The organism is Pseudomonas koreensis (assembly GCF_025447595.1).
Lineage (GTDB): Bacteria > Pseudomonadota > Gammaproteobacteria > Pseudomonadales > Pseudomonadaceae > Aquipseudomonas > Aquipseudomonas koreensis_H.
In genome coordinates this window covers 1-112,994 of record NZ_JAOEJU010000016.1, presented here as the reverse complement: position 1 = coordinate 112,994, position 112,994 = coordinate 1, and the positions used below count along the sequence as shown (strand labels likewise).

The following is a 112,994-nucleotide window of genomic DNA, read 5'->3' as shown; positions in this document are numbered from 1 at the left end:
AGTTGACCCATGGTGTTACTCCCTTCAAATAAAAAGCCCACGCGAGGTGGGCCGAATCACAGTGTCAAACGGGCCGATCAGGCGACGTCGTCGTACTGCAGACGGAACTGGTTGAGCAGTGCGAACACGCGCAGACCGTTGATGTAATCCGGCGGGAACAGCACGTTCACGCGGCTCGGGTCCTGCACGTCGCGCTCGACGATCAGGTGCTCGGCGAACAGCTCGGCGTTTTCCACGTGGCCTTCGAGTTCGAGCTTGGCGTACTGGGCGATCAGCTCGCCGCGAATGGTCGCCGGGGTGACGATCGGCTGGCCGGCGCCGAAACGGGTGCCGTCGGAAGCCAGTTTGTGGCGACCGTACTTGCTGGTGATCACGCTTTGCAGACGACGCACGATGAACGCCGACTGGTGCATGGTTTCGCTGTCCAGGTACGAGTTGTCAGCCTGGCCGTAAGCGTTCTTCTGGTAGGTGGTAATCGAGCGCTGGATGCGCACGTAGCCGCCTTCGTAGTACGCGGTGGCGATGCCGTAGTTGAGCAGCGACTGACGCTCGGTCAGGGTGAAGCGCTCGCTCGCCGGGGCCGGATCGACGCCTGGCAGGCTGCCGCTCTGGGTCGGACGGCTGGCGTCGGCCGAGATGAACACCGAAGTACGCGCAGCCAGTGCAGCGGCTTGTACCCACACCGGTTGTGGAACGCCCGGTTCCAGCGCCTGAATGGTCATGTGCTGGTCGTTGCGTGCCTGACCGGCTGCCACCAGAGTGCCGACAGTGCCGCGCTTGGCGCTGTAGACGTGACCGAACAGTTGCTTGGCCCACGACCAGCGACCGGTGCTGTCGTCCATCACCGCTTGCCAGGTGTTGAGGGTGGGCAGATCGGACCATGGCAGCGCGATGAATTCGAACGGCTCGTCGCCCAGTGCAGCAACCGCTTCAACCTGGTCAGGTACACCGACGCCGCCGGTCATGGCGGTGATCGCGGTGGTCAGGCCGGCCGGGGTTTCTTCGCCGTTGCTCTTGCCCAGACGATTGAATTGCAGGCTGATGTCGTTGCCGCTCTCGCCGGTCCATTTGGCGTTCAGAGTGACGACGCCTTCGGCGGCCGCAGCGCTCACCGGCAGATCGGCGGTGGCGTTGATTTTCTGTGCCAGGGCGGTAGCCGCCTGGGCAGCGGTGGCACCGTTGACCACAGTAGCCTGAACGCGGACGCCGCCGACATACAGGTTGAGCACGCCCGCCTGGGTCGCGGTGCCGGTCAGGGTCAGCACGCCCTTGGCAATGGCGCCGGTGGCGTTGTGCAGCGGCAGGCACCAGATCTCACCGATCGGGTCGGCCTTGCGGAAGGTCTCGTACATCGAGGCCAGCATCGAGCCCTGGCCGCCAATGCTCTTGGCCAGTGCCACGCTGGAGACCAGCACCAGTTTGCCGACTTCGCTCGGGGCGATGTTGTCGTTGACCTGCGCCACAATCAGGCGGCGCATGGACGAGGACGCGCTATTGGCGGCCGAGTTGTCCATTTCGGCATAGAACAGCGGTACACGAATGTCCGCAGGAATGTTGCTGAATCCGATCGCCATTATTTGGCTCCCTTTTGTTTAGCTGTTGCGGTTTTGAGGGTGATATCGCCGTCGGCCAGACGCCGGCGCCACCAGGCGCTGTCCAGCACTTCACGGCCTTCCAGTGGCAGCAGGTCGCCTGCTTCCGGGTCCGGCACGGCACGGCCGGCGGCCGGCACTACGGTGATGCGGTTGCTCATGGGGTTACGTCTCCAGAGAAAGTCATTTCCACGCGCCCGTCAGGGCCCGGGCGTTTCAGGTTGGGGTCGGCCGGGTCGATCGCATCGACCCGCACGGTGGCCCCGGTAAAGGACGACAAACCGTCCAGTTCGCGTTCGTGCCAACTCTCCGCAGGCTGACTTGGCAGATTGCGGCCCAGCTGGAACTCGGCAAAAAAGCGCAGCCGGTAGAACGCGCGGCTGCTATTGATCGAGACCGTTTCGCCGCCGTCATAAACGATGGCGCTGTAGTTGGAATCGGGTTTGAAACCCACCAGCGCACGCCACAGTTCGGCGCGCAGGTCGTGCAACAGATCCAGCGCTTTTGTGGCGTCCGTGGCATCCAGTGCCAGGATGATTTCGAAGCGGTCGCGGATCGGTTGGCTGGCGGAGTTCTGTGCGGTGCTGACGCTGGCCACGTCGGCCAGCGGTAAAACATGGGCCGAGGGCATCGGCAGATTCGGGTCGCCTTGCAGCAGCGCCAGGTCGACACCTGTCGCGATATGGCCGGCAAGGCTTGGGCATTGCGCACGCAGCTGCGTGAGGATCGGGGAGATCTTCATGGGGAGCGTTCCAGGAGGTGTGAGTGGCCACAGTGATGCGTGTGGCGATGAGACCGGGGGATCAGTCCTTGGCTTTTGCCTCGGGATCCCGGCCGTTGGCTTCGATCAGGCAGCGATAGCTTTCTTCGGGCTTGCCGCTGGCAGTGACCTTTTCGATCGACCAGCGACCGCGCATGAAGTCCGGCCAAGTGTCATCGAGCACCAGCAGGCCTTCGGCAACCAATAGCGGATCACCCGGACAGGTGACTTTCAGCGTGTATTTCTCGCGCAGCATCTTGCGCACTTCGGCTTCACCGATGGCTTTGGCTTCTTCCACACTGGCCTGTTTCTGGCGAATGACCTTGTAGGGCGCCGAGCCGGTTTTCACCTCCACCTGCTTGCCGGCATTGGCGTCCCAACAACAGACTTTGCAACCCTGATTCTGGGTGCGGGCGGTCTCTTCCAGCGTGGCGCTGATGAAGGCGTGATCGCCCGGCCGATTGTTGTGGGTCACCGACAGCCTGACGTTGGGTATCACCTGGCCCGACAGGTTTTTCAGTTGCGCCGGTTTCGCCAGTACGTAGAGGTCGTTGAACGGTTTGGCCACCGCGTCGTACTTTTTCGCCAGGCGTGTGATGAAGCCCATGTCGGTTTCGTTCGACTGGTCGACATGAGCGATCCTGATCAGCGCAAGCTCGGGATCCACGCGCGGCGAGAATCCGTGTCTCGAGACCAGCTCGCGAAACAGTCCGCCAAGGGTTGTAGGGCCATGACTGGCCGTGCGCCGTTCCTTGAATCCGGTTTCGTCCTTGCCGCTGAATGGCGCGGCGGTCGCGACCAGCGTCAGGCGCAGCGGGAACAGCGTCGGTGTCAGTCGAGTGACCTTGAACTGGCCCTTTTCGACCAGCCCGGTCTCCAGATACCCCACCCGCAGACCGATGACTCCGCCCAGGGTCGGCAAGCCATCAAGGCCTTCCAGGTCGAGCACCAGCGTCAGTTGGTCGGACTCCATCCCGGCGGCATCGATGTGCTCCCAACTGATCAGCCGCTGGTTTAGCAGGTCCTTGTTGGCGCCGTAGATTTCGATCGCCGGCGTAAATCCCTGTGCCATGCAGCCTCCTTAATCCCAGGCCAGAACCGGTTTGATCGCGGCCGGTTTGCTATCGAGTTCCGGCAGTGTCACCCAGACACCTGCCGGCAGGATCGGACCGTGTTCGGCCAGGGTCGGGTTGAGTGTCCAGAGAGCTTCTTCGGCGCTGTCATCGCTGCGCCCGGTTTCGCGGTAGAGCAACAGATTCACCGAATCGCCGGCCACGCTTCGTACCTTACGCATTGTTGAACTCCGACAATCCGATGACCCACTTGATCACCATCGCGGTGCCGTCATCGATGACCTCGCTCTGGTTTTCGTCGATGCTGTTGATTCGCCACAAACCCCAGTTGCGGCCAATGCCGTCAATCAACGGCAGCGGTACTCTCAACGCTTGCAGCGCACGTAGCTCATCGAGCCGCTCCATCGCTACGGCGTACATCGACGTGCCGGTGATGGTCAGGGTTTCAGGCTTCTGTCCTGTCTGATGGGATCTGGGTTTGCTGTTGAGAATCTGCAGATCAGTCCAGCCACCCTCGGATTTGCGCGCCAGCGTGCTGTACGCAAAATCCCGAGACAGGCCAAAGATGAAACTGCCCAGTGCCATTTGTTGTTTCATTGGGCCACTCCATCGGTCAGGGCTGCGTCACGGCGGGTGGCGAGCGGGTTGTTGGTCAACAGCGGCAGGAACTGGCCGTGGAACTGCCCGCTCAGTTGCTGCCCGATGATCGTGCGAATTTGCTCGGCAGTGTCCGGTGCCGGGCAGGTGACCTGGATCAGTGGGGAGAAGGTCACTTGCTGGTTTTGACTTTGGGTGGGAGCGTTGACCAGGTTTTTCGCGACATCTCCCGGCGCAGCGAGTTTGTCGGCGGGCGGGTCTGCGAGTGCGTCTCCTATCAATGAGCCCGCCAATCCACCCAAGGCACTCCCGATGCCTATGCCGACACCTGGAAAAACAACCCCGCCGATCACAGCGCCAATGGCTGCCCCTGTCAGCTCGGCTTTTGCGCTTCCCACCGCTTTTTCATCACCTTCACGCAGGCCTTTCAGGCCTGTGTAAGCGGCGTGCGCCACCACTAACGGGGCAGCGACCCTACCCACCAAAGGTGCCATCCGGGACAGCATCGGCATGATCCTGGCTCCGAAGCTCCGCACCGCAGGCATGACCTTGGCTCCGGCGCTCCGCATCGCAGGCAAGACCCTGGCAGACGCACGTTTGATCGAAGGCATGACCTTCATCGCTGCACCGCGCAGTCGACTGCCCAGGCTTTGACGAACAGCGGGCGTACGGGGCCGGGCACCTTTCGCAGAGGCTTTGGCCTGCTTGCCCTGACCCGACTTGCGAGCCGGTCGTTTCTTTTTGCGACCGCCACCGTTGTCATCGTCACCGGTGATCATATCGCCGACTTCAGACGGTAAACGTGCCGCGGCCAGGCGCAGAAGTCTCGTGGAGACCGCATCAAGCACGGCAGACACGCCGGTTTTCAGAGCGCCCGCCACGAACGGCGTGGCAGCCACACCAAGCAATGTCAGTGCTGCGGTGATGAACGGGAAGGTTTCGGCCGCTGCGCTCAGTCCATTGACCACCGCAGTAAGCCCGATGGCAATGCCGTCTGTCACCGGGGCCAATGCATTGCCGACTGCTGTGGACAGCCGGTTGAGACTCGCATCCAGCGCATTCCAGCGTCCCTGCGATGTATTGCCATAAGTCGCAGCGGTTTCTGCCGCCGAGCCTGCATCTTCACCGCGTCTGGATGTTGCATATACGGACTTGTCAGAAACCAGCTTGAACGCCGTTTGAACATCTTCAGGCTTCTTCAACAACTCGAGGATTGCATCATTGTTGCCAAACAGCGTTTTAGTCAGCGAAGCCTGTTTCTCTTCAGGTTGCTTCTTGAGTTGCTCCAGAACCAGCTTGATCGTTTCGGGTGCATCGCCACTCATCCCGTGCGCGAGCGACTCCGGGTTCAGACCTATGTCGGCCCAGGCCGAACGCTGCGCCGATGACGCGGACTCTCCTTTGCCCAGAACCGTCGTGAAATTCTTCAGCGCCGCTCCGGCATCTGTATTGCTGGCGCCGCTGTTGAGGAACGCCGCCGCAAGTGCAGCCACTTGCTCGGGTGTCATCCCTGCCGCCTTGGCGCCCTCACCAGCGCTTTGAACGACAGAGCCGATGTCGGCGGCTTTGACGTTCAGGCCACTGTTGCCAAGGTAGTTGGTCGCGTCTGCCAGATCCTGGCTCTGCACCCGATCAAGCTTCAGTGTGGTGCGCCAGCCCGACAACATTTCGCCAGCCGCCTTGACATCGATCTTGAAGGCCGAGGCATTGATGGCGGCATCACGGGAGAAATCCTGTAACGCCTCTGTTTTCTGCTCGCCCTTCAGACCATCACTGATGCCGGACCGCAGCCCGGCGAGTTGCACTTGCAACAGATCCGCGCCGGTAGCCCCGCTGGGGGCAACCCGTTTATCACTGGTGATTTCCAGGTTCTTTTCCGAAAGAGCCTGAAGCGATTTCGTGCTCAGGTGCAGCACCTGATTCAATTCAACCAGCGCCGTCTCGTTGGCCATGGCTGATTGCAGTCTTTTCGGTGGCGGACGCTGCTCGATTTCCGCCTTGAGTTTTGACTTCGGCTCACTATTGGCGGCTGGCGACACCGTGACGACCTTGAACAACGACTGCTGGCTGACCAGCAGCTCCCGCAGCTTGATCTGTTCCTGGGTCAGCAAGCGAATATCCGCACTCGCCAGCGCCATAGTCAGATTCAAGTCCTGCAGCGGTTTGCCAAAGCCATCGGCCACCGCCGACCCGGTTGCTGCGTCGCCACTCACATTGGCGTATGTGAGCGCAAATTTGCTCTCTGCCATGCCGCTCTACTCCTGTTTCACGCCAAGGCGAGTGATCGCTATGTCGTAGCGGCGCAACGCCTTTTCGGCGTCCCACTCCAGAATTTCCGCCTCACTTACCGGGTAAATGAGCGGCACGATATCGAGGATTACTTCGATGTCGCGTTCTGAAAGAAGGCCGCCGGCTGGTTTAAAAAATCGTCGATGCGCACCTGCAATTGCGTCCAGTCCGGCACGCTCAACAGGGCCAGATCGGGGATCATCAGGCCGGTGCAATGGGCGGTGATGAACTCGGCGCGTTCCTTGGCCGTTTTCAGTTTCTTCATCACTTTGGTAGCACGCAGCGCCGGCATTTCCAGGCTCAGCGAAGTCACAGTGCGGCCGGTGACGGCGAGCGGCAACAGCAGTTGCACCTGGTCGGGATCGTCGGACTGTTCCGCGTCTTCGACCTGGTCGAGAAAGTACGACGCCGGACGGGTCGAGAACTCGTGCACGTACTGCGCGATGGTCACGTAGTCCGGGCGCTTGAGCTGGTCGAGTTCCTTGACCGACAAGCCGGTGGCCAGCAGCGCCAGTTCGAAGAACTGGTCGTCTTCATCGTCGCCTGCGCGTTCCAGCGCTTCTTTCTGGGCGGCGTAGAACAGCGGCTTGAGCTGGATCGATTCGATCTGCGAGCCGTCGTCACCGGTGATCGGCGACAACAGGTCATGCTTGGGTGGCATCCACGACATGTATGAATTCCTTGGTGATTCGTTTAGATCCTCTGTGGGAGCGAGCTTGCTCGCGAAGGCGTCGGGTCCGTCAACATCAATGTTGAACATTAGATCGCTTTCGCGAGCAAGCTCGCTCCCACAGGAGTTTTGTGATTGCCTTTGCCGAGGCTTACGGCATCAGCACCGCACGACGCGCATCACCGAGGATGTCGACGCCGTTGAGCACGAACTTCTGGGTGCGCACGTCGATGTCGATCACCGGCACGCCGTTTTCCAGGCGGTTGTAAGTGCGGCAGGAGAGTTCCAGGTTGGTCTTGGGCTTTTCACCCATCTTCACCGCGGTTTCCTCCAGGGACTTCAGCTTGCCGCCGACGGTGTGGTAGGTGAACCAGGTGTTGCCATCCTGATCCTGACCGCCTTCACGCACATTCAGCAGGATGTCGTCGCCCAACTTCACACCCAATGCGAGCATGACTTCGGTGCCCATGCCTTGCAGGGTCAACTTGGCATTGAGCGCTTTGCCGCCCTTGGCCATTTCTTCGACGATGAAACGGCCGCCACGCATCTCTTCCACATCGAATTCGATTTTCGGCGGAGTGAACTCTTCCACGGTCGCCGACAGCGGCAGGCCTTGCAGGGTGGCCGCGATGGCCTGTCTTACGCGGTTGGTAAACATTAGAGAACGTCCTCCAAGAACTGCTCGATGATTTCATCGCGGGCGTTGAGTTGATAAACCATGTGTTCGTTCGGCGCGTAGCGGCCGTAGTCGATGACCACGTACCAGGTGCCGTTCTTGTACTTCTCGACGCTGTTGAGTTCCGGGTGCAGATACACGCTGCCGCCGGGAATGGTTTCGTCGGCAACCAGGGTTTGCAGCCAGTCGTTGATGCGTTTGACTTCCTGATCCATGAACGACTTGGTCAGGTTCTTCGCCATGGCCTTCTGGCCGGCTTTCACCAGCTTGCGGCTGATGGCGTCTTCGAGACCGACGTAGCTGATGAACTTGCCGGTGATCGAGCGGTTGCCCAGCAGCGAGAAGCCGCCAAGGATGGTGCGGGCGTAGTAGCTGACGCCGTAGCGGTTCAGCAGATCGCCTTCGGTGGAGGTGTCGAGGATGTTGTATTCAACGACCCGCGACACGTCTTCGGCGTAGGTCACCTGGTTGCCCGGGCTTTCCCACTGCTTGACCTTGGCCAGCGCGGCGATCGCCAGGCTGGATGGCGCGAGGAACACGTTTTTCTTCGCGGCTTTCGAGTACACGGCCGGCATGTTGTGCACCACCAGGCAACGGTCGAAACCCAGATCCGCACCGCCCAGCTCCTGGCTGTAAGTCACTTGGTCAGCGACCGAAGCGTCCTTGCCGTCCAGCACCACACGGGCCTTGATGCGCTTGCCGAACGAGGCGAACTCGCTGGCCACCGCTTTAGTGCCGGTGAAGCCCGGCGCGCCGATGATGGTCAGGTCTTCCGGGACGCTGCCCAGTGCCGCCAGACCGAGCTTGCGACCGGTGGCTGGCTCAACACCGCCGATGACTGCGTTGACGGTGTCGGCCGGGGTCGCGCCCGCCTCGACGATCACCACATACACCGGCACCTTCACCACTTTGAGGATCTGGTAAACGGCGTGGTACAGGGTGCCCTCTTCCGAGCCGGTCGGATCGAGCAGCGCGTGGGTGGTGAAGCTGTTGATGCGAAACGGTGCGTTGCGCGGAATCAGCGGATCGGCCTTCGGCGCGGTGCCGACCAGACCGATGACGTTGTCGCCCAGGCCACCCATGGCCTCGGGGGATTCGGTGGCATTGACGGTAATGCCGTTGTGCTCGAAGTTCAGAACCTCAGCCATAGTCAGTCAGCCTTCTTGGCAGCGGCCTTCACGGCCTTGGTGGTAGGTGTTTTCAGCTCCAGTCGACCGGCGCTGTGCAGGGCACTGGCCTCGACATCGAGCAGATCGAGTTCCTGGCCGACGCTCGACCAGTGACCACCCCCGGTGGGGAATGGAACGAGCACGGTGTAGGTTTGGCGGGTTGCCATTTTTCGTTTCTCCATAAACGGGAAAGCCCCTCGTTGGGAGGGGCTTGGCGGGTGTTGAATGTTTTTGGGGGGAAAGAAAACGCCCCGGGATGCGGGGCGTTTTATTGAGGCTCGGAGGTTGGCGTTACAGGCATGGAATCGGGCCAGCCTTGCTTGAGCATTTCATCGGAGTACGTGCCATCCTCGATTGCCTGGAGCAACTCCAGTTCGCGGTCGAAACAAGCCTGCACGTGCGCCCTGACAGCTTTGGCAATCGCGAGAATCTGCTGCGCGCCTATCTCGACGAAACCCTCGAGTGTTTTGAAGTTACAGCGGTAATCAGGATCGAGAATCGCCGAGATGCCTGCGCCATAGATCATCCCCGCGCTGTCACGGGAGGTTGCAACAGTCAGACCCTCCACAGAAACGACCGCGTTCTCCCGCTCATAGCGCTCATCGGCGACCCGTTGCGCATAGTCAGGAGTCACTTGCGGGAAAGGCGTTTTGACAATTTCATCGCCTACTCGACGCCAGATACCATCGGCTTCCTGAGTCAACCTGACAAACAACTTGTCATCGACTTTGACTGCTGACGAGGGGATCGGGTGAACCCCTTCAATCAGGCAGGTTTGCAAGTTCGAATTCTCGTCAAACAGTGCGTATTTCATGATCTCTCCTTAACTGCCCACCGCGACCCAATGAAAGACCGTGACCCCGGGAAAGGTGTGTTTTCCATAAAACGAAGTGAGACTTGACACACCGACATCCACATACCCGTTCACTGCCGCCCCTGGCGTGTAATTCAACGTCGCGTTCAGGCTGTACATGCCATTTGGAAAAGCAATCGGGAAGGCAGTGGCGATGTCCGTACCGCCATTTCCGGAGACCCTGCCCCACTGAATGATCAAGCCACCCAGCCAGGACGGGAAAACGATATAGCCGTTGACGGCCTTGAGGATCTGAAAACCCCAACGAAGTTTTTTCGGCGTCACGATTGTCGTGTCGTCGGCCCCGGTGTCGGTCAACTCCTGGGTTGCAACCTTGGCCGTCCCTTGCTTGATTTCGGTCGCTTGCTGGGCCAGAGGAGCCAGCGCTGCGACATCAATGCTTCCCTGATTGACCGGCGCGTTCCAGGCTTTGATGCACCACATGACTGCCAGGTTGCGCGGGCGGGTTACACCTAGCGCGCCATTGCTGACAGGCCCTGCGCCAGTGGTAAAAACCGAGTTGCTGATCGGGTAATCCGATTGCGAATGAGCATCGAGGCCGTGTGCCTGCGCGATGCCTGCATTGGAAGCCGTGTTATGCCAAAGACCAGAAACGGCCAAGCTATCGTTGGATGGATCAAAGGACTGCAAGCTGCCTTTTTGCCAACTCCCCATAGTTCGCCCGGCATCCACGCCACGCCCATGATCCCAACCGCGCAAGAACTCGCCACGCGACTCCGGCAAGCGGAAGTTGCCCGCACCTTCGTTGCCCTTGTTGTAAGCAGTGCCAAGAAAAGCCGCCAGATCCGGATAAGTCGCAACACTCTGCACACTGCCATCCAGCTCAAGAAACCCTGGCGGTACGATCCCCGTCGGGAATGCCATGACGGCACCCACCGGAACGGCAGATCCGAGCCGGGAGACTTCCTTGACCAGTGCCGCTACGTCGATGTTTCCCTGATTGACGGGAGCGTTCCAGGCTTTGATGCACCACATGACAGCGACGTTGCGTGGCCTCACAACACCGCCATCGACCAATACCGGCGAAGATACAGCACCTGCAACAGTGTACGATCTGGCCACACCTGGATAATCAGCGGGTATGAACACATCTGCCTGAGCATCCGCCACCGTTGCCTGAACAACTTCGACCGTAAGGTTCGGATTAGGGTTGCTGTCAAAGGTTGTCACTGTCCCCTTTTGAGATGATCCAATCGCTCGGCCAGCATCCACACCCCGCCCATGATCCCAACCCCGCAAGAATTCCCCACGCGCCTCAGGCAACCGGAAATTCCCGACACCCTCATCCCCCTTGTTGAACTTGCCGCCCAGATAGGCGCTCAAGTCCGGGTAAGTCGCGCTGCTTTTGACGCTGTTGTCCAGCTCCAGAAAGCCCGGCGGTGGCGAGTCAACCGGGAACGCGACAATCGAGCCCACCGGCAATGCCGAGGCCTTGGCAATCAGCGCCTCGACTTCAGCCTTGGTGTACGAATCCTTGATACCGAAACCGGCCAGCGTGTCGGGATTCGAGCCGGCCGTCGCGCGGCCGTATTCGTCGACGCTCAGACTCTTGTAAGTCCCGGCGGTAATGCCCGTGCGCCCTGCCAGCATCTTGAATGTCAACGCGGTTGTGCCGAGGGTGATCGGCGCGTTGGTAGTCAGGTGCCACAGCGAATCGCCGTTGAGCGCACCCTCTTCCACCATCACCGTCAGGCCCGGTGTGACCTTGGCACTGACGTTGGCATCGTTGGCCCGAACCCAGTCACCGTTGGCGACGATCCACAGGCCGTTGTCCTTGGCCAGGGTCTGGTTCGGCAGCAATACGCGGTCGCCGGCAATCACCGCCACGCCGTCGATCTGCTGTGCACCGTTCAGCACCACGTTGGCGGTGGCGGCGACACGCACCGACTGTTTGCCATCAAGCTTGCCGAGTTCTTCGGCGAGGTAGCTCATGACCCAGGCGCGAGTGGCCTTGACCACCGTGTCATCGATCAGCAGCGTCACCAGCGACGCATTGCTGGTCTCGAAAATCGAGCGGATGTAGAACTCTTTGCCCGAGCCGGACGAGGCCAGTACCGGCTTGAACGACTCCGGGTATTTGACGATGGCGTAGAGAATGCCGGTGTCGGTCCACAGCCCGGCTTCACGCACGTACCAGCCGCCGACGTCCGGCGGAATGGTGACTTCGGCGAGCAGCCAGCTCGGATTCTTCTCGTCCTGGAACAGCGCGTTAAGCGGTCCGCGCCAGACTTCGCGTTTCAGCGCGGTAGCCGTCGCGGCCGGGTTGTAGACCGCGCCGCCGCCATCGCCGACTGAAATCTGCGTCAACTTGATCGGTACGCCCGCTGCCTTGCAGGCGGTTTCGTAGGCAATCCCTGCGTTGGTGAGCAGGGTGTAAAAGTCAGCCATTCAGGCCCCCTGAGGATAAATAGTGGATGTTTCGACGGTGTACAGCGCCGCCGCCATGAAGGCCTCGCCGGATGTCTCGAGCCCTTCGAGGAACACCGGATAAACCGTGGTCAGCTCACCGCAGAAGGTCGCGGCGCCGATGACGTGATTGCCGAAGGCGCTGAGGCCGACCGACACCGACAGCACGTCCCGCTCACTCTTGGCATCAGCCAGGCGTCGGTCGAGACGGGCGTCGATCTCTTCGCTGTAGGGTTGTTCGCTGAAGGCCCGCACGGAAAAGCTGTAAGGCTCGCCGGGCGGTGTCTGTTCGTACCAGGCGCGGATTTCCGGCCTGAGTTGCAAACCCTTGGCGGCGTTCTCCAGCGCCTTGCGGGTGCCGGCCTGACGCGCAGTGGGCCAGGCCAGTTCGACGGTCAGGCGTTTTTCCGCTTCCGGTGCGTCGGTGCTCCATTCGGCGACCCCGCGATCCGCCGCGAGATACGGCAGGAACGCGACGGGTGTCGAGGCAGGGTTCATCAGTTCGGGAAACGGCGGCGCGACGCGGTCAAGCAAGGTGCCGAAGCCGATGTCGAGTGCCCGTTCCAGCGCAGAGCTGTTGGCCGGCAGCAGAGTCGGACGCGGTGTCTGATCGGTCATAACGTCTGCACCTCGACTTCAACCGCCGTGCAGTACGGCGCTTGAAACGCGGTACACACGATGGGCGTCAGCGGTTCAAGAATCTGCAACTGCACGGCGCCGGCGCTGTGCAGCGTGTAGTCGATCCAGCTCGGATCTACCCGGCCTTCCAGGCGATGGCAGCTGTCGGCGTAGGCCTGCAAATGTTGCTGCGCGGCGACTTTGGTCAGGCCCGAATCCGGGCCGGAATTGATCTTTGCCACGACGCGGATTGTGTAGCGCTGAATCTCGGCACCTTTGACCGTGACCTTGTCGGTTTCCGGGCAGACATCGGGCCGGGCGAAGTGTTGGCGTACGCCGTCGAGCAGCGCGGCGGACGGCGTGCCGTCGGCATCGCGGGAGAGCACGGTGACTTGCACTTCGCCAGGCGCGGTGCGACGGCCGTTACCATCCTTGACCTGCGCGGCGAGGCCGTCCGGGTCGAAGGTGTAGGTGACGTTCACAACACCTGCATCGGTGGATTCGACTTTCACCGCCGGCCGCTCGCCCAGGGTGAATACTTCGCGGCGATACTGCATCCGCGAACCCGCCGCCGGCGCATGGGGCGCCAGGTAGTAGCGCAAGCGGGCGTCATCGTCGCTTTCGTAAATCGCCGGCACCGGCGGGAATGCCGACGGGTCGCCCGGGTCGAGCAACTGCCGTTCCAGGCCCATGTCCGCCAGCCGCGCATCGAGGTTGCTGCCGGTGGCCCACCACGCCAGCATCTGCTTGATCCGGGCGTTGTATTTGCGCTCGTGGGTTTGCAGGCGAACGCAGAAAGCCTCCAGAGCCAGGGTCAGCAGTTCGCTTTCGTTGTCCAGGCTGGTCTTGAGTTTTTCCGCGCTCTGCGGCGAGCGTGCGCCGACGTATTCAATAACGAAAGTCTTGAACTCGGCGAGCAGATCCTCGAAGGCATCGACCTTGATCAAGGAGGGTTCGGCCAATTGGTTCTGGCCGGGGATCAACATGCTCATGTCACGACCTCGAAAGTCTGTTGGCGGTTTTTCCAGGTGCCGGCAAAATGCAGCAACAAACCCGCGCCCTGACGACTGGCGACGATCACTTGCGGCTGGAAATCGCCGATACCGTTCTGCGCGTTGTAGAACGCTTGCGCGGCGTGGCTTTGAGCCAGAAGCAGAACGTCGTCGCCCAGGTTCTGCCCCAGCAACGAGGGGATCAGCGAACCGTACAAGGGCCGTTTTTGCCGGGTGCCCAGCGGCGTGGTCAGGGCCCGGGTCGCGCGCTGCACGAATTGCAGCCAGTCGTCGACCGTGGCCCCGCTGTCTCTATCGATTCCAATCATGGGAAGCTCTTGATTCAGGGGCTGATGACGCGACCCTGGTGTTCCACCAACGGGCCGCTGAAGTGCACGCCCGAGACGTCGATCGTCAGGCCGACCGCACCCAGTTGCAGGTTGATCGCTTGCGCGGTCATCGCCAGCCGTGCCGAACCGATGCTCAGCTCAAGCGATTCGCGGGAGCCGTTGAAGGCCGCCGGGCCGTTTTGCCAATGCAGCGTGTGAGAGGCGTCGTCGTAGCCGCTTTCGCTGCCATCCTGATGGACGCGACGAGTCAACGTCGGCACCGTCGAGGTCGGCGGAAAGCGGTCGCTGTTCAGGCCGAACAGCGCCACGCTCTGCGCGCCGCTTTCGCCGCTGCCGTAGTTGAACAGCAGACACTGTTCGCCCACCGTCGGGATCCGCGATTCGCTCTGCGCTCCGGCGCTGGGGTTGAAGAATTTGATGGCCGGGGTGAGCAAGCCACCATGGCTGACCCTGCAGGTGTTACTGGCGGCATCGACTTCCTGACAGATGCCGATGCGGCAATAACTCTCGGCGCGCCGGTGCAGGTCTTCGATTTCCGCTTCCATCTCGGCCAGGCGCTCGATGATCGGGCCCAGCTGCATTCGCAATAACGCGTCGAACATCGGTCAGGCCTCCAGAGAGGTGTATTGGTCGGGATCGTCGATGTCGCTGACTTCCCAGGTGCGGGCGAATTTCGGCGTACCGAGCGGGTCGTCCAGCAGGGTCGGACCCAGATAGAGGGTCTGGTTGAACGACAGGGTCCAGGCTTTGTTCGGCTGATCGGCGCGGATGAGCAATGACGGCATTCCATCAATGTTCATCGGCAGATCGCATTGATCGCCGGACAAGCCCCATCGGTTGTCGGTGACCAGATTTTTCAGCGCGGCAATGAGATCGCACGCGGCAAACGCCGTGGAGGAAATCGTCGGAATGACCTGCAACGACAGCGTCAGCACATGGGTAATGCGCCCATTGGAGGCGCGCTCGCCTGGCGCGTTTCGTTCGATGTCGATCAGCACCCAGGCCTTGTCGCCGGGGGCCGTGAAGTCATCGTGATTGCCAACCTGCACGTTCAGATCGGCGTTGTTGCGCAAGGCTGTGGCCATTGCCGTGAACAGCTGCGAAGGCTGCTGGATGGGTGCGGGCATGCTTGACCTCCTTTTCAGATGTCCACGCGAAGTCCCGCCGCACGGCGTGCAGCGAGACAGGAAAGTGAGCGGGTTATTGCGGGTCGCGCGGAGGAACTTCGCAGACGCCAATGCGCTTGGCAGCCCAGCGCTCGTAAAGGCCGATGGCGACGTCGGCGCCGGCCATTGCGGTGAGGCAACCAAATGCCCCGGCAGCCCAGATCGACATGCCGGCGGCGTACAACAGCATGATCGCCGACACGCCGCAGATCATGCAGGCGCCGGAGCGCAGGGCCAGCCGGCGAATCAGCGGCCAGCCGCGAGCACCTTCCTTGTCGGCGCGCCACATTTCGCCGGACACCCCGCCAACGACGGCAAGGAGGATGACCAGCCAGATCGGCATGTCCGCCAACGCTTGTTGCTCGTTTGTCATGTCACGCCTCCTGGAGATTGATGAGTGATGTATTTGGGTTTCAAACGATGTCTCTGAAAGCGGGCACTCGAGGAATGCCCGCGGGTTATGCCTTAAAGAGGCACTACGCTGACCTTGTCAATGAACGCGAAATGAGCGTTGGGATTCTGCTCGTTCGAGAAGCTCAGGGTCGTTTGAGAAGTCGTGGCGGTGAAGTCCAGGGTTCTGGTTTCCCAGACCGTTGCATCACCTGTCGCCACAGGAGTGTCGAAGCTTGTGGTTTGTCCGGCTACCTTGACGTTGATGACACCATTGCCGCTGCGATTCACATACTTCGAGTTACCGGCGCTAAACGTCAGGCGATACTTCGCGCCCACGACGGTATTAATGTTTTGCTGAATCCCACCGCCGTTTTCATAAACATAGTTGGCAAGATCAACGGCCATTGCACCATCGGCAGCAACCGAACTGCCGATAGCCGCGCGGACGTTCATGTATTCGACACCGGACAGGAACGTTGTCCAGCCATTGATGAAGTCAGCCTGAGCGGGTGTATTCAGAACGCAGTCATTGCCGCAACCAGGGGTTTCAAAGCTTCCATTGACGACCAGTTCGGCCGCGAATGCAGAACCGCTGGCAGCCAGCAGTGTCAGGGACAACAGCATCGAACCCAGATGAGTTTTGATCGATTTCATTATTTACCTATAGAGTCGGATAGTTTTGTGCACGTGATCGTGCTCAGGTCGCTCACAGGCGATCGCTCGGGGCTCGCGGCCTTCACATGATTCAACGTTCCGCAGCGGGAACATTTGATCTGGAGTTCTGTGTACTCGCCCACCCGGGCGAGCAGTCGTTTGCAATGGCCGCAGCGGCATTCTTTCAACATCGACAAATCCTTTCGATTCCCTGCGGAGCCTTGCTCATGGCGCGAAACCTTGTTGAAGCGTCTGCATCAGGCAGGCATTCCAGAAAGCCCGGCTATACGCCGGATCATTCAGTCATGCGGTCCTTATGCAGAGTCATGAAACGGTGATTTATGGAACTTCAGGCCAGGTGATTGCCAGCGGGTAACCTGGCTGTTTGTTGACGTTGCTCATATCAACGAAAAACTGCTTGTAAGCCTGCAACCCCGCGATATCGGCAGGCGTCGCCAGACCCAGCTCAACCTTCTGCTCCAGGGCGGTAGCCAGCAGAGTGGCGTTGACTCGATCAAATCGGCGGGAGCGTTCGGCGCGCAGCTGCATGGACAACTGCGATGGCTGACCCCACATATCGCTGTCGGTAAAGGTCCAGACGCCATCGGTATTCACCGCGTTCCAGGAGTAGTCGATCTTTGGCAATGCGGTGACATCCACCCAGACTTGACTCGCCGGAAAATCGTCGGTGATCGGGTTGTTGGTTTCGAAGATGTTGTCGACTTTGCCATCCACAACACGCACGTACTTCTTCATGGTCATCATCCTTTTTGATTGCCGGCCCCCCGGCATTTCTGTTTCTGCCCAGAAGGCATTCCAAAAAGCCCGGCAATCCGCCGGGCTTTTCAGTAATGCACTCCTTTGCCTTCCTTCAATCCTGTGTTCGTGAAGGAAGCTGACTTTTCGGCGCTACTGGCGCGGTACGAGTCCATTCAAATTGTTTTTCCGACCGCGGTCCCTGCCCGCCGGATAACTGCTTCTGGTGCTTTACGCTGCACACCCGGGTCAGTTGCCAACCCTCTGAACCGTTGAGGCCGGTTCATCGCTGCCTGTTCTTGTGGAACTAAAGAGCTGTTGTTGCCAGCCGCTTTGTCGAGCGGCTTGGTGGCAAGAATATGCATGGATGCATATACAGTCAATGCGTAAATGCATTTATTTATGCACAAGAAATGCGCGGATGCATGAAAGCCCCGCCAATCAAGGGTTGCCTGATTTTCTACGGGCGAAAAAAAACCCGCCGAGGCGGGTTTCGTCAGAATGGAATCAGTTTACCGGGCGTACATGCCCCACCAGAAAACGTGACCGAGGATAACGATCTGCTCTTCCTGCATGTCCTGGAAGCTGTAGTCCTCGTCCGGGTGCTCATCGCGATTGAAGCTGCGCAGACGGATACCGGTAGGCAGGCGATAGAGCTGCTTCACCCGCAATTGACCGTTGTGATTGATCGCATAAAGGTCGCCATCAATGATGTCGCCAATACCGCATTTGCCCGCGTTGACGCCGACCGTGGCACCGTCGCGCAGCACCGGCAACATGCTGTTGCCCCGCACGGTCACGCATTTGGCCTGGTCGAACTGCACACCGTTATGGCGCAGGCTGCGCTTGCCGAAGCGCAGGCTGGAGCGCTCGCTCTCTTCGATGACGAATCTTCCTGATCCAGCAGCCAATTCAACCTCGCGAAGAAAGGGCACCGACACCTCGTCGTCATCGACGGGCGTGTCATCGTCCCACAGGCTTATGTCCTTGAGTTCGGAATGCAACTCGTCGCGTCCGCCGGTGCCGGCGGGCGCAACATCCGCGCGCCCGCGCAACTGATCGGTGCTCACGGCAAAGTACTCGGCGATCTTCGAGATGTGTTTATCCGAAGGATCGACGATCTTCCCGCTGAGAATCCGCGAGAGCGTGGATTGAGGCACGCCGGTGCGACGGTGGAGCTCCGTGGGGGAGATCCCGTGCTGGTCGAGCAGTGCTCTTAAGACGGTAGATACGTTGCGTTTTTGCATAACGCGCATAGTGCTTGAAGTTTTTCGGGAAGACAAATGCTGATTTGCATAAATCGTGCATAGTCGACCTTTTTATACCCGATGCATGTCACCCGGCCGCGATGCCTGCGTCCGACAGAGCGCCCATGGTAACCTTGCGCCCATCGCGGAAAAGCCCGGCCACGGCCGCACTTTTACCCCACACCTTTGAACGAGTTGCCTGACAATCCGATGAATAAAGCCGTCTCCGACCTGTCCTCCCACACTCCGATGATGCAGCAGTACTGGCGCCTGAAGAATCAGCACCCGGACCAGCTGATGTTCTACCGCATGGGCGACTTCTACGAGATCTTCTACGAAGACGCGAAGAAGGCGGCCAAGTTGCTGGACATCACCCTGACCGCGCGCGGTCAGTCGGCGGGTCAGGCGATTCCGATGTGCGGGATTCCGTATCACGCAGCGGAAGGCTACCTGGCGAAACTGGTCAAGCTCGGCGAGTCGGTGGTGATCTGCGAACAGGTTGGCGACCCGGCTACCAGTAAAGGCCCGGTGGAACGTCAGGTGGTGCGGATCATCACCCCGGGTACGGTCAGCGACGAGGCGTTGCTGGATGAGCGTCGCGACAACCTGATCGCGGCGGTGCTGGGCGACGAGCGCCTGTTCGGCCTCGCCGTACTGGACATCACCAGCGGCAACTTCACCGTGCTGGAGATCAAAGGCTGGGAAAACCTGCTGGCGGAGCTGGAGCGGGTCAATCCGGTCGAGTTGCTGATCCCGGATGACTGGCCAAAAGATCTGCCGGCGGAAAAACGCCGCGGGGTACGTCGTCGTGCGCCGTGGGATTTCGAACGTGATTCGGCGCTGAAAAGTCTCTGCCAGCAATTTTCCACCCAGGATCTGAAAGGCTTCGGTTGCGAAACCCTGACCCTGGCGATTGGCGCCGCCGGTTGCCTGCTGGCATATGCCAAGGAAACCCAGCGCACCGCCCTGCCCCACTTGCGCAGCCTGCGTCATGAACGCCTGGACGACACTGTGGTGCTGGACGGCGCAAGCCGGCGCAACCTCGAACTCGACACCAACCTGGCCGGTGGCCGTGACAACACCCTGCAATCAGTAGTCGACCGTTGCCAGACCGCCATGGGCAGCCGCTTGCTGACCCGTTGGCTCAACCGCCCGCTACGCGACCTGACCGTGCTGCTGGCTCGCCAGACCTCAATCACTTGCCTGCTCGACCGCTACCGCTTTGAAAACCTGCAACCGCAGCTCAAGGAAATCGGCGACATCGAGCGGATTCTGGCGCGGATCGGCCTGCGCAATGCCCGCCCTCGCGACCTCGCTCGCCTGCGCGATGCACTCGGTGCCCTGCCTGAACTGCAAGCGGCGATGACCGATCTGGAAGCGCCGCACCTGCAACGCCTGGCGACCACCACCAGCACCTACCCGGAACTGGCGGCGTTACTGGAAAAGGCCATCATCGACAACCCGCCGGCGGTCATCCGTGACGGCGGCGTGCTGAAAACCGGTTACGACAGCGAACTCGACGAGCTGCAATCGCTGAGCGAAAACGCCGGCCAGTTCCTGATCGACCTGGAAGCCCGGGAAAAGGCCCGTACCGGCCTCGCCAACCTGAAAGTCGGCTACAACCGCATCCACGGCTACTTCATCGAGTTGCCGAGCAAGCAGGCTGAATCGGCGCCGGCAGACTACATCCGCCGTCAGACCCTCAAAGGTGCGGAGCGCTTCATCACGCCAGAACTCAAAGAGTTCGAAGACAAGGCGCTGTCGGCCAAAAGCCGCGCCCTCGCTCGCGAGAAGATGCTCTACGAGGCGCTGCTGGAAGATCTGATCAGCCAGTTGCCGCCGTTGCAGGACACCGCTGGCGCGCTGGCCGAGCTGGACGTGCTGAGCAACCTCGCCGAGCGTGCGCTGAATCTCGACCTGAATTGCCCGACGTTCGTCAGCGAACCGTGCATGCGTATTTCCCAGGGTCGTCACCCGGTGGTCGAGCAAGTGCTGACCACGCCGTTCGTGGCCAACGACCTGAGCCTGGACGACAACACTCGCATGCTGGTGATCACCGGCCCGAACATGGGCGGTAAATCCACCTATATGCGCCAGACTGCACTGATCGTGCTGCTGGCACACATCGGCAGCTTCGTGCCGGCGGCCAGTTGCGAACTGTCGCTGGTGGACCGGATCTTCACCCGGATCGGTTCCAGCGACGATCTCGCCGGCGGGCGCTCGACCTTCATGGTGGAAATGAGCGAGACCGCCAACATCCTGCACAACGCCACCGAGCGCAGCCTGGTGCTGATGGACGAAGTCGGTCGCGGCACCAGCACCTTCGACGGTCTGTCCCTGGCATGGGCAGCAGCTGAGCGTCTGGCGCACCTGCGTGCCTATACTCTGTTTGCGACGCACTATTTCGAACTGACGGTGTTGCCGGAAGCCGAGCCTTTGGTTGCCAACGTGCATCTCAACGCTACCGAGCACAATGAACGCATCGTGTTCCTTCACCATGTGCTGCCGGGGCCGGCGAGCCAGAGTTATGGCCTTGCAGTCGCGCAACTGGCCGGTGTGCCGAGCGAAGTGATCGTGCGTGCTCGTGAGCACTTGAGCCGCCTGGAAGATACCGCGCTGCCGCATGAGGCGCCGAAACCGGCCATCAAGGGCAAACCGGCGACACCGCAGCAGAGCGATATGTTTGCCAGCCTCCCGCATCCGGTGCTGGATGAATTGGCCAAGCTGGATCTGGATGACGTGACACCGCGTCGTGCACTCGAAATGCTCTATGCACTAAAGAACCGGATATAAGTACCGACGAACCGGATATAACGCAAACGGCTTCAAGCTGTTAGAATCTCGCGCGGTTCGGGATGCTGCTGGCTATTAGCCTGGCTGGCAGACATCGCTCCCGAACCTGGCGACCCCAACCGTGAAGGGGCAACGCTGCCGCCGCCTGAGGAGAAAATTAGAAATGACCTTCGTCGTCACCGACAACTGCATCAAGTGCAAGTACACCGACTGCGTAGAAGTCTGTCCGGTGGACTGCTTCTACGAAGGCCCGAACTTCCTGGTAATTCACCCGGATGAGTGCATCGACTGCGCCCTGTGCGAGCCGGAATGCCCGGCCGTGGCCATTTTCTCCGAGGACGAAGTTCCGGAAGAGATGCAGGAATTCATTCAGCTGAACGTCGAGCTGGCCGAGATCTGGCCGAACATCACCGAGAAGAAAGAATCGCTGCCGGATGCCGAAGAGTGGGATGGCGTCAAAGGCAAGATCAAAGACCTCGAACGCTGATCTGTCCCGCGTTTGAAGAAAAGGCCCCTCGCGGGCCTTTTTGCTTTTCCGGGTTTTGCTTTATTTCAGGCAAAAAAAAGGGGCGGTTTGACCCGCCCACATTTTTTCCCTATTCCCTGTGTTCCTTTTCATCGTCCTGATGAAATCGCTTCCTGCGATGTCCATTCCCCTCTTCCTTGAAGGGCGTGTCTATCCGTCGACACAACCCAGATACTAATGAGTTCCCCGGCGGGAGCAACTGGCCTTCAACGCGCGGACTTGTTGTCACAAGCCCTCAACATTAAAAAATAATCATATAAATCATTAAGTTATGAAATGTCGATGATCAAAATCGCCGTCAGCGGCAGTGTAAAAATAACGAACACTTACGATACAGTCAGCAAAGGCTTACAACGCAAACCTACAAGCTGGGAATGCCTCCCGCTTTCAGTACATAAACAAAAAGCCCCGAACCAGTCGGGGCTTTTTGCATAGCGGTCATGCAGGCGGCTTATTGAAACAGCGACTCGCTCGACAGGCCGTTTTTCTCGAGAATTTCCCGAAGGCGTTTGAGGCCTTCCACCTGGATCTGTCTCACCCGTTCCCGGGTCAGGCCGATCTCCAGGCCTACATCTTCCAGCGTGCTGCTCTCATGACCGCGCAGGCCGAAGCGGCGTACGACCACCTCGCGTTGCTTGTCGGTCAGTTCCGAGAGCCATTGATCGATGCTCTGCGACAGATCGTCGTCCTGCAGCAGTTCGCATGGATCGGTCGGACGGTCATCCGTCAAAGTGTCCAGCAGGGTTTTATCCGAATCCGGACCCAGCGAGACGTCGACCGAAGAAACCCGCTCGTTCAGGCCCAGCATGCGCTTGACCTCGCCCACCGGTTTTTCCAGCAGGTTGGCAATTTCTTCGGGTGAGGGTTCGTGGTCGAGCTTTTGCGTCAGCTCCCGTGCAGCCCGCAGGTACACGTTGAGCTCCTTGACCACATGGATCGGCAACCGGATGGTCCGGGTCTGATTCATGATCGCGCGCTCGATGGTCTGACGGATCCACCAGGTCGCGTAGGTCGAGAAGCGGAAACCGCGCTCGGGATCGAACTTTTCCACCGCGCGGATCAGTCCGAGGTTGCCCTCTTCGATCAGATCCAGCAGCGACAGCCCCCGATTGACGTAACGCCGGGCGATTTTGACCACCAGCCGCAGGTTACTTTCAATCATGCGCTTGCGACCGGCAGGATCGCCACTTTGCGACAAGCGCGCAAAATGAACTTCTTCTTCCGGTGAGAGCAATGGGGAAAAGCCGATTTCGTTGAGATACAACTGCGTGGCATCGAGTGCCCGAGTGTAGTCGATGTACTTGTGTTGTTTAAGCGAAGCGGAGCTTCTGGATTTGGCACGAACGGAAGGTGGAGCAGCCCCTTCATCATTCGACATCGAATCCGAATCGATGCCGGTCTCCATCAGGAGAACCTCATCGTCGATGTCAAACTCCGGCACTTCTTTACTGAGAGCCATTGTTATAGTCCTTTGGTGAGTTCGACCCCAAGCTCAAGCGGCGCCTTTATCCTTGGCAACGCTGGAGCCTGTCCCCTCTACGTGACGGAACAGGCTGGTCTGCAAATCAACGTCTTGGCAGGAACTGCAGCGGATCTACAGGTTTACCTTGTCGGCGAATCTCAAAATGCAGTTTCACCCGGTCTGTACCCGTTGACCCCATTTCGGCAATTGTCTGTCCGACCTTGACCTGCTGCCCCTCCCGTACCAACAGCCGACGGTTGTGTCCGTAAGCACTGACGTAGGTTTCGCTGTGTTTGATGATGACCAATTCGCCGTAGCCCCTTAAGCCACTCCCGGCGTAAACCACCGTCCCATCAGACGCAGCTAAAACAGGCTGTCCCAAATCCCCGGCGATATCAATTCCTTTATTCAAACTACCGTTTGAAGAGAATTTACCAATCAGAATGCCATTAGATGGCCATCCCCAGCCGGTCGGGGCCGGACCCGGAGGAGGCAATGGAGCGGGTGTTTGCTTGTTGGCGACGGACGGTACAACCGTCGTCGAAGCCGCGCCGGAACCCGTGGTTGTGGTAGTCGTCGTGCCATTTGCCTGGCGCCGGATAACCGTGGTTTTGCTGGACGAAGACGCTGAGGAACCGGTGTTGGTGACGACCGCAGTCGACGTTGAACCGGTGCGGCCATCGAAGCGAATCGTCTGACCCGGATGTATCGTGTATGGCGTAGGAATATTGTTCCGGGCGGCGAGGGCTTTGTAGTCCCAGCCGTAGCGAAAGGCGATGGAAAACAAGGTATCACCCGGACGGACTACATACTGACCGGTCGTTACGGCCGGACGCTGGGCCACCGCATTGTTGCGATCGACGACTCGTACGTTGTTCGATTTTGTGCTGGAGCAACCAACCAGCAAGGTGCTCAAGACAAGGCCAGTCACCAGGCGCTGAAAGCTCGTGTTACCTATACGCTGCGCTATGACTGTGAGACTCACCCGCCGCTCCCTTTGTGGTGGCTGAAAAATGTGGAATGCCGATTCCGGCATGAAACTTCGCAAGTATAACGGGCGCAACCGGCTTTACCTTTATAGAAGCGCTATCGCTCGGCGCACACGTTTGCCTGAAGACGATCAATCCTGTTTAAACACTCGCTGCCGCTGTAAGACAGGCGGGTTCGACAGGAATTCAGCGCCCCCGAACAAATGCTCAGGCCAGCGGACCGTTGAGCAATGGCACAAAACGCACCGCTCCCAGAACGTGTCGGGAGAAGCCGTTTTCTTCGCGCACGATCAACATCAATTGCTGCACCTCACCCGAGCCAACCGGGATTACCATCCGCCCGCCCGGTGCCAGTTGATCCAGCAAAGCCTGAGGCACATCGGTAGCGACCGCCGTGACTATGATGCCGTTGTACGGCGCAAGCGCCGGCCAGCCTTCCCAGCCGTCGCCCCAGCGGAACACCACGTTACGCAGATTCAGCTCGACCAGGCGTTCCTTGGCCCGATCCTGCAAAACCTTGATGCGCTCCACCGAGAACACTCGCTCGACCAGTTGCGACAACACCGCCGTCTGGTAACCCGAACCGGTGCCGATCTCCAGCACTTTATCCAGCGGACCGGCTTCCAGCAGCAGCTCGCTCATGCGCGCCACCATATAAGGCTGGGAAATGGTCTGGTTGTTGCCGATCGGCAGCGCGGTGTCCTCATAGGCACGGTGCGCCAACGCTTCATCGACGAACAGGTGTCGCGGGGTGCGGCGGATCACTTCCAGCACGCTGGCGTTGGAAACGCCCTCTTCATACAGACGCTGGATCAGGCGCTCACGGGTTCGCTGAGACGTCATTCCGATGCCGCTGCGCAGCCTGTCTTCTTGTTCTCGAGCCATTAATTGAGCCCCTCCAGCCAGCCGTCGAGACTTCTGAAGGCATCATTAAAGGTGCGATCAAGCTGCAACGGAGTGATGGAAACGTAACCCTGCATCACCGCATGGAAATCGGTTCCCGGCCCGCCGTCTTCCGCGTCACCTGCCGCCGCGATCCAGTAACCGGCCTTGCCGCGCGGGTCCACGACTTTCATCGGTGCCGCCGCACGGGCGCGATGGCCGAGACGGGTCAGTTGAATGCCGCGAATGTGATCGATCGGCAGATTGGGAATGTTCACGTTCAACACCGTGCGTGGTGGCAGATCGAGCCCGGCGTGGGCTTCGACCAGTTTGCGCGCAAAGTAGGCAGCCGTGGACAGGTTATCGACCTGCCGCGAAACCAGCGAGAAGGCAAACGACGGGCGCTCGAGAAAGCGGCCCTCGAGGGCGGCTGCCACCGTCCCGGAATACAGCACGTCATCCCCCAGGTTGGCGCCAAGGTTGATGCCCGAAACCACCATGTCCGGTTCGCGCTCGAGCAAACCGTTGAGCCCCAGATGGACGCAGTCGGTCGGTGTGCCATTGATGCTGATAAAGCCGTTGGCCAGATATTGCGGGTGCAGCGGACGGTCGAGCGTCAGCGAACTGCTGGCACCGCTCTTGTCCTGTTCCGGGGCGATAACCACGCATTCGGTGTAATCCGCCAGCGCAGCATAAAGCGCGGCAAGACCGGGCGCAGTCACCCCATCGTCGTTAGAAATCAGAATACGCATGGGCTGTCCGTCTGCCCCACCGGCACCAGATCAACGAGTTCACGCACCAATACGGTGGCGAAGCATCCGGCCGGGAGGACGAATTCCAGTTGCAGAATGTCAGGCTCGGGATAATGCCACGTCAACCCGCCAATGGGCAGCCGCAGGATGCGACGTTCGTGGCTCATACCGGCATTAATCAACCAATCGCGCAGATCCGCCTCGCGTGCGGCAATTCCCTGCTCCAGATCATGGACAACCCCGGTCGCCGGCGAGTCACCTTCGCCCCACTGCGGCCCGGTCGGGTGCAGGTCCAGAATCGCCAGGCGCGGGTCGCTGCATTCGGCTTCACCTGCCGGAAAAAAGCTGCGGCTGTCGGTGAATGCCAGCAAATCGCCGACCTGGGCACGCTGCCAGCTGCCATCGGCGACCCGCGCCGCGAGCACCTGATTGAACAGAAAACTGCGCGCGGTCGACAGCAGGCGCGAACGCACATTGCGTTGCTCCGGCAGTGCCTTGCGCGCAGCCCACGAACGGGCATCGACGACGTTGCCACCGTCATGGCCGAAACGCTGGGCACCGAAGTAATTCGGGATACCTTGATTGGCGATCAGTTGCAGACGCTCGTCGATGGCGGCCTTGTCGCCATTGAACTGGGTCAGGCGCAACGTGAAACCGTTGGCCGAATGCGCACCGCGTTGCAGCTTGCGCTTATGGCGGGTGGTCTTGAGGATTTTCAGCGTGTCGTTTTCAGCTGCCGACAGATCCGGATCAGCCTTGCCCGGCAACTGAACGCTGAACCACTGACGGGTCAGCGCCTGACGATCCTTGAGCCCGGCGTAACTCACCGTACGCAGCGGCACACCGGCTGCCTTGGCGATACGGCGCGCGGCTTCTTCGGTGTTCAGGCCGCGCTTTTCCACCCAGATCCACAGGTGCTCACCGTCACCGCTGAACGGAATGTCGAGGACTTCATCGACCTGGAAATCTTCGGCGATGGCTTTCAGGACCGCGGTGCCGAGGGCGTCGCCATAGGCCCGCGGGCCGAGCAATTGCAGTTCGTTCATGCGCGCAGCAACAAGGCAACGGAATGCACGGCGATGCCTTCTTCGCGACCGACGAAGCCGAGCTTCTCGGTGGTGGTGGCTTTCACGTTCACTTGATCCAGTTCTACTTGCAGATCCGCGGCAATCAGCGCGCGCATCGATTCGATATGGGGGGCCATTTTCGGTGCCTGGGCAACGATGGTGTTGTCGACGTTGCCGACCTTCCAGCCTTTGGCGTGGATCAGACTGACCACGTGACGCAGCAGCACACGGCTGTCGGCGCCCTTGAATTGCGGGTCGGTGTCCGGGAAATGCTTGCCGATATCACCCAGCGCAGCCGCGCCGAGCAAGGCGTCGCTCAAGGCGTGCAGCAGGACGTCACCGTCGGAGTGAGCGAGCAGCCCGAAGCCGTGTGCGATTCGCACGCCGCCCAGAGTAATGAAATCGCCTTCAGCGAAACGGTGCACATCATAGCCGTGGCCAATACGCATAAAAAAACGCCCCGAATTTTGTCAGGGCGTGATTCTACCTGCATTAGGCCTTGAGGGCGCGCGCGTGATGCTGCAAGTGGTCGTCAATGAAGCTCGCGATGAAGAAATAGCTGTGGTCGTAGCCCGGTTGCAGGCGCAACGTCAGCGGATGCCCCGCCTGTTTTGCCGCTTGTTGCAGGGCTTCGGGTTTGAGCTGGGTGGCGAGGAAATCGTCGCGGTCACCCTGATCCACCAGCATTGGCAGTTTCTCGTCGGCCTCGGCGATCAGCGCACAGGCATCCCACTCGCGCCATTTCGAACGATCTTCGCCCAGATAGCGGGTGAACGCTTTCTGGCCCCAAGGGCAATCAATCGGATTATTGATCGGCGAGAACGCAGACACCGACTGATAACGTCCCGGATTGCGCAGCGCACAGACCAATGCGCCGTGACCGCCCATGGAGTGGCCGCTGATGCTGCGTTTTTCCGACGCCGGGAAATGCGCTTCAACCAGTGAAGGCAATTCCTGCACGACATAGTCATGCATCCGATAGTGCCGCGACCAGGGTTCCTGCGTGGCATTCAGATAAAACCCGGCACCGAGGCCGAAATCCCACGCGCCATCCGGATCACCCGGTACATCAGGACCACGCGGGCTGGTGTCCGGTGCCACGATGATCAGCCCGAGCTCGGCCGCCATGCGCATGGCACCGGCCTTCTGCATGAAGTTTTCGTCCGTGCAGGTCAGGCCCGACAGCCAATACAGCACCGGCAGCTTGCCGCCCTGCTCTGCCTGCGGCGGCAGGTACACGGCAAACACCATGTCACAGCCCAGCACTTCGGAGCGATGGCGATAGCGCTTGTGCCAGCCGCCGAAACTTTTCTGACAGGAGATGTTTTCCAGACTCATGTAGGACTCCTACGCAGCCACGGCTGCACATTGGCAGCCGTGGCATCGCGATTGATCAGAAATGAATGACGGTGCGGATGCTTTTGCCTTCGTGCATCAGGTCAAAGGCCTTGTTGATGTCTTCCAGACCCATGGTGTGGGTGATGAAGGTGTCCAGCGGGATTTCGCCGCTCTGAGCCATGTCGACATAGCTTGGCAATTCGGTACGGCCACGCACCCCACCGAACGCCGAACCGCGCCAGACTCGGCCGGTCACCAACTGGAACGGACGGGTAGCGATTTCCTGGCCGGCACCGGCTACGCCGATGATGACCGACTCGCCCCAACCCTTGTGGCAGCACTCGAGGGCTGCGCGCATCAGTTGCACGTTGCCGATGCATTCAAAGGAGAAGTCGACGCCGCCATCGGTCATGTCGACGATCACTTCCTGGATCGGACGATCGAAATCTTTCGGGTTCACGCAGTCGGTGGCACCCAGTTGCTTGGCGATTTCGAACTTGGCCGGGTTGATGTCGATGGCGATGATGCGCGCGGCCTTGGCCTTCACCGCACCAATCACGGCCGACAGACCAATGCCGCCGAGACCGAAGATGGCCACGGTGTCACCCGGTTTGACCTTGGCGGTGTTGATCACCGCACCGATACCGGTGGTCACGCCGCAACCGAGCAGGCAGACCTTTTCCAGCGGCGCGTCCTTGGAGATCTTGGCCACGGAGATTTCCGGCAGCACGGTGTACTCGGAGAAGGTCGAGGTACCCATGTAGTGGAAAATCGTTTGGCCTTTGTAGGAAAAGCGCGACGTGCCGTCCGGCATCAGGCCCTTGCCCTGGGTGGCGCGAATGGCCTGACACAGGTTGGTCTTGCCCGACTTGCAGAATTTGCACTGACCGCATTCCGGGGTGTACAGCGGGATCACGTGGTCTCCGACGGCCACCGAGGTCACGCCTTCGCCGATCGCTTCGACGATGGCGCCGCCTTCATGGCCGAGGATCGACGGGAAGATACCTTCCGGATCAGCCCCGGACAGGGTGTAGGCATCGGTGTGACAAACCCCGGAAGCCACCACGCGCAGCAACACTTCACCGGCCTTGGGCATGGCGACATCGACTTCTACGATTTCCAGCGGCTTCTTGGCCTCGAAGGCAACGGCGGCGCGCGACTTGATCATGCTGACTCTCCAGTGAATCCATTGAATAAAAAACCAGACAGGGAGTGTAGTCCAGCGCTGCTTGATGAATAATCCGGGCAAAAGCAAAACATTATTGCCATACAGGGATAATCCCGATGTCCGAAAACCGCTGGGAAGGCATCGACGAGTTCGTCGCCGTTGCCGAGTGCAGCCAGTTCACTGCTGCCGCTGAACGCCTGGGCGTTTCTTCCTCGCACATCAGTCGACAAATCGTACGACTGGAAGAGCGCTTGCAGACGCGACTGCTGTACCGCAGCACCCGACGCGTCACACTGACCGAAGCCGGCCAGACCTTCCTGCAACATTGTCAGCGCCTGCAGGACGGTCGCGAAGAAGCGTTGCGCGCAGTCGGCGATCTGACCAGCGAACCCAAAGGCATGCTGCGCATGACCTGCGCCGTGGCGTACGGCGAGCGTTTCATCGTGCCGCTGGTGACCCGGTTCATGGGCCATTACCCGCAATTGCGCATCGACATTGAACTGACCAACCGCCAACTCGATCTGGTTCACGAAGGCCTGGACCTGGCGATCCGCCTCGGTCGTCTTCAGGATTCCCGGCTGGTGGCCACCCGACTGGCACCGCGGCGCATGTATTTGTGTGCGTCGCCTTCCTACCTTGAACGGTACGGGCGTCCACACAGTTTGTCGGAACTGGGACGGCACAATTGCCTGATCGGCAGCTCGGACATCTGGCAGCTTGAGCAAAACGGGCGGGAATTTTCCCAGCGGGTGCAGGGAAACTGGCGCTGCAACAGTGGGCAAGCGGTGCTGGATGCGGCGCTACAAGGCGTCGGACTGTGTCAGTTACCGGACTATTACGTGCTGGAGCATTTGCACAGCGGTGCGTTGATTTCGCTTTTGGAGGCGCACCAACCGCCGAATACGGCGGTGTGGGCGCTGTATCCGCAGCAGCGGCACTTGTCGCCGAAGGTGCGCAAACTGGTGGATTTTCTCAAGGAAGGTTTGGCTGAACGGCCGGAGTATCGGATTTAACGACGGTTAATCCAGCGTTGGCGCAACCATTCGAGGTCTTCGGGGCGGGTGACTTTCAGGTTGTCAGCACGACCTTCGATCAGACGCGGCGCCATGCCGGCCCACTCCATTGCAGAGGCTTCATCGGTGATCACTGCATCGGCCACCAGACTGTCCGCCAATGCACGGTGCAGCGCACCGAGGCGGAACATCTGCGGTGTATAGGCTTGCCAGATCACGCTGCGATCGACGGTTTCCACCACCCGACCGTGCTTGTCGACCCGCTTGAGAGTGTCCTTGGCCGGCACGGCCAGCAATCCGCCGACCGGGTCGTTCGCCAGCTCAGCGAGCAGTTTGTCGAGATCGTCACGGCTCAGATTGGGCCGCGCCGCATCGTGCACCAGCACCCAGTCCTCGTCGTCAGCACCTTGGCCATGCAGATGAAGCAAGGCGTTGAGTACCGAGCCAGAACGTTCGGCCCCACCGTCGACCCGTTGAATCCGCGAATCACTGGCGCTGGCCAGGTTCGGCCAATAAGGATCATCGACGGCAAGACTGACCACCAGGCCCTTTAGGCTCGGGTGATCGAGGAAACAGCCGAGGCTGTGTTCGAGAATTGTGCGCCCGCCCAGTTGCAGATATTGCTTGGGACGGTCCGCGGCCATACGGGCACCAACGCCTGCGGCAGGAATCACGGCCCAGAAGGCCGGCAGGGAATCGATCATTGGGCCAACTGGTAAAGGGTTTCGCCGTCCTTGACCATGCCCAGTTCGTGACGAGCCCGTTCTTCAACGGTCTCCATGCCTTTCTTCAACTCGCTGACTTCAGCGTCCATCACCCGGTTGCGCTCCAGCAAGGCTTCGTTCTCGGCGTGTTGATCAGCAATCTGCTGATTCAGTTCGGCGACTTGCGCCAGACTGCCATTGCCCACCCACAGGCGGTACTGCAGACCGGCCAGCAGCAAGAGCAAAACGAGAAACAACCAGTAAGGACTGCGCATCGAATATCAGGTATCCAGTGAAAAAAGACAGCCACGCAAAAAACTTTGAAGCATCTGATAGCACGAAGCCTGGAATATCCAGGCTTGTGCATATAAGGCATCAGATTAGTGGCAAATCCATCGCTGTCACGACTTTTCCGACACAATCCGGTGTCTTTCTATCATTTACTGCTCAGCCGCGAAACTCGCTGCGACCGTTGTACTTGGCTTTGCCATTCAACTGCTCTTCGATACGCAGCAGTTGGTTGTACTTGGAAACGCGGTCGGAACGGCACAGCGAACCGGTCTTGATCTGGCCAGCGGAAGTGCCCACGGCCAGGTCGGCAATGGTCGAATCTTCGGTTTCGCCCGAACGGTGCGAGATCACGGCAGTGTAACCGGCAGCCTTGGCCATCTGGATGGCTTCCAGGGTTTCGGTCAGGGTGCCGATCTGGTTGAACTTGATCAGGATCGAGTTGGCGATCTTTTTATCGATGCCTTCTTTCAGGATCTTGGTGTTGGTCACGAACAGGTCGTCGCCGACCAGTTGGGTCTTCTCGCCGATCTTGTCGGTGAGGATCTTCCAGCCAGCCCAGTCGGACTCGTCCAGACCGTCTTCGATCGAGATGATCGGGTAACGCTCGGTCAGACCTTTGAGGTAGTCGGCGAAACCTTCAGCGGTGAACACCTGGCCTTCGCCGGACAGGTTGTACTTGCCGTCTTCGAAGAATTCGCTGGCCGCGCAGTCCAGAGCCAGGGTCACGTCGGTGCCCAGTTTGTAACCGGCGTTGGCGACTGCTTCGGAAATCACTTTCAGTGCGTCTTCGTTGGACGCCAGGTTCGGCGCAAAACCGCCTTCGTCACCGACAGCAGTGCTCAGGCCACGGGCCTTCAGCACAGCTTTCAGGTGATGGAAAATCTCGGTGCCCATGCGCAGACCTTCCGAGAAAGACTTGGCGCCAACCGGCTGAACCATGAATTCCTGGATGTCGACGTTGTTGTCGGCGTGTTCGCCACCGTTGATGATGTTCATCATTGGAACCGGCATCGAGTACACACCCGGGGTGCCGTTCAGGTTGGCGATGTGAGCGTACAGCGGCAGGTCCTGATCCTGTGCAGCCGCCTTGGCAGCAGCCAAGGACACGGCGAGGATGGCGTTGGCGCCCAGGGTCGCTTTGTTTTCAGTACCGTCCAGCTTGATCATCGCGTGATCCAGGGCTTTCTGGTCGCTTGGGTCGGTGCCCAGCAGCAGATCGCGGATCGGACCGTTGATGTTGGCTACCGCCTTGAGCACGCCCTTGCCCAGGTAACGGCTCTTGTCGCCATCACGCAGCTCGAGCGCTTCACGCGAGCCAGTGGATGCACCGGACGGCGCGCAAGCGCTGCCGATGATGCCGTTGTCGAGAAGCACGTCCGCTTCCACGGTGGGATTGCCACGGGAGTCGAGAACTTCACGACCTTTGATGTCGACGATTTTTGCCATTGTTGTAAACACTCCAAAGTTGACGAAAACGACGCAGCTAGAGGAAATCTTTTTACCGTCGGCAAGTGGTGTGCAGCGGGCAGCTTGCAGACGACAACGCTCATACCCGAGGGCATGAGCGACAAATCGTGCGGTACTTTACCGGAGAATTGAGGTTTACGCGGTTTCTACCGTCGGAAAACTCTTCACCAGTTCGTCCAGGGCTTTGAGCTGGGCCAGGAATGGCTCCAGTTTGTCCAGACGCAAGGCGCAAGGGCCGTCGCATTTGGCGTTGTCCGGATCCGGGTGCGCTTCGAGAAACAGGCCCGCCAGCGACTGGCTCATGCCAGCCTTGGCCAGGTCGGTGACCTGGGCGCGGCGACCGCCGGCGGAGTCGGAACGACCGCCAGGCATTTGCAGCGAATGGGTCACGTCGAAGAATACCGGGTACTCGAACTGCTTCATGATGCCGAAGCCGAGCATGTCGACCACGAGGTTGTTGTAGCCGAAGCTCGAACCGCGCTCGCAGAGGATCAACTGATCGTTACCCGCTTCCACGCACTTGTTCAGGATGTGTTTCATTTCCTGAGGCGCAAGGAACTGGGCTTTCTTGATGTTGATGACGGCATTGGTCTTGGCCATCGCGACCACGAGGTCGGTCTGGCGCGACAGGAAGGCCGGCAGCTGGATGATGTCGCAGACCTCGGCGACGACCGCGGCCTGGTCAGGCTCGTGGACGTCGGTGATGATCGGCACGCCGAAGGCTTGTTTGATGTCCTGGAAGATGCGCATGCCCTCTTCCAGGCCAGGACCGCGATAGGAGGTCACAGAAGAACGGTTGGCCTTGTCGAAGCTGGCCTTGAACACGTAAGGGATACCGAGCTTTTCGGTGACCTTCACATACTCTTCGCAAACCTGCATGGCCATGTCACGGCTTTCCAGCACGTTCATGCCACCGAACAGCACCATGGGTTTGTCGTTGGCAATCTCGATGTCGCCGACGCGGATGATCTTCTGTGCCATCGGGGTTACGCCTTCTTCTGGTGTTGAGCCAATGCCGCTTTGACGAAGCCGCTGAACAGCGGATGGCCATCGCGTGGCGTCGAGGTGAACTCAGGGTGGAACTGGCAAGCGACGAACCATGGATGATCCGGAGCCTCGACCACTTCAACCAGCGCAGCATCAGCTGAGCGACCGGAAATCTTCAGGCCGGCTTCGATGATCTGCGGCAGCAGGTTGTTGTTCACTTCGTAGCGGTGACGGTGACGCTCGACAATCACATCCTTGCCGTAGCAGTCGTGCACCTTGGAGCCGGCTTCGAGCAGGCATTCCTGAGCGCCGAGGCGCATGGTGCCGCCCAGATCGGACGCTTCGGTACGCACTTCGACGGCACCGGTAGCGTCTTCCCACTCAGTGATCAGACCGACAACCGGATGGCCGCTGGCACGATCGAACTCGGTGGAGTTGGCGTCCTTCCAGCCCAGCACGTTACGGGCGAACTCGATGACCGCTACTTGCATGCCCAGGCAGATACCCAGGTATGGAACCTTGTTTTCGCGAGCGTATTGAACGGCAGTGATCTTGCCTTCCACGCCGCGCAGACCGAAGCCGCCCGGTACGAGGATCGCGTCGACGCCTTCCAGAAGCGCGGTGCCCTGGTTCTCGATGTCTTCGGAATCGATGTAGCGCAGGTTGACCTTGGTACGGTTGGTGATGCCGGCGTGACTCATCGCTTCGATCAGCGACTTGTAGGCGTCCAGCAGTTCCATGTACTTGCCGACCATCGCGATGGTGACTTCGTGCTCTGGATTCAGCTTGGCATCGACGACCTTTTCCCACTCGGACAGGTCGGCGCCATTGCATTGCAGGCCGAAACGCTCGACGACGAAATCGTCCAGACCCTGAGCGTGCAGCACGGCCGGGATCTTGTAGATGGTGTCGACGTCTTCCAAGGAGATCACCGCACGCTCTTCAACGTTGGTGAACAGCGCGATCTTGCGACGCGAGGACACATCCACCGGATGGTCGGAGCGGCAGATCAGCACGTCTGGCTGCAGACCGATCGAGCGCAGCTCTTTTACGGAATGCTGGGTCGGCTTGGTCTTGGTCTCGCCAGCAGTGGCGATGTACGGAACCAGGGTCAGGTGCATCAGCATTGCGCGCTTGGAACCGACTTCCACACGCAGTTGGCGGATGGCTTCGAGGAACGGTTGCGACTCGATGTCGCCAACGGTACCGCCGATTTCCACCAGGGCTACGTCGGCATCGCCGGCGCCCTTGATAATGCGACGCTTGATTTCGTCGGTGATGTGCGGAATGACCTGGATGGTTGCACCCAGGTAGTCACCACGGCGCTCTTTGCGCAGCACGTGCTCGTAGACACGGCCGGTGGTGAAGTTGTTGTTCTGGGTCATGGTCGTGCGGATGAACCGCTCGTAGTGGCCCAGGTCCAGGTCGGTCTCGGCGCCGTCGTGGGTGACGAACACTTCACCGTGCTGGAACGGGCTCATGGTGCCCGGGTCGACGTTGATGTACGGATCCAGCTTCAGCATGGTGACCTTAAGCCCCCGCGCCTCCAGGATGGCCGCCAATGAAGCCGATGCAATGCCTTTCCCCAAAGAAGAAACAACACCGCCCGTGACGAATATGTAGCGCGTCATGAAAAACCCTAGAAGTCTGCGTTAAAGCGGTCCGAGCCGCCGGGGAAAGCGAAGGAAGGCCGAAGCCCCCGATCACCTGCATTAATCACAGTGCACCTTTCAAAAAAACCGCCGCGTTGGGACAGACCGGAAGTGAAAACACCGGTACGTTGCTCGCTACACATTTTTTGGAATCGCCCAGCAAAGACTGCTTGGTAATCGGCAACTCCTGCAATTCAGGCGAATCCACAGAAGTTGTATCAAGAAGGGAGCGTAGTCTACCGGAATGCCCCCTTCATCTCAAACCTTGATCTTCGTCAGAAGGCTGCCAATGCAATCGCCAGCCTTCCAGCGCATTGCCGTCGAGCCCCGGCAGGTTCGCCACGGCGAGCAATTCTTCACCGCGAAACAGCAGCGGCAATCTGCCACGCAAGAAGGCCGGCACCGCGCGCTCATTGAGCAGACGCTTGAGATCGCGATGACCGCGAGCTGCCAGATGCATCACCTCGCCACCCCGCCGATAGCGTATTTGCAGCGGCCCTGCGGGAGTCTGACCGCTGAACATGACACGCCCGTTATCGGGCAAGCGTAGCGCTGACGACAGGTCGTGCCAGTCGCCGCTGACCACCGGCGTGCATAGCCATTGTCCGCTGAGCCACCACAAGCGACCGGCGCTTCGGTGCAACTCGCCATCTGCCAGACGCCAGATAGGCGAGGCATCATTGCCGGCATCACGCAGATCTGCCCAACCCGACCAATGGTCGGTATCCGGCAAGCGAGTGAGCGGTTCCAGCCAGTGACTGAGTGCATTGCGCTGGCGCGCATCGGACAATCCCGCGATGACCGCGAATTCCAGTGACGGCAATCCCGACCACACGAACTCACTGGGTGAACTCGCTTGAGCCAGATCGATTTGCGCCAGTTCATCAAGCAAACCTTGCGCCTCACGCAAATGTGCCGCACTGCGGGCCATGCTGGCGTGAGCCTGAGGCCAGCGACCAGTCAGCAGCGGCATGACCTGATGGCGCAGATAGTTGCGCGAGAACTGTCGATCCTGATTCGACGGGTCCTCGACCCAACGCAGGCCATGATCCTGCGCATAGGCTTCCAGCTCTGCACGCGTAACATCGAGCAACGGCCGAACCAGACTGCCCTGCCCCAGCGCTCGCATGACTGGCATACCGGACAGCCCACGCACACCGGCACCACGCAGCAGGCGGAACAACAGCGTTTCAGCCTGATCGTCGCGGTGCTGACCGGTCAGCAGCACATCATTGGCCTGAGTCGCCGCACTGAACGCCGCATAGCGCGCATCCCGCGCCGCCCGCTCCAAACTTGCCCCCGGCTGCACCTGCACACGCGCCACTTGCAACGGCACTGCCAGTTCATCGCAAACCGCCTGACAATGCGCCGGCCAAGCGTCGGCCACAGTTTGAAGACCGTGATGAACATGGATGGCGCTTAGCGCCGGAATGGATTCGGTTTTGGCGAGATTGGCCAGGAGGTGCAGCAGGACGGTGGAGTCGAGACCACCGGAGAAGGCGATGCGCCAATGGGAAGCGCTGAGCCAGGGCTTGAGATTACGCAGAAGCCTGGAAGGCAAATCAATCGTCGACTGATCCATTTCTTTCCCTTGGCACAAATCAAATGTGGGAGCGAGCCTGCTCGCGATAGCGGAGCAACAGCCAACTCAATGGTTGAATGTTACCCCTCATCGCGAGCAGGCTCGCTCCCACATCGGGTATTGCGCGGTCGACTTAGAGACCGTAGCTCATCAGACGATCGTAACGACGCTTGAGCAGCGCTTCGTTGTCGAACTTCTTCAGCATCGCCAGTTGCGAGCTCAGCTCGGCGCGGATCGATGCAGCGGCAGCGGCCGGATCGCGGTGAGCGCCGCCCAGAGGCTCGCCGATCACCTTGTCGACGATGCCCAGGCCTTTCAGACGCTCGGCAGTGATGCCCATCGCTTCAGCGGCGTCCGGCGCCTTCTCTGCAGTTTTCCACAGAATCGAAGCGCAACCTTCCGGCGAGATCACCGCGTAAGTCGAGTACTGCAGCATGTTCAGTTGGTCGCACACACCGATCGCCAGTGCACCGCCGGAACCACCTTCACCAATCACGGTGGCGATGATCGGGGTTTTCAGGCGAGCCATGACGCGCAGGTTCCAGGCAATCGCTTCGCTCTGGTTGCGCTCTTCGGCGTCGATGCCAGGGTAGGCACCCGGGGTGTCGATGAAGGTCAGGATCGGCATCTTGAAACGCTCGGCCATTTCCATCAGGCGGCAAGCCTTGCGGTAGCCTTCCGGACGCGGCATGCCGAAGTTGCGGCGTACCTTTTCACGCACTTCACGGCCCTTCTGGTGACCGATCACCATCACTGGCTGGTCTTCCAGACGTGCCACGCCGCCCACAATGGCCGCGTCGTCGGAGAAGTGACGATCACCGTGCAGCTCGTCGAACTCGGTGAAGATGTGGTCGATGTAGTCCAGGGTGTAAGGACGTTTCGGGTGACGTGCCAGACGAGCGATCTGCCAGCTGGTCAGCTTGCCGAAGATATCTTCGGTCAGCGTCTTGCTCTTGTCCTGCAGGCGGGAGATCTCATCGCCGATATTCAGCGAATTGTCATTACCGACCAAGCGCAACTCTTCGATCTTGGCTTGCAGGTCGGCGATCGGCTGTTCGAAATCTAGAAAATTCGGGTTCATAGGCGTCCGTCTTGGGTCGTGTCCCAAGTGAGCTTGGGCCGGCCGGTTGTCTATTCGCGCCCTACCTTAAGGGAGAGGCGCGCTGAGGTCGAGATTAAAAATTCAGGTTGTGGGCAGGCGCTTTGATGGCACCTGCCGGTCAACGGTATTGGAGGAAGACGTTGTCTCGCCCGAACTGGTCACGCAGGGCTTGAATCAACGCATCCGCCGGGTCGATCCGCCAGGTCTCGCCAAACTGCAGCAAGGTCTTCGCATCGGGACTGGTGTATTCCATGGTGATCGGGCACGCCCCGCGATGACGCTTGAGCAAATCACCCAACCAGCGTAGCTGATCGCCTTTCAGGTCCTGGGTCTGCAACTTCAGGCGCAGGCTCTCGGCCAGGTTGGTGCGCGCATCCTCCATGCTCATCACCCGCTTGACCCGCAGCCGCAGGCCACCGGAGAAGTCATCGTTGCTGACCTCGCCTTCGACCACCACCATCGCATCGGTCTGAAGCAGCGATTGCGCGGAGTGGAACGCATCGGCGAACAGCGACGCCTCGATCCGCCCGGAGCGGTCGTCGAGGGTGATAAAGCCCATCTTGTCGCCCTTCTTGTTCTTCATCACCCGCAGGGCAATGATCATCCCCGCCACGGTCTGGGTGTCCCGGGCCGGTTTCAGGTCGATGATGCGTTGGCGGGCGAAACGACGGATTTCGCCTTCGTATTCGTCAATCGGATGACCGGTCAGGTACAGGCCAAGAGTGTCTTTTTCACCCTTGAGGCGCTCCTTGAGCGTCAGCTCCTTGGCCTTGCGATGCAGCGCGTAAACGTCAGCGTCTTCCTCGACGAACAGCCCGCCGAACAGGTCGGCGTGGCCGCTGTCACGAGTGCGCGCGGTCTGTTCGGCCGACTTGATCGCCTCTTCCATCGCTGCCAGCAGCACGGCGCGGTTGCGGTCGATATTGGCCTGATAAGCCTTTTGCTCGTCGTGGAAATACGGGCCGAGGCGATCCAGCGCGCCGCTGCGGATCAGACCATCGAGCGTGCGCTTGTTGATGCGCTTGAGGTCGACCCGGGCGCAGAAGTCGAACAGGTCTTTGAACGGGCCGGCCTGACGGGCCTCGGTGATCGCTTCCACCGGGCCTTCGCCGACGCCTTTGATCGCGCCCAGGCCGTACACGATGCGGCCTTCGTCGTTCACCGTGAACTTGAACTCCGAAGTGTTCACATCCGGCGCGTCGAGGCGCAGCTTCATCGTGCGCACTTCTTCGATCAAGGTCACGACCTTGTCGGTGTTGTGCATGTCCGCCGAGAGTACCGCGGCCATGAACGGCGCCGGGTAATGGGCTTTCAGCCAGGCAGTCTGGTACGACACCAGACCGTAAGCGGCGGAGTGGGATTTGTTGAAGCCGTAACCGGCGAATTTCTCTACCAGGTCGAAAATGTTACCGGCCAGATCCGCGTCGATATTGTTCGACGCACAACCCTCAATGAAACCGCCGCGCTGCTTGGCCATTTCCTCGGGTTTCTTCTTACCCATCGCCCGACGCAGCATGTCCGCACCACCGAGGGTGTAGCCGGCCATGACCTGGGCGATCTGCATCACCTGTTCCTGATACAGGATGATGCCGTACGTCGGCGCCAGCACCGGCTGCAAACCTTCGTACTGGTAATCCGGGTGCGGATAAGCAAGCTCTGCGCGACCGTGCTTACGGTTGATGAAGTCATCCACCATGCCCGATTGCAGCGGGCCCGGACGGAACAGGGCCACCAGTGCGATCAAGTCTTCGAGGCAGTCGGGCTTGAGCTTTTTGATCAGCTCTTTCATGCCGCGGGATTCAAGCTGGAACACCGCCGTGGTTTCAGCCTTTTGCAGCAGTTGATAAGTCGGCTTGTCATCCAGCGGGATGAACGCGATGTCCAGCGGCGGCTCGTTGACCTTGGCGCGGTCGCGGTTGATGGTCTTCAGCGCCCAGTCGATGATCGTCAGGGTCCGCAGGCCGAGGAAGTCGAACTTCACCAGACCGGCCGCCTCGACGTCATCCTTGTCGAACTGGGTCACCAGACCGTCGCCGGCCTCGTCGCAATAGATCGGCGAGAAGTCGGTCAGCTTGGTCGGCGCGATGACCACACCACCGGCGTGTTTACCGACGTTACGCACCACGCCTTCGAGCTTGCGCGCCATCTCCCAGATTTCCGCCGCTTCTTCATCGACCTTGATGAAGTCGCGCAGGATTTCTTCCTGCTCGTAGGCTTTTTCCAGGGTCATGCCGACTTCGAACGGAATCATCTTCGACAGACGATCCGCCAGACCGAACGACTTGCCCTGGGCCCGCGCCACGTCGCGTACCACAGCCTTCGCCGCCATGGAGCCGAAGGTGATGATCTGGCTAACGGCGTTACGGCCGTATTTTTCCGCCACGTAATCGATTACCCGGTCGCGACCGTCCATACAGAAGTCGACGTCGAAGTCGGGCATCGATACCCGTTCCGGGTTGAGGAAACGTTCGAACAGCAGGTCATATTCCAGCGGGTCGAGGTCGGTGATCTTCTGCACATAGGCCACCAGCGATCCGGCACCCGAACCCCGGCCAGGGCCCACCGGCACGCCGTTGTTCTTGGCCCACTGGATAAAGTCCATCACGATCAGGAAGTAACCGGGGAACCCCATCTGGATGATGATATCCAGCTCGAAATTCAGCCGGTCGACGTAGACCTGCCGCTTGGCCTCGTAGTCTTCGGTGGTGTCCTTGGGCAGCAGCACGCTGAGGCGATCGTCCAGACCGTCGAACGACACCTTGCGAAAATACTCGTCGATGGTCATGCCATCGGGAATCGGATAGTCGGGCAGGAAGTGCTTGCCCAGCTTCACGTCGATGTTGCAGCGTTTGGCAATCTCGACGGTGTTTTCCACCGCATCCGGCAGGTCGCTGAACAGCTCGGCCATTTCCTCAGCGCTTTTCAGGTACTGCTGGTCGCTGTAGTTCTTCGAACGCCGCGGATCGTCGAGGGCCCGGCCCTCACCGATGCAAACGCGGGTTTCGTGGGCGGCGAAGTCTTCCTGCTTGATGAAGCGCACGTCGTTGGTCGCGACCAGCGGCGCACCGAGCTTGTCGGCCAGGGCCACGGCGCCGTGCAATTGTTCTTCGTCGTTCGGACGGTTGGTGCGCTGGACTTCCAGATAGAAACGATCCGGGAACACCGCCATCCATTCACGCGCCAGGGTTTCGGCTTCAGCGGGGTTACCGCCGATCATGGCCATGCCGATCTCGCCTTCTTTGGCGGCGGACAACATGATCAGGCCTTCATTGGCCTCGGCGACCCATTCGCGCTCGATGATGATCATGCCGTTGCGCTGACCTTCGATGAAGCCACGGGAAATCAGCTCGGTCAGGTTGCGATAGCCCTGGGCATTCATGACCAGCAGGCTGAGTCGGCTCAGCGGACCATCCGGATCTTTGTTCGACAGCCACAGGTCGGCGCCGCAGATCGGCTTGATCCCGGCACCCATGGTGTTTTTATAGAACTTGACCAGCGAACACATGTTGTTCTGGTCGGTCACCGCAACGGCCGGCATGCCCATGCCGGTCAGGGCCTTGACCAGCGGCTTGATCCGCACCAGCCCGTCGACCAGGGAGTATTCAGTGTGCAGGCGTAGATGAACGAATGAAGCCGGCATAGTGATCCTGTCCAGTTACATAGAGACAACAAGGCCCGGATTGTACCGGGCCCCGAACAAAACATCAGCCTCGCCGCTAAACCGGCGCGAGACCTTCCAGCGCTTCATAAGCCTGCCGCACCGGGGCAAAAGAACGCCGGTGAATCGGCGTCGGCCCGAGGCGCACCAGCGCTTCCAGATGAACGGGCGTCGGGTAGCCTTTGTGGCCACCGATGCCGTAACCCGGGTAGATCAATTCGAAGGCCGCCATCTCGCGGTCGCGGCTGACCTTGGCCAGAATCGAGGCTGCTGCAATCGCTGGAACCTTGCTGTCGCCCTTGACCACCGCTTCGGAACGCATCGGCAGTTTCGGGCAGCGGTTGCCGTCGATCATCGCCAGTTTCGGCTGGATGTGCAGACCAGCGACGGCACGCTGCATCGCCAGCATGGTGGCGTGAAGGATGTTCAGTTCGTCGATTTCTTCGACTTCGGCGCGGGCGATGCACCAGCTCAGTGCCTTCTCGCAGATTTCGTCGTAGAGTTTTTCGCGCTTGGCTTCGGTGAGTTTCTTCGAGTCGTTGAGACCGAGGATCGGCCGGTTCGGATCGAGAATCACCGCTGCGGTAACGACCGCGCCGCACAATGGGCCGCGACCGACTTCATCGACGCCGGCCACCAGCTCTTCGACTTCGGCAACCAGGGTGAAATCCAGGCCCATCTGCATGCTTGTCTTGCTCATCGTGTTTGCCCGATCAGGTTCAGAACGGCATCAGCCGCCTGATTGGAAGCGTCCAGACGCAGAGTGCGATGGATCTCGTCGAAGCCGCGGGTCTGCTCTTCGCCACCGTCGATCAACGGCGACAAGGTCTGGGCAAGCGCCTCGACCGTCGCATCATCCTGCAACAACTCCGGGACCAGCAATCGCTGGGCCAGCAGGTTCGGCAGGGACACATACGGGCTCTTGACCATGCGCTTGAGAATCCAGAACGTCAGCGGCGCAAGGCGATAAGCCACGACCATCGGGCGCTTGTACAGCAGCGCTTCCAGGGTCGCCGTCCCCGACGCAATCAGGACCGCGTTGCACGCGGCCAGGGCCAGATGGGATTTGCCATCGAGCAGGGTCACCGGCAGGTCGCGGCCGGCCAGCAGCTCTTCGAGCTGGGCCCGGCGCTCGGGGTTGGCGCACGGTATGACGAAACGCACGCCCGGGCGCATGGCCCGCAGGCGTTGGGCGGTATCAAGGAACAGCGCACCCAGACGACTGACTTCACCACCCCGACTGCCGGGCATCAAAGCCACCAGCGGACCATCCGGCAGACCGAGTTCGTCACGCGCAGCAGAGCGGTCGGCCTCCAGTGGAATGGTGTCGGCCAGCGTGTGGCCGACGAACCGCACCGGCACGCCCTTCTCTTCGTAGAATCTGGCTTCGAACGGCAGCAGCGTGAGCATCAGGTCACAGCCTTCGCGGATCTTCAGCACCCGCTTCTGCCGCCACGCCCACACCGACGGGCTGACGTAATGCACGGTCTTGATCCCGGCCTGACGCAGCTTGAGTTCGATATTGAGGTTGAAATCCGGCGCATCGATGCCGATGAACACATCCGGCTTTTCGGCAATCAGGGTGGCGATCAGGTCCTTGCGGCGCTTGAGCAATTCACGCAATCGCCCCAGGACTTCCACCAGCCCCATTACCGACAGACGCTCCATCGGAAAATAGGAGGTCAGGCCCTCGGCCTGCATCAGCGGGCCGCCGACACCAATGAACTCCACCGCAGGATGCTGTGCCTTGAGGGCGCGCATCAGACCGGCGCCCAGAATGTCACCGGAAGCCTCCCCCGCCACCAGCGCAATACGCAGATTGGCCATGGTCAGCGGGTGATGCCTCGGGTCGACGACTGGATGGAGTCACGGAACATCGCGACTTCCGGGAACTGTGCAGACGGCTCGGCCAGTTCGGCCAGCGCCTGTTCGACGGTCAGGCCCTGGCGATACACCGTTTTGTACGCACGGCGCAGGGCATGAATGGCGTCTTCGCTGAAACCGCGACGACGCATGCCCTCGAAGTTCATGCTGCGCGCTTCGGCCGGGTTGCCGAATACGGTGACGAACGCCGGAACGTCCTTGCCGATCGCCGTGCCCATGCCGGAAAAGCTGTGGGCGCCAATGTGGCAATACTGATGCACCAGGGTGAAACCGGACAGGATCGCCCAGTCATCAACGTGCACATGGCCGGCCAACGCAGTGTTGTTGACCAGGATGCAGTGGTTGCCGATGACGCTGTCATGCCCGATGTGGGCATAGGCCATGATCAGGTTGTGATCACCCAGGGTCGTTTCGGAACGATCCTGAACGGTGCCACGGTGAATCGTCACGCCTTCGCGGATGACGTTGTGGTCACCGATCACCAGGCGAGTTTCTTCGCCCTTGTATTTCAGGTCCGGCGTGTCTTCGCCTACCGAGGAAAACTGGTAGATGCGGTTGTGCTTGCCGATACGGGTCGGACCTTTGAGGATCACGTGTGGCCCGATGACCGTTCCCTCGCCGATTTCCACACCTGCACCGATGATCGACCACGGGCCGACCTCGACGCCATCAGCCAGGACGGCCGACGGATCGATGATTGCGCGAGGGTCAATCAAACTCATAGCTTGCGTTCCGCACAGATGATTTCAGCCGAGCAAACCGGTTTGCCATCGACCGAAGCCTGGCATTCGAACTTCCAGATCTGACGCTTGCAGCTGATGAACTTGGCTTCAAGGATCAACTGATCACCCGGCAGCACTGGCTGGCGGAAGCGCAGCTTGTCGGAACCGACGAAGTAGTAAAGCGTGCCGTCGGCCGGTTTCACGTCAAGCATCTTGAAACCGAGGATCCCGGCAGCCTGAGCCATGGCTTCGATGATCAGCACGCCCGGCATGATCGGATGCGCAGGGAAGTGACCATTGAAGAACGGTTCGTTGATGCTGACATTCTTGTAGGCGCGAATGCGCTTGCCTTCAGTATCCAGCTCCACTACCCGGTCCACCAGCAGGAACGGGTAACGGTGAGGCAGGTATTCGCGAATCTCGTTGATGTCCATCATTTCGGGGGGAAGCCTATGTAAAGATTGGGAGCGCGACTGACGCGCACTCCTCTAGCAAATCAAGGAGGCAGTCCAGAGGCTGTGCACACTTGATATGGAAATGGTATCAGCCTTCAGATGAAGCATTACCGTCGGGGGTCACTTCCCCGGACCGCTTTTCCAGCTGTTTCAAACGCCGCGCGATGTCATCGAGCTGACGAATACGGGCCGCGCTTTTGCGCCATTCGGCCGCAGGTTGCATGGCTGTGCCGGAAGAATAGGCACCCGGCTCGGTAATCGAGTGGGTCACCATGGTCATCCCGGTCAGGAATACGTTGTCGCAAATATCGATGTGCCCTACCAGGCCAACACCCCCGGCGAGCATGCAGTGCTTACCGATTTTGGTGCTGCCCGAAATCCCCACGCATGCTGCCATGGCGGTGTGATCACCGACCTGTACGTTGTGGGCGATCTGAATCTGGTTGTCGAGCTTCACACCGTTGCCGATCACGGTATCGGCCAACGCACCGCGGTCGATGGCGGTATTCACGCCGATCTCCACATCGTCGCCGATGGTCACGCCACCGATCTGGGCGATTTTCTGCCAGATGCCCTTCTCGTTGGCAAAGCCGAAGCCTTCACCGCCGAGCACGGCACCGGACTGGATCACCACCCGCTTGCCGATCCGCACATCGTGATACAGCGTGACCCGCGGTGCCAGCCAGCCGCCCTCACCGATTTCACTGCGCGCACCGACGACGCAATGCGCGCCGAGCGTCACGCCTGCACCGATTCGAGCACCAGCTTCAATCACCACGAAGGGACCGACACCGGCGCTCGGATCGACTACGGCATCCTCGGCGATCACGGCCGTTGGATGAACGCCGGCAGCAGCCTTGGGTTTCGGATCGAACAGATGTGAAATGCGTGCGTAAGCCAGATAAGGATCCGGCACCACCAGCGCATCACCGGCATAACCCTCGGCGTCGGCAGCCTTGAGCAACAGGGCTGCGGCTTGCGAGCCTGCCAGGTATTTACGGTATTGGGGGTTTGCCAGAAAGCTCAACTGAGCTGGGCCAGCCTCCTGCAAGGTGGCTAGCCCAGTGATTTGCTTCTCGGGGTCGCCACTCAGGGTGGCGCCGAGGAACTCGGCCAACTGGCCGAGCTTGATAGTCACGGTCATGGGTTACTTCAGCTGATTCATGCGCTCGATAACCTGGCGCGTGATGTCGTACTGAGGTTTGACATCGATGACTGCGCCACGCTCGAACACCAGGTCAAAACCACCTTTCTTGATGACTTCTTCCACTGCGCTATCCAGTTTCGGCTTCAGTTGCTTGAGCATTTCGCGGTCGGCAACAGCCTTGGCTTCGTTCAGCTCCTTGGACTGGAACTGGAAGTCACGAGCCTTTTGCTTGAACTCAAGCTCCAGACGCTCGCGCTCGCCTTGCTGCATTTTGTCGCCACCGGCCATCAGACGGTCCTGAATGCCCTTCGCGCTGCTTTCCAGCGTCTTGAGCTTGGTCAGTTGCGGACCGAATTTCTTCTCGGCATCCACGGCGTATTTCTTGGCCGCGTCGGATTCCAGCAGAGCCATCTGATAGTTCAGAACGGCGATTTTCATGTCGGCAAATGCCGGGCCTGCCACCAGTACGGAGGCCAGGAGAACCAATTGAGTCAACTTACGCACGATGCACTCCTACAAAATCCATTGTCGTTGTCTTGGGTCAGACGCTTAGAACGTCTGGCCGAGGGAGAATTGGAACACTTGAGTTTCAGCGTCATCCGGTTTCTTGATCGGCATCGCCAGTGCAAAACTCAGCGGGCCCAGTGCGGTGACCCAGGTCACGCCGACACCGACGGAGCTGGCCATGTTGCTCAGACTGATGTCGTTGCACTGAGTGGCAGAAGTCGAACCGACAGTCGCGTTGGTAGTCTTCTCGCACTTGGAGTCAAATACGTTACCCACGTCCCAGAATACCGAAGTACGCAGGGAACGCTGATCCTTGACGAATGGCAGCGGGAACAACACCTCGACACCACCCTGGATCAACACGTTGCCACCGAACGGCAGCGGATCCTGATCCGGGTCGGCAAGCGTACCGGCGTTACCGGTTACAGCCTGGCCACGGCTTGGGGTGCTGCGAGGACCCAGTGTGCTGTCTTTAAAGCCGCGAACCGAGTTGAAACCACCAGCATAGTAGTTTTCATAGAACGGCAAGCCATCGGTCGAACCGTAACCGTCGCCATAGCCCAGCTCGGTGTGCAGGCGCATGGTGTAGTTCTCGCTCAGCGGCTGGAACAGCTGGCCACGGTAATCGAGCTTGAAGAACGACAGGTCGCTGCCTGGAATGGTGGTTTCCAGGGTCAGGCTCTGGGAACGACCACGGGTTGGCAGAACACCTTTGTTCAGGGTCGACTCGGACCAGCCGGCCGAAGCCTTGAAGTTCAGGTAGTTGTCGCCTTCACGCTTAACGAAGTCGAAAATCTCGTCAACGGTGTACTGACCGGTCTTGATCTTGTCCTGCTGAGCGGACAGACCGAAGGTCAGACGCGAAGTCTCGCTGATCGGGTAGCCCACGTTCACGCCGGCGCCCAGGCTGTCTACCGCATAGCTCGCTACGTCGACGTCAAGGTCTTTGTAGTCGGTGGTGCGGTAGAACGCGTTGTAACCCAGGCTCACACCATCGGCGGTCCAGTAGGGGTCAACGTAGCCGAAGTTGTAGCGGCTCTGGTATTCGCTGCGGGTCAGGCCGACGCTCACACGGTTACCAGTACCGAGGAAGTTGTTCTGGGTGATCGAACCACCGAGGATCAGACCGGCGCTCTGGGCGAAACCGACGCTGGCGGTGATCGAACCGGAAGCCTGCTCTTCAACGCTGTAGTTCACATCAACCTGGTCGTCGACGCCTGGCACGGCCGGGGTCTCGACGTTGACTTCTTTAAAGAAACCCAGACGTTCCAGACGGGTCTTGGACTGGTCGATCAGGTAAGTCGAAGCCCAGCCACCTTCCATCTGACGCATCTCACGACGCAGCACTTCGTCCTCGGACTTGGTGTTGCCACGGAAGTTGATGCGGTTGACGTAGGCACGCTTGCCCGGATCGACAGCAAACAGGATATCGACGGTGTGATCTTCGTCGTGCGGTTGTGGCACGCCGTTGACGTTGGCGAAGGTGTAACCCTCGTTACCCAGACGACGGGTGATCAGTTCGGAAGTGGTGGTCATCAGCTTGCGCGAGAACACCTGGCCTTTCTGCACCAGCAACAGCGACTTGACCTGATCTTCAGGGACTTTCAGGTCACCGCTGAGCTTGACGTCACGAACGGTGTACTTCTCGCCTTCGTTGACGTTGACGGTGATGTAGACGTGCTTCTTGTCCGGGGTGATGGACACCTGGGTCGAAGCGATATCCATGTTGATATAGCCGCGGTCCAGATAGTAGGAACGCAGACGCTCCAGGTCACCGGACAGCTTTTCACGGGCGTACTTGTCGTCGTTCTTGAAGAACGACAGCCAGTTGGTGGTTTTCAGTTCGAACAGGTCGGTCAGGTCTTCCTCGGGGAAAACCGTGTTGCCTACCACGTTGATGTGCTGAATGGCAGCGACGGTGCCTTCGTTGATCTTCACTTTCAGGCCGACACGGTTGCGCGGCTGCGAGACCACTTCGGTATCGACGGTAGCCGAGTAACGACCTTGAGCAACGTATTGACGTTGCAGCTCGTTACGCACGCCCTCGAGGGTCGCGCGCTGGAAGATCTCGCCTTCGGCCAGACCGGATTGCTTGAGGCCTTTCATCAGGTCTTCGGTGGAGATCGCCTTGTTGCCTTCGATCTCGATGCTGGCGACCGAGGGACGCTCGACGACAGTGATCACCAGAACGTTGCCTTCGCGGCCCAGCTGGATATCTTGAAAGAAACCGGTTTTGAACAACGCACGAGTGGATTCCACCAGGCGACGATCATCCGCCTGCTCGCCGACGTTCAACGGCAAGGCACCAAAGACGCTACCCGCGGAGACCCGCTGGAGGCCGTTGACGCGAATATCAGAGATAGTGAAGGACTCGGCGTGAACTTCGGCGATCATCAATACGGTGAGAACCGCAGTTAGCAGCAGACGTTTCATGAAGTCCTTTCTTATTCCAACTGGCAATAAACAAACTGCCGCAAAATGCGGCAGATTCGCAATTCAGCGAAGCGTTACAGACGACCCAGATCGTTGACCAGAGCAAGCAACATCACTCCGACCACCAAGCTGATACCGATCTGTATCCCCCAACCTTGCACCCGATCCGACAAGGGACGACCACGCGCCCACTCGATCAGATAAAACAACAAATGCCCCCCATCCAGTACAGGAATGGGCAGCAAATTCAGAACCCCCAGGCTAATACTCAGATAAGCAAGGAAATTCAGGAAATCAGCGACGCCCGACTGGGCAGAAGCGCCCGCCACTTTAGCAATGGTTATCGGTCCACTCAAGTTTTTTACCGAGAGCTCGCCGAAGAGCATTTTCTTCAGTGAATCCAGCGTCAGGACGCTCATGGTCCAGGTGCGACGGGCACCCTCACCAATTGCCGCCAAAGGCCCGTAACTGACCTCGCGGATCATTTCCGGCGGCCAGTCGACAGCCTTCACACCCGCCCCCAGGTAACCGCTTGGTGACTTCTTCTCGCCACGTGCGGCCAGCGTCACAGGGACGTCGATTTGAACACCGTCGCGCTCGACGCGCAGCACGATTTTGGTATCAGGACGCGTACGAACGGTGTCGACCACCTGCTGCCAGTCATCCAGCGCCTTGCCATCCAGCGCCAGCAGACGATCACCGGTTTTCAGCCCGGCTGCCTGGGCCGGACCTTTCGGATCGAGTTCGGCCAGCACCGGCGGCAATGCCGGGCGCCAAGGGCGAATGCCAAGGGAGCGAATCGGATCCGGCTCGTCAGCCCCCTTGAGCCATTTATCGAGTGCCAGTTCACGAGGCGTATCAGCCGTAGAACCCTGCTCGCGCACCAGTACCTGCAAGGAACCGCTTTCCCCGAGACGTCGCACCAGTTGCAGGTTGACCGCAGCCCAGCCCGAGGTCGGCTCGCCATCGATCGCGACGATCTCCTGGCCGGCGCTCAGCCCAGCCGTTGCGGCGATGCTGCCGGACTCCACCGAACCGATGACCGGGCGAATCTGCTCGCTGCCGAGCATGGCCAGCACCCAGAAGAACACCAGCGCGAGCAGAAAGTTGGCCACAGGGCCGGCCGCTACAATGGCGATACGCTGACGAACAGACTTGCGATTGAATGACTGATGAAGCTGATCGGCCGGTACTTCGCCTTCGCGCTCATCGAGCATCTTGACGTAACCACCCAGCGGAATGGCCGCGACCACGAACTCGGTACCCTGCTTGTCATGCCAGCGCAGCAGCGGCATGCCGAAGCCCACGGAGAAACGCAGAACCTTGACGCCACAGCGACGCGCGACCCAGAAATGGCCGAATTCGTGAAAGGTGACCAACACACCCAGAGCGATCAGGGTGCCGGCAATCATATAGAGCGCGCTCATCTACTTTCTCCGCAATCCTGTCCAGTGCCGCGTGAAGCCATGTGTTGCAAGACCTATCGGCCGTGACGATTCAACCACTGTCCGGCCAATGTCCGGGCAGTCGCGTCAGCGGTGAATACCGCATCGAGATCGTTCAACGCCACCACAGGTTCGAGATTCAAGACTTCCTCGATGATACTCGCGATTTCCAGGTAGCGAACCCGTCCGTCGAGAAACGCGGCAACCGCCACTTCATTCGCCGCATTGAGCATGGCCGGGGCGCTGTTTCCCGCCTCGGCAGCCTGGCGCGCCAGACGCAGGCACGGGAAGCGCTCTTCGTCGGGGGCTTCGAAATCCAGTCGTGCAACAGCGAACAGATCCAGCGGCGCCACGCCCGAATCAATTCGCTCAGGCCAGGCCAGGGCGTTGGCAATCGGCGTGCGCATGTCGGGATTGCCCAACTGCGCCAGCACCGAACCGTCCACATAATCGACCAGCGAATGAATCACGCTTTGTGGATGAATCACCACTTCGACTTGCGAAGGCTTGGCATCGAACAACCAGCAGGCCTCGATCAACTCGAGCCCCTTGTTCATCATGCTGGCCGAATCCACCGAGATCTTGCGCCCCATGGACCAGTTCGGGTGCGCACACGCCTGATCGGGTGAAACATGCGCCAGTTCGGCCATCGGCGTCTGCCGGAAAGGGCCGCCAGAGGCTGTCAGCAAAATCCGACGGACACCGACAGCACCCAGACCACGGGCAAAATCCCGGGGCATGCACTGGAAAATCGCGTTGTGCTCACTGTCGATCGGCAGCAGAACCGAACCGCTCTTGCGAACAGCCTGCATGAACAAGGCGCCGGACATGACCAGCGCCTCCTTGTTGGCCAGAAGAATCTTCTTGCCCGCCTCGACAGCCGCGAGGGTCGGACGCAGGCCGGCAGCGCCGACGATGGCAGCCATGACGGCATCCACCTCGGGCGCAGCAGCGACCTGACACAAGCCTTCCTCCCCGACCAGCACCTGTGTCGACAGGCCTGCCGCACGCAAATCGTCCTGCAGGTTGCGAGCAGCGCCGGCTTCCGGCACTACTGCATATTTCGGGAGATGGCGAACACACAGGGCAAACAGTTCGCTCAGACGGGTAAAACCGCTCAAAGCGAAAGCCTGATAACGCTCAGGATGCCGGGCGATGACATCGAGCGTGCTCAAACCGATCGAACCGGTCGCGCCCAGAACGGTAACCTGCTGCGGGCGACTCACGATGCAGCCATCCACAACAGCACTGCAAAGACCGGGATCGCCGCCGTCAGGCTATCGATGCGATCCAGCACACCGCCATGGCCAGGCAACAGATTACTGCTGTCCTTGATACCGGACTGGCGCTTGAACATGCTTTCGGTCAGATCGCCCACCACCGAGATGAAGACAATCACCGCAGCACCGATCAACCCCTTGAACAGTTGTGCCACCGTCCAGTCACGGAACAGCGCGACCAGGGTGGTGATGACCAGGCTCAATGCCAGACCACCATACACGCCTTCCCAGCTTTTGCCGGGACTGACTTGCGGCGCCAGCTTGCGCTTGCCGAACGCGCGGCCGGAGAAATACGCCCCGATGTCAGCGCCCCAGACCAGCACCATCACGGCCATGATCAGCCAGTTGCCGAGCGGGTATTGCTTGATCTGCACCAGCCCTTGCCAGGCGGGCAACAGAATCAGCAAACCGATCACCAGTTTGCTGGCGGCACTGGACCAGCGCTCGCTGGAGCGCGGGTACGTCAGCACCAGCCACGTCGCCAATGCCCACCAGATCACCGAAGCGCCCAGCACCCACGGCGCCAGCCCCGGCAGGATGTACATGACGAACAGCATCAGCGCGACCAGCGCCGCATAGCCGACACGAAATGCCTGCGCAGTGAAGCCGGCCAGACGCGCCCACTCCCAGGCACCCAGACTCACGACCAGCCCAATGAACAAGGCAAAACCGGAACCTTCGAGCAGGAAAAAACCGCCCAAGGCGATCGGCAGCAGAATCAGTGCAGTGATGATGCGTTGTTTTAGCATTAAACCCGGGCTCCAGCTTCGACCTGCTCGCTCGTTTTACCGAAACGACGCTGGCGCGAAGCGAAATCGGCCAGCGCATTGCGCATGGCTTCGTGTTTGAAGTCCGGCCAGAACAGGTCGGAGAAGTACAACTCGGCGTACGCCAGTTGCCACAAAAGGAAGTTGCTGATGCGGTGCTCGCCACCGGTACGAATGCACAAGTCGGGCAACGGCAGATCACCGGTGACCAGACAGGTCTGCAGCAGATCCGGCGTAATGTCTTCCGGCCGCAGATGACCGGCCTGAACCTCACGTGCCAGACGCTGCGCAGCTTGCGCAATATCCCACTGACCGCCGTAATTGGCTGCAATCTGCAGGATAAAGCGGTTGGAACCGGCAGTCATCGCCTCGGCTTCACGCATCGCAGCCTGAAGCTCAGGATGGAATCGTGTGCGGTCGCCGATGATCCGCAGACTGATATTGTTGTCATTGAGGCGCTTGGCTTCACGACGCAACGCCTTGAAGAACAGGTCCATCAAGGCACTGACCTCATCGGCCGGGCGCTGCCAGTTCTCGCTGGAAAAGGCGAACAGGGTGAGCACCTCGACCTTGGCCTCAGCGCACACCTCAATAACAGCCCGCACAGCATCCACGCCCGCTTTATGCCCGGCGACACCCGGCATAAAGCGTTTTTTTGCCCAGCGATTGTTGCCATCCATGATGATCGCGACATGGCGCGGCACCGCGGACGGCGCAGTCTGCTTGGTCTTGTCCATTAAAAACTCGACCCTTATACGGCCATCAGGTCTTTTTCTTTCTCGTCCGTGGCCTTGGTGATCTGGGCCTCGGATTCTTTGGTCAGCTTATCGATATCAGCGATGGCACGACGCTCTTCGTCTTCGCTGATTTCCTTGTCCTTGACCAGTTTCTTGAGCTCGCCCAAGGCATCACGACGAATATTGCGCACGGCAACACGCGCGTCTTCAGCAGCGCTACGCGCCTGCTTGGTGAAGCCTTTACGCGTTTCCTCGGTGAGGGCCGGCATAGGGATCAACAGCAACTCACCCAGGTTGGTCGGGTTGAGGTTCAGACCAGCGCTTTGGATTGCCTTGTCGACGGCAGCGAGCATGTTGCGCTCGAACGCCACGACCTGCAGGGTGCGCGAGTCTTTCACGGTGACGTTGGCAACGCCGCTCAGCGGGGTGTCAGTGCCGTAGTAAGGCACCATGACACTGCCGAGGATGCTCGGGTGAGCCTTGCCGGTGCGAATCTGGCCGAACGCGTGGTTCAGAGACTCCAGGGATTTCTGCATACGCGCTTGGGCGTCTTTCTTGATTTCGTTGATCATTGTTGGCCTTCCTCGATCAAAGTCCCTTCTGCGCCGCCGTGCACAATGTTCAGCAGGGCACCGGGCTTGTTCATGTTAAATACGCGCAGCGGCATCTTGTGATCGCGGCACAGGCAGATAGCCGTCAGATCCATTACACCCAGCTTGCGATCCAGTACTTCATCGTATGTCAGATGATCGAACTTCTCGGCATGCGGGTCTTTGAACGGGTCAGCGGTGTAGACGCCATCGACCTTGGTCGCCTTGAGCACGACATCAGCGTCGATTTCAATGGCGCGCAGGCAGGCTGCCGAATCCGTGGTAAAGAACGGATTGCCGGTACCGGCCGCGAAGATCACCACATCCTTGGAGTTCAGGTGGCGCATGGCTTTGCGACGATCATAGTGATCAGTCACACCCACCATGGAAATGGCCGACATCACGATGGCCGAGATATTGGCACGTTCCAGCGCGTCGCGCATGGCCAGGGCGTTCATCACAGTGGCCAGCATGCCCATGTGGTCGCCGGTGACCCGATCCATGCCAGCCTTGCTCAGCGCTTCACCGCGGAACAGGTTGCCACCACCGATCACCAGACCGACCTGAACACCGATACCGACCAGTTGGCCGACTTCCAGCGCCATGCGATCCAGCACCTTCGGATCGATCCCGAACTCTTCCGAGCCCATCAGGGCCTCGCCGCTAAGCTTGAGTAGAATGCGTTTATAGCGAGCCTGATAACCACTGCCCTGCTGAGCCATTGCGAATCTCTCCTGCGGCGTATTTTAAAAATTCTTTGCGAGCTGTTTACAGCTGGCGTTCACTCTAGCTTGGCGCTGCTTCAGCGCCATCGGAACATGGCTTTGTAAGTCAGTTCCAAGTGGAAACCAATAAAAATTGGTAACCCTATCTGAAAAGAGGCTGCGCGCGTGAGCGGGCAGCCTCTTTCGGGCGACAGTTGAAAAACCGTCTTACTGCTTGGCGGCAGCCACTTGAGCGGCAACTTCGGCAGCGAAGTCATCAACTGGCTTCTCGATGCCTTCGCCGACTTTGAAGTAGGTGAAGGAAACGATTTCGGCACCGGCTTTCTTGGCCAGCTCGCCAACCTTGACTTCAGGGTTCATGACGAAGGCTTGCTCTTTCAGCGAGGCTTCGGCTTTGAACTTGGTGATACGACCGTTGATCATGTTCTCAACGATGTTTTCCGGCTTGCCGGCGATCTTGTCGGCGTTCAGCTGCAGGAATACGTTCTTCTCGCGCTCGATGGCCTCGGCGGAGATTTCCGACGCGTCCAGGAACTCAGGGTTCGAAGCTGCAACGTGCATGGCGATGTTCTTGGCCAAGTCGACGTCGCCGCCTTTCAGAACAACCACTGCACCAATCTTGTTGCCGTGCAGGTAAGCGCCTACAACGTCACCCTCAACACGCGCCAGACGACGGATGTTGACGTTTTCGCCACACTTGGCAACCAGGGCTTCACGAGCAGCTTCACGCGAAGCGATCAGCGGAGCCGCGTCGGTCAGCTTCTGAGCGAAGGCTTCTTCGAGGCTTTCGCTGACGAAGTTCTTGAAGTCGTCCTGCAGGGCCAGGAAGTCGGTCTGCGAGTTCACTTCCAGCAGAACGGCGGATTTACCGTCAGCCTTGACAGCGATAGCGCCTTCAGCGGCAACGTTGCCAGCTTTCTTGGCAGCCTTGATGGCGCCCGAAGCACGCATGTCATCAATGGCTTTTTCGATGTCGCCGCCAGCCTTTTCCAGGGCTTTCTTGCAATCCATCATGCCTTCGCCGGTACGCTCGCGCAGTTCTTTGACCAACGCTGCAGTAATTGCTGCCATTTTCAAATTCCTCTTGGATAGGTTTTCAACCATTCCACCCGATCGAACGGGCGTTCAATTCTTCCCGAACCACTTTGTAGCCGCTGCACGTTACAGATGCTGTAGCTGCGCTGCCGACAAATGGTTTTCGAGGTGGCAAAAAGGGGGCCAAGCCCCCTTTTTGCTTACTGAGTCAACGCCAGGGCGTCAATTACTCAGCTGCAGCCTGAGTTTCTTCAGCTGCGAATTCTACAGTACCGCCAGCAACGTTGTTGCGACCGCGGATTACTGCGTCAGCCATCGAACCCATGTACAGCTGGATAGCGCGGATTGCGTCATCGTTGCCTGGGATGATGTAGTCAACGCCTTCCGGGCTGCTGTTGGTATCGACAACGCCGATGACCGGGATGCCCAGCTTGTTGGCTTCGGTGATCGCGATGCGCTCGTGGTCAACGTCGATCACGAACAGTGCGTCTGGCAGACCGCCCATGTCCTTGATGCCGCCCAGGGAGCGATCCAGCTTCTCAAGATCGCGAGTGCGCATCAGCGCTTCTTTCTTGGTCAGCTTGGCGAAAGTACCGTCTTCGGCTTGTACTTCAAGGTCACGCAGACGCTTGATGGAAGCACGAATGGTCTTGAAGTTGGTCAGCATGCCGCCCAACCAGCGGTGATCGACGTACGGCGAACCGCAACGTGCTGCTTCTTCAGCAACGATCTTGCCAGCGGAACGCTTGGTGCCGACGAACAGAATCTTGTTTTTGCCCTGGGCCAGACGCTCTACGAAAGTCAGAGCTTCGTTGAACATTGGCAGGGTTTTTTCAAGGTTGATGATGTGAATCTTGTTACGCGCGCCGAAAATGTACTTACCCATTTTCGGATTCCAGTAACGGGTTTGGTGACCGAAGTGCACACCGGCCTTCAGCATATCGCGCATGTTGACTTGGGACATGATAGTTCCTTGATAAGTCGGGTTGGGCCTCCACGTATCCCAATGACCAACCATTGATCCGAGGATCAAAGGCACCCAGGCCATCGTGTCGACACGTGTGTGGGTTAATGCTCTCGGGGCTATCCCCGGAAAGCGGCGCATTTTATACCACAGGGACGACGCAAACGGAACCCGGAATCTGCAATCGCGTCAGGGACATGCGCGCCAGCCCCTTGGAATCGGGGCAATGCACCACATTGTATAGAGAGAAGCGATGCACGCAGGCGCGGATTTGCGCCTTTGGTCTGTTAGAATCGCGTTTTTCGGGGCCGCCAAATCAACAGCCGCGCCCCTGTTCGTATCAGCAAGCGCCGCCGAGCGCAGAGAGAGCCTGTATGACCGTCACCCTCAAAACCCCCGAGGACATCGCTGGCATGCGTGTCGCCGGCAAACTGGCCGCCGATGTGCTGGAAATGATTGCCGAACACGTCAAGCCGGGCGTGACCACCGATGAGCTGAACCAGATCTGCCACGACTATATCGTCAACGTGCAGCAGGCCATCCCTGCCCCGCTCAACTACAAGGGCTACCCGAAGTCGATCTGCACCTCGATCAACCACGTGGTCTGCCACGGCATCCCGAACGACAAGCCGCTGAAAAACGGCGACACCCTGAACATCGACGTCACCGTGATCAAGGACGGCTACCACGGCGACACCAGCCGCATGTTCCACGTCGGCACCGTGCCGGTCTGGGCCGAGCGCCTGTCGCAGGTCACCCAGGAATGCATGTACAAGGCGATCGAGATCGTCAAACCCGGCTGCCGCCTCGGCGACATCGGCGAGATCATCCAGAAGCACGCGGAAAAGAACGGCTTTTCGGTGGTGCGTGAATTCTGCGGTCACGGCATCGGCAAGGTGTTCCACGAAGAGCCGCAGATCCTGCACTACGGCCGCGCCGGTACCGGCATGGAACTGAAGGCTGGCATGACCTTTACCATCGAGCCGATGATCAACCAGGGCAAGGCCGACACCAAAGTACTCGGCGACGGCTGGACGGCGATCACCAAGGACCGCAAGCTGTCGGCACAGTGGGAACACACTTTGCTTGTCACCGACACCGGCTACGAGATCTTCACTCTGCGCAGCGACGACACCATCCCGCGCATCTCGGCCTGATCCAGACACCGCTCCCAGCCTATAGAAGGAAAGCCAATCGATGCCGCAGGTGGATCCCGAACTCTTCGACCGCGGTCAGTTCCAGGCTGAACTGGCCCTGAAATCGAGTCCCATCGCGGCATTCAAGAAGGCGATCCGCCAGGCCCGCGAAGTGCTCGATGCACGTTTTCGGGCCGGTCGCGACATCCGGCGACTGATCGAAGACCGGGCGTGGTTCGTCGACAACATCCTGCAAAAGGCCTGGGACCAGTTCGACTGGAGTGAAGGCGCCGACATCGCGCTGGTCGCGGTCGGCGGCTACGGTCGCGGCGAACTGCACCCCTATTCCGACATCGACCTGCTGATCCTGCTGGACAGTGCTGACCACGAAATTTTCCGCGACTCCATCGAGCGTTTTCTGACGCTGCTGTGGGACATCGGCCTGGAAGTCGGTCAGAGCGTTCGCTCCGTCGACGAATGCGCCGAAGAGGCCCGTGCCGACCTGACGGTGGTCACCAACCTGATGGAAAGCCGCACCATCTGCGGCCCCGAGCGCCTGCGCCAGCGCATGCTCGACGTCACCAGCACTGCGCACATGTGGCCGAGCAAGGATTTCTTCCTGGCCAAGCGCGCCGAGCAGAAGGCTCGCCACCACAAGTACAACGACACTGAATACAACCTGGAACCCAACGTCAAAGGCTCGCCCGGCGGACTACGGGATATTCAGACGATTCTGTGGGTGGCCCGTCGTCAGTACGGCACCCTGAACCTGCGCGCCCTGGCCGGGGAAGGGTTTCTGGTCGAGAGTGAAAACGCCTTGCTGGCGTCCTCCCAGGAATTCCTCTGGAAGGTGCGTTACGCCCTGCACATGCTCGCCGGCCGCTCCGAGGATCGCCTGCTGTTCGATCACCAGCGCACCATTGCCGGGCTGCTGGGCTTTGAAGGCGACGACGCCAAACAGGCCGTCGAAAACTTCATGCAGCAATATTTCCGGGTGGTGATGAGCATTGCCCAGCTCAGCGACCTGATCATCCAGCACTTCGAGGAAGTCATCCTCGCACCGGAAGACGAAGCGCCGCCGCAGCCGATCAACGCGCGCTTCCAGCTGCACGACGGCTACATCGAGGCACGCAACGACAACGTGTTCCGCCGCACGCCGTTCGCCATGCTCGAGATCTTCGTGCTGATGGCCCAACAGCCGGAAATCAAAGGCGTGCGCGCCGACACCATTCGTCTGCTGCGGGAAAACCGTCACCTGATCGACGACAACTTCCGCAACGACATCCGCAACACCAGCCTGTTCATCGAGCTGTTCAAGTGCAAGATCGGCATCCACCGCAACCTGCGGCGGATGAACCGTTACGGCATTCTCGGGCGCTATCTGCCGGAGTTCGGCTTCATCGTCGGGCAGATGCAGCACGACCTGTTCCACATCTATACGGTCGATGCGCACACGCTGAACCTGATCAAGCACCTGCGCAAGTTGCAGTACACCCAGGTGTCAGAGAAATTCCCGCTGGCCGCCAAGCTCATGGCGAAACTGCCAAAGCCTGAACTCATTTATATGGCCGGCCTGTACCACGACATCGGCAAGGGCCGGCATGGCGATCACTCGGAAATCGGCGCGGTCGATGCAGAGGCTTTCTGCCAGCGTCATCAACTGCCGGTGTGGGACAGCCGCCTGATCGTCTGGCTGGTGCAGAACCACCTGGTGATGTCGACCACCGCCCAGCGCAAAGACTTGTCCGACCCGCAGGTCATCCATGACTTCGCACTGGCGGTTGGTGATGAAACCCGCCTCGACTACCTGTACGTGCTGACCGTGGCCGACATCAACGCAACCAACCCGACCCTGTGGAACTCGTGGCGTGCCAGCCTGTTGCGCCAGCTCTACACCGAGACCAAACGCGCCCTGCGCCGAGGCCTGGAAAACCCGGTGGATCGCGAAGAGCAGATCCGCCAGACCCAGAGCGCAGCGCTGGATATCCTGGTACGCGGCGGCACCGATCCGGATGACGTCGAGCAATTGTGGGCGCAACTGGGCGACGACTACTTCCTGCGCCACACCGCCGGCGACGTGGCCTGGCACACCGACGCGATCCTTCAGCAACCGGCGGACGGCGGTCCGCTGGTGCTGATCAAGGAAACCACCCAGCGCGAGTTCGAGGGCGGCACGCAGATCTTCATCTATGCACCGGACCAGCACGATTTCTTCGCCGTGACCGTGGCCGCGATGGACCAGCTCAACCTGAACATTCACGACGCCCGGGTCATCACGTCCAGCAGCCAGTTCACCCTCGACACCTACATTGTGCTCGATACCGATGGTGACTCGATCGGCGACAATCCGGTCCGGGTCAAGCAGATTCGCGAAGGCCTGACCGAAGCCCTGCGCAACCCGGACGACTACCCGACGATCATCCAGCGTCGGGTGCCGCGCCAACTCAAGCATTTTGCGTTCGCCCCGCAGGTGACAATCCACAACGATGCCCAGCGCCCGGTAACAGTGCTTGAACTCACGGCACCTGATCGTCCGGGCCTGCTGGCACGGGTCGGCGGGATATTCCTAGAGTTCGATCTGTCGCTGCAGAACGCCAAGATCGCCACCCTGGGCGAGCGGGTGGAAGACGTGTTCTTCATCACCGACGCCCACAATCAACCGCTGTCCGACCCGCTGCTGTGCAGCCGTTTGCAGGATGCCATCGTCGAACAGCTGAGCGTCAATCAGGAACACGATATCAAACTGTCGCGCATCAGTATCTGAATCAACCATTTCCCCCTGTGGGAGCGAGCCTGCTCGCGAATGCGATGTCACATTCAACATCATCGTCGACTGACACACCGCATTCGCGAGCAAGCTCGCTCCCACATTGAACGAGGCCCTCATGAACAACGCTCTGTCCCAGCTTCAGCCCTACCCGTTCGAAAAGCTCCGCGCCTTGCTCGGCAGCGTGACGCCAAACCCGGACAAGCGCCCGATCGCGCTGTCCATCGGCGAACCGAAGCACCGCTCGCCAAGCTTTGTCGCCGAGGCGCTGGCGAACAACCTGGATCAGATGGCGGTGTACCCGACCACCCTCGGCATTCCGGCCCTGCGCGAAGCCATCGCTGCCTGGTGCGAGCGTCGCTTCAACGTGCCGAGCGGCTGGATCGACCCGGCGCGCAACGTGCTGCCGGTCAACGGCACCCGTGAAGCGCTGTTCGCCTTCACCCAGACCGTGGTCAACCGTGGCGACGACGCGCTGGTGGTCAGCCCCAACCCGTTCTATCAGATCTACGAAGGCGCAGCATTCCTCGCCGGCGCCAAGCCGCATTACCTGCCGTGCCTGGACGAGAACGGCTTCAACCCGGATTTCGACGCCGTATCGCCGGACATCTGGAAACGCTGCCAGATCCTGTTCCTGTGCTCGCCAGGCAACCCGACCGGTGCGCTGATTCCGGTCGACGTGCTGAAAAAGCTGATCGCCCTGGCCGACGAATACGACTTCGTGATCGCCGCCGACGAGTGCTACAGCGAGCTCTACTTCGACGAACAGACCCCGCCGCCGGGCCTGCTCAGCGCCTGCGCCGAACTGGGCCGCAAGGACTTCAAGCGTTGCGTGGTGTTCCACAGCCTGTCCAAGCGCTCGAACCTGCCGGGCCTGCGCTCCGGTTTCGTTGCCGGCGATGCCGACATCCTCAAGGGGTTCCTGCTGTACCGCACCTACCACGGTTGCGCGATGCCGGTTCAGACTCAACTGGCCAGCGTCGCCGCATGGAATGACGAAGTGCATGTACGCGCCAACCGTGCGCTGTATCGCGAGAAGTTCGACGCCGTGCTGGCGATCCTCAGCCCGGTGATGGATGTGCAGCGTCCGGATGGCAGCTTTTATCTGTGGCCGAATGTGCAAGGTGACGATGCCGCGTTCTGCCGGGATCTGTTTGCCGAAGAGCACGTGACCGTGGTGCCGGGTTCGTACCTGTCCCGTGACGTCGATGGCGTCAATCCGGGTGCCGGACGCGTACGGATGGCACTGGTTGCACCGCTGGCTGAATGCGTCGAGGCTGCCGAGCGCATCCGCGATTTCGTCCTGCGCCACAAGTAACGCCTGAACGCCCGTGCCGGGCAATCCGGCACGGGCGATCAAATATCACGTAACAGTTCCCCTCCTTTTCTACCCCACTCCTCTGCCCGCCAGACGTTAGTCTTGAGCGGCGCCGTTCGTTGCGCAGCACCAGAAACCGACCTTTGACTTCATGGAAGAAGTGAAAAATGACAGAACTGCTCGATTGCCAACTCAATCAATGGCCCGACGATCAGGCGGCCTATATAGCCGCCATCAACGAAAACCCGGCCAATGCCGGCACCGCGACCGGCACGCGCCGCAAGCGCTCCGTCGTCAACTACTCAAAACTGTGGGCCAACGGTCGCACATTGAAAATCGCCTTCCTGGATGCCCCCAACGCCGAACACAAAGCCAGGATCATCGACGCTGCCAGCCAGTGGCTGCCATACATCAACCTCAAGTTCGAATTCGTCGATGACCTGCCGGGCGACATCCGCATCGCCACTAAAAACAACGACAACAGTTCGATGCTCGGCACTGATGCGCTGCTGATTCATCCGGACTATCCGACCATGAACCTGGGCGTAAAGCCGGATCACCAGGACTTTAAAGTGATCGTGATGCACGAGTTCGGGCATGCGCTGGGCGCGATGCATGAACATCAGCACCCACAGGCAAAGATTCCGTGGGATAAACCGAAGGTGTATGAGTTCTACAAAAATCGCGAGATGAACCCGCTGACCGAGGCGCAGGTCGACAGAAACCTGTTCGTCTCCTTCGACACGCTGGACGCGATCTACACCTCCTACGACCGCAAGTCGATCATGCACCACCCCGTGGCCAACACCTTGACGGTGGGCAACTGGGAGGTGCCGATCAACCGCACGATCAGCAAGAAGGACAAACGCCTGATGAGATTGCTCTACCCCGGTTAACGCTTTGTCTATTTGACCTGTCCCAGGTTGGCCTCACTCAAGTCGAGTTCGCCCAGTACCTCTCGCAATACGTCATCGCCGACCTGGTGCTGACGACTGAGGCTGTACAACTCAAGGCGTTGTGCACGCAACGCTTTGAGTCGCAGACGGCGCTCCAGCAGATCCATCTGGAACGCCAGCGCCTGGGCTTCGGCCGAATCGTTGAACACCTCCAGTTGGTGGCGGTACTCGGACATGATCCGCGCCTTGAGCTCCGCCGCCAACGCGGCTTGCGCGGCGTCCTGCGGGTTGACCTCTTCGGTTTCCAGCGCATGAATCGCTGCTTCCGCGGTCTTGCGCCAAGCGTCGCGCACTTCCTGACGACGTTTGTCGTCCGGGCTCTTTTCGATGCCGCGCAACAGCAACGGCAGCGCAATACAGGCCGCCACCAGCGACAACAGGATCACCCCGGCGGCAATGAAGATCATCAGGTCGCGCTCGGGAAACGCCTCTCCCGCCATCAGCATCGGCACCGACATCACGCCCGCCAGGGTCACCGCCCCGCGCACACCACCGACGGTCAGCAGCCAGCAGGACCGGGCGGTCGGCACTTGCGTCAGATCACCCTTGCCGCGCAGACGGCGCAACAGCACCGACAGACGCCAGATGCTCTGCACCCAGATAAAACGCAACAGCACCAGCGCCAGGAAGATCGCCACCACGTCGAGGCAGCGATAGAACAGGGTCGGCCACAACGAAGTTTCGTGGCTGACCACCGCTTTAATGATGTCCGGAAGTTGCAGACCGAGCAGCAGGAAGATCAGACCGTTGAAGGCGAACTCCAGTAACGACCAGACGCTACGGTTGAGCAGCCGGGTGCTGGTCTGGCGCGGAAGCAGGTCGAGCCAGCTCTGCATCATCCCCGCCGCCACTGCCGAGAGAATGCCCGAGGCGCCAAGCCGTTCGGCCAGCACGTAAGCGGCGAATGGCAGCAGCAACATGAACACCACGTGCGTCGCCGGATCGTCCCAGCCGCGGGCGATCATCCAGGCGCGCAACCTTCCGACCAGCCAGCTCAGCGCCACACCGACAGCCAGCCCGCCGACCGCGACCAGCACGAAGGTCAGGCTGGCATTGGCCAGGGAGAACGCACCGGTCACCGCCGCGACCAGCGCGAACTTGAACGTCACCAGACCCGAGGCATCGTTCATCAGCGCCTCGCCCTGCAGCATGTGCATCAGCGGCGTGGGCAAGCGGTTCTGCGAAATGGCCGAGACCGCCACGGCGTCGGTCGGCGACAGCACCGCCGCCAGCGCAAACGCCACCGGCAACGGAATCGTCGGCAGCAGCCAGTGAATGAAGTAACCGGCGCCGACCACAGTAAACAGCACCAACCCCACTGCGAGCGTCAGCACCGGCCCGCGCAGACGCCACAATTCACGCTTGGGCATGCGCCAGCCATCGGAAAACAGCAGCGGCGGCAGGAACAGAAACAGGAACAGTTCGGGATCAAGGGCCACGTGCAGGCCGAGGGTCGGCCAGGCCAGCAAGGCACCGGCGGCGATCTGCACCAGTGGCAGCGGCAGCGGAATCACCCGTCCCACCAGGCGCGAGACACTGACCAGCATCAGCAGGATCAGGACGGTATAAGCAGTTTGCATAAAGCGAAAATCCCGGACAATCGACAGCGTTGAACTGCCATATTAGCCGCTTAGGCTGGGGATGACCGTTGCACCTATGTCGCAGGCGCCCACAGCAAAAGCAACCTCGGCGCCGCGAAACCGTCTGGTCATGGCATAATCCGACACCATTTTTTTCCAGCACCTGTAAAGGGGGCGATTCCTTGACCGTTTCAAGCAAAACGTTGCACCTTTTCGGCATCAAAGCCTGCGACACCATGAAAAAGGCGCGCACCTGGCTCGATGAACACGCTGTCAGCTACGACTTCCACGATTACAAGACCGCCGGCATTGACCGTGAACACCTGACCCAATGGTGTGACGAACACGGCTGGCAAACGGTGTTGAACCGCGCAGGCACGACCTTTCGCAAACTCGACGACGAACGCAAAGCCGATCTCGACCAGTCGAAAGCCATCGAACTGATGCTCGCTCAACCCTCGATGATCAAGCGCCCGGTGCTCGATCTCGGTGACCGAACCCTGATTGGCTTCAAGCCAGATATCTACGCGGCCGCGCTCAAGTAAGCAGCCCGTCACTTTTTGCAGAGGTATTCACATGTCCAACTCCCTGTTCAGTATCGCCTTCGGCGTCGGCACCCAGAACCGTCAAGGCGCGTGGCTGGAAGTGTTCTACGCCCAGCCGTTACTCAATCCTTCGGCCGAACTGGTCGCCGCTGTTGCGCCGATCCTCGGCTACACCGAAGGCAACCAGGCCATCACCTTCACCACCGCACAGGCCGCACAACTGGCTGAAGCCGTGAAAGGCATCGACGCCGTCCAGGGCAAGCTGCTGACCCGTCTGGCCGAAAGCCACAAGCCGCTGGTCGCCACCCTGCTGGCCGAAGACGCTCAGCTGACCTCGACCCCTGAGGCGTACCTGAAGCTGCACCTGCTGTCCCATCGTCTGGTCAAGCCGCACGGCGTAAGCCTGGCCGGGATCTTCCCGCTGCTGCCAAACGTGGCCTGGACCAGCCAGGGCGCGATCGACCTGAGCGAACTGGCCGAGCTGCAACTCGAAGCCCGTCTGCGCGGCGAGCTGCTGGAAGTGTTCTCGGTGGACAAGTTCCCGAAAATGACCGACTACGTGGTACCGGCCGGCGTGCGTATCGCTGACGCCGCACGTCTGCGTCTGGGCGCCTACGTGGGCGAAGGCACCACCGTGATGCACGAAGGTTTCATCAACTTCAACGCCGGCACCGAAGGCCCGGGCATGATCGAAGGCCGCGTCTCCGCTGGCGTATTCGTCGGCAAGGGTTCGGACCTGGGCGGCGGTTGCTCGACCATGGGCACCCTGTCGGGTGGCGGCAATATCGTGATCAAGGTCGGCGAAGGCTGCCTGATCGGCGCCAACGCCGGTATCGGTATCCCGTTGGGCGACCGCAACACTGTCGAGTCGGGCCTGTACGTGACCGCCGGCACCAAGGTGGCGCTGCTGGACGAGCACAACAACCTGGTCAAAGTGGTCAAGGCCCGTGAACTGGCCGGTCAGACCGACCTGCTGTTCCGTCGCAATTCGGAAACCGGCGCTGTGGAATGCAAGACCCACAAATCGGCGATCGAACTGAACGAAGCGCTGCACGCTCACAACTAAGCAGACATTGATAACCTGTGGGAGCGAGCTTGCTCGCGAAGCTTTTTGGCGTCCTCAAGGACGCCTTCGCGAGCAAGCTCGCTCCCACAGTGTTTTGTGTACACCCGCCCAAGTTCACAGGGCTGAACAGATGATGATTCCCTCCCCCTGGCGCGCCGATTTCCCGGCCATCGCCGCCCTGCAACGGCAAGACCAGACTTACCTGGACAACGCCGCCACCACGCAAAAGCCCCAGGCCCTGCTTGACGCGCTGGCGCATTACTACGCCAACGGCGCGGCCAACGTGCACCGCGCGCAGCACTTGCCCGGCGCCCACGCCACGCAGGCGTTCGAGGACAGTCGCCTGAAGGTCGCCCAGTGGCTGAATGCCGGTGACAGCGGGCAGATCATCTTCACCCACGGCGCCACCAGTGCGCTGAATCTCCTGGCTTACGGCCTGGAACATCTTTTCCATCCGGGCGATGAAATTGTCATCAGCGCTCTGGAGCATCACGCCAACCTGCTGCCTTGGCAGCAACTGGCGCAACGTCGCGACCTGAAGCTGGTGATCCTGCCGCTGGACGATGACGGCGTGATCGACCTCGCCGCTGCCGTTCACCTGATCGGCCCGCGCACCCGCTTGCTGGCGGTCAGTCAGTTGTCCAACGTGCTTGGCGCGTGGCAACCGCTGCCGGCACTGCTGGCGATGGCCAAGGCGCACAACGCCCTGACTGTTGTCGATGGCGCTCAAGGCGTGGTCCATGGCCGGCATGACGTGCAGGCGCTCGGTTGCGACTTTTACGTGTTTTCCAGCCACAAGCTGTACGGCCCCGACGGCCTTGGCGTGCTGTTCGGGCGCAACGCGGCGCTTGAACAACTGCGCCCGTGGCAGTTCGGTGGCGAGATGGTGCTGGAAGCCAATTATCACGACGCGCGTTTCCGCCCCGCGCCACTGGGATTCGAGGCGGGAACGCCGCCGATTGCCAGCGTGATCGGCCTCGGTGCGACTCTCGACTACCTCGCAGGTCTGGATCAGGACGCGGTGTCTGCCCACGAAGCGGCGCTGCACGATTACCTGTTGCGCGGCCTCGCCGCCCGCAACGGCATTCGTCTGCTTGGCAAACCGCAACTGGCGCTGGCCAGTTTTGTCGTCGAAGGCGTGCATAACGCCGATCTGGCGCATTTGCTGACCGAACAGGGCATCGCCGTGCGTGCCGGGCATCATTGCGCGATGCCGCTGCTCAAGCGCTTTGAACTGGCCGGGGCGATTCGCGTGTCGCTGGCGCTGTACAACGATTCCGAGGATCTGGAGCGCTTCTTTGAAGCGTTGGATCAGGCGCTGGAGTTGTTGCGATGAGCCTGCCGGTCGAGGCCGCCGAGGCACTGCAAACGTTTCAGAACGCTGCTGGTTGGGAACAGCGGGCGCGGCTGTTGATGCAGTTTGGTGATCGCCAGCCGCCGTTGAGTGATGCAGACAAGTGCGAGGCCAATCGGGTGCACGGCTGTGAAAGTCAGGTGTGGCTGGTTGGCGAGTTGCGCGACGGCCACTGGCAGTTCGCGGCGAGCAGCGATGCGCGGATGATTCGCGGGTTGGTGGCGTTGCTGCTGTTGCGGGTCAACGGTTTGACCGCCGGCGAGTTGCAGCAGCTGGATCTGCCGGACTGGTTCAATCAGCTGGGACTGTCGCGGCAGTTGTCGCCGTCGCGCAGCAATGGCTTGAATGCCGTGCTCAAGCGGATGAATGAGTTGGCGGGTTAACCGCCATCGCGAGCAGGCTCGCTCCCACAGGGAGTTTGTGTACACCACAGATTCAATGTGGGAGCGAACCTGCTCGCGATGGGGTCATCCGCCGCCCCGATCAGGCCTGAGGCTTGACCCGATCCGCCGGGCGTCGAACACCCGCCACAATCTTGTCCACGGCCTTGGTCGCCGCGACCATGCCGAATGTCGCCGTTACCATCATCACCGCGCCAAACCCGCCGGCGCAGTCCAGCTTCACGCCGTCACCGACAAAACTCTTCTGCAGGCAGATACTGCCGTCCGGTTTCGGATAACGCAGCTGCTCGGTGGAGAACACGCAAGGCACGCTGTAGTGACGGGTCACGGTGCGCGAGAAACCGTAATCGCGACGCAGCGTGGAGCGCACTTTTGAGGCCAGTGGATCATTGAAAGTACGGTTGAGGTCGCAGACCTGAATCAGCGTCGGATCGATCTGCCCGCCGGCGCCGCCGGTGGTGATGATCTGGATCTTGCGGCGTTTGCACCAGGCGATCAGCGCAGCCTTGGCGTTAACGGCATCGATGCAGTCGATCACACAGTCGATGTTCGGCGTGATGTATTCGGCCATGGTGTCGCGGGTGACGAAGTCCGCCACGGCGTGCACCTTGCAGTCCGGGTTGATCCCCCGCAGACGCTCGGCCATCACCTCGACCTTGGGCTTGCCGACGGTGCAGTCCAGCGCGTGCAACTGGCGGTTGGCGTTGCTGACGCAGACGTCGTCGAGGTCGAACAGCGAAATCTCGCCCACTCCGCAACGGGCCATGGCTTCCGCCGCCCAGGAACCGACGCCGCCAACGCCGACTATCGCCACGTGGGCTGCACGCAGGCGCTCGAGGCCCTCGATGCCATACAAACGGGCGATGCCTGCAAACCGCGGATCTTCTGTACTCATGACCATTACCCTGAAAACCGGCGCGCATTATAGGGCCGTCGGCGGCCAAGAGCATCTTTGCGCTATGAACGGTGAACGCGCCTGCTTTAATTAAAGCTGTACCTAACAAAGATTTGTCTTACACGCTGAAACGAAAGAACTTAAGTCAGGTTGGATTGCCCAACGTCCGGCATTTCCCTGTCTCTTGTAGGACTCGGCGAACTGCCGGTGTAGGATGCGCGCCCTCTTGGCGTCAACCAGCCGACCCTTCGTTCCACAGCCTTTGGAACCCGACACAGCTATGTCATCGCGTAAATTTGGACTCAACCTGGTGGTGGTTCTGGCAATCGCCGCCTTGTTCACCGGTTTCTGGGCGCTGATCAACCACCCCGTCTCCGCGCCGAACTGGCCGGAGCAGATTTCCGGCTTCTCCTATTCACCGTTCCAGCAGGGACAGTTCCCACAGAAGGATCAGTATCCGTCCGACGATGAAATGCGCCGCGACCTGGAGATCATGAGCAAGCTGACGGACAACATCCGCATCTACTCGGTCGACGGCTCCCTGCAGGACATCCCGAAACTGGCGGAAGAATTCGGCCTTCGCGTGACCCTGGGGATCTGGATCAGCCCCGACCAGGAGCGCAACGAGCGCGAAATCACCCGCGCCATCGAACTGGCCAACACCTCGCGCAGCGTGGTTCGCGTGGTGGTCGGTAACGAAGCGATCTTCCGCAAGGAAATCACCGCCGAACAACTCAGCGTGCTGCTCGACCGCGTGCGCGCGGCCGTAAAAGTGCCGGTGACCACCTCCGAACAGTGGCACGTCTGGGAAGAGCACCCGGAGCTGGCCAAGCACGTCGACCTGATCGCCGCGCACGTTCTGCCCTACTGGGAATTCATTCCGGTGGACAAGGCCGGGCAGTTTGTTTTCGACCGCGCCCGCGACCTGAAAAAGATGTTCCCGAAAAAGCCGCTGCTGCTGTCCGAAGTGGGCTGGCCGAGCAACGGTCGCATGCGCGGTGGCGCCGATGCGTCGCCGGCGGATCAGGCGATCTACCTGCGCACGCTGGTCAACAAACTCAATCGCCAGGGCTTCAACTACTTCGTGATCGAAGCGTTTGACCAGCCGTGGAAGGCCAGCGACGAAGGTTCGGTCGGCGCTTACTGGGGCGTGTTCAACGCCGCGCGCCAGCAGAAATTCAACTTCGAAGGCCCGGTGGTGGCGATCCCGCAATGGCGCGTGCTGGCCATCGGCTCGGTGGTGCTGGCGCTGTTGTCGCTGACCCTGCTGATGATCGACGGCTCGGCCCTGCGTCAGCGCGGTCGTACCTTCCTGACCTTTATCGCGTTCCTGTGCGGTTCGGTGCTGGTGTGGATCGGTTACGACTACAGTCAGCAATACAGCACGTGGTTCAGCCTGACGGTAGGCTTCCTGCTGGCGCTCGGTGCGCTCGGGGTGTTCATCGTGCTGCTGACCGAGGCCCACGAACTGGCCGAAGCGGTGTGGATTCACAAGCGTCGCCGTGAATTCCTGCCGGTGGTCGGCGATTCGGACTACCGCCCGAAAGTCTCGATCCACGTGCCGTGCTACAACGAGCCGCCGGAGATGGTCAAACAGACCCTCAACGCCCTGGCCAACCTCGACTATCCGGACTTCGAAGTCCTGATCATCGACAACAACACCAAGGACCCGGCGGTCTGGGAACCGGTGCGCGACTACTGCGAAACCCTCGGCCCGCGCTTCAAGTTCTTCCACGTCTCGCCCCTGGCCGGTTTCAAGGGCGGCGCGCTGAATTACCTGATTCCGCACACCGCCAAGGACGCCGAAGTGATCGCGGTGATCGACTCCGACTACTGCGTGCACCCGAACTGGCTCAAGCACATGGTGCCGCACTTCGCCGACCCGAAAATCGCCGTGGTGCAATCGCCGCAGGACTATCGCGACCAGAACGAAAGCACCTTCAAGAAGCTCTGCTACGCCGAATACAAAGGCTTCTTCCACATCGGCATGGTCACCCGCAACGACCGCGACGCGATCATCCAGCACGGCACCATGACCATGACCCGCCGTTCGGTTCTGGAAGAACTGGGCTGGGCCGACTGGTGCATCTGTGAAGACGCCGAACTCGGTCTGCGGGTATTCGAGAAAGGCCTGTCGGCGGCGTACTACCACGACAGTTACGGCAAGGGTCTGATGCCGGACACCTTCATCGACTTCAAGAAGCAGCGTTTCCGCTGGGCCTACGGTGCGATCCAGATCATCAAGCGCCACACCCGCAGCCTGCTGCGCGGCAAGGACACCGAGCTGACTCGCGGCCAGCGTTACCACTTCCTCGCGGGCTGGCTGCCGTGGGTGGCGGACGGCATGAACATTTTCTTCACTGTCGGCGCGCTGTTGTGGTCGGCGGCGATGATCATCGTGCCGCAACGGGTCGACCCGCCGCTGCTGATTTTCGCGATCCCGCCGCTGGCGCTGTTCGTGTTCAAGGTCGGCAAGATCATTTTCCTCTATCGTCGCGCCGTGGGCGTGAACCTGAAGGATGCGTTCTGCGCCGCGCTGGCCGGTCTGGCGTTGTCGCACACCATCGCCAAAGCGGTGCTGTACGGCTTTTTCACCAGCAGCATTCCGTTCTTCCGCACCCCGAAAAACGCCGACAACCATGGCTTCTGGGTGGCGATTTCCGAGGCCCGGGAAGAGCTGTTCATCATGCTGCTGTTGTGGGGCGCGGCACTGGGGATCTACCTGGTGCAAGGCATTCCGAGCAACGACATGCGCTTCTGGGTGGCCATGCTGCTGGTGCAGTCGCTGCCGTACGTGGCCGCGCTGATCATGGCGTTCCTGTCGTCGCTGCCAAAACCTTCGGCGGCGCCTGAACCCGCACCGGTGGTCTAAATCCTTCCCGGTGCACTAAACGGCGGCCAATGGTCGCCGTTTTGCTTTAAGATAACCGCCATTTTGCAGGGCTTGGCGTGATATCCAACCCTGTGGGAGCGAGCTTGCTCGCGAAGGCTTTGTAACATTCAACCCTTATGTTGCCTGAAACACTGCTTTCGCGAGCAAGCTCGCTCCCACATTGGCCCTTGCCCAATTTCAAGCATCCGGAGTTTTCCATGACGGCCCACGCCGACCTTTCGCCGACCCTCCAACTCGCCATCGACCTGATCCGCCGTCCGTCCGTGACGCCGGTCGACGCCGATTGCCAGAAGCAGATGATGCAGCGCCTGGGCGATGCCGGTTTCCAGCTGGAACCGATGCGCATCGAAGATGTGGATAACTTCTGGGCGACTCACGGTAAAGGCGACGGCCCGGTGCTGTGCTTCGCCGGCCACACCGACGTGGTGCCGACCGGCCCGGTGACCGCCTGGCAGATCGACCCGTTCAATGCGGTGATCGACGAACACGGCATGCTCTGCGGCCGTGGCGCGGCGGACATGAAAGGCAGCCTGGCTTCGATGACCGTCGCCGCCGAGCGCTTTGTCGCCGACTATCCGGATCACAAGGGCAAGGTTGCGTTCCTGATCACCAGCGACGAAGAAGGCCCGGCGCATCACGGCACCAAGGCCGTGGTCGAGCGTCTGGCAGCCCGTAACGAGCGTCTGGACTGGTGCATCGTCGGCGAACCGTCGAGCACCACGCTGGTGGGCGACGTAGTGAAGAACGGTCGTCGCGGCTCCCTCGGCGCCAAACTGACCGTGCGCGGCGTGCAGGGCCATGTGGCCTATCCGCACCTGGCGAAGAACCCGATCCACCTCGCCGCCCCGGCCTTGGCCGAACTGGCCGCCGAGCATTGGGATCACGGCAACGACTTCTTCCCGCCGACCAGCTTCCAGATTTCCAACGTCAACTCCGGCACCGGCGCGACCAATGTGATTCCGGGCGATCTGGTGGCGGTGTTCAACTTCCGCTTCTCCACCGAATCAACCGTTGAAGGCTTGCAGAAACGCGTCGCCGACATCCTCGACAAGCACGGCCTGGACTGGCACATCGACTGGGCGCTGTCCGGTCTGCCGTTCCTCACCGAGCCGGGCGCACTGCTCGACGCGGTGTCGTCGAGCATCAAGCAGATCACCGGCCGCGAGACCAAGGCGTCCACCAGCGGCGGCACCTCCGACGGTCGTTTCATCGCGACCATGGGCACCCAGGTGGTTGAGCTGGGCCCGGTCAACGCGACCATCCACCAGGTCAACGAGCGCGTGCTGGCGGCCGATCTCGACGTACTGACCGAGATCTACTACCAGACCCTGATCAAGTTGCTCGCCTGATGCTTGCGTGCCCGATCTGCAGTGAACCGCTGAACGCGGCGGACAACGGTGTGGTCTGCCCCGCCGGCCACCGCTTCGACCGCGCGCGCCAGGGTTACCTGAACCTGCTGCCGGTGCAGCACAAGAACAGCCGCGACCCCGGCGACAACCAGGCCATGGTCGAGGCCCGCCGCGACTTTCTGAACGCCGGGCATTACGCGCCAGTGGCCAAGCGTCTGGCGGAACTGGCAGCGGGTTATGCGCCGGCGCGCTGGGTCGATATCGGTTGTGGCGAGGGTTACTACACCGCGCAGATCGCCGAGGCCTTACCGGATGCCGATGGCTACGCGCTGGATATCTCGAAGGAAGCGGTCAAACGCGCCTGCAAACGCAATCCGGCGCTGACCTGGTTGATTGCGAGCATGGCCCGGGTGCCACTGGCCTCCGGCAGTTGCCAGTTTCTGGCCAGCGTTTTCAGTCCGCTGGACTGGGAAGAGGCCAAGCGCCTGCTCAGCGTCGGCGGTGGCCTGATGAAAGTCGGCCCGACCAGCGGCCATCTGATGGAACTGCGCGAACGCCTGTACGACGAAGTGCGCGAATACACCGACGACAAGCATCTGGCCCTGGTGCCGGAAGGCATGGCGCTGGCGCACAGTGAAACCCTGGAATTCAAACTGACGCTGGACAAGCCCGAGGATCGCGCCAACCTGCTGGCGATGACGCCCCACGGCTGGCGCGCCAGTGCCGAGCGCCGCGCGGCGGTGATCGAACAGCCCGAGCCGTTCGTGACCACCGTGTCGATGCGCTACGATTATTTCGTTCTTCAATAACTTTTGGTCTCGGGTAACGACCCGGGGCCGGCTAAATCCGCGAATGGATTTTTCAGACCCGCAGTGAGGATATCCATGCGCCAACCGGACATCGAGATTTACCTGAAAGACGCCGACGTCGACCACAAGGCCATTTCCGCCTGGCTGGGCGCCGCTCTCGGCCCGTGCAGCGACTGGGTCCAGAAAGGCCAGACTTACAAGTGCAAGGCCGGCAACATCCCGGTGACCTGGCTGCCGAAAGCCGTGGGCAAGTGGAACAGCCTGTACCTGGAAAGCGATGCGACCCCATGGGACGACGACATTGCCTGCGCCCGCGCAGCCTTTGCCGCGCTGAACGTTGAGGTGCGCTGCGCTCCGGGGACGTGGGTCGAGGAAGAAGGCGAGGAGACGGCGGATCGCTGGATTCGCATCAGCGCCGATGGTGAAGAAGAAATCACCTGGAAAACTTCATAACAAAGCAGTACACAAAACCTGTGGGAGCGGGCTTGCCCGCGAAGGCGGCGGCACATCCAAAATAGAGGTGGCTGACAAACCGCATTCGCGGGCAAGCCCGCTCCCACAGTGTTTTTGGGGATCCGAAGAGTGCGGTTTACAACCCGACCACGTCTTCAGCCTGCAACCCCTTCTGCCCTTCCACCACCGCGTATTCAACCTGCTGACCCTCGGTCAGCGAACGGTGGCCTTCGCCGCGGATCGCGCGGTAGTGCACGAACACGTCCACCCCGTCTTCGCGCTGAATGAAGCCGTAGCCCTTGGCGTCGTTGAACCACTTCACGTTGCCGGTTTCACGTGTTGCCATCTGTTCATACTCCTTTTTTATTATTGAACAGGCTTTTCGCAGGAAAGCCTTTGAGGAACGTCAGCCTGCGTCCGACGTCCATAAAAGGGCCCCGGCGACAGATCGCCGAGTATATGACAGGCGGCAAAACTCTCAACAGGAGATTACTTCGCCGCTTTTTTGCCGATTTTCCATGAATCCGGCACACTATCGACCGCCCGAGCAAACGCTCGGTTTATCCACTCACGCAGAAGCCGTATGACCCGTTCCCCGTTCCGCCGTCTTGTGTTTGGCACCTTGCGCCGACTGTTGTATCTCTGGGTTCGCTCCGAGACGATCAACCAGTCGTCGTTTACCCTCAACCTCGACCGCAGTCGTCCGGTGTTCTACGTCCTGCAAAACCCATCGCTGACTGATCTGGCGGTGGTCGACACCGAGTGCACCAAGGCCGGATTGCCGCGCCCGGTGCTGCCGGTGTCCGTGGGTTCGCTGATCGAACCGGCGGCGTTCTTCTACCTGACGCCGGACCCGGACTGGCTCGGTCGCCAGGACAAGCGCGGCGCACCGCCGACCCTGACACGACTGGTCAGCGCCCTCAGTCAGAACGCTGCCGAAGACGCGCAGATCATTCCGGTCAGCGTGTTCTGGGGACAGTCGCCGGACAGCGAGAACAGCCCGTGGAAATTGCTGTTCGCCGACAGCTGGGCCGTCACCGGGCGCCTGCGTCGCCTGCTGAGCATCATGATTCTGGGCCGCAAGACCCGCGTGCAATTCTCCGCGCCGATCCACCTGCGCGAACTGATCGAACACAACAAGGGCCACGAGCGCACCGTGCGCATGGCCCAGCGGATCCTGCGGGTGCACTTCCGCAACCTCAAGGCTGCAGTGATCGGCCCGGACATCTCCCACCGCCGTAACCTGGTCAAAGGCCTGCTCAACCAGCCGCTGGTCAAGCAAGCGATCCTTGACGAAGCCGAGCGCGAAAACATCTCCCCGGAAAAAGCCAAGGCCCAGGCCCTGCGCTACGGCAACGAGATCGCCTCGGACTACACCTACACCGCGATCCGTTTTCTGGAAGTGGTGCTGAGCTGGTTCTGGAACAAGATCTACGACGGGATCAAGGTCAACCACATCGAAGGCGTGCAGAAGGTCGCCCAGGGTCACGAAGTGATCTACGTGCCGTGCCACCGCAGCCATATCGACTACCTGCTGCTGTCGTACCTGCTGTTCCGCAACGGCCTGACCCCGCCGCACATCGCCGCCGGGATCAACCTCAACATGCCGGTAATCGGCAGCCTGCTGCGCCGTGGCGGCGCGTTCTTCATGCGCCGCACGTTCAAGGGCAATCCGCTGTACACCTCGGTGTTCAACGAATACCTGCACACCCTGTTCACCAAAGGCTTCCCGGTCGAGTACTTCGTCGAAGGCGGCCGCTCGCGTACCGGGCGCATGCTGCAACCGAAAACCGGGATGCTCGCGATCACCATGCGCAGCTTCCTGCGTTCGTCGCGGATGCCGATCGTGTTCGTGCCGGTGTACATCGGTTACGAGCGCGTGCTCGAAGGCCGCACCTACCTCGGCGAACTGCGTGGCGCGAGCAAGAAGAAAGAATCGATCTTCGACATCTTCAAAGTCATCGGCGCACTCAAGCAGCGTTTCGGCCAAGTGGCGGTGAACTTCGGCGAGCCGATCAAACTCGCGGAATTCCTCGACAGCGAACAGCCGGACTGGCGTCAGCAGGAACTCGGCCCGCAGTACAAACCGGCCTGGCTCAACGAAACCACCAACCGCCTCGGCGAGAAAGTCGCGCAGCATCTCAACGAAGCCGCAGCGATCAACCCGGTCAACCTGGTAGCGCTGGCGCTGCTGTCGACCACTCGCCTGGCGCTGGATGATCGCGCCATGGCGCGAGTGCTGGATCTGTATCTGGCATTGCTGCGCAAAGTCCCTTACTCGCCGCATACCACGTTGCCGGAGGGCGATGGCCGGGCGCTGATCGAACACGTGAAGGACATGGATCTGCTGTCCGAGCAGAACGATGCGCTGGGCAAGATTCTGTATCTGGACGAGCAGAACGCCGTTCTGATGACCTACTACCGCAACAACGTGCTGCACATCTTCGCCCTGCCGGCGCTGCTGGCGAGTTTCTTCCAGAGTGCATCGCGCATGAGCCGCGAACAGATCCTGCGCTACACCCGCGCGCTGTATCCGTACCTGCAATCGGAGCTGTTCATCCGCTGGACCCTGGACGAACTGGATGCAGTGATCGATCAGTGGCTGGAAGCGTTCGTCGAACAAGGCCTGCTGCGTTTCGAGAAAGACGTGTACCTGCGCCCGGCGCCGAGCTCGCGGCATTTCGTACTGCTGACCCTGCTGTCGAAGAGCATCGCCCAGACCCTGCAACGCTTCTACATGACCGTTTCCCTGCTGCTCAACAGCGGCCAGAACAGCATCAGCGCCGAAGAACTGGAAGACCTGTGCACGGTCATGGCCCAGCGCCTGTCGATCCTGCATGGCCTGAATGCACCGGAATTTTTCGACAAGAGCCTGTTCCGCCACTTTATCCAGACGATGCTCGATCTTGACGTGCTGCGTCGCGACGAAGCAGGCAAATTGAGCTATCACGAACTGCTCGGCGAACTGGCTGAAGGCGCAGCCAAACGGGTGTTGCCGGCAGAGATTCGCTTGTCGATCCGTCAGGTGGCGTTGCATCGCAGTGAAGATGCAGCGGAAACGGCTGTTAGTGCAGACGTCTGAAACTTTCCGACAACTAACGGGAGTCCTTCCCCGTTCTCTCGTTAGTTGATTCGTGAATTAATAGGCTCACTTCAATAATCACGATAAGGATATCGGGATGAGCCTGTTGCACGAACAGCATCCAATGGTGACTGTGGACTTCCGCTTTCCACCTGACTTCAACGCACCGGTGGACGGGAATAATGAAACGGTAGTCAGTGTCAACGTCGTCAACGCCAAATCACCCGTACGCGTCAAGGACTGGCGTCACTCTTACTTGTTCGATGTCGACTGGAAGTTCTCCTTCCCGCATTGCTACAACGATGTCGGGGTGAAGTATCAGATCAATGTCCAGATGTTCCACAACCAGCAAGCACTGTTGGTCGAACAGGACTACTTCGTTATCGTCAACAACGCACCGCATCGGCAAACATTGCACCTGAGCCCGATCGGCTTTTTATACGTCGAGGTTCAAGAACCTCGCGCAATCAATGAGCATGAAGCCGTCACTATCACCCTGCACGATGCCGGCAACAGTGAAGTCGAGATTGCCCGAGCCTCGCACGATGAACGAACCGCCACTTCGTTTTATATGAAATATGATCCGGACCGCGTTACTCCCGGTAAACGCTATGTCCTGAGCGGCATCGAAAACCGCTATCACCAACCGGTTCTGGTCACGCCGTGGCAGGTGGAGCTGGCACCCGTTGCGCACAAACCGGTCACGCGCCTGATGCGCACGCTCTCGCAGTTCATGCCAAACCCATTACGTTTGTTCACTGACGCTATTGGCAAAATCCGCTAGATTCCTCTTCGGCGCCGGGGTTCTTCCGGCGCGAAAGTCTCAGAGGTCACGATGAAAAAACTTACCCTGCTCGCCGCCGCTACCCTGTTGAGCGCATGCCAATCGACTACCCCCGCCGGCAAGGCCAGCCTCGAAGGCGAAGTGTTCTACCTGCAGCGCATCGCTCTGCCACCGAGCGCGACACTCAGCGTGAGCCTGCAAGACGTTTCGCTGGCCGACGCGCCAGCCATCGTACTCGATGAGCAGAAAGGCCCGGTAAAAGGCCAGGTGCCGCTGCCGTTCCACTTGAGCTACGATCCGGCCCAGGTCAAACCCGGCCACCGCTACTCGGTCAGCGCACGCATCGAAGTCAACGGCGAGCTGATGTTCATCACCACCGAAAACCATGCCGTGCAGCTTGACGGCAAGGATCCGCAGCCGCTGAAGATACGCGTAGACTCCGCCCGCTAACGCTCTTATCGAATAAGGAAGCTTTCATGCTCCGCCCTACCCTTCGCTTCGCCGGCCTGTGCGCGGGCTTGATGATCTCAGCCAACGCGCTGGCCCTGTCCCTCAGCGACCTGTCGCAAGGCGACGCCACCGGCGGCCTCAAGGATGCCCTGACCCAGGGCGCGCAACTGGCTGTCAAACAACTCGGCACCCCGGGCGGCTTCAGCAACAACCCGGACGTGAAAATCGAACTGCCGGGCAAACTCGGCAAAGTCGCCGGCAAGATGAAAGCCTTCGGCATGGGCGCCCAGGTCGACGAACTGGAAACCGCCATGAACAAGGCTGCGGAAACCGCCGTCACCCAGGCCCAGCCAATCCTCGTCGATGCCGTGAAGAAAATGAGCGTGGAAGACGCCAAAGGCATCCTCAGCGGCGGCAACGACTCCGCCACCCAATACCTGGACAAATCCAGCCGCGAGCAGATCCGCACCAGGTTCCTGCCCATCGTCAAACAGGCAACCGACAAAGTCGGCGTAGCCCAGAAATACAACACCTTCGCCGGCCAGGCCGCGACCTTCGGCGTGGTGGATGCGAAAAGCGCCAACATCGAAAGCTACGTGACCGAACAAGCACTCAACGGCCTGTTCGAAATGATCGGCAAACAGGAAGAAACCCTCCGCAAGAACCCGGCCGCTGCGGCGACGAGTCTGGCGAAGAAGGTGTTCGGTACGCTCTAAGCCGACACAACACGGGAGTGAGCTTTCTCACTCCCGTTATTCAATCCGTTCCGCCGTCCAATATCGCTGTACGCCACACTTTTGCGATACACATCGGTAAATCCCTCCACCGCCCGCAGAATCACCGAACACTGAAACTCGATGAAGTACGTCAGATCGAGCTCATCGGCTTCGCTGTGCAAATACGACCGCCCGTATTTCACAGGCGCGTTGCGCAGTAAAAGACTGATCGCGATATAGCGGAAGGCCGAAAACTCATGCTTGAACATGAACCAGTAAAACAGCGCCCTGGCGACCCGCCCGTTACCGTCGCGAAACGGATGTTCGTAACCCAGGGCAAAGTGCAGCGTGATCGCCTTGATCAGCGGATGCAGGCAGTTTTTTTGCCGAGGTGAACCCTGTGGTTGATTGATCCACTGCGAGAGCAAATCCAGTCGCCTCACCAGTCCGGCGGCAGGCGGTGGCGTGTGCACGGTATTCCCTTCGCCGTCCTGCACCACCACTTCATCGTTGGTCCTGAAAAGCCCGGGGTCGTACTGCTCGTCATCAATGCCCTCGACACCGACTCGATGGATCGACGCAATCAACTCCACGCTCAATGGCTCGTAACGTTTTTCCCAGGCGAAATTCATCATCCGGTAATTGCCCATGACCATCCGCTCATCCGGCGTACGCGGCTGACGCCGTTGCTTGAGCATGTCCTTGGCGACACGAGTGGTGGTCGCGGCGCCCTCCAGCTGACTGCTGCTGATCGCCTCATCCTCGATCAGATCGTTAAGCAAATAACTGAAATGCGCCCGCTCGCCTATCTGACTGGTCATGTACTCCAGCGACGCCGTCGTGGTTTGCCGATCAACCACTGAAAGGGCCTTCTGCGCGGTGGGCGTCGGCACAAACTTCCCCCACTGCGCCGGCTCCCCCAAAGGCAGAAGAAGAATGTACTGAGCGTCCCGCGCCTTCTTGACCAACGCCCAACACAAACGCGAATCCAGCCCGCTGGCCCAGCGATAACGCAAATCTTCAAAAGGCAGATACCGCCCCTGATCATCCAGCGGCTTGAGCAACGCAAGATAATCCGCCAGACGCTGCTTGTGAGGCGCGCGCATCAACAACTCAAAGACCGGATCGGCCCGCCCCTTCAATACCGGCGGTTTCTTCATCAAAGCTGACTCAAACAAGGCTGAAAAACAGCCTCGAGTACAGCACCGCCAACACAGCGACTCAATATCGGAGGCGTCTGAAAAACTTGTAGGAGGCTACACAGAGTCCTACACCATTGTTTTGCTCAGCTGTCAGGCTGACATCACTAGCAGGCCAGCTCCGACAAGATTGAGTCCAACCGATAGAGCATGGTCGGCAGACAGGCCGCCTTCGCGAGCAAGCTCGCTCCCACAGAAAAGCGCAAAACCCTACACTCCGATGCGCTTCGCTTCTAACCACTCAACACAATGAGCGTTAGCTCGAGTAACGCTTTTGACGTGCCGGCCCCTTCGGCCGGCTGAGTGGAGGGATTTATCCGGGGGCAGGCGCGAAGCGCCGTTCGACGAAGTCGAACACATCGAGAGGAGGTGCAGCGAAGCAAACCGGAGGTGATGCCCCCGGATGAATCCCGGAACGAAGGAACCCCGAGCCCCAGCGAGGGGCCGAACGCCGGGGCCCAGCGTTTTGCTTACTTTTGGGCGTCTGCAAAAGTGAGCCGCTGTAAGAGCGGAACCGCCAGCGGCAGCACCCGAAGAAATGGATATTCACAAAGAACACCCAGAGCCTGGCCGGCCCAAAGGCCGCCAAGCTCACCAAACCAAATCAAGACTCCTTGCGAACCCTGAACCAAGCCGCATACAACGCCGGCAAAAACAAAAGCGTCAGAGCAGTCGCAACAATCAACCCCCCCATAATCGCCACCGCCATCGGCCCGAAAAACACACTGCGAGAAAGCGGAATCATCGCCAGCACCGCCGCCAGCGCCGTCAACACAATCGGTCTGAACCGCCGCACGGTCGCCTCGATGATCGCCTGCCAGGGCTTGAGCCCCGCCGCAATATCCTGCTCGATCTGATCCACCAGAATCACCGAGTTACGCATGATCATCCCCGACAGCGCGATCGTCCCGAGCATCGCCACAAACCCGAACGGCTGACGGAACACCAGCAGAAACAGCGTCACCCCGATCAACCCCAAAGGCGCCGTCAGAAACACCATCGCCGTGCGTGAAAAACTGCGCAACTGCACCATCAGCAACGTCAGCACCACGACAATGAACATCGGCACGCCGGCGTTCACCGACTTCTGCCCACGCTCCGAATCCTCCACCGTACCGCCGACATCCAGCAGATAGCCGTCCGGCAATTCGGCACGGATCGGATCAAGCGTCGGCATGATCTTCTTCACCAGCGTCGCCGGTTGCTCCTTGCCATAAATGTCCGCCCGCACGGTCACGTTCGGCAGGCGATTGCGGTGCCAGATGATGCCTTCCTCAAAGCCATATTCCAGCGTGGCAATCTGCGACAGCGCGACGCTGCGACCGTTGTCGGTCGGCACCGCCAGACTCGGCAGCAACGACAGTTCGGTACGCTCGTGCACGGTGCCGCGCAGGAGGATTTCGATCAGTTCGTTGTCCTCGCGGTACTGGCTGACGCTGGAACCGGTCAGCGAACTCTGGAGGAATTTCGCCAGATTCACCGTGCTGACACCCAGCGCCCGGGCGCGATCCTGATCGATGTTCAGGTACACGACCTTGCTCGGTTCTTCCCAGTCCAGATGCACGTTCACCACATGCGGGTTCTCACGCACCTTCGCCGCGACTTTCCGGGCCAGCGCACGGACTTCTTCGATGTGCTCGCCGGTGACGCGGAACTGCACCGGGTAACCGACCGGCGGGCCGTTTTCCAGGCGCGTGACCCGCGAGCGCAGGGCCGGGAACTGCTCGTTCAACGTGTCGATCAGCCACGTGCGCAGCGCTTCACGTTCCTCAATGGTTTTCGCCAGCACGACAAACTGGGCGAAACTCGCCGCCGGCAGTTGTTGATCCAGCGGCAGGTAGAAACGCGGCGAACCGGTGCCGACGTAAGCGACATAGTTGTCGATGCCGGCGTGATCCTTGAGCATCGCTTCCAGGCGCTTTACCTCGCCCGTGGTATTGGCCAGCGAGGCGCCTTCGGCAAGCTTCAGATCGACCATCAGTTCCAGTCGCCCGGAAGCCGGGAAGAACTGCTGCGGCACAAACCGGAACAACGCCACCGAAGCCACGAACAGCAGCACGGTGAGCACGATCACGGTTTTGCGCCGACGCACGCACCACTCCACCAGACGTCGCACTCGCTGGTAGAACGGCGTGCCGTAAGGATCGGTATGACCGTCAGCCGTACCGTGTTTGGCCGCGTGAATTTTCGCCAGATCCGGCAGGAGTTTTTCCCCCAGATACGGCACGAACACCACGGCCGCCACCCACGATGCAAGCAAGGCGATGGTCACCACCTGGAAGATCGAGCGGGTGTATTCGCCGGTGCCGGACTGCGCCGTGGCAATCGGCAGGAAGCCTGCGGCGGTGATCAGCGTACCGGTGAGCATCGGGAACGCAGTGCTGGTCCAGGCATAACTGGCAGCCTTGATCCGGTCGAAGCCCTGCTCCATTTTGATCGCCATCATTTCCACGGCGATGATCGCGTCGTCCACCAGCAAACCCAGCGCCAGCACCAGCGCACCGAGGGAGATCTTGTGCAGGCCGATGCCGAGGTAATACATGCAGGCGAAGGTCATCGCCAGCACCAGCGGAATGGTCAGCGCCACCACCATGCCGGTGCGCACGCCGAGAGAGAAGAAGCTCACCAGCAGCACGATGGCCAGCGCTTCGACCAGCACCTGAACGAACTCGCCGACACCGGTTTTCACTGCGGCGGGCTGGTCGGAGACCTTGCGCAATTGCATGCCGGCCGGCAGGTTTTTCTGGATGCGGGCGAACTCGATTTCCAGGGCCTTGCCCAGCACCAGAATGTCGCCACCGTCCTTCATCGCCACAGCAAGCCCAATGGCGTCTTCGCCCATGAAGCGCATGCGCGGGGCCGGAGGATCGTTGAAACCGCGCCGCACGTCGGCGACATCGGAGATGCGGAACGTACGATCACCGACCCGGATCGGGAAGTTCCTGATCTCGTCGACTGTCTGAAAATTCCCCGAAACCCGTAGCTGCAATCGCTCGCTGCCGGTTTCGAAGAAGCCGGCGGTGGACACCGCGTTCTGTTCTTCCAGCGCCTGCTGCACGGCCGCCAGCGGCAATCCGAGGGTGGCGAGTTTGACGTTGGACAGCTCGACCCAGATCTTCTCGTCCTGTAAACCAAGCAGGTCGACTTTGCCCACGTCCTTGACCCGTTGCAGCTGGATCTGGATGCGGTCGGCGTAATCCTTGAGCACCGCGTAGTCGAAACCGTCGCCGGTCAGCGCATAGATATTGCCGAAGGTGGTGCCGAACTCATCGTTGAAAAACGGCCCCTGAATCCCCGGCGGCAGGGTCTGGCGAATGTCGTTGACCTTCTTGCGTACCTGATACCAGAGCTCCGGAATCTCCACTGAATGCATGGAGTCGCGGGCAATGAAGGTGACCTGGGATTCACCGGGGCGCGAGAACGAAACAATCCGCTCGTACTCGCCGGTTTCCATCAGTTTCTTTTCGATGCGCTCGGTGACCTGACGCGAGACTTCCTGCGCCGTGGCGCCGGGCCAGCGGGTCTGGATGACCATTGCCTTGAAGGTGAATGGCGGGTCTTCGCTCTGACCGAGCTTGGTGTAGGACAAGGCGCCGACAATCGCCAGCAAAAGCATCAGGAACAGTACGATCTGGCGATTGCGCAGCGCCCAGGCGGAAAGATTGAAACCCATCGGGGATTACTCCTTGTCCGCCAGATTGACCACGCGGTTGGAGCGATCCACCGGACGCACCTGCTGCCCTTCCAGCAGCACGTGGACGCCGGCGGCGACCACCCAGTCGCTGGCGTTCAGGCCTTCAAGTACCGGCACGGTTTTCTCACCGAACGGGCCGGTGCGCACCGGGGTCTTTTTCAGGGTGTTGTTGGCGCTAACGACCCAGACATAGGTCGCGCCGTTTTCGGCCGTCAGCGCCGAGAGCGGCACCGACAGCGGGATGACATCGGCAGTCTGCACGAAGACCCGGGCGCTCTGGCCCAGTTCTGCCGGGACCTTGCCGGAGGTGAATGAAATGCGTGCGGCGAAGGTGCGGGATTTCGGATCGGCGGCCGGCGACAGCTCGCGGATCTGCCCGGCGAAGCGCTGATTCTGCTGAGTCCACAGTTCCACCGAGACCGGCTGGCCGACCTTGAAGCGGCCGAAGCTCTGCTCCGGCAGGCTGATCAGCACTTCCCGTTCGCCATCAGTGGCGAGGGTGAAAACGGTCTGCCCGGCGGCGACCACTTGCCCGACTTCCACCGAACGCTTGGCCACCACGCCATCCTGCGGCGCGCGCAGCACGGCGTAACTGGCCTGATTGGTCGAGACGTTGAATTCGGCTTTGATCTGTTTGAGGCGGGCTTCGCCGGAGCGATAAAGGTTCTCGGCATTGTCGTAGGCCGAGCGGCTGACCATCTGCCGTTCCATCAAGGTCTTGTAGCGATCACGCTCGGCGCGCACCAGATTCAGGTTGGCTTCGGCGGCCGCGACCTGGGCCCGGGTGGCTTCGAGTTGCAGGCGTACATCCTGCGGATCGAGTTCGGCCAGCGGTTGATCGGCCTTCACGCGCTGGCCTTCCTCGACCAGTCGTCGGCTGACTTTGCCGCCGATGCGGAATGCCAGATCGGGTTCGTAGCGGGCGCGAACCTCGCCCGGATAACTTTCCATCGCCTGCGCCGAAGGCTCTGGCTGCACCACCATGGCCGGTCGCACGCTGACTTGCGTCACCTCTTCCTTGCCACACGCCGACAATAAAAACGCCAGACTGACTGGCACCGCAAAGGACAACGCATGGCGGAACATGGTGAAGGACCTTTCGCTAAGGAGGCTTGGAATAATTATACTGGCCGGTATGTTATTAATAGCAAACTCACCAGTCCAGTATTAAAAGCGAAGAATGTCGAACAATCTTTCAGCTCCAAACGGCCCCGGCCGCCCGAAGGATCCGGCCAAGCGCCAGGCGATTCTCGAGGCGGCAAAAATCCTGTTTCTGAGTCACGGCTACGCCAACACCAGCATGGACGCGGTGGCCGCCGAGGCTGGCGTGTCGAAGCTGACGGTCTACAGCCATTTCAACGACAAGGAAACGCTGTTCTCTGCCGCCGTGGTGGCCAAATGCGAGGAGCAATTGCCGCCGCTGTTCTTCGAATTGCCGGACGGCATCGCGGTGGAAAATGTGTTGCTGAACATTGCGCGCGGCTTTCACCACCTGATCAACAGCGATGAATCGGTGAACCTGCATCGTTTGATCATGGCGCTGGGCAGTCAGGATCCGAAGCTGTCGCTGATCTTCTTCGAGGCCGGTCCCCAGCGCATGGTGCAGGGGATGGAACGGTTGCTGCGGCGGATTCACGAAGCCGGCGTGCTGAGCATCGACAACCCGCACAACGCCGCCGAGCACTTCTTTTGCCTGATCAAGGGTGCGGGAAATTTCCGCCTGTTATACGGCTGCGGAGAGCCACTGACCGGCGAGGCGGCGGAAAGTCATGTGCAGGAAGTGGTCGGGCTGTTCATGCGGGCGTACAAACCCTGACTGCGCAGCGTCTGTTCTGACGCCTTCGCGAGCAAGCTCGCTCCCACAGGTTTCGTTGGTGTTCACACCTTTAGTGATCACACCGCTATCTCTGTGGGAGCGAGCTTGCTCGCGAAGGGGACGACCCGGTCTCAGGCCTTGAGCGCTTTCTTCGGGTAGATGTCATAGCGGCTGGATTTGCCATCCAGCACATGACTCGGCTTCGGTCCTTCGATGCACGGCGCCTTGCGCGGGCGCTTGACCACCACCCGATGCGTGGCCAGCGCCAGTGCCGCTTCGAGCAGGGCCGGTGCATCCGGATCATCGCCTACCAGCGGGCGGAACAGGCGCATTTCCTTCTTCACCAGCGCGGTTTTCTCACGGTGCGGGAACATCGGGTCGAGGTAGATCACCTGCGGCGGCTCGCCCTCCCAATTGCGCATCACCTCGATGGAGTTGCCCTTGAGCAGCTTCATCCGCGCCACGATCGGCGCCACATCGAAGTCTTCCGCTGCGCGGGCCAGACCATCCTCCAGCAACGCCCCGATCAATGGCTGACGCTCGATCAGGCTCATCTCGCAACCGAGACTTGCCAGCACGAACGCATCCTTGCCCAGCCCTGCCGTGGCATCCAGTACCCGAGGACGCACGCCCTGGGCGATGCCGACTGCCTTGGCGATCATCTGTCCGCTGCCACCGCCGTACAACCGACGATGGGCCGCGCCACCCTCGACGAAGTCGACCCGCACCGGCCCCGGCGCATCCGGTCCCAGTTGTTGCAGTTGCAAACCCTGCTCGCCGACCTGCAGGGCAAACTCGCCGTCAGCCACCTGCAACGGCAGGTTCAGGCGCTGCGCCCACTGCTCGGCCTGCGCTTCGAACGTCGGGCCGAGGGCCTCGACATGGATGCGGCAGGCCGCGGGTTGCTCAATCATGGAAAACACGCTCAAAAAAGTTAAGGATCGGCAAAATCCGCCGATAACCCAATCAACGCGCATTTTGCCAGAGCTGAGCGTCAACCGAAAAAAATGTCAGGCATTCTTCCCACATCGATTGGCTACATTTCGCCCACAGGCGACTTCAGCCGTCATAACACTCAAGCATTGGGCGGCGTCAGCCACCTGTGGCAGGATTTCTTTGCCCAGGCACTGGCCGAACAATCGAGTGATGTGGTGCCGGCCTGCGGGACATTCCCGCCGGTCGATCTGCAAAGCCCTGAAGAACCGACTGTCGGCAGCGAACTGCACGCGCACATCATCAGCCAGCGCGAATGCGATGTGGTGGAAACCCAGGTGCGTCCGCCGGAGCCGCTGTTCCTGCCGATCGCCGAAATCGACATGACACTGGCCGAGCCGTACCCTCCGTTCCCGGCAGAAGAAATCAAGACTCAGCAAAAACAGCAGGATTTCGACAGCAGCTGGGTTCGTCCGGTCGTGATCAACAACGGCCAGCCGGTTCCGGAACCGGGCCCTGCGCCGCAGAAAAAGCCGCTGTACCTGCCGATTGCCGAGTTCGATCTGGACCTGCTGCAGCCTTATCCGCCGTTCCCGCCGGAAGAAATCGTCGAGCAGCAGAAAGCCCTGGACTTCGATAACGGCTGGGTGCGCCCGATCGTTCAGCAGAACCTGCGCATCGCCGCCTGATCCCTCAGCGACACACGCTCCAGCGCCCGACATCGACATGAAAGTGGTTGCGATGGGCTGTGTTGTAATCCGGACTCAACACCACACTGAACGCCTCGCAGGCGCCATCGCGCACCTGACGTAGAAACTGCGCGTCCTGATTTTGCTTCGGCCAGTCCTTGAGCACGCTGATCGCGCGACCATCCGCCAGACGGAAGCCGGCGATGTCCAGCGCATCGGCGCTGGCATGGCGGCTGAGGGCGCCGTTCTCGCGGTTGTAGACGTTGCGACAGGCAAAGCTGCCGAGGTGATCGACCCGCGCCACCGATTGACCGTAGACCTGCTGCGCCGCCGGTTGCAGCGTGTGGCGCTCGAACATCGCAAACGCCACGGCCAACGGGCAACTGGCGAGAAAGCTGCTGCTGAGTCCCACCCCGCCGCCCTGCACACGCAAAGCGCCGATCAGCGGGCATTTGGCATCGGGGCTGTCGGCCTGTGGCGAAACCCGCAGGCCGGAGCTGCCCAATGCCTGCTCGCACAAGGCCGGATCGCTGCGCAGGCGCATCAACTTGTAGCCCGTGAGCCAGTTGGGCGTCGCCTGCACGTCCAGCGGCGCCCACGGATTCCACTGCGGCGGCACATCGAGCCAACCGCGCCAGACGCCGATCAGGCTGCCACCGATGATCAGCAACCCCGTCAACAGCAGCCAGCGCCCCATGCTCATCCCTTGAAGAATTGATTGGCCTTGGCGTACGGCATCGAACGGGAGGTGAAGGTGAACGTGCCGGACTGCTGGATTTCTTCCGCCGCGCGGAAAAACTCACCCAACGCCGCCAGTGCCAGCGCCGAACCGGTACTGATCCGCTTCACGCCCATTTCTTCGAGCTGCTGCACGGTCAGTTTCAAGCCACCGGACATCAACACATTGACCGGTTTCGGCGCCACCGCGCGCACCACCGCCAGAACTTCTTCGGCGGTACGCAGGTCCGGCGCGTACAGCACGTCGGCGCCGGCTTCGGCAAAGGCCTGCAAGCGGCGAATGGTGTCGTTGATATCAGGATTGCCGTGCAGGTAGTTTTCCGCACGGGCGGTCAGCATGAAGGGAAACGGCAAGGTGCGCACGGCGGTGACGGCGGCTTCGATCCGCGCCACGGCGTGTTCGAAGCAATAGATCGGCGAGTCTTCCCGGCCCGTGGCATCTTCGATCGAGCCGCCCACGGCGCCCGCCTCGGCTGCGCGGATCAGACTTTGCGCTGATTCGGCCGGGGCGTCGGCGAAGCCGTTTTCAAGATCCACCGCCACCGGCAGATCGGTGGCCGCGACAATCGCCCGGACATTGGCCAGCGTATCGTCGAGACTCAGGCCCCCATCGGCTCTGCCCTGGGAAAACGCATAACCGGCGCTGGTAGTCGCCAGCGCCTGATAGCCAAGACTGGCGAGCATCTTCGCGGAACCTGCATCCCATGGATTGGGAATCACGAAAATCCCCGGGCGTTCGTGCAGGGCTTTGAAGGCTTCGGCTTTACGGGCTTGTTGTTGACGGGCTTGGGCGTCCATCGGCAGGCTCCTGGGCAGGAAAGAAATACGCCTCAGAGCAGGCCAAGTTGCTCGGCGGCGGGTTCTCTGTATAGCTCAGGCAAAGGTCGCAAGCCAGGCAAACGTTGCATCAGTTGTGCGTGAAAACGTTGCGCCAGCTTCGCTGCAAGAATGTTATCGGCGGTGTGCAGGAAGATGTACGGCGTGCGGCCCTCTTCGATCCACTCGGCGATCTTCGCCACCCACGGCACCAGGAACGGATCGTTGGCCTCAAGCTCCGGATGGCCGATGAAGCGCACCTGCGGGAATTGAGTGAACGCCGCCGGACGCGTCGGTACGCGGGGCTTTTTCGATTGGGCGTGGATCACCGACGATTCGGTGGACAGGCAACTGAACAACGCGCGCGGGTCGAGACAAATACGCTCCACGCCACGATCCAGCAACAGGCGGTTGAGCAGTCGCTCACTCTCACCCTTGGCGAAGAACTGTTCGTGCCGCACTTCCACCGCCAGCGGACAATCCAGCGCATCGATGAACGCGGCAAGCTCCGGCAAGCGATGCGGCGTAAAGCTTTTCGACAGTTGCAGCCACATGGGCGAGACGCGCTCACCGAGCGGCTTGAGTAGCTGGAGGAAGGTTTCCGCGGCGGTCAGTTGATCGCGCAAGTCGCCGCTGTGGCTGATGTCACCGGGAAACTTGGCGGTGAAGCGAAAATGCTCCGGCATCACCTCGGCCCAGCGCTGCACGGTGGCCGGCGAGGGGCTGGCGTAGAAGGTCGTGTTGCCTTCCACGGCGTTGAACACTTGAGAATAGAGTCCGAGGAAATCGGAGGTCTTGGCGTCTACCGGATACAGATACTCGCGCCAGACGTTTTCGCTCCAGGACGGGCAACCGAGGTAGTAAGGCAGATCCATCAGATGTACAGATCGAGGCCCAGCACGTCTGCATCCCAATCGACAAAACCGGCGGTGCTCAGGTAGCTGGCCAGGGCCATGGCCACGCTTTTCTTCATCGCGCGGTGATAAATCATGTCTTGTTGGCGGGCGGGCAGATTGCTCAGGCGTTGCGCGGTGGCTTTGGCGGCACGGGCAGCCAGTTGCTCTTCGGTCGGAAATTCCAGCTCGCCGTCGATATCGTCGACGGACTCATCCAGCGCCGGATTGCCTTTGCGAGGCTTGCGCTTGATGGGGTAGGAATGAGTGGAAACGCCGTCTATACGCATAAAGTCATGCTCGGTATCGATGATGGCAATTTAGCGGCACCTGACCGACTTAGCAAATCGCCGAGTGATAACTAGAACACATAAAAGACAAAAGGTTTAAAGTGCGGGGTTAGAAACGGACGATTGGCTTTGTTGAGGCAATCACTGAACTTGTGGGAGCGAGCTTGCTCGCGAAAACATGGATATGGTCACCATTGATGGTGACTGACCCACCGCATTCGCGAGCAAGCTCGCTCCCACAGGATCTCACATGGGTCAGCGGGCTTTCGGGGTGGCCACTTTGTCGCGCAGGTAAACCGGCTGGGCGTCGTCTGCCGGAATCGCCTCACCGCGCTCCCAGGCAAATCGCGCCAGGGTCAGCAGGTCTTCAGCGTGGGGCAGCATGCCAGCGTCGGATCCGCTCAGGTTTACAGCGATGCGTTCGCCATAACCCCAGCCAGTGCCGGCACCGAACCAGTCGCCCGAAGCATCGTCCGGCAGCGCGGCCACTTCCGGCGGCAGCACCGCCTCGGCGCCGACCAGACGCATCTCCCCGGCCGTCTCGCGGTAGCAGCCCCAATACACCTCATCCATCCGCGCGTCGATGGCGGCCGCGACCTGGCTCACGCCGTGCTCGCGAAAAGCGCGTTGCGCCAGCACGGCCAGGTTCGACACCGGCAACACCGGGCGATCCAGCGCAAACGCCAGGCCTTGCACCACGCCGATGGCAATCCGCACGCCCGTGAACGCGCCCGGGCCACGGCCGAAGGCGATGGCGTCCACCGCTTGCAGGGTGGTGCCGGCGTCGGCCAGCAGTTGCTGGATCATCGGCAGCAGTTTCTGCGCATGCAGGCGCGGGATCACCTCGTAATGGCTCGTGACCTTGCCGTCATGCAGCAAGGCAACGGAGCAAGCTTCAGTCGCGGTGTCCAGGGCCAGCAAGGTGCTCATCGATGTGTCCGTAAATCAGGTGGGGAAAAAGTGCGCCAGTATAAACAACTACGGCCCGCAAGCGGGCCGTGGATGATGCAGCGGATCAGGTTTTTCAGCTCAACGCTTCAAGCACCTTGGCGGTGATCGCTTCAACCGAACCGACGCCAGGGATGTGGCTGTACTTCGGTTTGCCACCGTTCTTGGCGGACAGGTTCTGGTAGAACTCCACCAGCGGCTTGGTCTGCGAGTGATAGACCGACAGGCGATGACGCACGGTTTCTTCGGTGTCGTCCTTGCGCTGTACCAGCTCTTCACCGGTGATGTCGTCTTTACCGGCAATTTTCGGCGGGTTGTAGACGATGTGGTAAACGCGGCCGCTGGCCTCGTGAACGCGACGACCGGCGATACGCTGAACGATTTCTTCGTCTTCAACGGCGATTTCGACCACGGCGTCCAGCTCGACACCGGCAGTCACCAGCGCTTCAGCCTGAGGAATGGTGCGCGGGAAGCCATCGAACAGGAAACCCTTGGCGCAATCGGCTTGAGCGATACGGTCCTTGACCAGCGCGATGATCAGGTCATCCGACACCAGGCCGCCGGCATCCATGATGCTCTTGGCCTTGATACCCAGCTCGGTGCCGGCCTTGACCGCAGCACGCAGCATGTCGCCGGTGGAGATTTGCGGAATGCCGAATTTCTCGGTGATGAACTTAGCCTGAGTACCTTTACCGGCCCCGGGAGCTCCCAGCAGAATGACGCGCATCGATGTGCTCCTCAATTTTTTATATAAAAAACAACGGATTCGCCTCGTGGGGCCAATCTCATAAAACGGGTCGTGGCCGCCCAAACGGCCAAAGGCTGATCAAGATACACAGCAGGCTGCGCCCACACAAGACGCCAAAAGTCGAAGAAACCGGCGCCCGCCGCGACCTTGCGACGCGGTTCCCCAAGTCGCAACCCCATCATTAACTGTCGCCTGACCGCATTTTTCCCACGGCCAATAAACGGCACCCGAGGTTCGCCCCGGGTGCCCTGCCCCACGCAGAAAACCTTAGCCGGTATTTCGCAAACCGGCGGCAATCCCCGCCACAGACACCAGCAACGCCTGTTCCACCGGGCTGCCCTGCTCGACATTCTGCTGCCGCGAACGTGCCAGCAGTTCAGCCTGCAATAGATGCAGCGGGTCGAGGTAGGTGTTGCGCAGACGGATGAATTCCAGGGTGTCCGGGCTATGTGCCAGTAGCTGCGACTGACCGGTCAGGCCGAGGACTACGGAACACGCCTGCGACAATAGGTCGCGTAAGTGCGCACCCAAAGGCAGCAAGTCTGGCTCCACCAGACGCTCGTCGTAGGACAGCGCAATGTCGGCGTCGGCCTTGGCCAGCACCATCTCCAGCATGTCGATTCGCGTGCGGAAGAACGGCCACTGCTCGCGCATCTGCCCGAGCAATTCGCCTTCACCGCGCTCCAGCGCTTTGCTCAGCGCGGTTTCCCAGCCGAGCCAGGCCGGCAGCATCAGACGGGTCTGGGTCCAGCCGAAGATCCACGGAATCGCCCGCAGACTTTCGATACCACCGGCGCGGCGCTTGGCCGGACGGCTGCCCAATGGCAAACGGCCCAACTCCTGTTCCGGCGTCGACTGACGGAAATACTCGACGAACTGCGGATTTTCCCGCACCACCGCACGGTAGGCGGCGACGCCGTCAGCGGCCAGTTCGTCCATCAGATGCCGCCATTCAGGCGTCGGTGGCGGCGGTGGCAACAGGGTCGCTTCAAGCACCGCTGCCAGATACAAATTGAGGTTCTGTTCGGCGATGTCCGGCAGGCCGAATTTGAATCGAATCATTTCCCCCTGCTCGGTGGTGCGGAAACGTCCGGCCACCGAACCCGGCGGCTGCGACAGAATCGCCGCGTGTGCCGGGCCGCCGCCACGGCCCACGGTGCCACCGCGGCCGTGGAACAGCAGCAGTTCGACTTGCTGCTCGCGACAGATTTCCACCAGTCGCTCCTGCGCCCGGTATTGCGCCCAGGCCGCTGCGGTGGTGCCAGCGTCCTTGGCCGAATCGGAATAGCCGATCATCACCTCCTGCGGGCCTTGCAGGCGCGCGCGGTAACCCGGCAGCAGCAACAGGCGTTCGATCACCGGGCCTGCGTTGTCGAGGTCGGCGAGGGTTTCGAACAGCGGCACCACGCGCATCGGGCGCAACACGCCGGATTCCTTGAGCAGCAATTGCACCGCCAGCACATCAGAAGCGGCACCGGCCATGGAGATCACGTAGGAGCCCAGCGAAGCGCCCGGCGCGGCGGCGATTTCCTTGCAGGTGGCGAGCACTTCGGCGGTGTCCGCCGAAGGTTTGAAATGCGCCGGCAGCAACGGCCGACGGTTTTGCAGTTCGCGGGTCAGGAAGCTGATGCGCTGTTCTTCGTCCCACTCTTCGTACTTGCCGAGGCCAAGGTAATCGGTGATTTCGGTCATGGCCGCGCTGTGGCGGGACGAATCCTGACGCACATCGAGGCGCACCAGGAACAGGCCGAAGGTCACGGCCCGGCGCAGGCAATCGAGCAACGGCCCGTCGGCGATCACGCCCATGCCGCACTCGTGCAGCGAGTTGAAACACAGCTCCAGTGGATCGAGCAGGTCGCGGTTGTTGTGCAGCACATCCGCCGGGGCCGGCGTGGTTGCGGTCAGCGACGCATGGGCCCAGTTGCGCGTGGCCCGCAGCCGTTCACGCAATTGCTTGAGCACCGCACGATACGGCTCGGCACTGTCGCCGGCCCGGGCCTTGAGCGCTTCGCTGGCCTGCTGCATCGACAGTTCGGCGGCCAGGTGATCGACGTCACGCAGGTACAGATCCGCCGCCATCCAGCGTGCCAGCAACAGCACTTCGCGGGTCACGGCAGCGGTCACGTTCGGGTTGCCGTCGCGGTCGCCGCCCATCCACGAAGCGAAGCGGATCGGCGCGGCTTCCAGCGGCAAACGCAGACCGGTGGCGGCGAACAGCGCCTGATCGGCCTTGCGCATATGGTTGGGAATCGCCTGCCACAGCGAGTGTTCGATCACCGCAAAACCCCACTTGGCTTCGTCCACCGGAGTCGGGCGGGTGCGACGGATTTCTTCGGTGTGCCAGGCTTCGGCGATCAGGCGTTGCAGGGTGTTGTGGATCTGCTCGCGTTCGGCTGTGGTCAGGTCGCGGTGATCCTGAGCCGCCAGTTGCGCGGCAATCGCGTCGTACTTCTGGATCAGCGTGCGGCGGGCCACTTCGGTCGGGTGCGCGGTGAGTACCAGTTCGATTTCCAGCCGCGCCAGTTGCCGGGCCAGGGATTCGGCGCTGTGCCCTTCGTTGCGCAGGCGGGCGAGCAGTTCCGGCAGCACGCGGGATTCGAACGGCGCGGCCTGGGTCTCTTCGCGGCGGTGGATGAGCTGGTACTGCTCGGCGATGTTCGCCAGGTTGAGAAACTGGTTGAAGGCCCGCGCCACCGGCAGCAGTTCGTCTTCGCTCAATTGATTGAGGCTGGCGCTGAGTTCGGCGTCCATCGAGCCGCGCCGGTCGGCCTTGGCGCCCTTGCGGATCTGCTCGATCTTGTCGAGAAACGCCTCGCCGTACTGGTCACGAATGGTGTTGCCCAGCAGCTCACCGAGCAGGTGAACGTCTTCGCGCAAGCGTGCATCAATATCGGTCATCAGCATCTCTCCAGCAGTAATCGGTGACGGATCGCAAGTGAGTGGATGAACAGAGAGTGCCGCTCTGGGACGCTTCTTACAAGCAGACGACGAAGGGACTTTAAACCTTGAGGGTTGAAGCTAGTCTCAACAGTAAGCCGCACAACGGCTTGCCGCCGGCTGATGCCGGACACTCACCAAGACCTGCCATGAGCAGGTGCGACATGAGGTTTTTATGAAAATCCGTGAACTCGCCCAGCATTGGGAAGAAACCGCCAAGGGTCGCCTGACCGATACCGGCTACACGATTCATCTGGATGTGGAAGCTGCCGCACGGCTGGCGGCAATCGCCGAGATGTACCCCAAACGTCACGCCGAAGAACTGCTCGGCGAGCTGATCGGCGCCGCCCTCGAAGAGTTCGAAGCGAGCCTGCCGTATGTGAAAGGTTCGACCGTGGTCGCCACCGATGAGGAAGGCGATCCGCTGTATGAAGATGTCGGCCCGACGCCACGTTTTCTCGCTCTGTCACGGCGTCATTTGCATGACTTGTCGGCCGCTGCCGGCAAGCAAAAACACTGACACAACAAAAATCAAAATGTGGGAGCGAGCTTGCTCGCGAAAGCGGTCTGTCAGGCACTGTAGTGGTGACTGATCCGTCGCTATCGCGAGCAAGCTCGCTCCCACATTGACTGTGTTCAAACTCAAAATCGTACGTTTTATTACCCCGCGCGTACCACTCTCCCCCGCCAAAGTTCCCGGTTTAGAGCCCTGTCCATTCGGTCAGAATATTTTTTGGCGATGAGCCATCTTTTCTGAACTTTTGAAAAATGCCTTCGGTCGGAACAGGTAACCACGCCTGGAACGAGCGTTTCAAAACGCACTTGCACATGACGGTTGCGGCTCCGCTACCAGGATGGATTTCGAAGCTTCCAAGGAGTTAAACAATGGAGTTGAAGACCATGAAAACCCAAACATCGTTTTCCCACCTGCGCGGTCTGAAACTGGCCGCTCTCGCCATCGGCACCAGCTTCGTGCTGGCCGGTTGCGCCGGCAATCCACCGACCGAGCAGTACGCCGTGACTCAATCGGCGGTCAACAGTGCGGTCAGCGCCGGCGGTACCGAATTCGCCGCCGTCGAGATGAAGCAGGCCCAGGACAAGCTCAAACAAGCCGAAATCGCCATGCACGACAAGAAGTATGACGAGGCTCGCACATTGTCCGAACAAGCCGAGTGGGACGCCCGCGTCGCTGAACGCAAGGCTCAGGCGATGAAAGCCGAACAAGCTGTGAAGGATTCCCAGAAAGGTGTTCAGGAACTGCGTCAGGAAAGTCAGCGCACCGTGCAGTAAGCGCGCATCCCGACCGCAAGGCTGAAACTCTTATCGATAGAAAGGACGAACGATTATGCGTAAACAACTGATGATCCCCGCTCTCCTGGCCGCAAGCGTTGCCCTGGCTGCCTGCTCGACGCCGCCGAACCCGAACCTGGAACAGGCACGCACCAACTACGCCGGCCTGCAAGCCAACCCGCAGGCCAGTAAAGTCGCGGCGCTGGAAACCAAGGATGCCAGTGATTACCTGGACAAGGCCGACAAGGCTTATCTGGACAAGGAAGACCAGCACAAGGTCGACCAACTGGCCTATCTGACCAACCAGCGCGTGGAAGTGGCCAAGCAGACCATCGCCCTGCGTACCGCTGAAAACAACCTGAAGAACGCCGCCGCCCAACGTGCCCAGGCCCGTCTGGATGCTCGCGATCAGCAGATCAAACAGCTGCAGGACAGCCTCAACGCCAAGCAGACCGATCGCGGTACTTTGGTGACCTTCGGTGACGTGCTGTTCGCCACCAACAAGGCCGACCTGAAATCCAGCGGTCTGGTGAACATCAACAAACTGGCGCAATTCCTCCAGGAAAACCCTGATCGCAAAGTGATCGTCGAGGGCTACACCGACAGCACTGGCGCAGCGAACTACAACCAGTCGCTGTCCGAGCGTCGTGCGACTTCGGTGCAGGTTGCACTGATCAAGATGGGCGTCGACCCATCGCGCATCGTCGCCCAGGGTTACGGCAAGGAATACCCGGTCGCGGATAACGGCAGTGTCTCGGGCCGTGCGATGAACCGTCGGGTGGAAGTGACCATTTCCAACGACAATCAGCCAGTCGTGCCGCGCTCCGCCGTGAGCTCGACCGCGCACTGATGTGCTGAGCAACAAATGAAAAGCCCCGCCTGAGTGATCAGGCGGGGCTTTTTTTGACCGGAACTCTGTGGGAGCGAGCTTGCTCGCGATAGCGTCCTTTCAGTCAGCAATTTTTTGACTGGCCCACCGCCATCGCGAGCAAGCTCGCTCCCACATGGAAACTGAATTATTCCTCAAGCTTTTGCGGCGTCTCCTGGCCCATGCAGCGCACAGCCTTTTTCTGGCTGTTGACCAGCACCCCGGTCAGGCCTTTCTGTTCGGTGTCGAACAGCACCAGCACGCCATCGATGCACTGCGCCACTTGCGGCGCCGGGGTCAGGGAGACTTTGTAGTCTTCGCCGGGAATGGTCTTGAGCATGGTGAATTCGTTGAGCAGCAACGCATCCTCGGGCTTGGCGAAGTGCAGGTAGCCGTAGTACCACAGGGCACCGACGGTGCCGAGGATGCTGCAGATGCCGGTGATGATCAGCGGGATGGCGTTACGTTCTTCACTCATTGCGGACTCTCTGGTGGTTCGTCTTCAGAATTCGGGGGTGTCGGATAATTCGGGATCTCGCCGAGGCGGCGCAGGCCGTTGAAGTGTTCGGGATCGTCGAGGTAGCGCAGCATCACCTGACGCCAGACCGGGTCGCCGAAGGTCTGCACATGCCCGCCCCGGGTCAGTTGCAGCACGCGCGGTGGCGGCGCAGCTTGATACAGACGGATGCCGTTGGAAAGGGGCACCAGCGGATCGTCGAGGCTATGGAAGATCAGTTTCGGCACACCGTTGAGCTGCGGCATCGCGTTGATCGCACTGTCGCCGTCCGGCACCAGCCACGACAGCGGCACCTGAAATGGCCAAGTCAGCCATGAGGTGCTGAGGGCGTATTGGCCGACGCTGCGGTAACTGGCGGGCACGCCGTCGAGCACCAGGGCCTTGAGCTGTTTTTGTCTTTCCGGATGTTGCACAAGCCAATGCACCGCCATCGCTCCGCCGAGGCTCTGGCCCAGCAGCACCAGCGGTTTGCCTTTGGCTTCCGGCGCCTTGTCCAGCCAGGCAAACGCGGCATCGATGTCCTGATAGATCGCCGGCAGGCTCGGTTCGCCTTCGGACAAGCCGTAACCACGATAGTCCACCAGCAGCACTTGATAGCCGTTTTTCGGCAACCACCAGCTTCCGCCCAGGTGCATCGGCAGGTTGCCGCCGTTGCCGTGCAAGTGCAGCACCGTGCCCTTGACCTCGACCCCGGGCTTGGCCGGCAGCCACCAGGCGTTCAGCTTGAGGCCGTCGGCGGTGGTCAGGGTGACGGTGCGGTATTCGAGCTTGGCCTTTTCCGGGGTGAACAACTGGCCGGGCTCGGGGTAGAACAGCAACGAGCTGCAACCGCCGAGGGTCAGGAGCAGGCAAAGGATGCCGAGGATTCTCATCCGGTGAAACCTCGCGAAAACAGGGTGGGAATGCATTCCAATGTGGGAGCGAGCTTGCTCGCGAATGCTATCTAACATTCAACTCACGCGTTGCTTGGCACACCGCCTTCGCGAGCAAGCTCGCTCCCACAAAGAACATCATCGAGTTCAAAGGATATTGGAGTAATCCGCCTCGATCCGGTCCAGGCTCAAGTGATTGAGGAAGTTGGAGAAGCACATCCACGCCGACAACGCGTTCATGTCGCGGAACTGGTCCGGCAAGTACTTGGGCGGCACCACCAGGCCCTCGTCCACCAACTGACGCAGGGTTCGCATGTCCTCAAGCGTAGTCTTGCCGCAGAACAGCAACGGGATCTGCTCGAGCTTGCCCTTGCGCACGGCCAACTGAATGTAGTTGTAAACCATGATGAAGCCCTTGAGGTAGGACAAGTCTTTGGTGAATGGCAGACCGGTCGGCGTCGATCCGCGGAAAACCCGACTGGCGTTGCCGTAGCTTTCCGCCATTTCGAAGCCCTGCTCGCGGAAGAACTCGAAGATCTGCAGGAAGTCCGCGCCCTCCTCGACCATGTGAATGGCGCGGGTGCGGTTGGTCAGTTTGCGCAGGCGGCTCGGGTAAGAGGCGAAGGTGATGATTTCCATCAGGATCGCCAGGCCTTCCTGAGTCACGGTCGACGAGGGCGGGCCCTTGGACAGGAAAGTGCAGATCGGCTGGTTAAGACCGTTGAGCGTGGTGCCGACGTGCACCAGGCCTTCGTGGACTTCCAGCGCGCGCACGTCACGGTCGTTGAACATCGCGTCGGTGCGGATCTTGATGTAATCGGCGCCCGCCGCCGCGTCCGCGACGATGCCGTCGGACTCAAACACGCGGATGGTTTCCTCGGCCTCGCCGAACACCTTGTTCAGGCGGGTTTGCAGCAGGTGCACGGCGTCCTTGGCGGTGAGGATCTTCGGTTCGTCCTTCAGGTCGCCACGGCCGTCGATGTTGTTCAGGTAATCCGACATCATCAGGCCGAGGTCGGCCAGGGTCGGGTCACCGGCGTGGAACGCATCGGACGCGGCGCCGTACAGTTCCTGGGAAATCAGGCCGAAATCCTCGGTGCCGCGCGCTTCGAGCATGCGCACCACCATCCGGTATTCCTTGCACATGCGGCGCATGATCTGGCCCACCGGGTTGAACTGGCCGAGCTGGCGGGTGATGTCCCGTTCGATGTTCTGGAACTCCAGCTTCACCTTGCTCGAATCGAAGGACAGCGGCCGGTTGAGGTAGTAGTCGCGATCCACCGCCGGCAATTCCTTGCCCTTGGCCTTGAGGAAACCCTTGCGGATGTTCTCGTCCCACTTGACCGCGTCGAGCACGCGGATCGGCGTCTGCGCCAGCACTATGCGATCGGACAGAATGCGTATCGTCTGCTGGTAATCGTCCACCCGAAACTCCTGTAGAAAACGTGACGAACTGAATTATTTGGCTTTGGCCTGATGCTGATAGCGCGCCGCTTCGACGAAAACGTCGGAATTGGCCGGGTCGTCGAGGTAAGCAAAGACCTTTTCAAGCGGGCTGTCGACCTGCACGCCCTCGCCGTCATCGGTCTGGAAACCCTGGCCGTCGAGGGTCTTCTGGGCGATGGCCTGGTTGATCTGTTCTAGGTCGAGGTAGTAGATCACCAGCTCGCGCTTGTCGGTGATCTCGAAACCGGCGATGGTGAAGTGCCCGCCATATTGCGCCGGCACCTTCGCCGACAGATACCAGCGGTTGCCGTGGCGCGACACCGTGAACGGATAGGCTTCACGCTCGCGGGGTTTGGCTTTGAAGTACGCAACCGCCTGATAGCGGTCGTTGCCCAGACGCGTCAGCTCCAGATTCATCGGCTCGCCCCAGGCATTGGTGCTCGACCATTGGCCGAGCAGGCCCTTGGGCGCCGGTTCACTGGCGGGCAGCGGCTCGCGGAAGGTCACCAGACATCCGCTGAGCAGCAGGAACGACAAGGCGATCAGCACGCCACGCCAGGCTTTCATTCGACACTCCCTAGACCCGAACTCACCAGCGAACCTGTGGGAGCGAGCTTGCTCGCGATGGCGGAGTGTCAGCCAATGAAGACTTTGAATGACAGATCGCAATCGCGAGCAAGCTCGCTCCCACAGGGGATTGCGTTACACCGACGCCAGTACCAGGTGCATATAGCGCGTCAGAATGCCGAGCATGTCCTCTTCGGCCAAAGGCTCGGCGTCGTTGAGCAGGCCCTGATATTCCATCCGTCCGATAATCGCCGTCAACACCTTGGCATCCTGCTGCGGTTCGCGCGAGCCCAATACCTGGAACAACTGGCAGGTGCCCTGCAACAGAATCTGCTGATGGGAACGCACCAGTTCCGCCAGACGCGGGTTAAGCAGTGCTTCCTGACGGAACGCCTGTTCAGCCATCAAATGCTCGCGACGGTTGACCAGTTGCCGATGCACGTAGTCAGCCATCAACCGGGCGATATCGTCGGCCAGTTGCGAGCGCGACTCCGGGCTGCCGTCACCGCTGACCACCATTTCGCGCAGCAGGCCTTCGTTATTGATCCACAGTTTGGCCATGTAGGCCGCACTGCGTTCGACGTACTGGGCGAAGGTATCGGTGAGCAGGTCATCGATGTCCTTGAAGTAATACGTGGTGGCCGACAGTGGCACACCGGCCTCGGCGGCCACCGCCCGGTGACGCACGGCCCGCACGCCGTCGCGCACGACAATGCGCATCGCCGCATCGAGAATGTCCTGCCGACGCTGCTCGCTGCCCTGCCGGCTGGCCTTGCGGCCCTGGTACTGAACACTTTCAGCGACCGCAGTGGCGATTCCCGCTGCACCCTCTTGAGCCATTGCACCGATCACGACAGGCATACCTCTGTTGTTTTCTTCAAAATTAACCATTTGATACGTTTGTACCAGACAGGCAATAAAAAGCCGCCCATTTCAGGCGGCTTTTTTATTGAAACACTTACGCTTGTGGCCGCATGTGCGGGAACAGGATCACGTCGCGGATCGACGGGGAGTTGGTCAGCAGCATCACCAGACGGTCGATGCCGATACCTTCGCCGGCCGTTGGCGGCATGCCGTACTCCAGCGCACGAACGAAGTCGGCGTCGTAGTGCATGGCTTCATCGTCGCCGGCGTCCTTGTCGGCCACCTGCGCCATGAAGCGCTCGGCCTGGTCTTCCGCGTCGTTCAACTCGGAGTAGGCGTTGGCGATTTCACGGCCGCCGATGAACAGCTCGAAGCGGTCGGTGACGTTCGGGTTGTCGTCGTTGCGACGGGCCAGCGGCGACACTTCGAACGGGTACTGGGTAATGAAGTGCGGCTGTTCCAGCTTGTGCTCGACCAGCTCTTCGAAAATCATCACCTGCAGCTTGCCCAGACCTTCGAAGCCCAGCACCTTGGCGCCGGCCTTCTTGGCGATGGCGCGAGCCTTGTCGATGTCGTTCAGGTCATCGGCGGTCAGCTCTGGGTTGTACTTGAGGATCGAGTCGAACACCGACAGGCGCACGAACGGCTCGCCGAAGTGGAACACCTTGTCACCGTACGGCACGTCGGTGCTGCCCAGAACCAGCTGCGCCAGTTCGCGGAACAGCTCTTCGGTCAGGTCCATGTTGTCTTCGTAGTCGGCGTAAGCCTGGTAGAACTCCAACATGGTGAATTCAGGGTTGTGACGAGTCGAAACGCCTTCGTTACGGAAGTTGCGGTTGATCTCGAACACTTTTTCGAAGCCGCCAACCACCAGACGCTTCAGGTACAGCTCTGGCGCGATACGCAGGAACATTTCCATGTCCAGCGCGTTGTGGTGGGTTTCGAACGGCTTGGCTGCAGCGCCGCCAGGAATGGTCTGCAGCATCGGGGTTTCGACTTCGAGGAAGTCGCGCTTCATCAGGAAGCTGCGGATATGCGCGATCACTTGCGAACGGACGCGGAAAGTCTGACGTACGTCTTCGTTGACGATCAGGTCAACGTAGCGCTGACGGTAGCGCTGTTCGGTGTCGGTCAGGCCGTGGTGCTTGTCCGGCAGCGGGCGCAGGGATTTGGTCAGCAGGCGCACGCTGGTCATCTCGACGTACAGGTCGCCCTTGCCGGAACGGGCCAGGGTGCCTTCGGCGGCGATGATGTCGCCCATGTCCCAGGTTTTCACCGCGGCCAGGGTTTCTTCGGACAGGGTCTTGCGGTTGACGTAGACCTGGATGCGACCGGTCATGTCCTGGATCACCATGAACGAGCCACGGTTGAGCATGATGCGACCTGCAACCTTGACCGGGATCGCAGCCTCTGCCAGCTCTTCCTTGGTCTTGTCCGCGTACTGTTTCTGCAGTGCTTCGCAGTAGTTTTCGCGGCGGAAGTCGTTCGGGAAGGCATTGCCCTTGGCGCGCTCGGCAGCAAGCTTTTCCTTGCGCAGGGCGATCAGGGAGTTTTCTTCCTGTTGCAGGGCCTGGTCGAGTTGTTGGTCGCTCATGTCTTTAAATATTCCATCACAGGTTCGTTGCCCCCGGGCCTTTCGGCCCGGGGATCGCCAGCAGGCTGGCTCCTACAGAGATCGAGTTGAATCAGCCGATCCTGTATTGCGTTTCTTACAGGCCCGATTTCAGGCTGGCTTCCAGGTATTCGTCGATGTCGCCGTCGAGCACCTTGTCGCAGTCACTGCGTTCGATGTTGGTACGCAGATCCTTGATCCGCGACGCATCGAGCACGTACGAACGGATCTGGTGACCCCAGCCGATATCCGACTTGGTGTCTTCCAGCGCCTGGGACGCCGCGTTGCGCTTCTGCATTTCCTGCTCGTACAACTTGGCCCGCAGCATTTTCATGGCGGTGTCCTTGTTGGCGTGCTGGGAACGCTCGTTCTGGCAGCTCACCACGGTGTTGGTCGGTACGTGGGTGATACGTACGGCCGAGTCGGTGGTGTTTACGTGCTGACCACCGGCACCGGAGGAACGATAGGTGTCGATCCGCAAGTCTGCCGGGTTGATTTCGATTTCCACCTTGTCGTCGATCTCTGGCGAGACGAAAACCGCGGAGAACGAGGTGTGGCGACGGTTGCCGGAGTCGAACGGGCTCTTGCGCACCAGACGGTGTACGCCGATCTCGGTACGCAGCCAGCCAAAGGCGTATTCGCCCTTGATGTGCACGGTCGCACCCTTGATGCCGGCGACTTCACCGGCCGACAGCTCCATGATGGTCGCGTCGAAACCGCGTTTGTCGGCCCAGCGCAGGTACATACGCAGCAGGATGTTGGCCCAGTCCTGGGCTTCGGTGCCGCCGGAACCGGCCTGGATGTCCAGGTAGGCGTTGTTCGGGTCCATCTCGTGGCTGAACATACGGCGGAATTCGAGCTTGGACAGGGACTCTTCGAGACCTTGAAGGACTTCGACGACGTCGTTGACCGCGCCCTCGTCGTTCTCTTCAACGGCCATGTCCAGCAGCTCGCGGCAATCGGCCAGGCCACCGTTCAGTTCGTCGAGGGTATCGACGATCTGCGCCAGCGCAGCGCGCTCGCGGCCCAGTTCCTGGGCGTATTCAGGTTTGTTCCAGACTGCAGGATCTTCAAGCTCGCGATTGACTTCGATCAGACGCTCATGCTTTTGATCGTAGTCAAAGATACCCCCGAATAGTTTCGGAGCGCTCGGACAGGTCCTTGATGGTGTTCAGGATCGGGTTGATTTCCATGACGGGCAGCACTCGTTGGCGAACTTTTGAAAGCCGGCGAGTATAACGTAATCACGCTGTCACGGCAGCCCGTCTGGCGGCTCTTGAGGCGAATGAACCCAATGGTTCATTCGATCCCCACCTGATTGCGCCCGTTGTTCTTGGCCAGGTACAGGCCACGGTCCGCCGCCGAGATCAGCAACCGGCAGTCGCTGCCCGACTCCGGCACCATGGTCGCCAGGCCGATGCTGATGGTCAGGCTTGAGCCTTCGGCCGGGGCATTGTGCGGAATCTTCAGCGCCGCGACCGTCTGGCGCAGCTTCTCCGCCACCAGTCGCGCCCCGCCCGGCGAGGTGTTAGGCAGCACCAGCGCGAACTCTTCCCCGCCATAACGCGCCGGCAGATCGGACGGCCGGGCACTGGACTCGCGGATTGCCGTGGCGACCTTGCGCAACGCTTCGTCGCCTTCGACGTGGCCGAAGGTGTCGTTGTAGGACTTGAAGTAATCGACGTCGATCATCAGCAACGACAACTGGCTCTGGTCACGCAACGAGCGGCGCCATTCCAGCTCCAGGTATTCGTCGAAGTGCCGGCGATTGGACAGACCGGTCAGGCCATCGGAGTTCATCAGCCGCTGCAGGACTAGGTTGGTGTCGAGCAATTGCTGCTGGCTGACCCGCAAGGCGCGGTAGGCCGCGTCCCGTTGCAGCAACGTCATGTAGGAGCGCGAGTGATAGCGGATACGCGCCACCAGCTCGATGTTGTCCGGCAGTTTCACCAGATAATCGTTGGCACCGGCGGAGAACGCCGCGCTCTTGATCAGCGGGTCTTCCTTGGTCGAGAGGACGATGATCGGAATGTCCTTGGTCGCCGGATGATTACGGTATTCGCGCACCAGGCTCAGGCCGTCGAGGCCGGGCATCACCAGATCCTGCAGAATCACCGTCGGCTTGATCCGTACCGCATGGGCCACGGCCTGATGCGGATCGGAACAGAAGTGGAAGTCGATGTTCTCTTCGTTCGACAGCCCACGGCGCACGGCTTCGCCGATCATCGCCTGATCGTCCACCAACAACACCATGGCGGCGTTCTCGTCGGTTTTGATGTCATCGATCTGTAAGTCATTCATGGGCGGTCACCTGAGTGCTGCGGGGGCCAGGATTGCGGAGGAACGTGTTCATTTGGGGAAAATCTCCAGCAATCGTGGCGCTATCTTTTCCAGTGGACGGATTTCTACGGCCGCGTCGATGGCTGCGGCAGCCTTGGGCATGCCGTACACCGCACTGCTCTGCTGATCCTGCGCGATGGTCAGGTAACCCTGTTGGCGCATGAGCTTAAGCCCTTGAGCCCCGTCGCGTCCCATCCCTGTCAATAAAACCCCTACTGCGTCACCGTTCCAGTAGTTGGCGACGCTTTCGAAAAACACGTCGATCGAGGGGCGGTAGATCTCGTTGACCGGCTCGGCTGTGTAGGCCAGCGTGCCGTTCTTGAGCAAACGAATATGGTGGTTGGTGCCGGCCAGCAGCACCGCGCCGGCCTGCGGCGGTTCGCCTTCGCGGGCCAGACGCACGTCCAGGCCGCTGGCGCTGGCCAGCCATTCGGCCATGCCGGCGGCAAACACCTGGTCGACATGCTGCACCAGCACGATGGCCGCCGAAAAGTGGCGCGGCAGACCTTTGAGCAAGACTTCCAGCGCCGCGGGGCCACCGGCCGAAGAACCGATCGCCACCAGTCGCTGGCGCGAGGCGGTACTGCGTGGTGTCGCAGGCGCGGGACGTGAGCGGGCGGTTTTCTCGCCGATCAGCCAGCCGATGTTGAGGATCTTGCGCAGCAGCGGTGCCGCCGCTTCCTGAGGATTGCCACCGCCGATGGCCGGGGTGTCGACCACATCCAGCGCGCCGTGGCCCATGGCTTCGAACACCCGGTGCACGTTCTGCTGGCGGTCCACGGTGACGATGACGATCGCACACGGGCTCTCGGCCATGATCCGGCGGGTGGCCTCGACGCCATCCATCACCGGCATGATCAGGTCCATCAGGATCAGGTCCGGGGTGTTTTCCGCGCACAGGCGCACTGCTTCGGCGCCGTTGCTGGCGACCCACACCACCTGATGCGCCGGCTCGAAGGCCAGCGCGCGGCGCAGGGCCTCCACCGCCAGAGGCATGTCGTTGACGATTGCGATCTTCATGCCCGCGCTCCTCCGATGAGCTCAACCACCGCGTCGAGCAGGGCGTCGTCATGAAAACTGGCCTTGGCTAGATAATAGTCGGCGCCGGCGTCCAGTCCACGGCGGCGGTCTTCCTCGCGATCCTTGTACGACACCACCATCACCGGCAGCGATTGCAGACGGTTGTCGCGGCGCAGCAGCGAGACCAGCTCGATGCCGTCCATGCGCGGCATGTCGATGTCGGTGATCAGCAGGTCGAAGTCCTCGGAGCGCAGGGCGTTCCAGCCGTCCATGCCGTCCACCGCAACGGCCACGTCGTAGCCGCGATTGAGCAGCAGCTTGCGTTGCAGTTCGCGCACGGTCAGCGAGTCGTCGACCACCAGAATCCGTTTGCGCGCCGCTTCTGCGGCCTGATGGCCGTGACGCGCGATGCGCTCCAGACGCCCGGTGTTGAGCAGTTTGTCCACCGAACGCAGCATGTCTTCGACGTCGACAATCAGCACCACTGAGCCATCGTCGAGCAAGGCCCCGGCGGAAATGTCCTGCACCTTGCCCAGCCGTTCATCCAGCGGCAGCACCACCAACGTGCGCTCGCCGATGAAGCGCTCGACCGCCACGCCATAGATCGCATCGCGCTCGCGGATCACCACGACTTTCAGAGTATCGCCGCTGTTCTGACTGGCAGGACGCTGCAACAACTGACTGGCCGCGACGAGCCCGACATGCCGGCCTTCGTGCCAGAAATGCTGGCGCCCTTCGACCTGCACGATGTCCTCCGGCGCCAGGTCGCACATGCGCTCGATGTGCGCTAGCGGGAAGGCGTAGGCCTCGTCGCCGACTTCCACCACCAGGCTGCGCACCACCGACAGGGTCAGCGGCACTTCCAGATGGAAGCGACTGCCCTCGCCCGCCGTCTGCTCCAGCACCACCGCGCCGCGCAACTGGCGAACCATGTGCTGAACGGCGTCGAGGCCGACACCACGGCCGGACACTTCGGTGACCTTGTCGCGCAGGCTGAAACCCGGCAGGAACAGGAAGGTCAGCAGTTCTTCTTCACTCAATTGCGCGGCGGTTTCCGCTGGCGACAACTGGCGTTCGACGATGCTGCGGCGGACCTTTTCCAGATCCACGCCGTTGCCGTCGTCACTCAGTTCCAGCACCAGCAGACCGGCCTGATGCGAGGCACGCAGACGGATCAGGCCTTCCTCTGACTTGCCTTTGAGCAGGCGTTCCTCCGGGGTCTCGATGCCGTGATCGACCGCGTTGCGCAGCAGGTGCGTCAGCGGTGCTTCGAGCTTTTCCAACACATCGCGGTCGACCTGGGTTTTCTCGCCTTCAATCTCCAGTCGCACCTGTTTGCCGAGGCTGCGACCGAGGTCGCGCACCATCCGCACCTGCCCGGACAGCACATCGGCGAACGGCCGCATGCGGCAGGCCAGCGCGGTGTCGTAGAGCACTTGCGCGCGCTGGCTGGCCTGCCAGGCAAACTCGTCGAGTTCGGCGTTTTTCTCTGCCAGCAATTGCTGGGATTCGGCGAGCAAACGGCGCGCGTCTTCCAGCGCCTCTTGAGCCTCAAGGTTCAGCGCGTGTTCCTTGAGATGAACGTTAAGACTTTCCAGCGCCCGCAGGCCGTTGTTCTGCATGCGCTTGAGGCGCTGCATCGTGGCCAGGTGCGGCTTGAGGCGTTGGGTTTCCACCAGGGATTTGCTCGACAGATCGAGCAGGCTGTTCAGGCGTTCAGCGGTGACCCGCAGCACCCGCTCGCCGCCTTCAGTGGTGCGTTTGCTCTTGCGCGGCGCGGGCTCCGGCTCGGCAACCTCGACGGGGATTTCAACTGGCGCCGGCTCAGCCACCAGCGGTGGCTGAAACTGCAACTCGGCCATCGGTGGCGCACTCGGAGCGGCGGGCACCACGGCCGGTGCCGTCGGGTCGAGCAAACCGCCCATCAACGCCACGTAAGCCTCGATGTCCGCCGGTTGCGGGGCATTGGCCGGGGTGGCGATGCGCATCAGCAAGTCGGTGCCCTGCAACAACGCGTCGATATGTTCCGGGCGCAGGAACAACCGCCCTTCCTGGGCGCTGACCAGACAATCTTCCATCACGTGGGCGACGCTGACGCCGCTGTCGATGCCGACGATCCGCGCCGCGCCTTTCAGCGAGTGCGCCGCACGCATGCACGACTCGAGCTGATCGGCCTGGGTCGGGTTGCGCTCCAGCGCCAGCAGCCCGGCGCTGAGCACCTGGGTCTGGGCTTCGGCTTCGAGGCTGAACAGCTCGAGCAAGGAGGCGTCGCGCATTTGCTCGGGGGTCATGTGAGGCTCCGGGACACGGCGGACAACAGCTGTTCTTCATCCAGCCAACGCAGGCTGCGACCTTTGAAAGGCAGCACGCCTCGGGTGTATTTGGCGCTGGCTTGCGCGCCGGAACGTGAGGCGGCATCGAGGATTCGCTCGTCGATGGCATGAATCCCGTCGACTTCGTCCACCGGCACCACCACCGGCCCGCCCTGGGCCGAGATGATCAGCATGCGTGGCATGATCCGCGCGCCGGTCGCCGGGGCCGCGTTGCTGTCGAGGTCGAGCAGTTCGACCAGCGACAGACACGCCACCAGCGCACCGCGCACGTTCGCCACGCCGAGCAAGGCCCGGGAGCGCTGGTGCGGCAGCGAGTGAATAGCCTGCAACGGTGCGACCTCCACCAGACTGCGCGTGGCCAGGCCGAGCCATTCTTCGCCGAGGCGGAACATCAGCAGCGAACGGGTCTTCAGCTCGGTTTCGACCTGGGTCGCCACCGGATCGCGCTCGTCCTGCTGCAACGCATAGCGGTCGAGCAGGCGCGTGGCGGCGGCGGAATACACCGAGCAATTGCGGCAATGGATGTGCTCGTCCAGCAGCGGACAGGATTTGTCGCCGTGGATGCCGATGCGGTTCCAGCAATCGTCGATGGCCCGGGCGTCTTCGTGGGTGACGTTCAAGGTGTCGGACGGGATCATCGTTTACGCTCACTGTCGGCGGTGCGGTCGCTGCGGGCGGCGCGCTCCTGCAATCGTCTGGCGCCGGCCGTGTCGCCCTGGGCTTGCAGCAACGCGGCCAGGTGCATCAAGGCTTCGGGGTGTTGCGGTTCGAGGTACAGCGCCTTGCGGTAAAAGCCTTGGGCTTCGAGGGCGCTGCCGGCGACATCACTCAGCAGGCCGAGCCAGTAAAACACCTGGGCCACCGGCTCATGACTGCGCAAATACTGTTCACACGCAGCGCGGGCCTCGGCACTTTTGCCTTCGTTGGCCAGCGCGGCGATGTTGGCCAGCAACGTCGCGGCGTCGGGATTGGTGGTTTTAGCCGTCGCGGGCAAAGGCGTCACGCCAGCAAACGGACGGTTGCGCACCGGCGGCGGTGGCGTGCTGCGTACCGGTTGGCGCACAGGTAACGGCACCGGAATCGCGGTCGGCATCGGCAACGGTTCGGGCTGCGGTTCGCTGTGGCGGCTGAAGGCGAAGGACTGCGGAATCCCGATCGAGCGCATGCCCAGCCGCCCGAGCAGACTGCCCTCGGCCGGGCCAATAAACAGCACGCCATCGACATGGGTCAGGCGCTTCAGCACGGCGAATACCTGCTGCTGGGTCGGCTGATCGAAATAGATCAGCAGGTTGCGACAGAACACGAAATCGAACGGCGGCTCGTTGACCAGCAATGACGGATCGAGCACGTTGCCGACCTGCAGGCGCACCTGCTCGCGGACGATTTCATTTACCCGATAGCCCTCGTTCTCGGCGAAAAAATGCCGCTCACGAAAGTCCAGCTCCTGGCCGCGAAACGAGTTCTTGCCGTACAGCGCCCGCCGCGCCTTGTCCACCGACAGGGGGCTGACGTCCATGCCATCGACCTTGAACTGATGGGGCTTGAGACCCGCATCGAGCAAGGCCATGGCAATCGAATAGGGTTCTTCACCGGTGGAGCACGGCAGGCTGAGGATGCGCAGCGCGCGCATGTTGTTCAACTCGGCCAGGCGTTTGCGCGCCAGTTTGCCGAGGGTGGCGAAGGATTCCGGGTAACGGAAAAACCAGGTCTCGGGGACGATCACCGCTTCGATCAGCGCCTGCTGTTCATCTCGCGAGCCTTGCAGGGTCTGCCAGTACTCATCGGCATTCACCGTTTGCGACAGGGTGATGCGCTGGCGCACGGCCCGTTCGATGATCGCCGGGCCGACCGAGGCGACGTCGAGGCCGATGCGTTCCTTGAGGAAGTCGAAGAAGCGCTGGTCGCTGCTCATCGCTGCTCCTCAAGTCGCGCCGGATCCAGCGGCGGTGTCGGAAACAGCAGCGTACGCACCGTCTCGTCCAGCAAGTCGTTGACCCGCACCCACTGCACCAGCCCTTGCGCGTCTTCACGAACCGGGCCGAGGTACGGCGCCTGACGATTGTCGAGGCCGTATGGCTGAAAATCCTCCGGGTTGCAGCGCAGGGTATCGGTGGCCTGTTCGAGGATCAGGCCCAGCCATTGCGAGGGTTGCGAGTCATCCGCGCGGTAATGCACCAGCACCAGTCGCGTGCTGGTGCGCGCTTGCGCAGGATGGCCGAACGTCAGGGCACTGAGGTCGATCACCGGCACCACCGTGCCGCGATAGGCGAACACCCCCGCCACCCAGTGCGGCGCCCGGGCAATCGGCTTCAACGGCAGGCGCGGCAACACTTCAGCCACTTCCGTGGCGCGCAGTGCGTAGCGTTCGCTGCCGATACGAAACAGCAGGAACAACGCCTGCTTCGCCACCTGTGCAGCGCTGCGTTTGGCGGTGATTTCGCTCATCAGACTTTGAATCGCGAAACGCCGCTGCGCAGGCCCACGGCCACCTGGCTCAGTTCGTCGATGGCGAAACTGGCCTGACGCAACGACTCGACCGTCTGGCTGCTGGCATCACCCAGCTGCACCAGCGCGTGGTTGATCTGCTCGGCACCCGTGGCCTGGGCCTGCATGCCTTCATTGACCATCAACACCCGCGGCGCCAGCGCCTGCACTTGATGGATGATCTGCGACAGCTGCTCGCCGACCTGCTGCACTTCGGCCATGCCGCGCCGCACTTCCTCGGAGAACTTGTCCATGCCCATCACCCCGGCGGACACCGCCGACTGGATCTCGCGGACCATCTGTTCAATGTCATAGGTGGCGACAGCAGTCTGATCCGCCAGACGCCGCACTTCGGTAGCGACCACGGCGAAACCGCGACCGTACTCGCCGGCCTTCTCCGCTTCGATCGCGGCGTTCAGGGACAGCAGGTTGGTCTGGTCGGCGACCTTGACGATGGTCACGACCACCTGATTGATGTTGCCGGCCTTCTCGTTGAGGATCGCCAGTTTGGCGTTCACCAGATCCGCCGCGCCCATCACCGAGTGCATGGTGTCTTCCATGCGCGCCAGGCCTTGTTGCCCGGAACCGGCCAGCACCGAGGCCTGATCGGCGGCGGTGGAGACTTCGGTCATGGTGCGTACGAGGTCACGGGAAGTCGCCGCGATCTCGCGGGACGTCGCGCCGATTTCAGTCGTGGTCGCAGCGGTTTCGGTGGCGGTGGCCTGTTGTTGTTTGGAAGTAGCGGCGATCTCGGTCACCGACGTGGTGACCTGCACCGACGAACGCTGGGCCTGGGACACCAGCGCGGTGAGCTCGGTCATCATGTCGTTGAAGCCGGTTTCCACGGCGCCGAACTCGTCCTTGCGGTCGAGGTTCAAGCGGCTGCTGAGGTCACCGGTGCGCATGGTTTCGAGGATTTTCACGATGAGGTTCATCGGTGCCATGATCGCGCGCATCAGCAGCAGGCCGCAGAACCCGGCGGCCAGCACGGCCACCAGCAGCGAAACGAACATGCTGACTTTGGCCGCCGCCACGGCGTCGTCGATGTTGGCCATGGCCTGGTCGGCGACTTTCTTGTTCTCGCCGATGATGTCGTTGAGTTTCATCCGGCCCGAGTACCAGGTCGGTGTCAGTTGTTCATGGAACAGCTTGACGGCTTCGGCTTCGAGATTGCGTTTGTGCAGATCCAGCACGGTGTCCTGAATCTTCATATAGGTATCGTGATACTTCTCGAAGGACGCGAATTCGAGCTTGTCCTCGTCCGTCACGACCGTGTTGCGGTAATTGGTCATCTGCTCCTGAAGACGGGATTCAAAGGCTTTGTAGTCCGCCGCATCTTCGTTGCTGACACCCTGCCCCTCCTTGAGGCCCAGCAGTTCCTGGGTCTGCAGGTAACTGTCGACCCACGCGCCACGAATCATCGAGCTGTAATAGACGCCCGGAATCGCGTCGTCACGGACGCTGTTTTCACTGGCTTCGATCTTCAGCAGCCGCGAATACGAGACGACCACCATCAGCAGCATGATGGCGATAATCACCGCAAAGCTCGCCAAAATGCGTTGGCGCAACGTCCAGTTCTTCACAGTCAGTCCTCGGGGCGGGTCGAAATGCGGGGGAGTATAGCTGAGGGCGGTGTTTCATTTATAAGACGGTTTGCCGCGCTCAAGCCTTCCGGTCATAAAACACGATGGGCTCTGGACTGGGACTTTCCGGTAATCGGCGGCCGAAGTGCCAGTGACGCAATGGCAAAAAGGGGCGATGGATCGGTCATTCTGCATGGAGAGGATCTGAAGAAGGAGTAGCCATGTGCCATGGTGCGCAACTTCTTGCGCACTTGTTTCGCGAAATCGCCACCCGATATCGCTACAGCCCACAAGTACCGTGGCCTGCAGCCAAGTGCGCAACTTCTTGCGCAGTACTGCGCAAGAAGTTGCGCACTTTCGCCTTCAGCGCTGATCAAAAAACGTTCAAACCCGCGAGCCAGAGCGGTGAAGCCCCCGGCTCCCGGGGACGCACCAAAAGTTGGCACGCTCCTTGATAACAGTCAGCCACCCACCGGGCGATTTCGCCTCCCGGGCACCCTAACTTTATCCGCAAGGAGCACCTCCCATGGCAACACC

General features: G+C 60.6%; 107 protein-coding genes (1 of these 107 running past the window's edge). 24 read left to right on the top strand and 83 right to left on the bottom strand.

The annotated features are described in order from the left end of the window. From N8H71_RS19305 to N8H71_RS19190, 24 genes are all read right to left on the bottom strand, one after another. Window positions 1-11: the 5' end (the start) of a phage tail tube protein gene (locus N8H71_RS19305; RefSeq protein WP_007908779.1), read on the bottom strand. The gene continues 337 nt to the left of window position 1, outside the view; 11 of the gene's 348 nt are visible here — the first part of the coding sequence; its start codon is at window positions 9-11; its stop codon lies beyond the left edge, outside the window. A 66-nt stretch (window positions 12-77) separates the two neighbouring features. Continuing rightward, window positions 78-1,574 carry a phage tail sheath subtilisin-like domain-containing protein gene (locus N8H71_RS19300; RefSeq protein ID WP_262195208.1) on the bottom strand — a complete coding sequence of 499 codons (1,497 nt, stop codon included), beginning with the start codon at window positions 1,572-1,574 and terminating at the stop codon, window positions 78-80. After that, a complete protein-coding gene (locus tag N8H71_RS19295) occupies window positions 1,574-1,753 on the bottom strand; it encodes a DUF2635 domain-containing protein (RefSeq protein ID WP_007954893.1) in 180 nt (59 codons plus the stop codon). Before N8H71_RS19295 ends, N8H71_RS19300 begins: the two co-directional genes overlap by 1 nt. Continuing rightward, complete coding sequence (locus N8H71_RS19290; protein WP_262195207.1) at window positions 1,750-2,334, bottom strand: phage tail terminator protein; 585 nt, start codon at window positions 2,332-2,334, stop codon at window positions 1,750-1,752. The genes N8H71_RS19295 and N8H71_RS19290 overlap by 4 nt, the downstream gene beginning before the upstream one ends. 61 nt (window positions 2,335-2,395) lie before the next feature. Continuing rightward, on the bottom strand, window positions 2,396-3,424 hold the full coding sequence (locus N8H71_RS19285) for a phage late control D family protein (RefSeq protein WP_262195206.1): 1,029 nt from the start codon (window positions 3,422-3,424) through the stop codon (window positions 2,396-2,398). Window positions 3,425-3,433: 9 nt separating this feature from the next. Beyond that, the gene (locus N8H71_RS19280) at window positions 3,434-3,646 is read right to left on the bottom strand and encodes a tail protein X (protein ID WP_007954888.1); all 213 of its coding nucleotides are present in this window, start codon (window positions 3,644-3,646) and stop codon (window positions 3,434-3,436) included. After that, window positions 3,639-4,022, bottom strand: coding sequence for a phage tail protein (locus tag N8H71_RS19275; RefSeq protein ID WP_262195205.1), 384 nt, complete (start codon window positions 4,020-4,022; stop codon window positions 3,639-3,641). Before N8H71_RS19275 ends, N8H71_RS19280 begins: the two co-directional genes overlap by 8 nt. Continuing rightward, window positions 4,019-6,271: a phage tail tape measure protein gene (locus N8H71_RS19270; protein WP_262195203.1), complete on the bottom strand. Its 2,253-nt coding sequence runs from the start codon at window positions 6,269-6,271 to the stop codon at window positions 4,019-4,021. Before N8H71_RS19270 ends, N8H71_RS19275 begins: the two co-directional genes overlap by 4 nt. A 128-nt stretch (window positions 6,272-6,399) precedes the next feature. Continuing rightward, window positions 6,400-6,981, bottom strand: a complete 582-nt coding sequence (locus N8H71_RS19265; protein ID WP_262195202.1) for a phage tail assembly protein — start codon at window positions 6,979-6,981, stop codon at window positions 6,400-6,402. A 151-nt stretch (window positions 6,982-7,132) separates the two neighbouring features. After that, the gene (locus N8H71_RS19260; RefSeq protein ID WP_007954868.1) at window positions 7,133-7,639 is read right to left on the bottom strand and encodes a phage major tail tube protein; all 507 of its coding nucleotides are present in this window, start codon (window positions 7,637-7,639) and stop codon (window positions 7,133-7,135) included. After that, a complete protein-coding gene (locus N8H71_RS19255; RefSeq protein ID WP_262195201.1) occupies window positions 7,639-8,805 on the bottom strand; it encodes a phage tail protein in 1,167 nt (388 codons plus the stop codon). The genes N8H71_RS19260 and N8H71_RS19255 overlap by 1 nt, the downstream gene beginning before the upstream one ends. Before the next feature lie 2 nt (window positions 8,806-8,807). After that, window positions 8,808-8,993: a hypothetical protein gene (locus N8H71_RS19250; protein WP_039771239.1), complete on the bottom strand. Its 186-nt coding sequence runs from the start codon at window positions 8,991-8,993 to the stop codon at window positions 8,808-8,810. Between the two features lie 101 nt (window positions 8,994-9,094). Next, window positions 9,095-9,640: a DUF4376 domain-containing protein gene (locus N8H71_RS19245; RefSeq protein ID WP_262195199.1), complete on the bottom strand. Its 546-nt coding sequence runs from the start codon at window positions 9,638-9,640 to the stop codon at window positions 9,095-9,097. 9 nt (window positions 9,641-9,649) lie between these two features. Further along, window positions 9,650-12,088, bottom strand: coding sequence for a phage tail protein (locus N8H71_RS19240; RefSeq protein ID WP_262195198.1), 2,439 nt, complete (start codon window positions 12,086-12,088; stop codon window positions 9,650-9,652). Beyond that, window positions 12,089-12,724: a phage tail protein I gene (locus N8H71_RS19235; RefSeq protein ID WP_262195197.1), complete on the bottom strand. Its 636-nt coding sequence runs from the start codon at window positions 12,722-12,724 to the stop codon at window positions 12,089-12,091. Further along, the gene (locus tag N8H71_RS19230; RefSeq protein ID WP_262195195.1) at window positions 12,721-13,716 is read right to left on the bottom strand and encodes a baseplate J/gp47 family protein; all 996 of its coding nucleotides are present in this window, start codon (window positions 13,714-13,716) and stop codon (window positions 12,721-12,723) included. Before N8H71_RS19230 ends, N8H71_RS19235 begins: the two co-directional genes overlap by 4 nt. After that, window positions 13,713-14,045 (bottom strand): phage baseplate protein, encoded by a 333-nt coding sequence (locus N8H71_RS19225; RefSeq protein WP_262195194.1) that lies wholly within the window; start codon window positions 14,043-14,045, stop codon window positions 13,713-13,715. The genes N8H71_RS19230 and N8H71_RS19225 overlap by 4 nt, the downstream gene beginning before the upstream one ends. Window positions 14,046-14,059: 14 nt before the next feature. Beyond that, on the bottom strand, window positions 14,060-14,668 hold the full coding sequence (locus N8H71_RS19220; protein ID WP_262195192.1) for a phage baseplate assembly protein V: 609 nt from the start codon (window positions 14,666-14,668) through the stop codon (window positions 14,060-14,062). A gap of 3 nt (window positions 14,669-14,671) precedes the next feature. Continuing rightward, window positions 14,672-15,193, bottom strand: coding sequence for a hypothetical protein (locus tag N8H71_RS19215; protein ID WP_262195190.1), 522 nt, complete (start codon window positions 15,191-15,193; stop codon window positions 14,672-14,674). Window positions 15,194-15,266: 73 nt separating this feature from the next. Beyond that, window positions 15,267-15,605, bottom strand: a complete 339-nt coding sequence (locus N8H71_RS19210; protein WP_085683344.1) for a phage holin family protein — start codon at window positions 15,603-15,605, stop codon at window positions 15,267-15,269. A gap of 92 nt (window positions 15,606-15,697) precedes the next feature. Then, window positions 15,698-16,279, bottom strand: a complete 582-nt coding sequence (locus N8H71_RS19205; RefSeq protein WP_262195188.1) for a DUF642 domain-containing protein — start codon at window positions 16,277-16,279, stop codon at window positions 15,698-15,700. Further along, window positions 16,279-16,470: a Com family DNA-binding transcriptional regulator gene (locus N8H71_RS19200; protein ID WP_262195187.1), complete on the bottom strand. Its 192-nt coding sequence runs from the start codon at window positions 16,468-16,470 to the stop codon at window positions 16,279-16,281. Before N8H71_RS19200 ends, N8H71_RS19205 begins: the two co-directional genes overlap by 1 nt. Window positions 16,471-16,618: 148 nt before the next feature. Further along, window positions 16,619-17,035 (bottom strand): tail fiber assembly protein, encoded by a 417-nt coding sequence (locus N8H71_RS19195; RefSeq protein WP_085748125.1) that lies wholly within the window; start codon window positions 17,033-17,035, stop codon window positions 16,619-16,621. Between the two features lie 512 nt (window positions 17,036-17,547). Continuing rightward, window positions 17,548-18,282: a LexA family transcriptional regulator gene (locus tag N8H71_RS19190; protein WP_262195186.1), complete on the bottom strand. Its 735-nt coding sequence runs from the start codon at window positions 18,280-18,282 to the stop codon at window positions 17,548-17,550. Between the two features lie 210 nt (window positions 18,283-18,492). On the opposite strand from N8H71_RS19190, the gene mutS reads away from it, so the two are divergent. Further along, window positions 18,493-21,075 carry a DNA mismatch repair protein MutS gene (mutS, locus tag N8H71_RS19185; RefSeq protein WP_262195185.1) on the top strand — a complete coding sequence of 861 codons (2,583 nt, stop codon included), beginning with the start codon at window positions 18,493-18,495 and terminating at the stop codon, window positions 21,073-21,075. 163 nt (window positions 21,076-21,238) lie between these two features. After that, window positions 21,239-21,562: a ferredoxin FdxA gene (gene fdxA / locus N8H71_RS19180; protein ID WP_007908827.1), complete on the top strand. Its 324-nt coding sequence runs from the start codon at window positions 21,239-21,241 to the stop codon at window positions 21,560-21,562. A 490-nt stretch (window positions 21,563-22,052) separates the two neighbouring features. On the opposite strand, the gene rpoS is transcribed toward fdxA, so the two are convergent. The 8 genes from rpoS to N8H71_RS19140 all read right to left on the bottom strand — a co-directional run bounded on the left by rpoS (window position 22,053) and on the right by N8H71_RS19140 (window position 29,259). Next, complete coding sequence (rpoS, locus tag N8H71_RS19175) at window positions 22,053-23,060, bottom strand: RNA polymerase sigma factor RpoS (protein ID WP_262195184.1); 1,008 nt, start codon at window positions 23,058-23,060, stop codon at window positions 22,053-22,055. 106 nt (window positions 23,061-23,166) lie between these two features. Then, window positions 23,167-24,048, bottom strand: a complete 882-nt coding sequence (locus N8H71_RS19170; RefSeq protein WP_262195183.1) for a peptidoglycan DD-metalloendopeptidase family protein — start codon at window positions 24,046-24,048, stop codon at window positions 23,167-23,169. 211 nt (window positions 24,049-24,259) lie between these two features. Further along, window positions 24,260-24,895 carry a protein-L-isoaspartate(D-aspartate) O-methyltransferase gene (locus tag N8H71_RS19165; RefSeq protein WP_170844894.1) on the bottom strand — a complete coding sequence of 212 codons (636 nt, stop codon included), beginning with the start codon at window positions 24,893-24,895 and terminating at the stop codon, window positions 24,260-24,262. A 41-nt stretch (window positions 24,896-24,936) separates the two neighbouring features. Next, window positions 24,937-25,686, bottom strand: coding sequence for a 5'/3'-nucleotidase SurE (gene surE / locus N8H71_RS19160; RefSeq protein ID WP_262195182.1), 750 nt, complete (start codon window positions 25,684-25,686; stop codon window positions 24,937-24,939). After that, the gene (gene truD, locus N8H71_RS19155; RefSeq protein ID WP_262195181.1) at window positions 25,674-26,732 is read right to left on the bottom strand and encodes a tRNA pseudouridine(13) synthase TruD; all 1,059 of its coding nucleotides are present in this window, start codon (window positions 26,730-26,732) and stop codon (window positions 25,674-25,676) included. The genes surE and truD overlap by 13 nt, the downstream gene beginning before the upstream one ends. Next, window positions 26,729-27,202, bottom strand: coding sequence for a 2-C-methyl-D-erythritol 2,4-cyclodiphosphate synthase (ispF, locus tag N8H71_RS19150; protein WP_007954821.1), 474 nt, complete (start codon window positions 27,200-27,202; stop codon window positions 26,729-26,731). Before ispF ends, truD begins: the two co-directional genes overlap by 4 nt. 43 nt (window positions 27,203-27,245) lie before the next feature. Continuing rightward, window positions 27,246-28,091, bottom strand: a complete 846-nt coding sequence (gene fghA / locus N8H71_RS19145) for an S-formylglutathione hydrolase (protein ID WP_262195180.1) — start codon at window positions 28,089-28,091, stop codon at window positions 27,246-27,248. 55 nt (window positions 28,092-28,146) lie between these two features. Further along, window positions 28,147-29,259 carry an S-(hydroxymethyl)glutathione dehydrogenase/class III alcohol dehydrogenase gene (locus tag N8H71_RS19140; RefSeq protein WP_115076730.1) on the bottom strand — a complete coding sequence of 371 codons (1,113 nt, stop codon included), beginning with the start codon at window positions 29,257-29,259 and terminating at the stop codon, window positions 28,147-28,149. Between the two features lie 116 nt (window positions 29,260-29,375). Between N8H71_RS19140 and N8H71_RS19135 the strand changes: the two genes are divergently transcribed. Next, window positions 29,376-30,272 carry a LysR substrate-binding domain-containing protein gene (locus N8H71_RS19135; protein WP_007954817.1) on the top strand — a complete coding sequence of 299 codons (897 nt, stop codon included), beginning with the start codon at window positions 29,376-29,378 and terminating at the stop codon, window positions 30,270-30,272. On the opposite strand, the gene ispD is transcribed toward N8H71_RS19135, so the two are convergent. From ispD to rpsB, 23 genes are all read right to left on the bottom strand, one after another. Beyond that, window positions 30,269-30,976 (bottom strand): 2-C-methyl-D-erythritol 4-phosphate cytidylyltransferase, encoded by a 708-nt coding sequence (gene ispD, locus N8H71_RS19130; protein WP_262195179.1) that lies wholly within the window; start codon window positions 30,974-30,976, stop codon window positions 30,269-30,271. The two genes, N8H71_RS19135 and ispD, sit on opposite strands and share 4 nt — an antisense overlap. Beyond that, entirely contained in the window at window positions 30,973-31,251 is a 279-nt protein-coding gene (gene ftsB / locus N8H71_RS19125; RefSeq protein WP_003222158.1) for a cell division protein FtsB, read from the bottom strand. Before ftsB ends, ispD begins: the two co-directional genes overlap by 4 nt. Before the next feature lie 172 nt (window positions 31,252-31,423). Then, complete coding sequence (eno, locus tag N8H71_RS19120) at window positions 31,424-32,713, bottom strand: phosphopyruvate hydratase (protein ID WP_007954808.1); 1,290 nt, start codon at window positions 32,711-32,713, stop codon at window positions 31,424-31,426. Between the two features lie 156 nt (window positions 32,714-32,869). Next, window positions 32,870-33,715 (bottom strand): 3-deoxy-8-phosphooctulonate synthase, encoded by an 846-nt coding sequence (gene kdsA / locus N8H71_RS19115; protein WP_007954807.1) that lies wholly within the window; start codon window positions 33,713-33,715, stop codon window positions 32,870-32,872. A 5-nt stretch (window positions 33,716-33,720) separates the two neighbouring features. Beyond that, a complete protein-coding gene (locus tag N8H71_RS19110) occupies window positions 33,721-35,352 on the bottom strand; it encodes a CTP synthase (RefSeq protein WP_003222153.1) in 1,632 nt (543 codons plus the stop codon). Window positions 35,353-35,626: 274 nt separating this feature from the next. Beyond that, window positions 35,627-36,955 carry a tRNA lysidine(34) synthetase TilS gene (gene tilS, locus N8H71_RS19105; RefSeq protein WP_262195178.1) on the bottom strand — a complete coding sequence of 443 codons (1,329 nt, stop codon included), beginning with the start codon at window positions 36,953-36,955 and terminating at the stop codon, window positions 35,627-35,629. Between the two features lie 133 nt (window positions 36,956-37,088). Continuing rightward, entirely contained in the window at window positions 37,089-38,036 is a 948-nt protein-coding gene (locus tag N8H71_RS19100; RefSeq protein ID WP_007954801.1) for an acetyl-CoA carboxylase carboxyltransferase subunit alpha, read from the bottom strand. Window positions 38,037-38,175: 139 nt separating this feature from the next. Beyond that, entirely contained in the window at window positions 38,176-41,697 is a 3,522-nt protein-coding gene (gene dnaE / locus N8H71_RS19095; protein ID WP_262195177.1) for a DNA polymerase III subunit alpha, read from the bottom strand. Between the two features lie 76 nt (window positions 41,698-41,773). Then, window positions 41,774-42,400, bottom strand: coding sequence for a ribonuclease HII (rnhB, locus tag N8H71_RS19090; protein WP_262195255.1), 627 nt, complete (start codon window positions 42,398-42,400; stop codon window positions 41,774-41,776). Window positions 42,401-42,411: 11 nt separating this feature from the next. Beyond that, window positions 42,412-43,542 (bottom strand): lipid-A-disaccharide synthase, encoded by a 1,131-nt coding sequence (gene lpxB, locus N8H71_RS19085; RefSeq protein ID WP_262195176.1) that lies wholly within the window; start codon window positions 43,540-43,542, stop codon window positions 42,412-42,414. Between the two features lie 2 nt (window positions 43,543-43,544). Beyond that, window positions 43,545-44,321, bottom strand: coding sequence for an acyl-ACP--UDP-N-acetylglucosamine O-acyltransferase (gene lpxA, locus N8H71_RS19080; protein WP_007954792.1), 777 nt, complete (start codon window positions 44,319-44,321; stop codon window positions 43,545-43,547). Next, window positions 44,318-44,758 (bottom strand): 3-hydroxyacyl-ACP dehydratase FabZ, encoded by a 441-nt coding sequence (fabZ, locus tag N8H71_RS19075; RefSeq protein ID WP_003222142.1) that lies wholly within the window; start codon window positions 44,756-44,758, stop codon window positions 44,318-44,320. Before fabZ ends, lpxA begins: the two co-directional genes overlap by 4 nt. 106 nt (window positions 44,759-44,864) lie before the next feature. Next, complete coding sequence (lpxD, locus tag N8H71_RS19070; RefSeq protein WP_262195175.1) at window positions 44,865-45,920, bottom strand: UDP-3-O-(3-hydroxymyristoyl)glucosamine N-acyltransferase; 1,056 nt, start codon at window positions 45,918-45,920, stop codon at window positions 44,865-44,867. A 3-nt stretch (window positions 45,921-45,923) separates the two neighbouring features. Further along, window positions 45,924-46,427 carry an OmpH family outer membrane protein gene (locus N8H71_RS19065; protein ID WP_003222140.1) on the bottom strand — a complete coding sequence of 168 codons (504 nt, stop codon included), beginning with the start codon at window positions 46,425-46,427 and terminating at the stop codon, window positions 45,924-45,926. 45 nt (window positions 46,428-46,472) lie between these two features. Then, window positions 46,473-48,863, bottom strand: a complete 2,391-nt coding sequence (gene bamA / locus N8H71_RS19060) for an outer membrane protein assembly factor BamA (protein ID WP_115076720.1) — start codon at window positions 48,861-48,863, stop codon at window positions 46,473-46,475. A gap of 74 nt (window positions 48,864-48,937) precedes the next feature. Continuing rightward, a complete protein-coding gene (rseP, locus tag N8H71_RS19055) occupies window positions 48,938-50,290 on the bottom strand; it encodes a sigma E protease regulator RseP (protein ID WP_262195174.1) in 1,353 nt (450 codons plus the stop codon). A gap of 53 nt (window positions 50,291-50,343) precedes the next feature. Beyond that, entirely contained in the window at window positions 50,344-51,534 is a 1,191-nt protein-coding gene (gene ispC, locus N8H71_RS19050) for a 1-deoxy-D-xylulose-5-phosphate reductoisomerase (protein WP_262195173.1), read from the bottom strand. After that, window positions 51,531-52,337: a phosphatidate cytidylyltransferase gene (locus tag N8H71_RS19045; RefSeq protein ID WP_262195172.1), complete on the bottom strand. Its 807-nt coding sequence runs from the start codon at window positions 52,335-52,337 to the stop codon at window positions 51,531-51,533. The genes ispC and N8H71_RS19045 overlap by 4 nt, the downstream gene beginning before the upstream one ends. Beyond that, entirely contained in the window at window positions 52,337-53,092 is a 756-nt protein-coding gene (gene uppS, locus N8H71_RS19040) for a polyprenyl diphosphate synthase (RefSeq protein WP_262195171.1), read from the bottom strand. The genes N8H71_RS19045 and uppS overlap by 1 nt, the downstream gene beginning before the upstream one ends. 14 nt (window positions 53,093-53,106) lie before the next feature. Further along, window positions 53,107-53,664 (bottom strand): ribosome recycling factor, encoded by a 558-nt coding sequence (gene frr / locus N8H71_RS19035; protein WP_007954771.1) that lies wholly within the window; start codon window positions 53,662-53,664, stop codon window positions 53,107-53,109. Next, the gene (gene pyrH / locus N8H71_RS19030; RefSeq protein ID WP_003222124.1) at window positions 53,661-54,404 is read right to left on the bottom strand and encodes a UMP kinase; all 744 of its coding nucleotides are present in this window, start codon (window positions 54,402-54,404) and stop codon (window positions 53,661-53,663) included. Before pyrH ends, frr begins: the two co-directional genes overlap by 4 nt. Window positions 54,405-54,614: 210 nt before the next feature. Then, window positions 54,615-55,478, bottom strand: a complete 864-nt coding sequence (gene tsf, locus N8H71_RS19025) for a translation elongation factor Ts (RefSeq protein ID WP_085712838.1) — start codon at window positions 55,476-55,478, stop codon at window positions 54,615-54,617. Window positions 55,479-55,668: 190 nt separating this feature from the next. Further along, the gene (gene rpsB / locus N8H71_RS19020) at window positions 55,669-56,406 is read right to left on the bottom strand and encodes a 30S ribosomal protein S2 (RefSeq protein ID WP_008052780.1); all 738 of its coding nucleotides are present in this window, start codon (window positions 56,404-56,406) and stop codon (window positions 55,669-55,671) included. 374 nt (window positions 56,407-56,780) lie between these two features. Between rpsB and map the strand changes: the two genes are divergently transcribed. From map to N8H71_RS18995, 4 genes are all read left to right on the top strand, one after another. Further along, window positions 56,781-57,563, top strand: coding sequence for a type I methionyl aminopeptidase (map, locus tag N8H71_RS19015; protein WP_039769663.1), 783 nt, complete (start codon window positions 56,781-56,783; stop codon window positions 57,561-57,563). Between the two features lie 40 nt (window positions 57,564-57,603). After that, complete coding sequence (locus N8H71_RS19010; protein WP_262195170.1) at window positions 57,604-60,306, top strand: [protein-PII] uridylyltransferase; 2,703 nt, start codon at window positions 57,604-57,606, stop codon at window positions 60,304-60,306. 121 nt (window positions 60,307-60,427) lie between these two features. Then, the gene (dapC, locus tag N8H71_RS19000; protein ID WP_262195169.1) at window positions 60,428-61,627 is read left to right on the top strand and encodes a succinyldiaminopimelate transaminase; all 1,200 of its coding nucleotides are present in this window, start codon (window positions 60,428-60,430) and stop codon (window positions 61,625-61,627) included. 167 nt (window positions 61,628-61,794) lie between these two features. Then, complete coding sequence (locus N8H71_RS18995) at window positions 61,795-62,523, top strand: M12 family metallopeptidase (RefSeq protein WP_262195167.1); 729 nt, start codon at window positions 61,795-61,797, stop codon at window positions 62,521-62,523. Between the two features lie 8 nt (window positions 62,524-62,531). On the opposite strand, the gene N8H71_RS18990 is transcribed toward N8H71_RS18995, so the two are convergent. Beyond that, window positions 62,532-64,163, bottom strand: coding sequence for a Na+/H+ antiporter (locus tag N8H71_RS18990; RefSeq protein ID WP_262195166.1), 1,632 nt, complete (start codon window positions 64,161-64,163; stop codon window positions 62,532-62,534). A gap of 182 nt (window positions 64,164-64,345) precedes the next feature. On the opposite strand from N8H71_RS18990, the gene N8H71_RS18985 reads away from it, so the two are divergent. The 4 genes from N8H71_RS18985 (at window position 64,346) to N8H71_RS18970 (ending at window position 67,511) form a co-directional block, all read left to right on the top strand. Continuing rightward, complete coding sequence (locus tag N8H71_RS18985; RefSeq protein ID WP_003222107.1) at window positions 64,346-64,708, top strand: ArsC family reductase; 363 nt, start codon at window positions 64,346-64,348, stop codon at window positions 64,706-64,708. Between the two features lie 31 nt (window positions 64,709-64,739). Continuing rightward, window positions 64,740-65,774: a 2,3,4,5-tetrahydropyridine-2,6-dicarboxylate N-succinyltransferase gene (gene dapD / locus N8H71_RS18980; RefSeq protein ID WP_007954762.1), complete on the top strand. Its 1,035-nt coding sequence runs from the start codon at window positions 64,740-64,742 to the stop codon at window positions 65,772-65,774. 130 nt (window positions 65,775-65,904) lie between these two features. After that, window positions 65,905-67,110 carry an aminotransferase class V-fold PLP-dependent enzyme gene (locus N8H71_RS18975; protein WP_085605207.1) on the top strand — a complete coding sequence of 402 codons (1,206 nt, stop codon included), beginning with the start codon at window positions 65,905-65,907 and terminating at the stop codon, window positions 67,108-67,110. Then, the gene (locus N8H71_RS18970; protein WP_262195164.1) at window positions 67,107-67,511 is read left to right on the top strand and encodes a SufE family protein; all 405 of its coding nucleotides are present in this window, start codon (window positions 67,107-67,109) and stop codon (window positions 67,509-67,511) included. Before N8H71_RS18975 ends, N8H71_RS18970 begins: the two co-directional genes overlap by 4 nt. 100 nt (window positions 67,512-67,611) lie before the next feature. On the opposite strand, the gene tcdA is transcribed toward N8H71_RS18970, so the two are convergent. Next, the gene (gene tcdA, locus N8H71_RS18965) at window positions 67,612-68,430 is read right to left on the bottom strand and encodes a tRNA cyclic N6-threonylcarbamoyladenosine(37) synthase TcdA (RefSeq protein WP_262195163.1); all 819 of its coding nucleotides are present in this window, start codon (window positions 68,428-68,430) and stop codon (window positions 67,612-67,614) included. Between the two features lie 274 nt (window positions 68,431-68,704). On the opposite strand from tcdA, the gene N8H71_RS18960 reads away from it, so the two are divergent. The 4 genes from N8H71_RS18960 (at window position 68,705) to N8H71_RS18945 (ending at window position 73,928) form a co-directional block, all read left to right on the top strand. Continuing rightward, on the top strand, window positions 68,705-71,296 hold the full coding sequence (locus tag N8H71_RS18960; RefSeq protein WP_262195162.1) for a glycosyltransferase: 2,592 nt from the start codon (window positions 68,705-68,707) through the stop codon (window positions 71,294-71,296). A 218-nt stretch (window positions 71,297-71,514) separates the two neighbouring features. Next, a complete protein-coding gene (gene dapE / locus N8H71_RS18955) occupies window positions 71,515-72,666 on the top strand; it encodes a succinyl-diaminopimelate desuccinylase (protein WP_262195161.1) in 1,152 nt (383 codons plus the stop codon). After that, the gene (locus N8H71_RS18950) at window positions 72,666-73,475 is read left to right on the top strand and encodes a putative RNA methyltransferase (RefSeq protein WP_262195160.1); all 810 of its coding nucleotides are present in this window, start codon (window positions 72,666-72,668) and stop codon (window positions 73,473-73,475) included. Before dapE ends, N8H71_RS18950 begins: the two co-directional genes overlap by 1 nt. A gap of 75 nt (window positions 73,476-73,550) precedes the next feature. Further along, a complete protein-coding gene (locus tag N8H71_RS18945; RefSeq protein ID WP_262195159.1) occupies window positions 73,551-73,928 on the top strand; it encodes a hypothetical protein in 378 nt (125 codons plus the stop codon). Window positions 73,929-74,064: 136 nt separating this feature from the next. Here the strand turns inward: N8H71_RS18945 and N8H71_RS18940 are convergent, their stop codons facing one another. After that, the gene (locus tag N8H71_RS18940; protein ID WP_007954750.1) at window positions 74,065-74,274 is read right to left on the bottom strand and encodes a cold shock domain-containing protein; all 210 of its coding nucleotides are present in this window, start codon (window positions 74,272-74,274) and stop codon (window positions 74,065-74,067) included. Window positions 74,275-74,511: 237 nt separating this feature from the next. On the opposite strand from N8H71_RS18940, the gene plsB reads away from it, so the two are divergent. The 4 genes from plsB (at window position 74,512) to N8H71_RS18920 (ending at window position 78,960) form a co-directional block, all read left to right on the top strand. Then, window positions 74,512-77,010: a glycerol-3-phosphate 1-O-acyltransferase PlsB gene (gene plsB / locus N8H71_RS18935; protein ID WP_262195158.1), complete on the top strand. Its 2,499-nt coding sequence runs from the start codon at window positions 74,512-74,514 to the stop codon at window positions 77,008-77,010. A 97-nt stretch (window positions 77,011-77,107) separates the two neighbouring features. Next, the gene (locus N8H71_RS18930) at window positions 77,108-77,794 is read left to right on the top strand and encodes a hypothetical protein (protein ID WP_262195157.1); all 687 of its coding nucleotides are present in this window, start codon (window positions 77,108-77,110) and stop codon (window positions 77,792-77,794) included. Window positions 77,795-77,845: 51 nt separating this feature from the next. Beyond that, window positions 77,846-78,244 carry a YbaY family lipoprotein gene (locus N8H71_RS18925; RefSeq protein WP_262195155.1) on the top strand — a complete coding sequence of 133 codons (399 nt, stop codon included), beginning with the start codon at window positions 77,846-77,848 and terminating at the stop codon, window positions 78,242-78,244. Between the two features lie 26 nt (window positions 78,245-78,270). Continuing rightward, window positions 78,271-78,960: a DUF4197 domain-containing protein gene (locus N8H71_RS18920; RefSeq protein ID WP_262195154.1), complete on the top strand. Its 690-nt coding sequence runs from the start codon at window positions 78,271-78,273 to the stop codon at window positions 78,958-78,960. On the opposite strand, the gene N8H71_RS18915 is transcribed toward N8H71_RS18920, so the two are convergent. The 3 genes from N8H71_RS18915 to N8H71_RS18905 form a co-directional block, all read right to left on the bottom strand. Continuing rightward, window positions 78,957-80,120, bottom strand: coding sequence for a Fic family protein (locus N8H71_RS18915; protein ID WP_262195152.1), 1,164 nt, complete (start codon window positions 80,118-80,120; stop codon window positions 78,957-78,959). The two genes, N8H71_RS18920 and N8H71_RS18915, sit on opposite strands and share 4 nt — an antisense overlap. Window positions 80,121-80,763: 643 nt before the next feature. Next, window positions 80,764-83,832 carry an efflux RND transporter permease subunit gene (locus N8H71_RS18910; protein WP_262195151.1) on the bottom strand — a complete coding sequence of 1,023 codons (3,069 nt, stop codon included), beginning with the start codon at window positions 83,830-83,832 and terminating at the stop codon, window positions 80,764-80,766. Between the two features lie 6 nt (window positions 83,833-83,838). Next, on the bottom strand, window positions 83,839-84,939 hold the full coding sequence (locus tag N8H71_RS18905; protein ID WP_007954740.1) for an efflux RND transporter periplasmic adaptor subunit: 1,101 nt from the start codon (window positions 84,937-84,939) through the stop codon (window positions 83,839-83,841). 94 nt (window positions 84,940-85,033) lie between these two features. On the opposite strand from N8H71_RS18905, the gene N8H71_RS18900 reads away from it, so the two are divergent. Beyond that, a complete protein-coding gene (locus N8H71_RS18900) occupies window positions 85,034-85,669 on the top strand; it encodes a TetR/AcrR family transcriptional regulator (RefSeq protein WP_262195150.1) in 636 nt (211 codons plus the stop codon). Window positions 85,670-85,800: 131 nt separating this feature from the next. Here N8H71_RS18900 and N8H71_RS18895 read toward each other — a convergent pair whose 3' ends face one another. Then, window positions 85,801-86,583, bottom strand: a complete 783-nt coding sequence (locus N8H71_RS18895) for a class I SAM-dependent methyltransferase (protein WP_279309650.1) — start codon at window positions 86,581-86,583, stop codon at window positions 85,801-85,803. 93 nt (window positions 86,584-86,676) lie between these two features. On the opposite strand from N8H71_RS18895, the gene N8H71_RS18890 reads away from it, so the two are divergent. Next, the gene (locus N8H71_RS18890) at window positions 86,677-87,291 is read left to right on the top strand and encodes an energy transducer TonB (RefSeq protein ID WP_262195149.1); all 615 of its coding nucleotides are present in this window, start codon (window positions 86,677-86,679) and stop codon (window positions 87,289-87,291) included. A gap of 4 nt (window positions 87,292-87,295) precedes the next feature. Here N8H71_RS18890 and N8H71_RS18885 read toward each other — a convergent pair whose 3' ends face one another. The 7 genes from N8H71_RS18885 to ppc form a co-directional block, all read right to left on the bottom strand. Beyond that, complete coding sequence (locus N8H71_RS18885; protein ID WP_240871087.1) at window positions 87,296-87,988, bottom strand: extensin family protein; 693 nt, start codon at window positions 87,986-87,988, stop codon at window positions 87,296-87,298. A 2-nt stretch (window positions 87,989-87,990) separates the two neighbouring features. Further along, window positions 87,991-88,827, bottom strand: a complete 837-nt coding sequence (locus N8H71_RS18880) for an isocitrate lyase/PEP mutase family protein (protein WP_262195148.1) — start codon at window positions 88,825-88,827, stop codon at window positions 87,991-87,993. A gap of 32 nt (window positions 88,828-88,859) precedes the next feature. Further along, window positions 88,860-89,720 carry a DUF72 domain-containing protein gene (locus N8H71_RS18875; protein ID WP_262195146.1) on the bottom strand — a complete coding sequence of 287 codons (861 nt, stop codon included), beginning with the start codon at window positions 89,718-89,720 and terminating at the stop codon, window positions 88,860-88,862. Then, complete coding sequence (locus tag N8H71_RS18870) at window positions 89,720-90,028, bottom strand: hypothetical protein (RefSeq protein WP_007954720.1); 309 nt, start codon at window positions 90,026-90,028, stop codon at window positions 89,720-89,722. The genes N8H71_RS18875 and N8H71_RS18870 overlap by 1 nt, the downstream gene beginning before the upstream one ends. A gap of 255 nt (window positions 90,029-90,283) precedes the next feature. After that, complete coding sequence (gene tsaB / locus N8H71_RS18865) at window positions 90,284-90,958, bottom strand: tRNA (adenosine(37)-N6)-threonylcarbamoyltransferase complex dimerization subunit type 1 TsaB (protein WP_262195144.1); 675 nt, start codon at window positions 90,956-90,958, stop codon at window positions 90,284-90,286. A gap of 94 nt (window positions 90,959-91,052) precedes the next feature. Next, on the bottom strand, window positions 91,053-91,703 hold the full coding sequence (adk, locus tag N8H71_RS18860) for an adenylate kinase (protein WP_007954716.1): 651 nt from the start codon (window positions 91,701-91,703) through the stop codon (window positions 91,053-91,055). A gap of 288 nt (window positions 91,704-91,991) precedes the next feature. Then, a complete protein-coding gene (gene ppc / locus N8H71_RS18855) occupies window positions 91,992-94,622 on the bottom strand; it encodes a phosphoenolpyruvate carboxylase (RefSeq protein WP_262195143.1) in 2,631 nt (876 codons plus the stop codon). Between the two features lie 214 nt (window positions 94,623-94,836). Here ppc and N8H71_RS18850 point away from each other — a divergent pair, with 214 nt between their 5' ends. The 3 genes from N8H71_RS18850 (at window position 94,837) to N8H71_RS18840 (ending at window position 96,801) form a co-directional block, all read left to right on the top strand. Beyond that, complete coding sequence (locus N8H71_RS18850; protein ID WP_011332654.1) at window positions 94,837-95,181, top strand: hypothetical protein; 345 nt, start codon at window positions 94,837-94,839, stop codon at window positions 95,179-95,181. 365 nt (window positions 95,182-95,546) lie between these two features. Further along, window positions 95,547-95,951, top strand: a complete 405-nt coding sequence (locus tag N8H71_RS18845; RefSeq protein ID WP_007954708.1) for a DUF4398 domain-containing protein — start codon at window positions 95,547-95,549, stop codon at window positions 95,949-95,951. Window positions 95,952-96,006: 55 nt separating this feature from the next. Continuing rightward, a complete protein-coding gene (locus tag N8H71_RS18840; protein WP_262195142.1) occupies window positions 96,007-96,801 on the top strand; it encodes an OmpA family protein in 795 nt (264 codons plus the stop codon). A 166-nt stretch (window positions 96,802-96,967) separates the two neighbouring features. Here N8H71_RS18840 and N8H71_RS18835 read toward each other — a convergent pair whose 3' ends face one another. From N8H71_RS18835 to N8H71_RS18770, 14 genes are all read right to left on the bottom strand, one after another. Further along, the gene (locus tag N8H71_RS18835) at window positions 96,968-97,297 is read right to left on the bottom strand and encodes a hypothetical protein (protein ID WP_085609172.1); all 330 of its coding nucleotides are present in this window, start codon (window positions 97,295-97,297) and stop codon (window positions 96,968-96,970) included. Continuing rightward, entirely contained in the window at window positions 97,294-98,208 is a 915-nt protein-coding gene (locus N8H71_RS18830; RefSeq protein ID WP_262195141.1) for an alpha/beta hydrolase, read from the bottom strand. Before N8H71_RS18830 ends, N8H71_RS18835 begins: the two co-directional genes overlap by 4 nt. A gap of 147 nt (window positions 98,209-98,355) precedes the next feature. Next, on the bottom strand, window positions 98,356-99,633 hold the full coding sequence (locus N8H71_RS18825; RefSeq protein ID WP_064593712.1) for a flavohemoglobin expression-modulating QEGLA motif protein: 1,278 nt from the start codon (window positions 99,631-99,633) through the stop codon (window positions 98,356-98,358). A gap of 33 nt (window positions 99,634-99,666) precedes the next feature. After that, window positions 99,667-100,221 (bottom strand): hypothetical protein, encoded by a 555-nt coding sequence (locus N8H71_RS18820; protein WP_262195140.1) that lies wholly within the window; start codon window positions 100,219-100,221, stop codon window positions 99,667-99,669. Window positions 100,222-100,356: 135 nt separating this feature from the next. Next, complete coding sequence (locus N8H71_RS18815; RefSeq protein WP_011332647.1) at window positions 100,357-101,061, bottom strand: TetR/AcrR family transcriptional regulator; 705 nt, start codon at window positions 101,059-101,061, stop codon at window positions 100,357-100,359. 118 nt (window positions 101,062-101,179) lie between these two features. Next, window positions 101,180-102,679, bottom strand: a complete 1,500-nt coding sequence (gene lysS, locus N8H71_RS18810) for a lysine--tRNA ligase (RefSeq protein ID WP_085748082.1) — start codon at window positions 102,677-102,679, stop codon at window positions 101,180-101,182. Window positions 102,680-102,794: 115 nt separating this feature from the next. Beyond that, window positions 102,795-103,890, bottom strand: a protein-coding gene (gene prfB, locus N8H71_RS18805; protein ID WP_102621447.1) for a peptide chain release factor 2 whose coding sequence is annotated in 2 segments (ribosomal slippage) — window positions 102,795-103,817 and window positions 103,819-103,890 — 1,095 coding nt in all. Because the reading frame shifts where the segments join, the coding sequence is not laid out codon by codon here. Between the two features lie 106 nt (window positions 103,891-103,996). Further along, on the bottom strand, window positions 103,997-104,998 hold the full coding sequence (locus N8H71_RS18800; protein ID WP_262195139.1) for a response regulator: 1,002 nt from the start codon (window positions 104,996-104,998) through the stop codon (window positions 103,997-103,999). 48 nt (window positions 104,999-105,046) lie between these two features. Continuing rightward, complete coding sequence (locus tag N8H71_RS18795; protein ID WP_007954689.1) at window positions 105,047-106,057, bottom strand: chemotaxis response regulator protein-glutamate methylesterase; 1,011 nt, start codon at window positions 106,055-106,057, stop codon at window positions 105,047-105,049. Continuing rightward, window positions 106,054-108,348 (bottom strand): hybrid sensor histidine kinase/response regulator, encoded by a 2,295-nt coding sequence (locus N8H71_RS18790; protein WP_262195137.1) that lies wholly within the window; start codon window positions 108,346-108,348, stop codon window positions 106,054-106,056. Before N8H71_RS18790 ends, N8H71_RS18795 begins: the two co-directional genes overlap by 4 nt. Continuing rightward, window positions 108,345-109,028: a chemotaxis protein CheW gene (locus tag N8H71_RS18785; protein ID WP_007954679.1), complete on the bottom strand. Its 684-nt coding sequence runs from the start codon at window positions 109,026-109,028 to the stop codon at window positions 108,345-108,347. Before N8H71_RS18785 ends, N8H71_RS18790 begins: the two co-directional genes overlap by 4 nt. Then, window positions 109,025-110,302 (bottom strand): CheR family methyltransferase, encoded by a 1,278-nt coding sequence (locus N8H71_RS18780; protein ID WP_262195135.1) that lies wholly within the window; start codon window positions 110,300-110,302, stop codon window positions 109,025-109,027. Before N8H71_RS18780 ends, N8H71_RS18785 begins: the two co-directional genes overlap by 4 nt. Then, window positions 110,299-110,835, bottom strand: a complete 537-nt coding sequence (locus N8H71_RS18775; RefSeq protein ID WP_262195134.1) for a chemotaxis protein CheW — start codon at window positions 110,833-110,835, stop codon at window positions 110,299-110,301. Before N8H71_RS18775 ends, N8H71_RS18780 begins: the two co-directional genes overlap by 4 nt. After that, window positions 110,835-112,457 carry a methyl-accepting chemotaxis protein gene (locus N8H71_RS18770; protein WP_262195132.1) on the bottom strand — a complete coding sequence of 541 codons (1,623 nt, stop codon included), beginning with the start codon at window positions 112,455-112,457 and terminating at the stop codon, window positions 110,835-110,837. Before N8H71_RS18770 ends, N8H71_RS18775 begins: the two co-directional genes overlap by 1 nt. Between the last annotated feature and the right edge of the window lie 537 nt (window positions 112,458-112,994).

What these genes read in the sequence shown, in the direction of transcription:
- N8H71_RS18970 (WP_262195164.1), top strand. Translation starts at nt 67,107, where the DNA reads ATGAGCCTGCCGGTCGAGGCCGCCGAGGCACTGCAAACGTTTCAGAAC.
- N8H71_RS18795 (WP_007954689.1), bottom strand. Translation starts at nt 106,057, where the DNA reads ATGAAGATCGCAATCGTCAACGACATGCCTCTGGCGGTGGAGGCCCTG.
- N8H71_RS18900 (WP_262195150.1), top strand. Translation starts at nt 85,034, where the DNA reads ATGTCGAACAATCTTTCAGCTCCAAACGGCCCCGGCCGCCCGAAGGAT.
- N8H71_RS19165 (WP_170844894.1), bottom strand. Translation starts at nt 24,895, where the DNA reads ATGACGTCTCAGCGAACCCGTGAGCGCCTGATCCAGCGTCTGTATGAA.
- tcdA (WP_262195163.1), bottom strand. Translation starts at nt 68,430, where the DNA reads ATGGTCATGAGTACAGAAGATCCGCGGTTTGCAGGCATCGCCCGTTTG.
- N8H71_RS18915 (WP_262195152.1), bottom strand. Translation starts at nt 80,120, where the DNA reads ATGAAGAAACCGCCGGTATTGAAGGGGCGGGCCGATCCGGTCTTTGAG.
- N8H71_RS19295 (WP_007954893.1), bottom strand. Translation starts at nt 1,753, where the DNA reads ATGAGCAACCGCATCACCGTAGTGCCGGCCGCCGGCCGTGCCGTGCCG.
- N8H71_RS18995 (WP_262195167.1), top strand. Translation starts at nt 61,795, where the DNA reads ATGACAGAACTGCTCGATTGCCAACTCAATCAATGGCCCGACGATCAG.
- ftsB (WP_003222158.1), bottom strand. Translation starts at nt 31,251, where the DNA reads ATGCGCAGTCCTTACTGGTTGTTTCTCGTTTTGCTCTTGCTGCTGGCC.
- N8H71_RS18870 (WP_007954720.1), bottom strand. Translation starts at nt 90,028, where the DNA reads ATGCGTATAGACGGCGTTTCCACTCATTCCTACCCCATCAAGCGCAAG.
- N8H71_RS18800 (WP_262195139.1), bottom strand. Translation starts at nt 104,998, where the DNA reads ATGAATGACTTACAGATCGATGACATCAAAACCGACGAGAACGCCGCC.
- fdxA (WP_007908827.1), top strand. Translation starts at nt 21,239, where the DNA reads ATGACCTTCGTCGTCACCGACAACTGCATCAAGTGCAAGTACACCGAC.
- N8H71_RS19200 (WP_262195187.1), bottom strand. Translation starts at nt 16,470, where the DNA reads ATGTTGAAAGAATGCCGCTGCGGCCATTGCAAACGACTGCTCGCCCGG.
- N8H71_RS19010 (WP_262195170.1), top strand. Translation starts at nt 57,604, where the DNA reads ATGCCGCAGGTGGATCCCGAACTCTTCGACCGCGGTCAGTTCCAGGCT.
- N8H71_RS18815 (WP_011332647.1), bottom strand. Translation starts at nt 101,061, where the DNA reads ATGGCTCAAGAGGGTGCAGCGGGAATCGCCACTGCGGTCGCTGAAAGT.
- N8H71_RS19045 (WP_262195172.1), bottom strand. Translation starts at nt 52,337, where the DNA reads ATGCTAAAACAACGCATCATCACTGCACTGATTCTGCTGCCGATCGCC.
- adk (WP_007954716.1), bottom strand. Translation starts at nt 91,703, where the DNA reads ATGCGCGTCATTCTGCTGGGAGCTCCCGGGGCCGGTAAAGGTACTCAG.
- N8H71_RS18895 (WP_279309650.1), bottom strand. Translation starts at nt 86,583, where the DNA reads ATGATTGAGCAACCCGCGGCCTGCCGCATCCATGTCGAGGCCCTCGGC.
- N8H71_RS19195 (WP_085748125.1), bottom strand. Translation starts at nt 17,035, where the DNA reads ATGAAGAAGTACGTGCGTGTTGTGGATGGCAAAGTCGACAACATCTTC.
- mutS (WP_262195185.1), top strand. Translation starts at nt 18,493, where the DNA reads ATGAATAAAGCCGTCTCCGACCTGTCCTCCCACACTCCGATGATGCAG.
- tsf (WP_085712838.1), bottom strand. Translation starts at nt 55,478, where the DNA reads ATGGCAGCAATTACTGCAGCGTTGGTCAAAGAACTGCGCGAGCGTACC.
- N8H71_RS18790 (WP_262195137.1), bottom strand. Translation starts at nt 108,348, where the DNA reads ATGACCCCCGAGCAAATGCGCGACGCCTCCTTGCTCGAGCTGTTCAGC.
- fghA (WP_262195180.1), bottom strand. Translation starts at nt 28,091, where the DNA reads ATGAGTCTGGAAAACATCTCCTGTCAGAAAAGTTTCGGCGGCTGGCAC.
- N8H71_RS19275 (WP_262195205.1), bottom strand. Translation starts at nt 4,022, where the DNA reads ATGAAACAACAAATGGCACTGGGCAGTTTCATCTTTGGCCTGTCTCGG.
- N8H71_RS18835 (WP_085609172.1), bottom strand. Translation starts at nt 97,297, where the DNA reads ATGAGTGAAGAACGTAACGCCATCCCGCTGATCATCACCGGCATCTGC.
- N8H71_RS19190 (WP_262195186.1), bottom strand. Translation starts at nt 18,282, where the DNA reads ATGCAAAAACGCAACGTATCTACCGTCTTAAGAGCACTGCTCGACCAG.
- N8H71_RS18945 (WP_262195159.1), top strand. Translation starts at nt 73,551, where the DNA reads ATGCGCCAACCGGACATCGAGATTTACCTGAAAGACGCCGACGTCGAC.
- N8H71_RS18845 (WP_007954708.1), top strand. Translation starts at nt 95,547, where the DNA reads ATGGAGTTGAAGACCATGAAAACCCAAACATCGTTTTCCCACCTGCGC.
- N8H71_RS19270 (WP_262195203.1), bottom strand. Translation starts at nt 6,271, where the DNA reads ATGGCAGAGAGCAAATTTGCGCTCACATACGCCAATGTGAGTGGCGAC.
- N8H71_RS19140 (WP_115076730.1), bottom strand. Translation starts at nt 29,259, where the DNA reads ATGATCAAGTCGCGCGCCGCCGTTGCCTTCGAGGCCAAGAAGCCGCTG.
- N8H71_RS19215 (WP_262195190.1), bottom strand. Translation starts at nt 15,193, where the DNA reads ATGCCCGCACCCATCCAGCAGCCTTCGCAGCTGTTCACGGCAATGGCC.
- N8H71_RS19230 (WP_262195195.1), bottom strand. Translation starts at nt 13,716, where the DNA reads ATGAGCATGTTGATCCCCGGCCAGAACCAATTGGCCGAACCCTCCTTG.
- N8H71_RS19135 (WP_007954817.1), top strand. Translation starts at nt 29,376, where the DNA reads ATGTCCGAAAACCGCTGGGAAGGCATCGACGAGTTCGTCGCCGTTGCC.
- N8H71_RS19240 (WP_262195198.1), bottom strand. Translation starts at nt 12,088, where the DNA reads ATGGCTGACTTTTACACCCTGCTCACCAACGCAGGGATTGCCTACGAA.
- N8H71_RS19100 (WP_007954801.1), bottom strand. Translation starts at nt 38,036, where the DNA reads ATGAACCCGAATTTTCTAGATTTCGAACAGCCGATCGCCGACCTGCAA.
- rpoS (WP_262195184.1), bottom strand. Translation starts at nt 23,060, where the DNA reads ATGGCTCTCAGTAAAGAAGTGCCGGAGTTTGACATCGACGATGAGGTT.
- N8H71_RS18785 (WP_007954679.1), bottom strand. Translation starts at nt 109,028, where the DNA reads ATGATCCCGTCCGACACCTTGAACGTCACCCACGAAGACGCCCGGGCC.
- dapD (WP_007954762.1), top strand. Translation starts at nt 64,740, where the DNA reads ATGTCCAACTCCCTGTTCAGTATCGCCTTCGGCGTCGGCACCCAGAAC.
- N8H71_RS19290 (WP_262195207.1), bottom strand. Translation starts at nt 2,334, where the DNA reads ATGAAGATCTCCCCGATCCTCACGCAGCTGCGTGCGCAATGCCCAAGC.
- dapE (WP_262195161.1), top strand. Translation starts at nt 71,515, where the DNA reads ATGACGGCCCACGCCGACCTTTCGCCGACCCTCCAACTCGCCATCGAC.
- lpxD (WP_262195175.1), bottom strand. Translation starts at nt 45,920, where the DNA reads ATGACCGTGACTATCAAGCTCGGCCAGTTGGCCGAGTTCCTCGGCGCC.
- frr (WP_007954771.1), bottom strand. Translation starts at nt 53,664, where the DNA reads ATGATCAACGAAATCAAGAAAGACGCCCAAGCGCGTATGCAGAAATCC.
- rnhB (WP_262195255.1), bottom strand. Translation starts at nt 42,400, where the DNA reads ATGCAGATGGGCCTGGATTTCACCCTGGTTGCCGAAGTCGAAGAGCTG.
- N8H71_RS18885 (WP_240871087.1), bottom strand. Translation starts at nt 87,988, where the DNA reads ATGGGGCGCTGGCTGCTGTTGACGGGGTTGCTGATCATCGGTGGCAGC.
- N8H71_RS18850 (WP_011332654.1), top strand. Translation starts at nt 94,837, where the DNA reads ATGAAAATCCGTGAACTCGCCCAGCATTGGGAAGAAACCGCCAAGGGT.
- ispF (WP_007954821.1), bottom strand. Translation starts at nt 27,202, where the DNA reads ATGCGTATTGGCCACGGCTATGATGTGCACCGTTTCGCTGAAGGCGAT.
- N8H71_RS18950 (WP_262195160.1), top strand. Translation starts at nt 72,666, where the DNA reads ATGCTTGCGTGCCCGATCTGCAGTGAACCGCTGAACGCGGCGGACAAC.
- N8H71_RS19285 (WP_262195206.1), bottom strand. Translation starts at nt 3,424, where the DNA reads ATGGCACAGGGATTTACGCCGGCGATCGAAATCTACGGCGCCAACAAG.
- ispD (WP_262195179.1), bottom strand. Translation starts at nt 30,976, where the DNA reads ATGATCGATTCCCTGCCGGCCTTCTGGGCCGTGATTCCTGCCGCAGGC.
- N8H71_RS19255 (WP_262195201.1), bottom strand. Translation starts at nt 8,805, where the DNA reads ATGGCTGAGGTTCTGAACTTCGAGCACAACGGCATTACCGTCAATGCC.
- N8H71_RS18910 (WP_262195151.1), bottom strand. Translation starts at nt 83,832, where the DNA reads ATGGGTTTCAATCTTTCCGCCTGGGCGCTGCGCAATCGCCAGATCGTA.
- rseP (WP_262195174.1), bottom strand. Translation starts at nt 50,290, where the DNA reads ATGAGCGCGCTCTATATGATTGCCGGCACCCTGATCGCTCTGGGTGTG.
- N8H71_RS18880 (WP_262195148.1), bottom strand. Translation starts at nt 88,827, where the DNA reads ATGGACGCCCAAGCCCGTCAACAACAAGCCCGTAAAGCCGAAGCCTTC.
- N8H71_RS18920 (WP_262195154.1), top strand. Translation starts at nt 78,271, where the DNA reads ATGCTCCGCCCTACCCTTCGCTTCGCCGGCCTGTGCGCGGGCTTGATG.
- N8H71_RS19250 (WP_039771239.1), bottom strand. Translation starts at nt 8,993, where the DNA reads ATGGCAACCCGCCAAACCTACACCGTGCTCGTTCCATTCCCCACCGGG.
- N8H71_RS19220 (WP_262195192.1), bottom strand. Translation starts at nt 14,668, where the DNA reads ATGTTCGACGCGTTATTGCGAATGCAGCTGGGCCCGATCATCGAGCGC.
- lysS (WP_085748082.1), bottom strand. Translation starts at nt 102,679, where the DNA reads ATGAGCGACCAACAACTCGACCAGGCCCTGCAACAGGAAGAAAACTCC.
- N8H71_RS19280 (WP_007954888.1), bottom strand. Translation starts at nt 3,646, where the DNA reads ATGCGTAAGGTACGAAGCGTGGCCGGCGATTCGGTGAATCTGTTGCTC.
- N8H71_RS19225 (WP_262195194.1), bottom strand. Translation starts at nt 14,045, where the DNA reads ATGATTGGAATCGATAGAGACAGCGGGGCCACGGTCGACGACTGGCTG.
- N8H71_RS19300 (WP_262195208.1), bottom strand. Translation starts at nt 1,574, where the DNA reads ATGGCGATCGGATTCAGCAACATTCCTGCGGACATTCGTGTACCGCTG.
- surE (WP_262195182.1), bottom strand. Translation starts at nt 25,686, where the DNA reads ATGCGTATTCTGATTTCTAACGACGATGGGGTGACTGCGCCCGGTCTT.
- N8H71_RS18990 (WP_262195166.1), bottom strand. Translation starts at nt 64,163, where the DNA reads ATGCAAACTGCTTATACCGTCCTGATCCTGCTGATGCTGGTCAGTGTC.
- lpxB (WP_262195176.1), bottom strand. Translation starts at nt 43,542, where the DNA reads ATGGCCAATCTGCGTATTGCGCTGGTGGCGGGGGAGGCTTCCGGTGAC.
- N8H71_RS18830 (WP_262195141.1), bottom strand. Translation starts at nt 98,208, where the DNA reads ATGAGAATCCTCGGCATCCTTTGCCTGCTCCTGACCCTCGGCGGTTGC.
- N8H71_RS18820 (WP_262195140.1), bottom strand. Translation starts at nt 100,221, where the DNA reads ATGAAAGCCTGGCGTGGCGTGCTGATCGCCTTGTCGTTCCTGCTGCTC.
- N8H71_RS18905 (WP_007954740.1), bottom strand. Translation starts at nt 84,939, where the DNA reads ATGTTCCGCCATGCGTTGTCCTTTGCGGTGCCAGTCAGTCTGGCGTTT.
- N8H71_RS18780 (WP_262195135.1), bottom strand. Translation starts at nt 110,302, where the DNA reads ATGAGCAGCGACCAGCGCTTCTTCGACTTCCTCAAGGAACGCATCGGC.
- uppS (WP_262195171.1), bottom strand. Translation starts at nt 53,092, where the DNA reads ATGGACAAGACCAAGCAGACTGCGCCGTCCGCGGTGCCGCGCCATGTC.
- N8H71_RS19260 (WP_007954868.1), bottom strand. Translation starts at nt 7,639, where the DNA reads ATGTTTACCAACCGCGTAAGACAGGCCATCGCGGCCACCCTGCAAGGC.
- tsaB (WP_262195144.1), bottom strand. Translation starts at nt 90,958, where the DNA reads ATGAGCACCTTGCTGGCCCTGGACACCGCGACTGAAGCTTGCTCCGTT.
- tilS (WP_262195178.1), bottom strand. Translation starts at nt 36,955, where the DNA reads ATGGATCAGTCGACGATTGATTTGCCTTCCAGGCTTCTGCGTAATCTC.
- N8H71_RS18925 (WP_262195155.1), top strand. Translation starts at nt 77,846, where the DNA reads ATGAAAAAACTTACCCTGCTCGCCGCCGCTACCCTGTTGAGCGCATGC.
- N8H71_RS19210 (WP_085683344.1), bottom strand. Translation starts at nt 15,605, where the DNA reads ATGACAAACGAGCAACAAGCGTTGGCGGACATGCCGATCTGGCTGGTC.
- N8H71_RS19265 (WP_262195202.1), bottom strand. Translation starts at nt 6,981, where the DNA reads ATGTCGTGGATGCCACCCAAGCATGACCTGTTGTCGCCGATCACCGGT.
- kdsA (WP_007954807.1), bottom strand. Translation starts at nt 33,715, where the DNA reads ATGGCACAGAAGATCATCCGCGTCGGCGACATCGAGATTGCCAACGAC.
- N8H71_RS18775 (WP_262195134.1), bottom strand. Translation starts at nt 110,835, where the DNA reads ATGAGCGAAATCACCGCCAAACGCAGCGCTGCACAGGTGGCGAAGCAG.
- N8H71_RS18930 (WP_262195157.1), top strand. Translation starts at nt 77,108, where the DNA reads ATGAGCCTGTTGCACGAACAGCATCCAATGGTGACTGTGGACTTCCGC.
- pyrH (WP_003222124.1), bottom strand. Translation starts at nt 54,404, where the DNA reads ATGGCTCAGCAGGGCAGTGGTTATCAGGCTCGCTATAAACGCATTCTA.
- N8H71_RS19205 (WP_262195188.1), bottom strand. Translation starts at nt 16,279, where the DNA reads ATGAAATCGATCAAAACTCATCTGGGTTCGATGCTGTTGTCCCTGACA.
- map (WP_039769663.1), top strand. Translation starts at nt 56,781, where the DNA reads ATGACCGTCACCCTCAAAACCCCCGAGGACATCGCTGGCATGCGTGTC.
- lpxA (WP_007954792.1), bottom strand. Translation starts at nt 44,321, where the DNA reads ATGAGTTTGATTGACCCTCGCGCAATCATCGATCCGTCGGCCGTCCTG.
- N8H71_RS18940 (WP_007954750.1), bottom strand. Translation starts at nt 74,274, where the DNA reads ATGGCAACACGTGAAACCGGCAACGTGAAGTGGTTCAACGACGCCAAG.
- rpsB (WP_008052780.1), bottom strand. Translation starts at nt 56,406, where the DNA reads ATGTCCCAAGTCAACATGCGCGATATGCTGAAGGCCGGTGTGCACTTC.
- N8H71_RS18840 (WP_262195142.1), top strand. Translation starts at nt 96,007, where the DNA reads ATGCGTAAACAACTGATGATCCCCGCTCTCCTGGCCGCAAGCGTTGCC.
- ppc (WP_262195143.1), bottom strand. Translation starts at nt 94,622, where the DNA reads ATGACCGATATTGATGCACGCTTGCGCGAAGACGTTCACCTGCTCGGT.
- N8H71_RS18890 (WP_262195149.1), top strand. Translation starts at nt 86,677, where the DNA reads ATGTCAGGCATTCTTCCCACATCGATTGGCTACATTTCGCCCACAGGC.
- N8H71_RS19235 (WP_262195197.1), bottom strand. Translation starts at nt 12,724, where the DNA reads ATGACCGATCAGACACCGCGTCCGACTCTGCTGCCGGCCAACAGCTCT.
- fabZ (WP_003222142.1), bottom strand. Translation starts at nt 44,758, where the DNA reads ATGATGGACATCAACGAGATTCGCGAATACCTGCCTCACCGTTACCCG.
- dnaE (WP_262195177.1), bottom strand. Translation starts at nt 41,697, where the DNA reads ATGCCGGCTTCATTCGTTCATCTACGCCTGCACACTGAATACTCCCTG.
- dapC (WP_262195169.1), top strand. Translation starts at nt 60,428, where the DNA reads ATGAACAACGCTCTGTCCCAGCTTCAGCCCTACCCGTTCGAAAAGCTC.
- N8H71_RS19245 (WP_262195199.1), bottom strand. Translation starts at nt 9,640, where the DNA reads ATGAAATACGCACTGTTTGACGAGAATTCGAACTTGCAAACCTGCCTG.
- plsB (WP_262195158.1), top strand. Translation starts at nt 74,512, where the DNA reads ATGACCCGTTCCCCGTTCCGCCGTCTTGTGTTTGGCACCTTGCGCCGA.
- N8H71_RS18975 (WP_085605207.1), top strand. Translation starts at nt 65,905, where the DNA reads ATGATGATTCCCTCCCCCTGGCGCGCCGATTTCCCGGCCATCGCCGCC.
- N8H71_RS18875 (WP_262195146.1), bottom strand. Translation starts at nt 89,720, where the DNA reads ATGGATCTGCCTTACTACCTCGGTTGCCCGTCCTGGAGCGAAAACGTC.
- N8H71_RS18960 (WP_262195162.1), top strand. Translation starts at nt 68,705, where the DNA reads ATGTCATCGCGTAAATTTGGACTCAACCTGGTGGTGGTTCTGGCAATC.
- eno (WP_007954808.1), bottom strand. Translation starts at nt 32,713, where the DNA reads ATGGCAAAAATCGTCGACATCAAAGGTCGTGAAGTTCTCGACTCCCGT.
- N8H71_RS19110 (WP_003222153.1), bottom strand. Translation starts at nt 35,352, where the DNA reads ATGACGCGCTACATATTCGTCACGGGCGGTGTTGTTTCTTCTTTGGGG.
- bamA (WP_115076720.1), bottom strand. Translation starts at nt 48,863, where the DNA reads ATGAAACGTCTGCTGCTAACTGCGGTTCTCACCGTATTGATGATCGCC.
- truD (WP_262195181.1), bottom strand. Translation starts at nt 26,732, where the DNA reads ATGAACGAACTGCAATTGCTCGGCCCGCGGGCCTATGGCGACGCCCTC.